Raw genomic sequence first — 112,331 nt, forward strand, 5'->3', positions numbered from 1 at the left:
GTCACGATGCAGGTCGTTCAGGTTGTTCCAGATCGGCGCACTGCGGGCGCTGGTCAGGTCGATGTCGGCAAACAGGATTTCCTGCTGGTCCGCCGAGGCCACCGCACCCAGCGGCCAGCCATGGGTCCCGGCGATCAGCGAACAACCCAGGTAACGGGCACCTCGCTCTTCGCCGATGCGGCTGGCCGCAGCGATAAACACATTGTTTACGTGCGCCGCCGTCATCGTCAGGTACGACGCCATGCATTTACCGGCCTCATCGAACAGCGGTGGTGGCGTCCAGACCCAGTTGTTCAGGCTGCAGATGATGTCCGCACCTTGTTGGCTGAGGATGCGCGGCACTTCCGGAAACCAGATGTCCCAGCAGATCAGCAGGCCGATACGGCCGATCGGCGTATCAAATACCGGAAACCCCAGGTCGCCCGGGGTGAACCAGAGTTTTTCCAGGTTCCACAGATGCGCTTTGCGGTACTTGCCGATGAAGCCGTCCGGCCCGACCAGCACCCCGGTGTTGAACAGCCGCATGCCATCGCGTTCGGTCAAGCCGGCAACGAGGTAGATACGGTGCTTGCGGGCGAAGTCGATCCAGAGTCGCACGCTGGGCCCGTCGGGCACGCCTTCGGAGTGCGCAAATGCATCCTGTCGGTTGTTGAAAAAATAGCCCGTGCTGCTCAGCTCCGGCAGGACGATGAGGTTGGCGCCGCCCTTGACCGCTTCCTCGGCCAATTCCAGGCTGCGATGCAGATTGTCCTGGCGATTCTCGACGCCGACCTGCGGACTGAATTGCACGACTGCGACACGAACAGGGCTCGTTGGCTCGCTCATTCCGATGACCTCTTTTTATTGTTATTCGCGTTGTTTAACCGCGTGTTTATTAGGTGTTGAAACGAGGAGGGAGGAACAGTCAGCGGATTCCGGGCAGGTTGTAGTCCTTGTCCGAATATGTGCGAAGTATTTCGAGCAGGCTGTGCAGGGAGGGTGTACGACAGAGCCCATGCACTGGGTGCACAGGCTCTGGAATGGAGGTGTCAGTTTTCAAGCCGGTAGTGCGGGAGGTCGCTCAGGGTGAAGCCACCGTTGAAGCTCGCTGCGGTCTTGTTGCAGATATGGATCACCGCATTTCGTTCACGCCGCCTGCTGGAACTGTTGGCGATACTGGTTCGGCGACAACTCCGTGTGCTGGCGGAACAGGCGGGCGAAGAAACTCGCGTCGTCGTAGCCCACTTCATAGCTGATGGTCTTGATGCTTTTGCGGCTGCCGGACAACAGGCCCTTGGCGGTTTCGATGCGCAGTCGCTGCAGGTAGTGCAGCGGCTTGTCACCGGTAGCCGTCTGGAATCGGCGCATGAAGTTGCGAATGCTCATGCCGTGCTCGCGCGCGACGTCTTCGAAGCGGAACTTGTCGGCAAAATGTTCTTCGAGCCAGTGCTGGATCTGCAGGATGATCACGTCCTGGTGCAGCTTCTGCCCGCCGAAACCGATACGCCCCGGCGAATAGCTGCGCTGCACTTCATAGAGGATGTCGCGGGCCACGGCCTGGGCGACGTTGGCGCCGCAAAAGCGCTCGATCAGGTAAATGTAGAGGTCGCATGCCGAGGTGGTGCCGCCTGCGCAATACAGGTTGTCGGCGTCGGTCAGATGTTTGTCCTGATTGAGATGGACCCGGGGGAAGCGTTCGGCGAAGGCGTTGAAGAAACGCCAGTAGGTGGTCGCTTCCTTGCCGTTGAGCAACCCCGCTTCGGCCAGCCAGAACACCCCGGTGGCTTCGCCGCACAGGACCGCGCCGCGAGCATGCTGCTGGCGCAGCCATGGCAGCACCTGGGGATAACGTTGGCACAGGGTTTCGAAATCGTCCCAGAACGCCGGGAGGATGATCACATCGGCATCTTCCAGGCCGCCGTCCACGGGCATGATCACATCGCTGAAGCTGTTGACCGGTTTGCCATCGGGGCTGACCAGGCGCGTTTCGAACGCCGGTGTCAGGCCCAGGCCCAGTTGTTTGCCGTAGCGCAGGCTGGCCAGGTGGAAGAAATCCTTGGCCTGCATGAGAGTGGAAGCGAAAACCCGGTCGATGGCCAGGATGCTGACGCGCCGCAAGGGCGTGGAGGCTTGGTTAGACATAATTCAACTTTATTCTTATAGGGGAAAGTGGTCACCAGACGGCTGGATCGTCTTATTTTTTGTCGGATGTGTCCAGTGTCCTGTATCGGTCGCGCACCTTAGTCTCTGAAGACCAACCCTCTAACAAGAACGACAGGTGCCGCATGATCCCCAGAACCTTGTTCAGTCCCGAGCACGAACTTTTTCGCGACAGCGTGCGCACGTTCCTCGAAAAAGAGGCCGTGCCGTTTCACGCACAATGGGAAAAACAAGGCTATATCGACCGCCAGCTCTGGAACAAGGCGGGGGAGGCGGGAATGCTCTGTTCGCACCTGCCGGAAACCTACGGCGGACTGGGTGCGGACTTTCTCTACAGCGCGGTGGTGATCGAGGAGGTGGGTCGCCTCGGCCTGACCGGCATCGGTTTTTCCCTGCATTCGGATATCGTCGCGCCCTACATCCTGCATTACGGCAGTGAAGCGCTGAAGCACAAGTACCTGCCCAAACTGGTGTCCGGGGAAATGGTCACCGCGATTGCCATGACCGAGCCCGGCGCCGGTTCCGACCTGCAAGGGGTCAAGACCACTGCCGTGCTCGATGGCGACGAATACGTGATCAACGGCTCCAAGACGTTCATCACCAACGGCTACCTGGCGGACCTGGTGATTGTCGTGGCCAAGACTGACCCGAAGGCGGGCGCGAAGGGCACCAGCCTGTTCCTGGTCGAAGCCGACACCCCTGGCTTCGACAAGGGCAAGCGCCTGGAAAAAGTCGGGATGAAGGCGCAGGACACCTCGGAGCTGTTCTTCCAGGACGTGCGCGTGCCCAGGGAAAACCTCCTGGGGCAGGCCGGGATGGGCTTTGCCTACCTGATGCAGGAGTTGCCCCAGGAGCGCCTGACCGTGGCGATCGGCGGCCTGGCCTCGGCCGAGGCGGCGTTGCAATGGACGCTGGATTACACCCGCGAGCGCAAGGCGTTCGGCAAGTCGATTGCCGAGTTCCAGAATACCCGGTTCAAACTGGCGGAGATGGCCACCGAAATCCAGATCGGCCGGGTCTTCGTCGATCACTGCCTGGAGTTGCACTTGCAGGGCAAGCTCGACGTGCCGACTGCAGCGATGGCCAAGTACTGGGGAACCGACCTGCAATGCAAGGTGCTCGACGAATGCGTGCAGTTGCACGGCGGCTACGGCTTCATGTGGGAATACCCGATCGCCCGGGCCTGGGCCGATGCGCGGGTACAGCGGATTTATGCCGGCACCAATGAAATCATGAAGGAGATCATTGCGCGGGCGCTTTGATCGGCGTTTGACCGCTGTGGCCCCATCGCGAGCAGGCTCGCTTCCACAAGGGTTCTGAGTGTTAGCACAATATGTGTCCACACCCAGAACTGTGTGGGAGCGAGCCTGCTCGCGATAGGGCCTGACGATCCATCAAGGAGCCGGGTTCGGGTGATCCTTGTGAATCGCCTCGATCCCCGCCAGGACTTCATCCGACAGCTTCAGGTCGAAACTGGCAATGTTGCTGTCCAGTTGCTCCAGGGTCGTTGCGCCGATGATGTTGCTGGTCACGAACGGTTGCTGGGTCACGAAGGCCAGGGCCATTTGCGCCGGGTCCAGGCCGTGTTCACGGGCCAGTGCCACGTAACGGCTGCACGCCGCTTCGGACTGCGGATTGAAATAGCGGCTGAAGCGGCTGTAGAGGCTCAGGCGACCTTTCGGCGGACGGGCGCCCCCTTCGTACTTGCCCGACAGGAAGCCGAACGCCAGCGGCGAGTAGGCGAGCAGGCCGCACTGTTCGCGGATGGCGATTTCCGCCAGGCCCACTTCGAAGCTGCGGTTGAGCAGGTTGTACGGGTTCTGGATCGACACGGCGCGCGGCCAGCCCCGGGCTTCGGCCAGTGCGAGGAAGCGCATGGTGCCCCACGGCGTTTCGTTGGACAGGCCGATGTGGCGGATCTTGCCGGCTTTAACCTGTTCGTCCAGCGCTTCGAGGGTGTCCTCCAGTGGCGTCAGGTTGGCTTCGATCTTGTGCTTGTAGCCGAGCTGGCCGAAGAAGTTGGTGCTGCGTTCCGGCCAGTGCAATTGATAGAGGTCGATGTAGTCGGTCTGCAGGCGCTCGAGGCTTGCGTCCACGGCTTCGGTGATGTGCTGGCGGTTGTGCCGCAGGTTTTTGTCGCGGATGTAGTCGATGGTGTTGCCGGGGCCGGCGATCTTGCTCGCCAGGATCCAGTCGGCGCGATCACCGCGGCGCTTGAAGTAGTTGCCGATGTAGCGCTCGGTGGTCGCGTAGGTCTCGGCCTTGGGTGGCACCGGATACATCTCGGCGGTGTCGATGAAGTTGATCCCGGCGCTCTTGGCGCGCTCGATCTGGGCAAAGGCTTCGGCTTCGCTGTTTTGCTCGCCCCAGGTCATGGTGCCGAGGCAGAGGGCGCTCACGTTCAGATCGGTACGGCCTAGCTGGCGATAGTCCATCAGGTGCTCCTTGGGCAAAACAATCATAAAAGCAGGTTGAAATATTTTTCGCAATCTGCATAATTGCGCACCTCTTTCTGCAGTGGAAGTGATGCGCCGCCGCCGAAGAATCTTGCCGTTGAACGGACGCGCCGACCCGAGCCCCCGAAAGCGTCTGTATCCGGCTGCCTTTGACTTGTCAAAGTACGCACTATTCAGTAAGATCCGCCGTCTAATTTACAGGGCGGCCCCTGAGGCTATAAAGAATGAAAACTTTTACTGCTAAACCGGAAACAGTAAAGCGCGACTGGTTTGTCGTCGACGCTGCTGGTCAGACCCTGGGTCGTCTGGCCACCGAAATCGCGAGCCGTCTGCGTGGCAAGCACAAGCCTGAGTACACTCCTCACGTTGACACCGGCGACTACATCGTCGTTATCAATGCCGAGCAGATTCGTGTGACCGGTGCTAAAACCACTGACAAAATGTACTACTCCCACTCCGGTTTCCCGGGCGGCATCAAGTCGATCAACTTTGAAAAGCTGATCGCCAAGGCCCCTGAGCGCGTGATCGAGACCGCGGTCAAAGGCATGCTGCCTAAGAACCCGCTGGGTCGCGACATGTACCGTAAGCTGAAAGTCTATGCGGGCGCTGCACACCCTCATACTGCTCAGCAGCCCCAAGAACTGAAGATTTAACGGAATAGTTCATTATGTCGGCGACTCAAAATTACGGCACTGGCCGTCGCAAGACCGCAACCGCACGCGTTTTCCTGCGTCCGGGCACTGGTAACATCTCCATCAACAACCGTTCGCTGGAAACCTTCTTCGGCCGCGAAACTGCCCGCATGGTAGTTCGTCAGCCGCTGGAGCTGACCGAGACTGTCGAGAAATTCGACATCTACGTCACCGTGATCGGCGGTGGTGTAAGTGGTCAAGCTGGCGCAATCCGCCACGGTATCACTCGCGCTCTGATGGACTACGACGAAACCCTGCGCGGCGCTCTGCGCAAAGCTGGCTTCGTTACTCGCGACGCCCGTGAAGTTGAACGTAAGAAAGTCGGTCTGCGTAAAGCGCGTAAGCGTCCGCAGTACTCGAAGCGTTAATTCGCTTTCACGTTCAAAAAGAACGCCCAGCCCCTCACGGAGCTGGGCGTTTTTTTATGTGTGCGATTTATCAAAGAATTGCTCTGTGACAACGTGCCACATCCGTAGAGCCCCTATACTGCAAGGCTTGGCACTGGAGCCCTTCGGTAATTACCTTGTCAGGATTGGGGCTTTTCATTACCATTCGGCAAAATTTTTATAAGTACATAGTTTTATTTAGTAGATGCCTGATTTAACAGGCCACAAAGCTGATGGGAGAGGACTGAATGAGCAATGACGGCGTGAATGCAGGCCGGCGTCGCTTCTTGGTAGCAGCCACATCCGTGGTGGGTGCTGCAGGAGCGGTGGGGGCTGCGGTCCCGTTCGTGGGGTCATGGTTTCCCAGTGCCAAGGCGAAAGCCGCAGGTGCACCGGTGAAAGTGAATGTCAGCAAAATCGAGCCAGGCCAGCAGATGGTTGCTGAGTGGCGCGGTCAGCCGGTGTTCATCGTCCGCCGTACCGAGGAAATCCTGGGGAATCTGAAAAAGATCGAGGGCCAGCTGTCTGACCCGACCTCCAAGAACTCTGTTCAACCGACATATGTCGATCCGGAAGTGCGTTCGATCAAGCCCGAGATTCTGCTGCTGATCGGCATCTGCACGCACCTGGGTTGCTCGCCAACCTTCCGCCCGGAAGTGGCGCCTGCGGATCTGGGCAAAGACTGGGTAGGGGGTTATTTCTGCCCTTGCCACGGCTCCCACTACGATTTGGCTGGCCGTGTCTACAAGTCGCAACCTGCGCCTTTGAACCTGCCGGTTCCCCCGCATTCCTATGAGTCCGACGAGATCATTGTCGTTGGCGTCGATACGGAGAAAGCGTGATGAGCAAGTTCATGGATTGGGTTGATGCGCGCTTTCCCGCGACCAAAATGTGGGAAGACCATCTCAGCAAGTACTACGCCCCGAAGAACTTCAACTTCTTCTACTTCTTTGGTTCCCTGGCACTGCTCGTTCTGGTCAACCAGATCGTTACCGGTGTGTGGCTGACCATGAGCTACACCCCTTCGGCGGAAGAGGCATTCGCTTCCGTCGAATACATCATGCGCGACGTCGAGTACGGCTCGATCCTGCGCCTGCTGCACTCCACCGGCGCTTCGGCGTTCTTCATCGTGGTTTACCTGCACATGTTCCGTGGCCTGCTCTACGGTTCGTACCAGAAGCCGCGTGAGCTGGTGTGGGTCTTCGGCATGCTGATCTACCTGGCGCTGATGGCGGAAGCCTTCATGGGCTACCTGCTGCCATGGGGCCAGATGTCCTACTGGGGTGCCCAGGTGATCATCTCGCTGTTCGGTGCGATTCCCGTCATCGGCGACGACCTGACCCAATGGATCCGTGGTGACTACCTGATTTCCGGTATCACACTGAACCGCTTCTTCGCCCTGCACGTGGTGGCCCTGCCGATCGTGATCCTCGGCCTGGTGGTGCTGCACATCCTGGCGCTGCACGAGGTCGGTTCGAACAACCCGGACGGCGTGGATATCAAGAAACACAAGGACGAAAACGGCGTACCGCTGGACGGCATTCCGTTCCACCCGTACTACACCGTGAAAGATATCGTCGGCGTGGTGGTGTTCCTGTTCGTCTTCTGCTCGATCGTGTTCTTCTTCCCTGAGATGGGTGGTTATTTCCTCGAGAAGCCGAACTTCGAAGTGGCGAACGCATTCAAGACCCCCGAGCACATTGCTCCGGTCTGGTACTTCACGCCGTTCTACGCGATCTTGCGCGCGGTTCCGGACAAGCTGCTGGGCGTCATCGCCATGGGCGCGGCCATCGCTGTGCTGTTCGTCCTGCCGTGGCTGGACCGTAGTCCGGTCAAGTCGATGCGCTACAAGGGCTGGCTGAGCAAGATCTGGCTCTGGGTGTTCTGCATTTCGTTCGTGATCCTGGGCGTTTTGGGTGTACTGGCGCCCACTCCGGGTCGTACGTTGCTGTCGCAGGTCTGCACCTTCCTGTACTTCGCCTACTTCATTTTGATGCCGTTCTACACCAGGCTCGAGAAGACCAAACCGGTTCCGGAAAGGGTGACTGGCTGATGAAAAAGCTATTTGCTGTACTGATTCTTGCTGCTTTGCCTGTCCTGTCCTTCGCGGCTGAACACGGTGGTCCTGAACTGGAAAAGATCGATATCGACGTTTCCGACAAGGCTGCCATGCAGGATGGCGCACGTACGTTCGCCAACTACTGCATGGGTTGCCACAGCGCCAAGTTCCAGCGCTATGAGCGTGTTGCCGACGATCTGGGCATTCCCCATGACCTGATGCTGTCGAACCTGGTGTTCACGGGCGCCAAGATCGGCGACCACATGAGCATCGGCATGCAGCCGGCCGACGCCAAGACCTGGTTCGGTGCCGCGCCTCCCGACCTGACCTTGGTGGCTCGCGTTCGTGGTACCGACTGGCTTTATGGCTACCTGAAGTCGTTCTACGAAGATCCGGCACGCCCTTGGGGTGTGAACAACAAGGTCTTCCCGAACGTGGGCATGCCGAACGTGCTGGTGGGCCTGCAAGGTCGCCAGGTCGTTGGTTGCAAACAGGTGCAGATCGTCGAAGACGGCAAGAAGCAATACGATCCGCTGACCGGTACCGCGCTGACTCATGAAGCGTGCGATCAGCTGACCATCGTGCCGAAAAGCGGTGCGCTGACCGAAGAGCAGTTCGATGAGAAGGTCAAGAATCTGGTAACCTTCCTCGCTTACTCGGCTAACCCGGTTAAGCTGCAACATCAGCGCATTGGTACGTATGTATTGCTGTACCTGGCGTTCTTCTTCGTATTCGCTTATCTGCTGAAGCGCGAATACTGGAAAGACGTGCACTGATAACGTTTCAAGCAATTGCTGTTAATCGCGCGCGCCCAAGGGCGCCTCTGAAAGTGTAACGAGCCTGGTCATCCAGGCGTTACGGGAGGCGCCCTCTGGGCGCGCTCGTTTTTCCGCTTCCAATAATTTCAACAAGCGAGGAGGACCGCCAATGGGCGTGACCAATCGGTTGGCCTGTTACTCCGACCCCGCCGACCACTATTCCCACCGAGTGCGCATCGTACTGGCAGAGAAGGGTGTCAGCGCCGAGATCATTTACGTGGAAGCTGGCCGCCAGCCGCCTAAACTGATTGAGGTGAACCCTTATGGAAGCCTGCCCACCCTGGTCGATCGCGACCTGGCATTGTGGGAGTCGACGGTGGTGATGGAATATCTGGATGAGCGTTACCCGCACCCGCCCTTGCTGCCGGTTTATCCTGTGGCGCGTGCCAACAGTCGTTTGCTGATTCATCGTATTCAGCGCGACTGGTGTGGCCTGGTGGATCTGATCCTGGATTCCAGGACCAAGGAGGCTGCCCGTGTCGTCGCTCGCAAGGAGCTGCGCGAGAGCCTGACCGGCGTGTCGCCGCTGTTCGCCGACAAGCCGTTTTTCCTCAGTGAGGAACAAAGTCTGGTGGATTGCTGCCTATTGCCAATACTCTGGCGCTTGCCGATTCTGGGTATCGAACTGCCGCGGCCAGCCAAGCCGCTGCTTGATTATATGGAGCGCTCGTTTGCGCGTGAGGCATTCCAGGCGAGTCTGTCTGGTGTCGAACGCGACATGCGCTAAGGCTTAAGGAGCCGCTATGAACTCCAGTCGACCTTATCTGGTCCGCGCGCTCTACGAGTGGATTGTGGACAACGACTGTACCCCGCACATGCTGGTCAACTCCGAGTATCCGTCGGTGCAGGTGCCACAAGGTTTCGCCAGTGATGGGCAGATTGTCCTGAACGTATCGCCGGCTGCCGTGCGTCATTTGCACATGGACAACGAAGCGGTCAGCTTCGAAGGGCGCTTCGGTGGTGTGCCGCACACCCTGTACGTGCCTATCGCCTCGATCCTGGGCATTTACGCCCGGGAGAACGGCCAGGGTATGGTGTTCGATCTGGAGTCGCCCATGGAGGACGACGATGAGAACGAGCCGGATGATGATTTGCCGCCACCACCGGACAGCGAGCCACCGCGCCCCAGCGGTCGACCCAGTCTGAAAGTGGTGAAATAAAAAAGGCGATCCGCGAGGATCGCCTTTTTCATTGCGCCGCTCCCGTGGGAGCGAGCCTGCTCGCGATGGCCGTCAACGACGAAGCGCGGTGCCTCGATACTCCGCGGCGCGCTCGGTTTTTTACAGGCCTGATCAGTCGATGTATTCGAACAGCTTCACAATCTTCTGCACGCCGGAAACGCCTTGTACCAGATTGGTCGCCTGGGTCGCTTCCTGGCGGGTCAGCAGGCCCAGCAGGTAGACGATGCCGTTTTCGGTCACCACCTTGATGCGCGAGCCCGGAATGTTCGGGTCGGTGAGCATCTGCGTCTTGATCTTGGAGGTCAGCCAGGTATCGTTCTGACGCGCCAGGAAACCGGACGGCGGCAGCACCTGCAGTTCGTTGTGGACCTTTTTCACTCGCTGAACAGCAGCGGCAGCCTGCTCGGCCTTGGCTTTCAGGTCTTCGCGCGGGGTTTGCCCGGCGAGCAGCACGATACCGTTGTAGCTGGTGACGACGATGTGCGATCCATTGTCCAGGACGGGATCGGCCTTGGCGACGTTCACGCCGACCTTGGTGTCGATCAGTGAGTCATCGATTTTGCTGCCGAGGGTGCGCGTGCCACGGTCATCTTCAATGGGGGCTTCCCGGCTGGCGTTAACCACCGAGGTGCAGCCGCTGATACCCAGGCACAGGGTCAAGGCCAGAAGGCCCAAGCGATTAGGGGTCATTCTTCACTCCCGAACAGTTGGCTGTCGATCAAATCGCAAAGGCAATGGATCGCCAGCAGGTGGACTTCCTGAATACGTGCGGTGACGTTGGCCGGTACGCGAATTTCGACGTCTTCGGGCAACAGCAGCGACGCCATGCCGCCGCCATCACGTCCCGTCAATGCTACGACAATCATTTCGCGATCATGTGCGGCCTGGATCGCTTGAATTATGTTGGCCGAGTTGCCGCTGGTGGAAATCGCCAGCAACACATCGCCCGGTTGGCCAAGGGCGCGGATCTGTTTGGAGAAAATTTCGTTGTAGCTGTAGTCGTTGGCGATCGAGGTGATCGTCGAGCTGTCGGTGGTCAGGGCGATGGCTGGCAAGCTCGGACGCTCGCGCTCAAAGCGGTTGAGCAGCTCGGACGAGAAGTGCTGGGCATCGCCGGCCGAGCCGCCGTTGCCGCAGGAAAGCATTTTGCCTTCGTTGAGCAGGGCGTTGACCATGACCTGGCTGGCTTGCTCGATGTGCGGTGCAAGTACGTCCATCGCCATTTGCTTGGTGTCGATACTGGCCTGGAAAAGCTGGCGAATTCGGGATTGCATGTCCATCTGTGTGACCTTAATGAGCGCGGCTACTGGGCACATGAATGTGCAGCCCGCAAAGCAAAGAGCAAAATTGTCGGGTGAAAGTGTCCGGGTCGGGACGCCGGTGATCAGCTGTCGAAGGCATTCTGCAACCAGTTCAACTGATCGTGATTGCTGTCGATGGCAACCACGTCGAAGCGGCAGGGGGAATTGGCCCAACGCGACTCGCGCTGAAGAAAATACTGCGCGGCAAGGATCAGTTTCTGCCGTTTGCGCTCATCGATGCTATCGAGCGCGCCACCCCATTGAGTGTTTTTTCTGTAGCGAACTTCAACAAATACTACTGTATCGCCCTCTAGCATGACCAGATCAAGCTCGCCGCGTTTGCACAACCAGTTCTGCGCCAGCAGGCGCAGACCCTGTCGTTGCAGATGCTCGAGCGCATGGCGCTCGGCATCCTTGCCGCTTTGCTGGCGTGATCCGTCAGGCATCAGCGCGGTGTGTTCGGCAGGCGTTGAACCTGGCCGTTGACGAACTCTGCCCAGGGCAGCTGGCGTACCACGCGCTGGTTCTGCGTCATGCTCAGGCTGCCGGATTGTCCCTCGATCTGGCTGTCCGGCAGCGCCTTGAGTTGCCCCAGGCGCGGTGCCAGGCGATAGGCGTCGGCGCCCATCGCATACAGGCGCCCCAGGCTGCCGGCGGCTTGTGGCCATTGCGCGGTCACCTGCTTGCGCAGCGGGTCGTTGGCGTCCAGCAGCCATGGGGTTTCGCAGAAGCGAATGCCGTTCATGTCGTTGTACTGGTTGACGTCGCCGCTGGCACTGAACACGTGGGAGGTGGCGTAGACCGGTACGTCACCCGCGTACTGGAAGTTCAGGGTCGGTTTGATCTGCTGGGCTTGCTGAGGCGTTGCGGCCAGGAAGATGAACTCGATGTCCTGGCGACGCGAAGGCTGTGCAGCCACTTGCGAGCCCACGGTGCTTTGCAGGCTCTTGGCACGGCCTTCACTCTGGCGCAGCTGGAACATGTCGGCAATTTGCTGGGCCAGTTGTACGGGCTGATCGACCCGTTCGGTGGCCACGATGCTGCCGCCGTTGGCTTGCCAGTCCTGGCTGAACGCTCTGAGGACGCGGTCGCCCCATTCGCCTTTGGGCACCATGATGGCGGCGCGATGCAGGCCGTCGGCCCGGGCGCGGCGCGACACTTCACGGGCTTCGTCTTCAGCGGCCAGGCCAAACTGGAACAGCTGCGCCGGGCCTTGGGTGCCTTCGCTGTAGTTCAGCGCCAGGGTGGTGATCGGCAGTTGTGGCCGAGCGCTCAGTTGTTTGACCAGCGGCTTTTCCAGCGGGCCGACCACCAGTTGCACGCCATCGGCCTGCGCCTTGCGGTAGAACTCGTCGAGCGACGTCAGACGCGAGCTGTCATAAAAGGCAATGGCAGGCGGCTTCTGGCCGGCTTGTTGGGCCTGGTAGTGAGCAGCCATGAATCCGTCGCGAAGCGCCTTGCCGACCGAGGCGAGCGGACCGTCCTGCGGCAGCAGCAGGGCGATCTTGCTCAGGGGCTGGCTGGCCAGTTCCTTGAGGTTGGTCAGCGGTTGCGGCAGTTGGATGGCGGCCGGGTGCTTGGGGTTCTGGGCGCGCCAGTTGTCGATGGCGGCCTGCTGCTGTTCCAGTGTGCCGGCGGTCTTCACCGCCAGCGCCAGACCCATCCAGCCACCGAGGTCGTCGCTGGTGCCGGGCTGCAATTGGTCGGTCGGCAGCGATGCGATCAGGGTCCAGATCGCTTCGTGATTTTTGCCAGCCGCTTCACCGCTCAGCATCGGCGCGATGAAGATGCGTTCGCGCGCGGCGGCGAGTGTCTGGCCGTCGGCCTCAAGGGCGCGGGCGCGTACGGTGCCGGTGCGAACCTGCTGCTCGACCGGCAGTTCGGCCAGTTGTTGCAGGCTTGGGTGGTTCAGGGCCGTCAGCGCGGCTTTCGGCTGATTGCGCGTCATGGCCAGTTCGGCTGCCAGGGTGTTGGCGAACACCTGCTGGCCCGGCTTGAGTTGCTCGACCGGCACCTGTTGCAGGATTTGCGCGGATTGGCCGGCATTGCCCTGGCGATAAGCCAGGTCGGCGGCACTCAAGCGATACAGCGCGGCTTGTTCCGGTGTTTTACTTTTGGCGGCCTGATCGAGCAGTTGCTCGATGCTGGCATCCGCGGTCCGTGGGATTTCGTCCAGGCTGGAGGACGGCGAGCTGGCGCAAGCCGCCAGCAGCGCAGCGAGGCAGAGGGCAGTGAACAGCCGCAGGCAAGCGATCATGTAGTGTTCCCGATACTCGATCAAATTAGCGTGGAATTGTACCCAAGCACTGGCCGGGGCGCGATGTTACTGGCGTGAATCGATCAATTTAGCTCATGCAGGGGCGGCAGGGCGGCGGCAGACACTGCAAAACCGCCGCCGCTTGCGCCTGTTGAAAGCGTCGCTACGCGTTACAATGGCGGCTTTTACCGATCATGAGGTGTGCGCTTTGACTGTCCCGGGTGCTTTGAATTCTGCTGCCGGCTCGCTTTATGTGGTGGCGACGCCCATCGGCAACCTGGACGACATCAGTGCGCGTGCGCTGAAAATCCTGCGCGAGGTGGCGTTGATCGCTGCCGAAGACACGCGTCATTCCCAGCGACTGATGCAGCATTTCGGCATTCCCACCCCGCTGGCTGCCTGCCACGAGCACAACGAACGCGATGAAGGAAACCGCTTTATTGCCCGTCTGCTGGCCGGTGATGACGTGGCGCTGATCTCCGACGCCGGAACGCCGCTGATTTCCGACCCTGGCTATCACCTGGTCCGCCAGGCCCGTGCGGCGGGGATCAAGGTGGTGCCGGTGCCAGGCGCCTGCGCGCTGATCGCAGCGTTGTCGGCGGCGGGCCTGCCGTCGGACCGTTTCATCTTCGAAGGCTTTCTGCCAGCCAAGGCCGTCGGCCGGCGTGCTCGCCTGGAGCAGGTCAGGGAAGAGCCGCGTACATTGATTTTTTACGAGGCGCCGCACCGTATCCTGGAATGCCTGCAGGACATGGAGCAGGTCTTTGGTGGGCAGCGCCCGGCGTTGCTGGCAAGGGAGCTGACCAAAACCTTTGAAACCCTCAAGGGGTTGCCGCTGGCCGAATTGCGCGAATTCGTCGAGTCGGACAGCAACCAGCAGCGTGGCGAATGCGTGGTGCTGGTCGCAGGCTGGACAGCCCCCGAGGCCGAGGACGCCGTAAGCAGCGAAGCCATGCGCGTTCTTGACCTGCTGCTCGAAGAAATGCCTCTCAAGCGCGCGGCGGCCCTGGCGGCGCAGATTACCGGTGAGCGCAAGAACGTCCTTTACCAGGCCGCACTGGATAAGCAGAAAGGCGAGTGAAACCCGACGTACAGGAGCGGCTGCAGGCGTTTAGCGCTTGTTCTTCGGGCGCTCTGCCGTTAACCTTCGCGGCGGAGAGTCGATCGGACAGTCGCTGCCCTCTATGAAAATTAGGGGGGGGAGGAAAGTCCGGGCTCCATAGGGCGAAGTGCCAGGTAATGCCTGGGAGGCGTGAGCCTACGGAAAGTGCCACAGAAAATAACCGCCTAAGCGCTTCGGCGCCGGTAAGGGTGAAAAGGTGCGGTAAGAGCGCACCGCACGTCTGGCAACAGTTCGTGGCTAGGTAAACCCCACTTGGAGCAAGACCAAATAGGGTCCCAAGGCGTGGCCCGCGCTGGGACCGGGTAGGTTGCTAAAGATGTCCAGTGATGGCCATCGTAGACGAATGACTGTTCAAGACAGAACCCGGCTTACAGATCGACTCTCCACCTTTCCCCTCCCTGTTTTGAAGTATTGGACAGGGCGCTGTAATGGCCATTTCCCTCCTTGTAAATGATTCGCAGAACCTCTCTCGTAATACCGAAAAAATCTTACTCTTAACAAATTACTTTAACTTTCGAATGCAGCGTTCTGTGCTGATTCAATTTATTACGTCGATTCCCCCTCCGGATTCTCGTTACCCCTCCTGATGTGCTCCTAAATCTCAGTTCTGTAAGGGTTTTCCTTTAATCCGCGCCTTGACGGTGCGGTGGCCGCATTCCTATAGTGTGCGCAAGTGGCGGAAAGTGGCATGAAGTGGGTTTTTTGAGCGTAAAACGCTAACATTTGGAGAAACGCTGACGTGTTTCGCGGAGCTAACGCTATCAGTCTCGATGCAAAGGGCCGTCTCGCCATGCCGAGCCGGTACCGTGACGAGCTCGTTTCGCGTAGTTCCGGGCAGTTGATCGTCACGATCGATGCCGTTGATCCGTGTTTATGTGTTTACCCCCTCGATGAGTGGGAAATTATTGAAACCAAACTGCGCGCACTGCCTTCGCTTCGCGAAGAGAACCGCCGCCTGCAACGTTTATTGATTGGTAATGCCGTCGACCTCGAGCTCGATGGCAGTGGTCGTTTTCTGGTGCCGCCGCGTCTTCGTGAATATGCCAAGTTGGATAAGCGCGCGATGTTGGTGGGCCAACTGAACAAGTTCCAATTGTGGGACGAGGATGCCTGGAATGCGGTTTCTGCCGCTGACCTGGCAGCTATTCAACAACCGGGCGCCATGCCCGATGAACTGCGTGATTTGATCCTGTGACTATTGATAGCGGCTTTAACCACATCACCGTACTGCTTGACGAGGCCGTCGAGGGGCTCGCCGTACGTGCTGATGGCTGCTATCTGGATGGTACGTTCGGGCGCGGCGGGCACAGTCGGTTGATCCTCAGCCAGCTCGGTCCCGATGGCCGGTTGCTCGGATTCGACAAGGATCCTCAAGCGATTGCCACAGGGCAGACGCTAGCGGCCGAAGACGGCCGCTTTGTCGTTGTGCAGCGCAGCTTTGCCGAGCTCGGTTCGGAAGTGGCCGAACGTGGTCTGACCGGCAAGGTCAGCGGTGTCCTGCTCGACCTGGGCGTGTCTTCGCCACAGCTCGATGACCCTGAGCGCGGCTTCAGCTTTCTCAACGACGGTCCGCTGGACATGCGCATGGACCCGTCACGTGGCATCAGCGCCGCCGAATTCGTCAACACCGCGCCCGTGGAGGAAATCGCCCGGGTGTTCAAGGAGTACGGCGAAGAACGTTTCTCCGGACGCATGGCCCGTGCCGTGGTCGAGCGTCGCGACATCAAGCCGTTCGAGCGTACCGGTGACCTGGCCGAAGTCCTGAAGGTGGCCAACCCTGCGTGGGAGAAAGGCAAGAATCCGGCGACCCGCGCCTTCCAGGGCCTGCGCATTCACGTCAATAACGAGCTGGGCGATCTGGAAGCCGGCCTCGACGCCGCGCTGGAGTGCCTGGAAATCGGTGGTCGGCTGGTGGTGATCAGTTTTCATTCGCTGGAAGACCGCATCGTCAAGCTGTTCATGCGCAAGCTGGTCAAGGGTGAAGCCGACAATCTGCCGCGCAACCTGCCGGTTCGTCACGTCGCTTTCGAACCGAAAATCAAAATCCATGGCAAAGCGCAGTCCGCCTCCGAGGCCGAACTCAAAGCCAACCCACGTGCTCGCAGCGCTGTCATGCGCGTCGCGGAGAAGCTGCGGTGAGCAAGCTTTTCGCCAAGCCACTGCCCGGCGGCAGCTTCTTCATGCTGCTGCTGTTTATCGGCGTGCTCGTGTCGGCCATCGGCGTGTCTTACAGCGCGCACTGGAATCGTCAGCTATTGAACACGCTGTACAACGAGCTGAGCGTTCGTGACAAGGCGCAGGCGGAGTGGGGCCGGTTGATTCTCGAGCAGAGCACCTGGACTGCCCACAGTCGTATCGAAGTCCTGGCCACCGAACAGCTGAAGATGCACATCCCTGGCGCAGCTGACGTGCAGATGGTGGCGCCATGATGAAGCTCGAAGGCGCACTCTTTCCATGGCGCTTCCGCCTGGTGCTGGGGCTGCTCGGCGTCATGGTGGCTGCGATCTGCTGGCGCATCATCGACCTGCAGGTGGTCGACCGTGCCTTCCTCAAGGGCCAGGGCGACGCGCGCAGTGTTCGTCACATTCCGATTCCGGCCCACCGTGGTCTGATCACCGACCGTAACGGCGAGCCTCTGGCCGTCAGTACGCCGGTCACCACCCTGTGGGCCAACGCCAAGGAAATGCAGCTGGCCAAAGAGAAATGGCCGGCACTGGCGGCTGCGCTGGGGCAGGATCCGAAAGCCCTGGCTGAACGTCTCGAGGCGCAGGCCAACAAGGAATTCATTTACCTGGTGCGCGGGTTGACCCCCGAGCAGGGCCAGTCGGTGCTCGATCTGAAAGTCCCGGGCGTTTACGGCATCGAGGAGTTCCGCCGCTTCTACCCGGCGGGTGAAGTGACTGCGCACATGGTCGGCTTTACCGACATCGATGATCATGGTCGCGAAGGGGTCGAACTGGCCTACGATGAATGGCTGGCCGGCGTGCCCGGCAAGCGACAGGTCATCAAGGACCGGCGCGGGCGACTTATCAAGGATGTTCAGGTGACAAAAAACGCCAAGGCCGGCAAGCCCTTGGCGTTGTCGATTGACCTGCGCCTGCAATACCTGGCCAACCGCGAGCTGCGCAACGCGATCATCGAGAACGGCGCCAAGGCTGGCAGCCTGGTGATCATGGACGTGAAGACCGGCGAGATCCTCGCCATGGTCAACCAGCCGACCTACAACCCGAACAACCGCCGCAACCTGCAGCCGGCCATGATGCGCAACCGCGCAATGATCGACGTGTTCGAGCCGGGCTCGACCATGAAAGCGATCTCCATGAGCGCCGCCATCGAAACCGGACGCTGGAAGCCGAGCGACAGCGTCGAGGTGTACCCGGGCACATTGCAGATCGGTAAATACACCATCAAGGACGTTTCCAAGACCGAAGGTCCGGTGCTGGACATGACCGGCATCCTGATCAACTCCAGTAACGTCGGCATGAGCAAGGTCGCGTTCGATATCGGTGGTGAAACCATTTTCCGCCTGGCGCAGAAGCTCGGCCTCGGCCAGGACACAGGCCTCGGTTTCCCGGGCGAGCGCGTGGGCAACCTGCCGAACTACCGCGAATGGCGCAAGGCTGAAACGGCCACGCTGTCCTACGGCTACGGTATTTCCGTGACCGCGATCCAGCTGGTTCATGCCTTCTCGGCCCTGGCCAACAACGGTCGCCTCGCACCGCTGACCCTGATCAAGACCGACAAGGCGCCGCAGACCACGCAGGTGCTGCCGGAAAACGTTGCGAAGACCATGCAGACCATGCTGCAACAAGTGATCGAAGCCCCGCGCGGTGTGTTCCGCGCGCAAGTGCCGGCGTATCACGTGGGCGGCAAATCCGGTACTGCGCGCAAGACGTCGGTCGGTACCAAAGGCTATGCCGAAAACTCCTACCGCTCGCTGTTCGCCGGTTTCGGTCCGATGAACGACCCGCGCTACGCCATCGTGGTGGTGATCGATGAGCCGACCAAGGCCGGTTACTTCGGTGGCCTGGTGTCGGCGCCGGTGTTCAGCAAAGTGATGTCCGGGACCTTGCGCCTGATGAACATCACGCCGGACAACCTGCCGCCGGTCCAACAGGCCAATGCGGCCCCGGCCGTTCCACCGAAAGCCAATGGAGGGCGCGGCTGATGTCCCTGAGCCTGAACAAGATTTTTGCCCACGCCGGCCGCGATCTGTTGATCCGTGAGTTGACGATCGACAGTCGCAACGTGCGGGCCGGCGACCTGTTCCTGGCCGTGCCGGGCGGGCGCTTCGATGGTCGCGCGCACATCGGCGACGCCCTGCAGCGTGGCGCGGCGGCGGTGGCTTATGAAGTCGAAGGCGCGACCGTGTTGCCGATCACCGATGTGCCGTTGATTCCGGTCAAGGGATTGGCGGCGCAGCTGTCGGACATCGCCGGGCGTTTTTACGGCGACCCGAGCCGCCACCTGAACCTGGTGGGCGTGACCGGCACCAATGGCAAGACCAGCGTGACCCAACTGGTGGCCCAGGCCCTGGATCTGCTCGGCCAGCATTGCGGCATCGTCGGTACGCTGGGCACCGGTTTTTACGGCGCGCTGGAAAGCGGCCTGCACACCACGCCGAACCCGATTGCCGTCCAGGCGACCCTGGCTGACCTGAAAAAAGCAGGCGCCAAGGCCGTGGCCATGGAAGTGTCGTCCCACGGCCTGGACCAGGGGCGTGTGACCGCGTTGGCGTTCGACGTGGCGGTGATGACCAACCTGTCCCGCGACCACCTGGATTACCACGGCACCATGCAGGCCTACGGCGAAGCCAAGGCCAGGCTGTTTGCCTGGAATGACCTGAAGTGCCGCGTGGTCAACCTCGACGACGAATTCGGTCGGCAACTGGCGGGTGAAAAACGCGAGTCGCGCCTGATCACCTACAGCTTGCTGGATCGCAGCGCCTACCTGTTCTGCCGTGATGCGCAATTTGACGACGAAGGCGTGCGCGCCACGCTGGTCACGCCGCAGGGCGAGCATCATCTGCGCAGCACCTTGCTCGGTCGCTTCAACCTGAGCAACGTGCTGGCCGCGATCGGCGCCTTGCTCGGTCTCGACTACGCACTGGATGAAATCCTCAAGGTCCTGCCGAAGCTCGAAGGCCCGGCAGGACGCATGCAGCGCCTGGGGGGCGGTACTCAGCCGCTGGTGGTGGTCGATTACGCCCACACCCCGGATGCCCTGGAAAAAGTACTGACAGCCCTGCGCCCGCACGCCAAGGGGCGGCTGCTGTGCCTGTTCGGTTGTGGCGGCGATCGCGATCGCGGCAAGCGCCCGTTGATGGCCGAGGTGGTCGAGCGTCTGGCTGACGGCGTGCTGGTCACCGATGACAATCCGCGCACCGAAGACCCGGCAGTGATCTTCGATGACATTCGTGCCGGCTTCGCCCATGCGGACAACGTGACTTTCGTCGCCGGTCGTGGCCTGGCGATTGCCCAATTGATCGCGGGCGCTTCGGCGGATGACGTGATCGTCCTGGCCGGCAAGGGCCACGAGGATTATCAGGAAATCAACGGCCAGCGCCACGACTTCTCGGATCTGGTCGAGGCTGACCGTGCCTTGACCGCGTGGGAGGTGGCCCATGCTTGAGGCCCTGAAACTGAGTGAACTGACCGTTGCATTGAATGGCCGTCTGCTCAGCGCCGATGCCAGTTTCAATGGCGTCAGCATCGACAGCCGCGCCATCAAGCCGGGCCAATTGTTCATCGCACTGGCTGGCCCGCGTTTCGATGGTCATGACTATTTGAACGACGTCGCGGCCAAAGGCGCCGTGGCGGCGCTGGTCGAGCGCGAAGTCGCTGACAGCAGCCTGCCGCAATTGCGGGTGGCTGATACCCGTCAGGCGCTGGGGCAACTGGGGGCGCTGAACCGTGCGGCGTTTACCCACCCGGTCGCCGCCGTTACCGGCTCCAGCGGCAAGACCACGGTCAAGGAAATGCTCGCGAGCATCCTGCGCACGCGCGGTCCGGTCCTGGCCACCCGTGGCAACCTGAATAACGACCTCGGCGTGCCGCTGACGCTGCTGGAACTGGCACCTGAGCATACGGCTGCGGTGATTGAACTGGGGGCCTCGCGCCTTGGCGAAATTGCCTACACCGTGGCCATGACCAAGCCTCATGTCGCCATCCTCAATAACGCCGGGACCGCCCACGTGGGTGAGTTCGGCGGCCCGGAGAAAATCGTCGAAGCCAAGGGCGAGATCATCGAAGGGCTGGCGGCCGACGGCGTTGCCGTCCTCAATCTGGACGACAAGGCCTTCGGGATCTGGAAGACCCGTGCCGCCGGTCGCAAGGTACTGACCTTCGCCCTGGACAACGCCGACGCCGATTTCCATGCCAGCGACCTGGGCCGCGATGCGCGCGGTTGCCCGTCGTTCAAGCTGCACACGCCCATGGGTGTGGAGCACGTTCAACTGAACCTGCTCGGCACCCATAACGTGGCCAATGCCATGGCGGCGGCCGCCGCTGCGCACGCCCTGGGCGTGTCGTTGTTCGGCATCGCCACCGGCCTTGGTGCGGTGCAGCCGGTCAAGGGCCGCACCGTCGCGCAATTGGCCAGCAATGGCATGCGCGTGATCGATGACACCTACAACGCGAACCCCACCTCCATGTGTGCCGCCGTTGATATACTCGCCGGCTTTTCCGGGCGCACCGTTCTGGTGCTCGGCGATATTGGCGAGCTGGGCGACTGGGCGGAGCAGGGGCACCGCGACGTGGGCGCCTATGCCCGAGGCAAGGTTTGTGCGCTGTATGCCGTGGGGCCGCTGATGGCTCACGCCGTGAAGGCGTTCGGCGAACAGGCTTATCACTTCGCCACCCAGGCTGAACTGATCAAGGCCCTCGGCGCCGAGCAAGACACCAACACCACCATTTTGATCAAGGGCTCGCGCAGCGCTGCGATGGAAAACATCGTCGCGGCTTTGTGTGATTCCAGTCTGGAGAAGCATTAATGCTGCTGCTGCTAGCGGAGTATCTGCAACAGTTCTACAAAGGCTTCGCGGTCTTCCAGTACCTGACCCTGCGCGGGATTCTCGGTGTGCTGACCGCGCTGGTCCTGTCGCTGTGCTACGGCCCGTGGATGATCCGTACCCTGCAGAACCGTCAGATCGGCCAGTCCGTGCGTAATGACGGTCCGCAGTCGCACCTCTCCAAATCCGGTACGCCGACCATGGGTGGCGCGCTGATCCTGTCGTCCATCGGCGTCAGCACCCTGTTGTGGGCCGACCTGAGCAACCGTTACGTCTGGGTGGTGTTGCTGGTGACGTTGCTGTTCGGTGCCATCGGCTGGGTCGATGACTATCGCAAGGTGATCGAGAAGAACTCCAAGGGCCTGCCGAGCCGCTGGAAGTATTTCTGGCAGTCGGTGTTTGGCCTGGCGGCGGCGATCTTCCTCTACAAGACTGCCGCGACTCCGGTCGAGACCACCCTGATCCTGCCGATGCTCAAGGACTACAGCATTGCGCTGGGGGCCGGGTTCATCGTCCTGACCTACTTCGTGATCGTCGGCTCGAGCAATGCGGTCAACCTGACCGATGGCCTCGACGGCCTGGCAATCATGCCGACCGTGATGGTCGGCGGTGGCCTGGGGATCTTCTGCTACCTGTCGGGTAACGTGAAGTTCGCCGAGTACCTGCTGATCCCCTACGTGCCGGGCGCGGGCGAGCTGATCGTATTCTGTGGCGCCCTGATTGGCGCGGGCCTCGGGTTCCTCTGGTTCAACACCTATCCAGCCCAGGTCTTCATGGGTGACGTCGGCGCACTGGCGCTGGGCGCCGCCCTGGGCACTATCGCGGTGATCGTCCGCCAGGAAATCGTCCTGTTCATCATGGGCGGCGTGTTCGTGATGGAAACCCTGTCGGTGGTCATCCAGGTGACCTCCTTCAAGCTGACCGGGCGTCGCGTGTTCCGCATGGCGCCGATTCACCACCACTTTGAACTCAAGGGCTGGCCCGAGCCGCGTGTGATCGTCCGTTTCTGGATCATCACCGTGATTCTCGTGCTGATTGGCCTTGCCACCCTGAAGCTGAGGTAGAACGAGTGTCCCTGATCGCTTCTGACCACTTCCGCATCGTTGTCGGCCTCGGCAAGAGCGGCATGTCCCTGGTTCGCTTCCTGGCGAACCGGGGCACGTCGTTTGCCGTCGCCGATACGCGGGAAAATCCACCGGAACTGGCCACGCTCAAGCGTGACTATCCGCACGTGGAAGTGCGTTGTGGCGAGCTGGACGTCGAATTCCTGTGCCGTGCCGACGAGCTCTACGTGAGTCCCGGCCTGGCGCTGGCGACCCCGGCCCTGCAGGCCGCTGCCGCCCGTGGCGTGAAGTTGTCCGGCGACATCGAGTTGTTCGCGCGTAACGCGAAGGCGCCGATCGTGGCCATCAGCGGCTCCAATGCGAAAAGCACCGTGACCACCCTGGTCGGCGAGATGGCCGCTGCCGCAGGCAAGCGTGTCGCCGTCGGCGGCAACCTGGGCACCCCGGCGCTGGACCTGCTGAACGATGACATCGAGCTGTACGTGATGGAGCTGTCGAGTTTCCAGCTGGAAACCACCGACCAGCTCAACGCCGAAGTGGCGACGGTGCTCAACATCAGCGAAGACCACATGGACCGCTACAGCGGTCTGCCGGCCTATCACCTGGCCAAGCACCGGATTTTCCGTGGCGCCCGGCAGTTTGTGGTCAACCGCCAGGACGCCTTGAGCCGTCCGTTGATGGGTGAAGGCCAGCCGTGCTGGACCTTCGGGTTGGGCAAACCCGATTTCAAGGCTTTCGGTATCCGCGAAGAGAACGGCGAGAAATACCTGGCCTTCGAATTCCAGAACCTGATGCCAGTGCGCGAATTGAAGATTCGCGGTGCCCACAACCAGTCCAACGCTCTGGCAGCCCTGGCCCTGGGGCATGCGGTCGGGCTGCCATTCGACGCCATGCTCTCGAGCCTGCGCACCTTCGCCGGCCTCGAGCATCGTTGCCAGTGGGTGCGTGACCTGGACGGCGTGAGCTACTACAACGATTCCAAGGCCACCAACGTGGGTGCCGCACTGGCGGCCATCGAGGGCCTGGGTGCAGACATCGACGGCAAGCTGGTATTGATCGCCGGTGGCGACGGCAAGGGGGCCGAGTTCAAGGACCTGCGCGATCCGGTGGCCGCCAACTGCCGCGCCGTCATCTTGATGGGCCGCGACAGCGACAAGATTGGCGCGGCCATCGGCGAGGCGGTGCAGCAGATTCGGGTCGACTCGCTGCTCGAAGCCGTGGCGCAGTGCCGCGCCGTGGCGCAACCGGGCGACGCCGTGTTGCTGTCGCCGGCCTGCGCCAGTTTCGACATGTTCAAGCATTACGAAGACCGTGGTCACCAGTTCGTCCAAGCCGTGGAGGATCTGGCATGAGTCTGCTGAACATCATCAAGCCGTACCCTTCGCCGATCATCACCGGACGCGGTATCGACCTCGACTTTCCGATGCTCGCCGGTTGCCTGGCGTTGCTTGGCCTCGGACTGGTCATGATTGCCTCGGCCTCGACCGAAGTGGCGGCGGTGCAATCGGGCAGCGCCCTGTACTACATGATCCGCCACCTGATTTACGTGGCGCTGGGCCTGGGTGCCTGCGTGGTCACCATGATGATTCCGATCGCCACCTGGCAACGCTTGGGCTGGATGATGCTCATTGGTGCCTTCGGTTTGCTGGTGATGGTGATCATCCCGGGGATCGGCCGTGAAGTGAACGGCTCGATGCGCTGGATCGGCTTCAGCTTTTTCAACGTGCAGCCTTCCGAGATCGCCAAGGTGTTCGTGGTGATCTACCTCGCCGGTTATCTGGTACGTCGCCAGAAAGAAGTGCGCGAGAGCTGGATGGGCTTCTTCAAGCCGTTCATCGTGCTGCTGCCGATGGCCGGCCTGCTGCTGATGGAGCCGGACTTCGGCGCCACCGTCGTGATGATGGGGGCGGCGGCGGCAATGTTGTTCCTCGGTGGCGTCGGGCTGTTCCGTTTCTCGCTGATGGTGGTCCTGGCCGTCGCGGCGGTGGTGTTGCTGATCCAGGTGCAGCCTTATCGAATGGCGCGCCTGACCAACTTTGCCGACCCGTGGGCCGACCAGTTCGGTGCCGGCTATCAATTGTCCCAGGCCTTGATCGCGTTTGGTCGCGGCGAGTGGCTGGGGGTTGGCCTGGGCAACAGCGTGCAGAAACAGTTCTACCTGCCGGAAGCGCATACCGACTTCGTGTTCTCGGTCCTGGCCGAAGAGCTGGGCGCCGTCGGCTCCCTGTGCACCGTGGCGCTGTTCGTGTTCGTCTGTGTCCGCGGCATGTACATCGGCTACTGGGCCGAGAAGGCCAAGCAGTTCTTCGCCGCCTACATCGCTTATGGCCTGTCGTTCCTGTGGATTGGTCAGTTCCTGATCAACATCGGGGTGAACGTCGGCCTGCTGCCGACCAAGGGCCTGACCTTGCCGTTCCTCAGTTATGGCGGCAGTTCGCTGGTGATCTGCTGCGCCTGTCTCGGCTTGTTGCTGCGCATCGAGTGGGAGAGTCGAACCCATCTGGGCAGCGAAGAGATGGAGTTCCATGAGAGCGACTTCGCCGAGGAGCCGAGCCATGGGCGCTAACGTGCTGATCATGGCGGGCGGCACCGGTGGCCATGTGTTCCCGGCGCTGGCCTGTGCCCGTGAGTTCCAGGTGCGGGGCTACACCGTGCATTGGCTCGGGACACCGCGCGGCATCGAAAACGATCTGGTGCCGATGGCCGGCATCGAACTGCATCGCATCAATGCCAGCGGCCTGCGCGGCAAGGGCAAGTTGTCCCTGCTCAAGGCGCCGTTGATGTTGCTCAAGTCGATCTGGCAGGCGCGCACGATCATTCGCCAGTTGCGACCGGTGTGCGTGGTCGGCTTTGGCGGTTATGTGACCGGTCCCGGTGGTGTCGCGGCCAAACTGGCCGGTGTGCCGGTGATCGTTCACGAACAGAACGCCGTGGCCGGTACCGCCAATCGGTTGCTGGTGCCGTTGGCCGCCCGAGTCTGTGAAGCGTTCCCCGACACCTTTACCCTGTCGGACAGCCGACGGACCACCGGTAATCCGGTGCGCCCGGAGCTGTTCCTCGATACACCGCGACCTGCCCTGGCAGGTCGCAAGGCGCGTTTGCTGATCCTGGGCGGAAGCCTGGGCGCAGAGCCGTTGAACAAGTTGCTGCCTGAAGCCCTGGCGCAAGTCGCTCCCGACCTGCGCCCGGACGTGTTCCATCAGGCCGGCAAAAACCACGATGAAGTGACTGCAGAGCGCTATCGCGCGGCTGGCGTCGAGGCGCAAGTGCAGCCTTTCATCAAAGACATGGCCCAAGCCTATGGCTGGGCCGACCTGGTGGTGTGCCGCGCAGGCGCATTGACCATCAGTGAACTGGCCGCCGCCGGTCTGCCCTCGATGCTGGTGCCCTTGCCCCACGCGATCGACGATCACCAGACCCGCAACGCCGATTATTTGGCCCGTGAAGGCGCTGCCTTCCTGATGCCGCAAAGAACGACTGGCGCAGCGGATCTTGCCGCACGCCTGACAGAGGTTTTGATGCAGCCACAACGACTCACCGACATGGCGACTGCAGCACGTCGCCTGGCCAAACCCGATGCCACGCGTAATGTGGTCGATACCTGCCTGGAGGTGGCCCATGGTTGAAAATCAGAAAGCCATGCCGCAACCGGAGATGCGCCGCATCCGTCGTATCCACTTCGTCGGGATCGGCGGCGTGGGCATGTGCGGTATCGCCGAAGTGTTGCTGAACCTGGGCTATCAAGTGTCCGGTTCCGACCTGAAAGCTTCGCCGGTGACCGAGCGCCTGGAATCCTTCGGCGCCCAGATCTACATCGGCCACCGCGCCGAAAACGCTGCCGCCGCTGACGTGCTGGTGGTCTCGAGTGCCGTGAACACCTCCAACCCGGAAGTCGCCACCGCACTGGAGCGGCGCATTCCCGTGGTGCCGCGTGCCGAAATGCTGGCCGAGCTGATGCGTTATCGCCACGGCATCGCCGTCGCCGGTACCCACGGCAAAACCACCACCACCAGCCTGATCGCCTCGGTGTTTGCCGCCGGTGGCCTGGACCCGACCTTCGTCATCGGTGGCCGCCTGAACGCTGCGGGCACCAACGCCCAGCTGGGCACCAGCCGCTACCTGATCGCCGAGGCCGATGAAAGCGATGCCAGTTTCCTGCACCTGCAGCCGCTGGTGGCCGTGGTCACCAACATCGACGCCGACCACATGGCGACCTACGACGGCGACTTCAACAAACTGAAGAAAACCTTCGTCGAATTCCTGCACAACCTGCCGTTCTACGGTCTGGCCGTGGTGTGCCTGGACGATCCCGTGGTGCGTGAAATCCTGCCGCAGGTCAAGCGTCCGGCAGTGACCTACGGCTTCGGCGATGACTGCGACGTGCGTGCGATCAATGTGCGCCAGCAGGGCATGCAGACCTTCTTCACCGTACTGCGCCCGGATCGCGAGCCGTTGGACGTCTCGGTGAACATGCCGGGCAACCACAACGTGCTGAACGCACTGGCGACCATTTGCATCGCCACCGACGAAGGCGTCAGCGATGAAGCCATCGTCCAGGGCCTGTCCGGGTTCCAGGGTGTCGGTCGCCGCTTCCAGGTCTACGGCGAACTGCCGGTCGAAGGCGGCAACGTGATGCTGGTCGACGATTACGGTCACCACCCGACCGAAGTTGCGGCGGTGATCAAGGCCGTTCGCGGTGGCTGGCCGGAGCGCCGACTGGTGATGGTCTACCAGCCACACCGCTACAGCCGTACGCGCGACCTGTACGACGATTTCGTCAATGTCCTGGCCGACGCCAACGTGCTGCTGCTGATGGAAGTGTACCCGGCGGGCGAAGAACCGATCCCGGGGGCTGACAGTCGCAAGCTGTGCAACAGCATCCGGCAACGTGGCCAGCTCGATCCGATCTACATCGAGCGCGGTGTCGACCTTGCGCCAGTGGTCAAGCCGCTGTTGCGGGCCGGCGACATCCTGCTGTGCCAGGGGGCCGGTGATGTGGGGGGGCTTGCCCCCAGCTTGTTGAAGAGTCCGTTGTTCACCGGTGCCGTGGCGGCATCGGTCGAGGGGAAGTTGAAATGACTGCTGCCTACGCCAACCTCATCTCCACGATCGCGCCGAAGGATTTCGGCCGCGTCGCCGTGCTGTACGGCGGCAAGAGTGCCGAGCGTGAGGTGTCCCTGAAGTCGGGCAATGCCGTTCTCCAGGCGCTGCAAAGCGCGGGCGTGGATGCGTTCGGCCTCGACGTCGGTGACGATCTTTTGCAGCGTCTGCAGAGCGAAAAAATCGACCGCGCCTTCATCATCCTCCACGGTCGTGGCGGTGAAGACGGCAGCATGCAGGGCCTGCTGGAATGCCTGGGCATTCCGTACACCGGCAGTGGCATCCTCGCGTCGGCCCTGGCCATGGACAAGCTGCGCACCAAGCAGGTCTGGCACAGCCTCGGCATTCCGACGCCGCGCCACGCCGTACTGCGTTGCGAGGCCGATTGTATTTCGGCAGCGACGGAACTGGGCTTTCCTTTGATCGTCAAACCGGCTCATGAAGGTTCAAGTATCGGTATGGCCAAAGTGAGTTCCGCGTCCGAATTGATCGACGCCTGGAAAGCGGCCAGTACCTACGATTCGCAAGTGTTGGTCGAGCAATGGATTCAAGGTCCGGAGTTCACCATCGCCACGCTGCGTGACCAGGTGTTGCCACCGATTGCCCTGGGGACGACGCACAGTTTCTACGACTACGACGCCAAGTACATCGCCAACGATACCCAGTATCGGATTCCGTGCGGGCTGGACAGCACCAAGGAAAAGGAACTGATGGACCTCACGGCGAAAGCCTGTGAGGCGCTGGGTATCGCCGGTTGGGGCAGGGCAGACGTGATGCAGGATGCGGACGGCCAGTTCTGGTTCCTTGAAGTCAACACCGCACCGGGCATGACCGATCACAGCCTGGTACCGATGGCGGCCCGTGCCGCCGGCCTGGATTTCCAGCAACTGGTTCTGACCATCCTGGCGGCAAGCATTGCCAGCAACGAAGAGCCGCGAGGGTAAGACCATGCGAGGCGCTCAGCTCAGACATCAGCCCCCACCCGCACCCGGCCGCAAGCCGGTGCCACGGGGTGCCAGCCGAATGGTGGCCAAGGAGCCGATGTCCGCGCGCCTGCCGAAAGCCAATTTCGGCTTTCTCAAGGCCCTGTTCTGGCCGGTGCTGCTGGTGGGGCTGGGCTTCGGTACTTATGAAGGTGCGCAGCGTCTGTTGCCGTACGCCGACCGGCCGATCACCAAGGTCGCGGTGCAGGGCGACCTGAGTTACATCAGCCAGCAAGCGGTGCAGCAGCGGATCGCCCCCTACGTGGCCTCGAGCTTCTTCACCATCGACCTGGCCAGCATGCGCACCGAGCTGGAACAGATGCCCTGGATCGCCCACGCCGAGGTGCGTCGGGTGTGGCCGGATCAAGTGGTGATTCGCCTGGAGGAGCAATTGCCGGTGGCCCGTTGGGGCGATGAATCGCTGTTGAACAACCAGGGACAGGCGTTCACCCCGCGTGAACTGGCGAACTACGAACACCTGCCACAGCTGTTCGGCCCACAGCGGGCCCAGCAGCAAGTGATGCAGCAATACCAGGTGCTGAGCCAGATGCTCAGGCCGCTGGGCTTCTCGATTGCACGCCTGGAATTGCGTGAACGGGGCAGCTGGTTCCTGACCACCGGTGCCGGCAGTTCGGGCCCGGGGATCGAACTGCTGCTGGGCCGTGGCAACCAGGTGGAAAAGATGCGCCGCTTCATTGCCATCTACGACAAGACGCTTAAAGAACAGATTACGAACATCGCGAGTATCGATCTGCGCTACGCCAACGGCCTTGCCGTCGGCTGGCGGGAACCGGTAGCGCCTACGACAGCCGAACCCGCTGTCGCGAAGAATTAAGAGAGGCAGGACCCATGGCAAACGTGCAAAGCGGCAAAATGATCGTCGGTCTCGATATCGGCACCTCCAAGGTGGTGGCGCTGGTCGGTGAGGTCGCGGACGACGGCACGCTGGAAATCGTCGGGATCGGCACTCATCCGTCCCGCGGCCTGAAGAAAGGCGTGGTGGTGAACATCGAGTCCACCGTGCAGTCGATCCAGCGCGCCATCGAAGAAGCGCAGCTGATGGCCGGTTGCCGGATCCATTCGGCGTTCGTTGGCGTGGCGGGCAACCACATCCGCAGCCTGAACTCCCATGGCATCGTTGCCATTCGTGATCGCGAAGTCAGCTCCGCCGACCTCGAGCGCGTGCTCGACGCCGCCCAGGCCGTGGCGATTCCGGCGGACCAGCGCGTGCTGCACACGCTGCCGCAGGATTACGTGATCGATAACCAGGAAGGCGTCCGCGAGCCCCTGGGCATGTCCGGCGTGCGCCTGGAAGCCAAGGTCCACGTGGTCACCTGCGCGGTCAACGCGGCACAGAACATTGAAAAATGCGTGCGTCGCTGCGGCCTGGAAATCGACGACATCATTCTCGAGCAACTGGCGTCCGCGTACTCGGTACTGACCGACGACGAGAAAGAACTGGGCGTGTGCCTGGTGGACATCGGCGGCGGCACCACCGACATCGCGATCTTCACCGAAGGCGCGATCCGCCATACCGCAGTGATCCCGATTGCCGGCGATCAGGTGACCAACGACATCGCGATGGCGTTGCGCACCCCGACCCAGTACGCCGAAGAAATCAAGATCCGCTATGCCTGCGCCCTGGCCAAGCTGGCCGGCGCCGGTGAAACCATCAAGGTGCCAAGCGTGGGCGACCGCCCGCCGCGCGAGCTGTCCCGCCAGGCCCTGGCCGAAGTGGTCGAGCCGCGTTACGACGAGCTGTTCACGCTGATCCAGGCCGAGCTGCGTCGCAGCGGCTACGAAGACCTGATCCCGGCCGGCATCGTGCTGACCGGCGGCACCTCGAAAATGGAAGGCGCCACCGAGCTGGCCGAGGAAATCTTCCACATGCCGGTGCGCCTGGGCGTGCCCCATGGCGTGAAAGGCCTGGATGACGTGGTGCGCAACCCGATCTATTCCACGGGCGTCGGCCTGTTGATGTACGGCCTGCAGAAGCAGTCCGACGGGATTTCGTTCTCGGGCATCGGCAGCCGCGACAGCTACAGCAACGAAGAGCCCAAGGGTGCCCTGCTCGATCGCATCAAGAGCTGGGTACAAGGCAACTTTTAAAGGCGCCTCAGGCCACCGGCCTGAAGCGGCATGAGCAAGCAGCAACAGCGTCACGCAGTAAAAGCAGTAGGCGAGAAAAACTAGAGAACGTAAAGGAGAGGGAAAATGTTCGAACTCGTAGACAACGTCCCCGCAAGCCCGGTCATCAAGGTCATCGGTGTTGGCGGAGGTGGCGGCAACGCCGTCAATCATATGGTCAAGAGCAACATTGAAGGCGTTGAGTTCATCTGCGCCAACACTGATGCCCAGGCGCTGAAAAGCATCAGCGCGCGGACCATCCTGCAACTGGGTACCGGCGTGACCAAAGGTCTGGGCGCGGGTGCCAATCCGGAAGTGGGGCGTCAGGCCGCTCTCGAAGACCGTGAGCGCATTGCCGAAGTCCTGCAGGGCACCAACATGGTGTTCATCACCACGGGCATGGGCGGTGGTACCGGTACCGGTGCTGCTCCGATCATTGCCGAAGTGGCCAAGGAAATGGGGATTCTCACCGTTGCGGTGGTGACCCGTCCGTTCCCGTTCGAAGGCCGCAAGCGTATGCAACTGGCCGACGAAGGCATTCGTCTGCTGTCCGAAAGCGTCGACTCGTTGATCACCATTCCCAACGAGAAGCTGCTGACCATCCTGGGCAAGGATGCCAGCCTGCTGTCGGCATTCGCCAAGGCTGACGATGTACTGGCCGGTGCCGTTCGCGGTATTTCCGACATCATCAAGCGCCCGGGCATGATCAACGTCGACTTTGCCGACGTGCGTACCGTGATGAGCGAAATGGGCATGGCGATGATGGGCACTGGCTGCGCCAGCGGTCCGAACCGTGCACGCGAAGCCACTGAAGCGGCCATTCGCAACCCGCTGCTCGAAGACGTGAACCTGCAAGGTGCACGCGGCATCCTGGTGAACATCACCGCCGGTCCTGACCTGTCCCTGGGTGAGTACTCCGACGTGGGTAGCATCATCGAAGCCTTTGCTTCCGAGCACGCCATGGTCAAGGTCGGTACCGTGATCGATCCGGACATGCGCGATGAGCTGCACGTGACCGTGGTGGCCACCGGTCTGGGCGCGAAAATCGAGAAGCCTGTGAAGGTCATCGACAACACCGTTCACACTTCCCTGGCATCGCAACCGCAAGCAGCGGCCCCCGCTCGTCAGGAAGCACCTGCGGTGAACTACCGTGACCTGGACCGTCCGACCGTCATGCGCAACCAGGCCCAGGCCGGTGCTGCGACTGCCGCGAAGATGAATCCGCAGGATGATCTGGACTACCTGGACATCCCGGCATTCCTGCGTCGTCAGGCCGATTGATGGAATGTATCAGGGCTATGAAGGTGATTGGTGTTCAGCAAAGGCGTGGTCTGCTATCATCGCCAGCCTTTGTTGATACCAGTTCGCAATTTGCGCTGAAGCGGCCCAAGCCATGATTAAACAACGCACACTGAAAAATATTATCCGTGCCACAGGTGTTGGTCTGCACTCCGGCGAGAAGGTCTACCTGACCCTCAAGCCTGCACCGATCGACACCGGCATCGTCTTTCGCCGTGCCGACCTCGATCCCGTGGTCGAGATCCCGGCTCGTGCAGCCAACGTCGGCGAGACAACCATGTCGACGACGCTGGTCAACGGTGACGTGAAAGTGGATACGGTTGAGCACTTGCTCTCGGCCATGGCTGGCCTGGGCATCGATAACGCCTACGTCGAGCTCTCCGCGTCCGAAGTCCCGATCATGGATGGTAGCGCTGGACCCTTCGTATTTCTGATTCAATCGGCTGGCCTGGAAGAACAGGACGCTGCCAAGAAATTCATCCGCATCCTGCGGGAAGTGACAGTGGAAGACGGCGACAAGCGCGCCACTTTCGTCCCTTTCGAAGGTTTCAAGGTGAGTTTCGAGATCGATTTCGATCACCCGGTTTTCCGTGACCGCACACAAAGTGCAAGCGTGGATTTTTCCAGCACTTCGTTCGTAAAAGAAGTCAGCCGCGCCCGCACCTTTGGTTTCATGAGTGACATCGAGTACCTGCGCAAGCACAACCTCGCACTCGGCGGCAGCGTGGAAAACGCGATCGTGGTCGACGCGGATGGTGTACTGAACGAAGACGGTCTTCGCTACGAAGACGAATTCGTGAAGCACAAGATCCTCGATGCAATTGGTGACCTCTACCTGCTGGGCAATAGCCTGATTGGTGAGTTCAAGGGCTTCAAGTCCGGCCATGCACTGAACAACCAGCTGCTGCGCAAGTTGATTGAGCAGACAGATGCCTGGGAAGTCGTGACGTTCGAAGACGCCAGCACCGCACCAATCTCTTACATGCGCCCTGTTGCGGCGGTGTAAGTAAAAAACCTCTCTAGTTTTTTAAAGGCTGCCTTCGGGTGGCCTTTTTTTATGCCTGCAGATTCGTGGTTGGCTGCCCGGCCCCTTCGCGAGCAGGGGCACTCGGTCAACGGTGGGAGCGAGCCTGCTCGCGAAGGGCCCGTCGTCACATCGACGCTTTCAAAGCCCGACCACCACCCGATTGCGCCCGCTGTCCTTGGCTTTGTACAGCGCCTTGTCTGCCGCGAACAACAGCTGCTCCAGGCTGCCGTTGGTGGCCGTGGTCCAGGTACTGATACCGATGCTGACCGTGATGGGCGCCGCGACTCCCGCCTCGAACGGCAGTAGCTCCACGGCCTGGCGAATGTGTTCGGCGATCTGGCGCGCACCCGCGCTGTCGGTTTCCGCCAGTACCACCGAAAATTCCTCCCCGCCATAGCGAGCGACCAGGTCCGCCGGTCGCCGTACATTCTCGCCGATCACCCTGGCCAGCACGCGCAGTGCATCATCGCCGGCCTGGTGGCCATGTTGGTCGTTGAACGCCTTGAAGTGGTCGGCGTCGATCATCAGCAGCGACAGGGGCTTGCCCGAGCGCTGGGCACGAAACCACTCGTGGCGCAGGGTCTGGTCGAGCATACGGCGGTTGGCGACGCCGGTCAGGGCATCGGTGGCGGCCAGTTGCGCCAGTTCCTGCTCGGCAAGGTGGCGCAAGCGCAGTTCCCGGCAGAGCAGACCGGTGAGCCAGAGCAGGCCAATGCACAACACGCCCGTGGCGCCGCTGATCACCAGTGCCGTGCGTTTCCAGGCGGCGAATACATCGTTGCCGGATAGCGCGACGATGACCGTCAGTGGCAGGTTGCCGACCCTGGAAAAGGTGTACAGGCGTTGCTGTTGATCGATGCTGGAGGTGCTGTCGAAGCTGCCGTTGCGCTCACGCAGGATGCGCTGCACGTTGGGGCGATCGGCGAAGCTTCTGCCGATCGGGTCGGTTTCCAGGTGAGGCTTCTGCGCCAGCAGGATGCCGTCGTCGCTGATGATGGACAGGATGCCCCCCTGGCCGATGTCGAGGCTCTTGAACAGTTGATCGAAATAACCCAGGCGCATCGAGGCCGTGGCGACACCGAGAAACTCACCGCTGGACGAGGAGATGCGCCGGCTGAAGCTGATCCGCCACCTGCCATTGTCTTCGCACTCGCAGCGTGGCTTGAACGGCTTGCTGATGAACATGCCGCTGTCGGGGTGGGTGGCATGCGCGAGGAAGTCATCGCGATCGGCGAAATTGGCGGGGAGGGGGTCGATTCGCGACGAGTCGGCCAACACCTTGCCATGGGCGTCCAGCAACAGGATGTCACCCTTGAAGCGTGCCGTGGTGGAGCGGTCGAACAATGCCAGATGGCGGATCTGCGGCGAAACCTGCTTCAGGTCGTCGCGTTGCGAGGCGGCAATCAGTCCTTGCAGGGTCAGGTCGTAGAGTTCGACCGTGCGCAGGACATCGGCGTCGATCAGTTGTGCAATTGTGGTCGCGCCTCGGATGGCCGCCTGCTGGGTGCCGGCGTGTTCGCGAATCAGCAGGAAGGTCACGATGGCAATGATGGCAATGACCGTCAGGCAGCTGCCGAGCATCGCCAGGATCTCGGGCCGTCCGGTAGTGCCTGAAGGATTGGAGGGACGGCGTACGGTCATGGGGCTGAAGTCTGCGGGGATGACAAAGTAAGCGTAGCCCCATCCCTGCCCACCGCGAGCATTCGAGCGAGCTCCGACAGGATTTAATTGCGCGAGCTGCAATAAACGCCAAAAAAAAGCCGCTGAAGGCAGCGGCTTTGAAGACAACTTTTCAACGGGAAGAGCCGGGGAAAAGTGTCGAGGGAAACAAGGCGGTAGCAGCGATCAGCTGTCTTTCCCGACCCGTGGCTGGGCCTGGACAGTCGATGCCTGAGGGGTTTGCGCGGCGTCTGCGGCCTTGGCCGTCATTTCGCTCTGATATTCCTCGAAGGCCGCAGCGCGTGCGGCGTTGTGCGCAGCGAACGTCTGCGACTCTTCCGCCATGACGAACGGCGAGGCGAACAGGGAAGACAAAACGAAAGCGCTGGCAATACCCATACTGTTGGACATCTTTAAAACCTTCTTGCTTGGCAAGTGCTGTTTGGTGCGGGCAAAGATAAGGGGCTTTGGAAAGGGGAAAAAGAGCGGATTAATGAAATGACTGTTGCACGAAAGACAATAGTCACAGGGGCGGAGGGCTCAGACGGGGAGGTGAATACCGAACGTATTCATGCCGTGATCGCTGCGCACGAACACATCGCCGCCGTGCATCAATGCGATTGCCTTGACGATCGCCAGCCCCAATCCGTGGTTGTTGCCGCTGTTGCTGCGAGACGCATCGACGCGGTAAAAGCGCTCGAACAACCGAGGCAGGTGTTCGCTGGCAATCGGTGATCCAGGGTTGGCCACGCCGATGCTGACCTGATGTTCCCCGACCTCGATCCGGACCTCGATCACCTGACCGGGTTCGGTGTGCTGCACCGCGTTGCTGAGCAGGTTGATCAGCGCCCGGCGCAAGTGCGCAATCTCTATTTGCACCTGTGCATCGCCCCTGACCTGCACCTGAACCTGCGCGTCCTCGAGGATGAAATCCAGGTATTCCAGGGTCGTCGCCACTTCGTCCGCCAGTGAGGTGCTGGTCAGTTTGGTGGCCTTGCTGCCCTGGTCGGCGCTGGCGAGAAACAGCATGTCGTTGATGATCGACCGCAGGCGCTCAAGCTCTTCGAGGTTCGATTGCAGCACTTCGAAATAGTGTTCCGCCGAGCGTCCGCGGGTCAGTGCCACCTGGGTCTGGCCGATCAGGTTGGTCAGTGGCGAGCGCAATTCGTGGGCGACGTCGGCGTTGAACGACTCCAGCCGCGAGTACGCTTGCTCGACCCGTTCCAGCGTGGAGTTGAACGAATTGACGAACTGATCGAGCTCCGGCGGCAGCGACGACAGGCGCAAGCGCCCGGAACGCAACGGCGGCGCCAGGCGCTGGGCTTCGTCGGACAACTTGATCAATGGCTTGAGGCCGATCCGCGCCACCCAGTAACCCAGCGCCGAGGCCAGCAGCACGCCGACGATCGCCAGGCTGATCAGGGCCACCAGCAAATGATGCTGGGTCTGGGAAAACGTCTCGGTGTCGACGCCGATCATGAAGCGTAGCGGCGGGCGCTGGTCCTTGGCCGGGAACTGGCTGACCAGCACTTTGAGCGGGTAGGGCTGGTCGGGCAGCTGCAAGTCACGCATGCCCAGCGGCCCTTCGGCGAAGGCGCGGATCTGCGGCGTCAGGTGGCCATATTCGTAGCGCGGATCACCGCTGATGATCCAGAAACTGATGCGCTTGTCTTCTTCGCCCAGCAGCTTGAGCTTGTTGTTGATCTTCGCCCAGTGCTCCGGTGTGCCATAGCGGCCGACGGTGGATTCCAGCACGCTGTAGCGCGCGTCCAGTTCGGCTTCGGGCAACAGGCCCAGGCCTTTGTCGACCTGCTGGTACAGGGCCCCGCCAATCAGCAGGAACACCAGGAGCGCCACCAGCGTGAACATGCCGCTCAGGCGCAAGGCGATGGAGTTGCTAAACACCACGGCTCTCCAGCACATAACCCATGCCTCGGATCGTGTGCAGCAGTTTCTCGTCGAACGGCCCGTCGATCTTGGCGCGCAGGCGTTTGATCGCGACTTCGACGACGTTGGCATCGCTGTCGAAATTGATGTCCCAGACCATTTCCGCAATCGCCGTTTTCGAGAGGATTTCCCCTTGTCGGCGGGCCAGCACGCTGAGCAGCGAGAACTCCTTGGCGGTCAGGTCCAGGCGCGTGCCGGCGCGGGTCGCCTTGCGGCTGATCAGGTCGATCCACAGGTCGGCGATGCTCACCTGCACCGGCTCATGACCGCCGCTGCGCCGGGTCAGGGCTTGCAGGCGCGCCACCAGTTCGAGAAAGGAAAACGGTTTGCCCAGGTAATCGTCGGCACCGTCGCGCAGGCCCTTGATGCGGTCTTCCACCCGTTCGCGTGCGGTGAGCATGATCACCGGCGTCTGTTTGCGAGCCCGCAACGCGCGCAGCACGCCAAAGCCGTCGAGGCCGGGCAACATCACGTCGAGGACGATCACCGCGTAATCGCTTTCCAGAGCCAGGTGCAGACCTTCCACGCCATCGCGTGCCAGGTCCACGGTGTAACCCTGTTCGGTCAGGCCACGGTGCAGATAGTCTGCGGTTTTTTCTTCGTCTTCGATAATCAGGACACGCATGACCCCGCCTCAGTCTGTGGTCGCCAGCGCCGCCATGGGCGCGGGCTTGGGTCTATGAAACAGCCGTTCAAGCCATAAGTATATGACCGGCGTGGTAAACAGCGTCAGCACCTGGCTGACCAGCAAGCCACCGACCACCGCGATCCCCAGCGGTTGGCGCAACTCGGCGCCGGTGCCATAGCCGAGCATCAGTGGCAGGGCGCCAAGCAGGGCGGCGAGGGTGGTCATGATGATTGGCCGGAATCGTGTGATGCACGCCTGGAAGATCGCCTCTTCGGGCGGCAGGCCACCCTTGCGTTGCGCTTCCAGGGCGAAGTCGATCATCAGGATGCCGTTTTTCTTGACGATGCCGATCAGCAACACCAGACCGATCAGCGCCATGATCGAAAAGTCCTGGCCGCAGATCCACAGCATGATCACTGCGCCGAGCCCCGCCGCCGGCAGCGTCGAGATGATGGTCAGCGGGTGCACGAAACTCTCGTAGAGCACGCCGAGAATGATGTACACCGCCACCAGTGCCGCGAGGATCAGCCACGGCTGGCTGGCGAGCGAACTCTGGAACGCCTGCGCCGCGCCCTGGAAGTTGCCGCTGATCGCCACCGGCATGCCGATGTCGGCCTTGGCCTGGTCGAGCAGGATCACGGCATCGCCCAGTGCCACGCCGGGCGCCAGGTTGAAGGACAGGTTGGCGGCCGGGAACATGCCGTCATGGGCAATCGACAACGGGCCGATGGTCGGCGCATCGAAGCGGGCCAGCGCCGACAGCGGCACCATCTCGCCACTCAGGGGTGAGCGCAGGTAGAAGTAGTTCAGGCTTTCCGCCTTGCCGCGCTGCCGGGTGTCCAGCTCCAGGATCACGTTGTACTGGTTGACCTGGGTCTGGAATTCGTTGATCTGGCGTTGGCCGAAGGCGTCATAGAGTGCTTCGTCGACATCGCTGGCGGTCAGGCCGAAGCGCGCCGCGGCGCTGCGGTCAATGCTGATGTGGGTGATGCTGCCGCCCAGTTGCAAGTCGTTGGACACGTCGCGGAACGCCGGGATGCTGCGCAGTTTTTCCGTCAGGCGCTGAGTCCAGGTGCTCAGTACCGCCCCATCGTTGCTCTTGAGCACGTATTGATACTGGGCCCGGCTCGGGCCGGAACTGAGGTTGATGTCCTGGCCGGCGCGCAGGTACAGGACGATCCCCGGGACCTTCATCAGTTGCGGGCGAATCCGATCGATGAATTCACTGGCGGACACATCGCGCTCACTGCGTTTCTTCAGGGTGATCCAGAAGCGACCGTTGGCGATGGTCTGGTTGCTGCCCGAGACCCCGACCGAGTGCGAAAAGGTTTCGACCGCCGGATCGGCTGCGACGATCTCGGCCATGGCCAGGTGTTTTTTCACCATGTCACCGTAGGAAATGTCTGCGGCCGCTTCCGTGGTGCCGAGGACGAAACCGGTGTCTTGCACCGGGAAGAAGCCCTTGGGAATGAAGATGTAGCCGCCCACCGCCAGCGCCACCGACAGGCCGAAGATACCGAGCATCCATTTCTGATGGGCGAGGGCCCGGCGCAAGCCTTTCTCGTAGAGGTCCAGCAGGCGTTCGCCAAAACCCTTCTTGCCGTCGGGGTGGTGCGCCGGGGCGCGCATGAACAGCGCGGCCAGGGTCGGCGCCAGGGTCAGGGACACCACCACCGAAATCAGGATGGTCGAGGTGGCGGTCAGGGCGAATTCCTTGAACAAACGCCCGACCACGCCCCCCATGAACAGCAGCGGAATGAACGCCGCGACCAGCGAGAAACTGATGGAGACCACGGTGAAACCGATTTCCCCGGCCCCCTTGATCGCCGCCTCGCGCATGCCGTCGCCGGCCTCGAGGTGACGGTGAATGTTCTCCACCACCACAATCGCGTCGTCGACCACAAACCCCACGGCCACCACGATCGCTACCAGCGTCAGGTTGTTCAAGCTGAAACCCATGACGTACATCAGGGCGAAACTGGCGATCAGCGACACGCCCAGCACGGCCGAAACAATCAGGGTCGCCGACAGCTGGCGCAGGAACAGCGCCATCACCGCCACCACCAGCAGGACGGCGATCAGCAGGGTGATTTCCACTTCATGCAGCGAGGCGCGGATGGTCTGGGTGCGGTCGATCAGTGTCTTGACCTGCACCGAAGCCGGCAGCATCGCTTCCAGCTCCGGCAGCGCGGCCTGGATGCGGTCCACGGTTTCGACGATGTTGGCCCCTGGCTGGCGGAAGATCACCAGGTTGACCCCCGGTTGGCTGCCCGCCCAAGCCTGGACGTAGGCATCTTCCGAGCCGTTGACGACCTTGGCCACGTCCCGCAGATGCACCGGTGCGCCATCCTTGTAGGACACGATCAACTGGCTGTAGTCATCGGGATGGAACAGCTGGTCGTTGGTGGACAGGGTCGAAATGCTCGATTCGCCGTAGAGTGCGCCCTTGGCCAGGTTGAGGCTGGTTTGCTGGACCGCCAGGCGGATGTCCGCCAGTGTGAGGCCGATGGCGGCGAGTTTGTCCGCCGACACCTGAACGCGGATGGCCGGGCGTTGCTGGCCGGTGATGGCGACCTGGCCGACACCGTCGATCTGGCTGATCTGGCGCGACAGCAGGGTTTCGGTCAGGTCGCTGAGTTCGGGGCCGGGCATCAGCGATGAGTTGACGCTGAGGATCAGCACCGGACTGTCGGCCGGGTTGACCTTGCGCCAGGTCGGCAGGTTGGGCATGTCCTTGGGCAGCTTGCCGGCGGCGGTGTTGATCGCGGCCTGGACTTCCTGGGCGGCGGTGTCGATGCTCTTGTCGAGGGTGAATTGCAGGGTCAGGTTGGTCGAGCCCAGGGCGCTGCTCGAGGTCATCTGCGTCACGCCGGGAATGGCGCTGAACTGCACTTCGAGCGGCGTGGCCACCGACGACGCCATGGTTTCCGGGCTGGCGCCGGGCAGTTGCGCGGCGACCTGGATGGTCGGGAACTCCGCTTCGGGCAATGGCGCCACCGGCAGGCGCGGGAAGGCGATGGCCCCCAGGAGCACCAGGGCGAAGGTCAACAGCACCGTCGCCACCGGGTGGTCGATGCACCAGGCGGATATCGATCCGTGGCCCTTCATGGTGCGGTCTCCGATTGCACCACTTGCGGTGGCTCGGTCAGCACTTGCACGGTGGAGCCGGGCTTGAGGCGCGACTGGCCGTCACTGACCAGCACGTCACCGGGGTTCACGCCCTTGATGATGTTCTGCCCACTGCCTTGATACACCATCTGCACCGGCACCGTTTCCACCTTGTCGCCCTGGACCCGGTAGACGAAGGGTTGATCGAGGCCGCGTTGTACGACGGTGGGTGGCACCACCAGCGCATTCCTGTCGAGAGCGGTCTGAATCTTTACGGTCACCAGCAGGCCCGGCCAGAGTTTCTGCCTGGCGTTGTCGAATTCGGCCTTGGCCCGGATGGTCCCGGTGTTGGCGTTGATCTGGTTGTCGATCAGGGTCAGGTGGCCCTCGCCGAGCAGGTTGCCGGTTTCTCCATCGGTATCGGCGCCGATGTAGGCCTTGACCCGCGCGTGTTGCGGATCACTGATCAGGCCTTGCAGGGTTGGCAGCATCTGTTGCGGCAGGGAGAACTCCACGGCGATCGGGTCGATCTGGGTCACGGTGAACAGGCCCTGGGTGTCGGTCATGCGCAGGAAGTTGCCTTCGTCCACGGTACGAATACCCACGCGGCCGCTGACCGGAGAGCGAATCTGCGTGTAGGAAAGCTGTACTTGCGCCGCGTCAATCGAGGCCTGGTTGCCCTGGGCCGTGGCCTTGAGCTGGTTGACCAGCGCTTGCTGCTGGTCGTAAGTCTGCTTGGACACGCCGTCGTCAACGCTCAGCAGCTTGTAGCGCTTGAGGTTGACCAGCGCCACCTGCAGTTGCGCCTGACTTTCGCCGAGTTGGGCGCGGGCCTGATCGAGGCTGGCGCGAATCGAACGGTCATCGATGGTGGCCAGCAGGTCGCCCTTGCTGACCAATTGGCCTTCCTTGACCAGGATTCTGGTGAGGATACCGTCGATTTGCGGGCGCACCACCACACTGTGCAGGGACAGTACCGAGCCGATGCCGCTGACATAGCGCGGCACGTCTTTTTCGGCGACGCTCACCACCCGTACCGGAATCGCGTTGGAGGTGGCGAGTTTAGCCTTGGCCGGTCGGGTCAGGTACCAGGTGCCCAGTGCGGCCAGGACAATCAGCAGGCCTGCAATCAAGGCGGTTTTTTTCTGAATTCGCATGCGAGTGGTGCGCCGGGGCTGTGGGGTTAATGGTGACCCTGCAGGAGCGCGCTCGCGCCTGCAGATGGAGCAATCCGATCATGACCTTCTTTATAAACCCGTTCACCGGTCAGGAGGGTGACTGTCAACTGACGGCGCTGTCAGTTTGGGCTTGCACCTGCTTATCCGGATATACTGGCGCCTTTCGCGGCTCGCTGACCGGGCCCGACTCTATCGCATCACCCGGAGCACCCATGACTTCCCCGACACAACCGCCGGTTGCCGACGCCGCGAGCGCCGAGCCGACAGACCTGACTGCCAGCACTGACGCCAGCGCAGACAGCGAAACCCCACCGGCGATCCCGGCGTTCAAGTTTCCGTTCAAGCCGGGTGAACTGGCCGCCGCGAAATCGCCTAACCAGCCGTGGTACAAGAACGGCGCCAAAAATGGCCACACCAAGGTGCCTGGTGCAGCGCCACCCGGCACCCGCCGTTCGATGGGCAAGCGCTGAGTTTTCGTCCCCCGCGTTCTCTGGTCATCCGTCTCGGTCCTCGACCGCGGTGATGGCTAAGTGCTTATATCCTGAGCCAGATCAAGGTTTGTGTAATCAGTGCGCTTAGAGTCAGCAGCTTTGCCGACTCTTCCCTTCAACGAGCGCGCTTTCCATGAAGATCAACCTTCCGGTGACAGGCCGACATGTCGACGTTGCGGCTGATGCAAACATCCTTTCGACCACTGATCTGACCAGCGCGATCACCTACGCCAACGACGACTTCATCAAGATCAGCGGCTACAGCCGAGAGCAATTGCTGGGGGCGACGCACAACTTGCTGCGGCATCCGGACATGCCCCAGGCGGCGTTCGCCCACATGTGGCAGACCCTCAAGGGGGGCCGTTCGTGGATGGGGATGGTGAAAAACCGCTGCCAGAATGGCGATCACTATTGGGTGAGCGCCTTCGCCACACCGATGACGCAGAACGGGCAGGCCGTAGAGTACCAGTCGGTTCGCACCCGGCCCTCGGCGCAACAGATCGAGGCCGCAGAAAAAGCCTATACGCAGCTTCGCACTGGGCGCATACCCCTGCTGCAACGCCTTCCCGTGCTCAGCCCGGGACTGAAACTGACGCTGTTGTTCAGCGCGATACTGGCCAGCGTCGTGGGGCTTGAAGCATGGCTCAACCCTTCATCGTTGAAGGTCGGGTTGTTGGCCCTGGTCGCCGGCAGTGCACTGGTGGCGGCCGGAACCTGGCGCCTGTTGCGCCCGCTGGCGACGTTGACCGAGCGCGCCAAGCAGATTGTCGATAACCCGCTGAGCCAGGGCATCTACACCGGTCGCCGGGATCAGTTCGGCCAGATCGAGTTTGCCCTGCAGATGCTCGAAGCACAGATCGGTGCGGTGGTGGGGCGCATTGGTGATGCCTCGCAACGCCTGGCCGGGCACGCGGCGGAACTGGTCGAACACTTGCAGGGCAGTCACAGCAGCACCCTGGATCAGCAGGTCGAAACCGATCATGTGGCGGCGGCGATCGACCAGATGTCCACCAGCGTCGCCCAGGTCGCCGGCCATGCGCAGCAGGCGGCGGTGGCCGCCGATCTGGCGGGCACCGAAACCCTCGAAGGGCGTCAGTTGGTGAGTGAAAGCCGCCAGGCGGTATTGCGCCTGGCCGACGAGCTGACGCACGCCACCGAGGTGATTCATCAGCTGGAAGGGCACAGCAGCGACATCACCGGGGTGTTGGAAGTGATCCGCAGCATCGCCGAGCAGACCAATCTGCTGGCGCTCAACGCCGCCATCGAGGCGGCTCGCGCCGGGGATGCCGGGCGCGGATTCGCCGTGGTGGCCGACGAGGTGCGCGGCCTGGCCCAGCGCACCCAGCAATCGACCAACGAGATCGAGCGCATGATCAATACCCTGCAAAACGGTACGCGGGATGCGGTGCTGGCGATGCAGCAAAGCAGCGAGCAGGTACACAACAGCGTCGAACAGGCCCGGCGCGCCGCCGAGGCGCTGGACGGGATCAGTCGGCGGGTCAGTCAGATCAGCGAGATGAACCTGCAGATCGCTTCGGCGGTGGAAGAGCAGAGCACGGTCAGCGAGGCCATCAACCGCAACATCAGCAGCATCCGCTGCGCCTGCGAGGTCACGGTCAATGAAGGGCAGCGCAGCCAGGCGAACGCTGCGGACGTCGCCGGGCTGGCGGGCGACTTGCGGCGGTTGGCGCAGGAGTTCTGGCGCGGGCGTCGCTAAGCCGCGCGCAGGGAGATGAAGGTGTACTGCAAAGGGGGCTCGATGGTCACCCGGGCGCCGCCTGCCAGCAACTGGCTGGCGATATCGTCGCCCGACACGTGGAACTGCCACTCACTGCCGTCTGTCGGCAGTGGTTGTTGCGTCACGTGCTCGATGACGCTGGCAAACGCGCCCATGTCCGGCAGGTAGGCGGTGAATCCGTCGCCCTTGAGCGCCGTCGTGCGAATGCCCAGCGAGGCGCAGATGGCATCCTTGGTGCGGATTTCATCGCGATCCGCCTGGCGGGAACGCTGGATCAGGCCTGCCAGTTCCTGATCGACCAGTTCACCGCCGATGATCAGGTCAGGGCCTTTTTCCCAGGACTCGGGCGGGCATTCCTTGATGGCTGGGTTGAGTGGAATGTGCGGATTGATTTCCATCGGATAGATCCGGCACACCAGCGGCCGGCGTTCGTAGATGCGACAGAGGTTGTCGTCGTCAAGATTTCGGCAGCGACCGGCGTTGTAAGCTGCAAACGTGATCGCCACGTGGGCCTGGGTCGTGCCGCTGTTCACCGCCGCCGAGCGCCGTTCGGCGTGTTCGCGTTGCTGCGCTGCCACGCCCAGGCCATTGCCCAGGAAACCCTCGACCAACACAATCACCTGGCCGCCATCGGCCGCCCACATGCGGGCTTCGGCCAGGGTCAGGGGAACGTGATGGTCAGTGCAGCATTTGCCACAGCCTACGCAGGAAAACGTCGTGTTCATCGAGGGATAAATCGCTATCAGGGACCCAGAACGGCGACAGAATGCCGCCGCAAAGGGGCGGACGAAGCAAGTTATGCGCCATTCATCGGGATTTGGCGGGCACGCGGATGGAGTCCCATTCGGTGACGTAGGCGGTTTTGTCTTTCTTGCTGTAGAGGCACAGCTCGGTGCCCTGCTGGCCCTTCATGTGTTTTTGCGGGTAGCGGCCCTGCAGCAGCACGGCGGTGTAGCCGACCCGGTCATCGAACTGCGCGGCCTTGCCGACGGGCCATGTATCCTTCAGGCCACTGGCCGCGGTGCACTTGGCGAGGACGTCTTTGTCATAGGCCGCCCAGGCTTCATCGCTGGAGGCGTGGGCCTGGCTGGCGAGGGCGCTGAGGCAGAGCAAGGTCAGGGTGATGGCTTTCATGGGCAGGCATCCTTGAGGGCAGGTGGGGCGAGTATGCCTGATGGATTGGTTTGACCGCATCGCGAGCAGGCTCGCTCCCACAGGGAGTGTGTAAAGACTGAAGACCGTGGTGGAAGCGAGCCGGTTCCCGGCGGGGTTCCGACGAAAGCGGTCTGTCAGGCGGGCACAGGCTCCCTGCGGACCACATACATTCCAGCCTTTTCATACAACCGCTTCGCCCGCAGGTTGACCTCCATCACCTTCAAGTCCGCATACCCTTCGCGGCGTTGCGCGAATGCGTGGAACGCGTGCAGCAGCAAGGCGCGACCCAATCCCCGGCCCTGTACGTCCGGGTGTACCACCAGATTCTTGATGTAGGCGCTGGTCCAGCACTGGCAAACGCCGACGATGGTGTCGTCCTGCAGGGCAATGAAGCACAAGGCCGGATCGTATTCGGCGTCGGTCTCGAACCGTTGCTGCCAGACCTCCAGCGCCGGCACGCGGCCGCCGCCGTGGCGATGACCCAGTTCCATCAGGCGATGAACCCCTGGCGCGAGGTCGGGGCGGTACGGCTGGACATCGATGCCCTGGGGCCAGTTGATCGCGGACAGCGCCTCGGCGAGGTTGCGCCGCATCAGCAAACACCAGGCCTCGGCCACCTCAATGGCCCTGTTCGGCGATGGTCCTGGCCGCGTCGATCAGACATTTGGTCAGTTCCGGTGAGGAAAACTTGGTCAGCACCGCATTGGCCCCGGCCAGTCGCGCTTTTTCGCTGTTCATCGCGCTGTCCAGCGAGGTGTGCAGCAGCACGTAAAGGTGTGCGAAGTCCGGTGTTTCGCGCAGCGTACGGGTGAAGGCGTAACCGTCCATCTCCGACATTTCGATGTCCGAGACGATGAGGTTGATCTGCTGCGCCGTGCCTTGCAGGTCCAGCAGGCAGTCGATGGCCTCCTTGGCGCTGCGCGCGGTGTGGCATTGCAGGCCGAGGTTGCGCAGGGTGTGCACCGATTGCTGCAGGGCCACCTGGCTGTCGTCGACCACCAGGATACGGGCGTTGCCCAGCACTTCGGCGTCTTCCATGCTCAGCTCGGTCGGCGCCATTTCGATCTGCGCCGGAGCGATGCCATGGATGACTTTTTCGATGTCCAGCACCTGCACCAGCGTACCGTCGACCGAGGTCACGCCAGTGATGTACGAGCGCACACCGCCGGAGCCGAAGGGCGGTGGACGGATGTCGGTGGTCAGGCAATGGACGATCTTGCTCACCGCCTGGACGTGCAGGCCCTGTTTGGAGCGGCTGATGTCGGTGACGATCAGGCAGCCGCCGTTGGGGTCTTCCAGCGGTCGCTCACCAATCGCCCGGCTGAGGTCGATCACCGACAGCGAGGCGCCGCGCAGGGTGGCAATGCCCTGTACGTGAGGGTGCGACTCCGGCAGTTTGGTCAGCGGTGGGCAAGGGATGATTTCACTGACCTTGAGCAGGTTGATCGCCATCAACTTGCCGCTGCGCAAGGTAAACAGCAGAAGCGAAAGTGAGTCTGCGCGGGCTTTGGTGGAAGACATAAAAACCTTCTGTGGAAAAAGGTGAGCGGCGATCACCAGGATCGCCAACTGCTATCGATGCCGGGTTATCGACTTGATGAGGGCAGGCTTTAGCCGATCCGCCAAAACGTTGCGATCCTTGGGCGCGCGAGCCTGCTCGCGATGGTCCTCAACGATTACGAGGTCGCCAGAGACTCCGCGCAGCATGTGACGCCATCGCGACAGGCTCGCTCCCACAGGAACGTGATCACTTGATGCCCAGTCGCTTGGCCATCCGTCCCAGGTTCGCGCGGTCCAGGCCCATCTCCCGCGCCGCGCTCGCCCAGTTGTTGTGGTGGCGCTCCAGGCAGGCGTTGATCAACTGGCGTTGATAGCGTTCGGTGGCCTCGCGCAAGTCACCGGTCACCAGCGCCGCCGGGACGACGGTGGACGGCTCGTCAGCCAGTTCAACGCTGGCGTTGGGCAGGTCCAGGTTCTCGGCGCCGAGGCTGAGGATCTTCGGCCGCTCCCGGCAATTGCCCAGGGCCTTGAGGGCGCTGCGGCCAATCAGGTGCTCCAGCTCGCGCACGTTGCCCGGCCAGTCGTACGCCAACAGCGCCGCCTGCGCTTCGCTGGTCAGGCGCAGGCTGTTGAGGCCCATGCGCGAACGGTTCTGCTCGAGGAAGAAACCGCTGAGCAACAGCACGTCCCGGCCACGATCGCGCAGGGCCGGCACCAGCAACGGGTAAACGCTCAGGCGGTGATAGAAGTCGGCGCGGTAACGGCCGCTGCGCACTTCTTCGGCGAGGTCGCGGTTGGTGGCGGCGATGAGCCGCACGTCGACCTGATGCTCCTTGTCCGAGCCCAGGCGTTGCAACTGGCCGCTTTGCAGGACGCGCAGCAATTTGGCCTGCACGGTCAGCGACAGCTCGCCGACCTCGTCGAGAAACAGTGTGCCGCCATTGGCCAGTTCGAATTTGCCACGCCGGTCGCTGGTGGCGCCGGTGAAGGCGCCGCGCACGTGACCGAACAGTTCGCTTTCCACCAGCGTGTCCGGCAGCGCCGCGCAGTTGAGGCTGATGATCGGTTTGTCGGCACGGGGCGAGGCGGCGTGGATGGCCTGGGCCACCAGCTCCTTGCCGACCCCGGTTTCGCCGGTGATCAACACGGTCAGGTCGCTGCCGCCCACCAGGCTGATTTCTTCCACCAGCCGCTTGTGGGCCTTGCTCTGGCCGATCAATTCGCGGTTTTGCTGGCCGCTGGCCTGGCGGTACAGCTCGGCACGCTGATGTTCGTCTTCGGCGCGGTTGGCCAGGCGTTCGATGCGTTCGGCGGCATTGACCGTGGCGGCGGCCAGGCTGGCGAAGGCTTGCAGGGCATCCAGTTCGACCGGTTCGCGGGCCTGCGGGTCAAGGGCGTCGAGGGTCAGCAAACCCCACGGGCGCTCGTCGATAAACAGCGGGCAACCCATGCAGTCGTGGACTTCCAGGTGATCATCGAGTCCATCGACCAGCCCGTCATAGGGGTCGGGCAACTCGCTGTTGGCGGCGAAGCGGGTCGGCCCGTGGCTGCTGAGCAGCGCCTCGAAGCGCGGGTGCTCGCTGACCTTGAAGCGCCGGCCCAGGGTATCGGTGCTCAGGCCGTCGACGGCCAGTGGCACCAGCCATTCACCATCGAGGCGCAGCAACGCGGCGGCGTCGCACGGCAGCAGCGCGCGCATGGCTTCGAGCAGGCGTCGATATCGCTCGCCCTCGGGCAGTTCGCGGGACAGGTCGGAGACCAGCGGCAGGAGTGTGGTGAGCAGGGATTTTGCAGTCATAGTGACTCCATGTAGTCCGGATGACTATAAGCCAGGCGCTGTCGATATGACTATAAAGTTATCAACGTATTGATTTATAACGAATAAATAACTGGCACGGAAACTGATAAACACAGGGTGACCTATTAGAAACCAAGTGGCCGAGGAGTCACCTTATGCTGAGCGTTCAAGATCGTGCAATCATCAAGTCCACCGTGCCACTGCTGGAAAGCGGCGGCGAGGCGTTGATCACCCATTTCTACCGCATGATGCTGTCCGAGTACCCGCAAGTGCGTCCGTTGTTCAACCAGGCCCACCAGGCCAGCGGTGACCAACCCCGCGCCCTGGCGAACGGCGTGCTGATGTACGCGCGCCACATCGATCAACTGGATCAGCTGGGCGATCTGGTGGCCAAGATCATCAACAAGCACGTGGCCCTGCAGATCCTGCCGGAACACTACCCGATTGTCGGCACCTGCCTGCTGCGCGCGATTTCCGAAGTGCTGGGCGAAGAGATTGCCACGCCACAGGTGATGAGCGCCTGGGCGGCAGCCTATGGTCAACTGGCCGATATCCTGATCGGTGCCGAAACCAGCATCTACGACCAGAAAGAACAGGCGCCGGGCGGCTGGCGCGGGGCGCGGGAGTTCATCGTGGCCGACAAGGTCCAGGAGAGTTCGGAAATCGTCTCGTTCTACTTCGAACCGGCGGACAAGGGCCCGATCCTGGCCTCGGAACCTGGCCAGTACATCGGCATGCAACTGTTCCTGGATGGCGAAGAGATTCGTCGTAACTACTCCCTGTCGTCCCTGTCCAACAGCAAGCACTACCGCATCAGCGTCAAGCGCGAGCCGAACGGTCGCGCTTCCAACCACCTGCACGATCAGTTGCATGTCGGCGACAGCATCCAGTTGTTCCCGCCATCGGGTGAGTTCACCCTCACCGAAAGCGACAAGCCGCTGGTACTGATCAGTGGCGGCGTTGGTATCACGCCGACCCTGGCCATGCTCGAAGCAGCCCTGAAAACCGAACGGCCGGTGCACTTCATCCACTGCGCGCGCAATGGCAGCGTGCACGCCTTCCGTGACTGGATCGACGATCTGGCCGAGCGCCACCCGCAACTGCAGCGCTTCTACTGCTATGCCGAAGATGACGGCGTCAGCCCGGCGGCGCACAAGGTCGGGTTGTTGAGCGAGGAGCAACTGGCCGAGTGGATGCCGGAGCACCGCGATGTGGATGCCTACTTCCTGGGGCCGAAGGGCTTCATGGCGGCGATCAAGCGTCACCTCAAGGCGCTGGGTGTGCCGGAGAAGCAAAGCCGTTATGAGTTCTTCGGCCCGGCTTCTGCTTTGGAATAACCCCCCCCGGCTGCCCTGCCGATCAACACCTGTGGGAGCGAGCCTGCTCGCTCCCACAGGTTGATTGTCAGCCTTTCAATTCCTTCAAATGCTTGTACACCGTTGCCCGTCCCATGTTCAGGACATTGGCGACGTAGTGGGAGGCGCTTTTGCCTTTGAAGGCGCCTTCGGCATGCAGGGCCAGCACCAGCTCACGTTTGTGATCGCGGGTCAGCATGTTCAGGCTCAACTGCCGTTCGCGCAGCCAGCTATGGAGGAAGGTGTTGATCCGTTCCTGCCAGTCGTCACGAAACAATGAGTCCGGTTGCGGAATCAGCTTGCTCGGCGACAGGAACAGGTCCAGCGCCGCCTTGGCGTTTTCAAACAGCGAAATATTCAGGTTGATGCACAGCACCGCCAGCGGGTGACCGTTGCTGTCGCGCAGGACGCTGCTCAGGCTGCGGATCTTCTGACCATCCCAATTCAACTTTTCGTACGGCCCGATGTTTCGCTCGCTCATGTCATCACTGAGCATGTCTTCCAGCGCGGCATCATCGCCCACTTCGCGTTTGGACAGGTTGTTGGCGATGTAGTCGATTTTTTGCGTGCGCAGGTCGTGCAGCACCACCTCGGCGTGGGGGAAAAACAACGTGGCGATGGCATCGGCGATCGCGCGGAAGTTATCCAGGGCCGGGTCTTTAACAGGTGCGTTCATACGGTGGAGCTCCAGGCAGCGGTCAGCGCCCTGCAAACGGGCGCTGGAAGTGTGCCGCAATCGGCTCGACACGTCACTGAGCAGGCGACCGGTCCAGGCGGGCGGGGGAGAGCATTCCGGCGTCGAGGCCGAAGCGTGTCAGCGCCTCGGGCAATGGTTCGCCGCGTACCAGTGCGGCGCTGGCCTGGCCCATGGCAGGCGACGTCTGGATGCCGTAACCGCCTTGCGCCGCGACCCAGAACAGCCCCGGCACCTGTGGATCGAAACCCGAGAGCAGATCGCCGTCGGACACGAAGCTGCGCAGGCCGGCCCAGGTGCGGGTCGGGCGGCGTATGGTCAGAGTGGTGGCTTCTTCGATCTGATAGATGCCCATGGCGATGTCCAGCTCTTCGGGCTGCACGTCGTGGGGGGCCACCGGGTCGGCGTTGGCCGGGGAGCCGAGGAACATGCCGGCGTCGGGTTTCATGTAGAAGGATTCGTCGAGGCTGACCAGCATCGGCCAGTGGTGCATGTCCAGGCCTTCGGGGCCGGCGAAGATGAAGGCGGCGCGGCGCTTGGGTTGCAGACCCATTGGCCGGGCGCCGGCCAGTTCCCCGACCTTGTCGGCCCAGGCGCCTGCGGCGTTGATGATGACGGGCGCGCTGAAGGTGCCGGCGCAGGTCTCGACCTGCCACAGGCCCTGGGCATCACGGGTCAGACGCTGCACTTCGCAGTCGGTGCGCACTTCGCCCTGGTTGCGGCGGATGCCGCGCAGGTAACCCTGGTGCAGGGCATCGGTGTCGATGTCGCTGGCGGTCGGGTCGTAGATCGCGCCGTGGACCTTTTCCCGGCGCAGGATCGGCAGGCGCGTGCAGGCTTCTTCGGCGCTGAGCAGCTGCATCTGCGGCACCGTGGCCTTGGCGCTCAGGTATTGATTGTTCAGCTCGGCCGGGTCACCGGTGAAGTCCACAGTCATTTCCCCGCGCGGGGTCAGCAGCGGGTGTTCGCAGAAACCTGCGGGCGGGGCGTCGAAGAACTCGCGGCTGGCCAGGGTCAGTGCGCGAACCTGCGGTGTGCCGTAGGCGGCGGTGTACAACGCGGCCGAACGTCCGGTGGAGTGATAGGCCGGATGGGATTCGCGTTCGAGTACGATCACCCGCGCCTGTTGCGACAGCCAGAAACCGGTGGAGGCGCCCGCAATCCCGCCGCCGATGATGATGAAGTCTGCCTGGTTCATGTGGGTCTCCGAAGGAGTGCAGTGCCATTAATATCTGTGAACTCTCCTGTGGGAGCGGGCTTGCTCGCGAAGGCAGCGTGTCAGACACATCAATGGAGACTGACACACCGCCTTCGCGAGCAAGCCCGCTCCCACAGGGTCAATGTGCGTGCTGAATCCGGTAAATGGCATTGGCCAGCGCGATGTCTTCCAGGCCCAGGCCGATCGAGCGGAAAAACACTGTGCGCTCGTAGTCGGGGCGTTGCACCTTGCCGCTGAGCACGTCGGGCAGGTCGCCCACGATGGCGCGGGCGTCCCAGCCATGCTGTTCGCCGGCAATCAGCATTTCACCGGCCGACCCCGGCGTGGTCAGGCGGTAGTCGCAGAATACCTGCATGTCATTGAGGCTCGCCGGCGGCACCTCATGGGCGCGCGGCGCGTTGGTGCTGATGGAGGTGATCAGCGCCGGTTTGCTCAGGCTGGACGGGTCGATCACCGGACCGGCGGACGAGGTGCACAGCAGGATCACGTCGGCGTCCTCGATGGCGGCTTCGCGACTGTCGGCGAGGGTCAGGCGCGGGTCGAGGTTCTGGATTCGAGCCCGTTCCTCGGCGCCGCTTTCGTTCAGGCCCGGCGAATAGAGGCGCAGGCTCTGCCAGTCGCGCAGGCCTTTGATGTAATGCACATGGGCCTGGGCCACCTTGCCGCTGCCAATGATCGCCAGGCGTCGGGCGTTCAATGGCGCGAGGGCGTCCACGGCCACGGCGGTGGTGGCGGCCGTGCGGGCGGTGGTCAGCTCGCCGGCATCGCACAGCAGCAGCGGCTGGCCGGTCTGCATCGACATGAGCAAGGTCCAGGCGGTCACCAGCGGGCCTTGTTCGCGCACGATGTAGGGCGAGGTTTTCACCCCGTAGACCCCGTCTTCGGCCAGTACACCCAGATAGTTGATGAAGTCCCCGGCGCCCTGGGGAAATTCCACCAGTTGCTGCGCCGGTTGCACCGCCTGCCCGGCTGCCAGGTCGCGGAACAGCTTGCGCAGGATCAGCGGTACGTCGAGTTGCGCCAATCGCTCGCGAGCCTGGGATTGGTTGATCACGTAAGGGGTGCTGGACATGGTCGGCTCCGGGCGCTTATAAACTAATTTGTCTATTATGGACTTTTAAATATGCTCCGCAAGCACTGACGAAAAAGCCGGGCGAAAAAAAAGCGCAGTCCGTTTCCGGCTGCGCCTTTCTTCAACAGATCGTGGTTATGGACGTTTGCGCTCGACCGCTCGCAGCAGATGGGTCGGCGGGGTTTCGCAACTGATCTTTTTACCGAGCAGCGCCTCGATGGACGGCAGCTGGTAGGAGTCGTCTTCACCGGCAAAACTGATGGACACGCCATCGGCGCCGGCGCGACCGGTACGGCCGATCCGGTGCACGTAATCGTCCGGGACTTCCGGCAGGGTGAAGTTGATCACGTGGCTGATGCCGTCGATGTGAATGCCGCGACCGGCGACGTCCGTGGCCACCAGTACGCGAATCTTGCCTTCGCGGAAGCCTTCCAGGGTCTTGATGCGTTTGTGCTGCGGCACGTCGCCGGACAGTTGCGCGGCGTTGATGCCATCGCGCACCAGGCGCTCTTCGATACGCCGGACTTCGTCCTTGCGGTTGGCAAACACGATCACCCGTTCCCAACCGTTGTCGTTGACCAGGTTGTAGAGCAGTTTGTACTTGTCGGCACCGGCCACGGCATAGATGTGCTGCTCGACGTTTTCGCTGGCCACGTTGGTGACTTCGATTTCGACGATCGCCGGGTCGGTGGTCCATTGCTTGGCCAGGTTCATCACGTCTTCGGTGAAGGTCGCGGAGAACAGCAGGGTCTGACGCTCGGCCTTAGGCGGGGTCTGGCGAATGATCTGGCGCACCTGTGGGATGAAGCCCATGTCGAGCATGCGGTCGGCTTCGTCCAGCACCATGACTTCGACCATGTCCAGGTGCACGTCGCCACGCTGGTTGAAATCGAGCAGTCGACCCGGCGTCGCGACGAGGATGTCGCAGTGACGGGCTTCGAGGTGCTTGAGCTGCTTGTCGAAGTCCATGCCGCCGACAAACGTCATGACATTGAGGCCGGTGTACTTGGTGAGGTCGGCGGCGTCCTTGGCGATCTGCACCACCAGTTCGCGGGTCGGCGCAATGATCAGCGCCCGCGGTTCGCCCATGTAGCGCTCTTTCGGCGGCGGGGTCTGCAGCAGCTGGGTGATGATCGAAATCAGGAAGGCCGCCGTTTTGCCGGTGCCGGTCTGGGCGCGGCCGATGGCGTCCTTGCCCGCGAGGGTGAAGCCCAGCACCTGGGCCTGGATCGGCGTGCAGTACGGGAAGCCCAGGTCCTGGATCGCGTGCATCAGTTCCGGGGCGAGCTTGAAATCGTGGAAGCGGGTTTTGCCTTCCTGGGGTTCGACGACGAAGTCCTCGAGTTTCCAGGGGATGACCGGTGCTTTCGGCTTGGGTTCGCGGCGCGGCCTGGCAGGTTTCGCGACTTCGCCGAGCGGTGCCGGGTCGGCCTCGGCAGCGACGATAGCCGGTGCCGCCTTGGGGGCGCGTTTCGCCGCCGGTTCGGCGGCGGTGCGCTCAGGTCGCTGATCGTCGGTGCGCTGGGCGGGGGCATGAGACGCCGCGCTGGAGGTGGATGCGAGCTGCTCAGCCTCGCCTTTACCGAACATTTTCTTGAGTGCTTTGAGCACGGTCATCTCATCAATAGGTTAAGTGCCGGCCAGTGTAATGCAAGAATCGGGCGCGGCGTAGTGGGAGGGATCAATGGGCGGTTTACGCCAGGCTCAGCGCAGGCGTTGGGCCAGCCAGACGCCGATGTCGCGAATCTCCTCGGGTAACACTTCGTGCCCCATTGGGTATTCCTGCCATGTCACGGTGACACCATGGAGCTTTAAATACTCGTACGCGCTTCGACCCATGGCGTTTTGCACCACGTCGTCGTACTGCCCGTGCAAGCAGATGACCGGAATACGCTGTTGGCTGGCGGAGAGTTGCAGTTCGTCATTGAAAGTGGGCGCGTAGGTGGAGAGGGCAAGTACGCCACCCAGCGGGCCCTGCCATTTCACAAACGCGGTGTGTAACACCACGGCGCCACCTTGGGAAAAGCCTGCCAGGAAGATCCGCGAGGCGTCTATTCCGCTGGCGCGCTGAGTTTCGATCAATTCAATGACCCGTTGCGCCGACGCTTCAAGTTGCTCGCGGCTGATCGCCCGTGCCGGGCTCATGGCCAGAATGTCGTACCAGCTTGGCATCTCGTAGCCGCCGTTGATGGTCACGGCGCGGGTCGGTGCCTGGGGCAGGACGAAGCGCGTGGTCAGCAGGCTTTCCTGCAGGGCTTCGGCCACCGGCAGGAAGTCGTAGCGGTCGGCGCCCAGGCCGTGAAGCCAGATGACGCAGGCATCTGCGGGCTTGACGGGTTCAAGAATCAGGGGCTCGGTCATGGTTGCTCCATTTCTGTGCGTGCGCTCTCAATGGGTGCGTGATCGGAGTGCGCGTCTGGTTGATCAGTTACGAAGATGTCGCAAGGCTGAAAGTTTGGCTATTGACCTGTCAGCGAAGTGCTTCGGCGGTCGGTCTGGTACGGGCTTTGCTATACAAACACTCGTATGAATAATCCCACGCCTGTCGGTAACACTATCAGGCCATTGTTCCTGGTGGGATAGCAATAAATCCGGTGATGGATGTTCGCCAATGGCCGACTCGGGCTTAGCGAACGTGAAAGGGCTACAGCCCGTTCGGCCGATTGGTGAGAAGTGAGTGATCCATTCTGTGGATTTTCTCCTACTAGACTCATAGCGCGGTCTCTACGTCGGTTGATCCCAAAAGAAGCCAACACGGGTCAACAACGCCTCAAAAGGGTGCGACAGGAATCACGCTCCGACACAACAAGAGCAAAACTGGAGGTTTGAATGAAGATGTTGAAATCCACCCTGGCCGTCGTGACTGCAGCCGCAGTGCTCGGCGTCAGCGGGTTCGCTCAGGCGGGTGCAACCCTGGATGCAGTGCAGAAGAAAGGTTTCGTGCAGTGTGGCGTCAGCGATGGTCTGCCAGGCTTCTCGGTTCCGGATTCCACCGGCAAGATCGTCGGTATCGACGCTGACTACTGCCGCGCCGTGGCTGCTGCCGTGTTTGGCGATGCGACCAAGGTCAAGTTCAGTCAGTTGAACGCCAAAGAGCGCTTTACCGCGCTGCAGTCGGGCGAAATCGACATCCTGTCGCGCAACACCACCATGACCAGCTCCCGTGACGCCGGCATGGGTCTGAAATTCCCTGGCTTCATTACCTACTACGACGGCATCGGCTTCCTGGCCAACAGCAAATTGGGCGTGAAAAGCGCCAAAGAGCTGGATGGCGCGACCGTCTGCATCCAGGCCGGTACCACCACCGAGCTGAACGTTTCCGACTACTTCCGCGCCAACGGCCTGAAGTACACCCCGATCACTTTCGACACCTCCGATGAAAGCGCCAAGTCGCTGGAATCCGGTCGCTGCGACGTGCTGACTTCCGACAAGTCCCAACTGTTTGCCCAGCGCAGCAAGCTGGCGTCGCCGAAGGACTACGTGGTTCTGCCGGAAACCATCTCCAAGGAGCCCCTGGGCCCGGTCGTGCGTAACGGTGACGACGAATGGCTGGCCATCGTGCGCTGGGTTGGCTACGCCATGCTCAACGCTGAAGAGGCTGGCGTGACGTCGAAGAACGTCGACGCTGAAGCCAAGTCCACCAAGAACCCGGACGTCGCTCGTCTGCTGGGTGCCGACGGTGAATACGGCAAAGACCTGAAAGTGAAGAAAGACTGGGTCGTGCAGATCGTCAAGCAGGTCGGCAACTACGGTGAAGTGTTCGAGAAAAACCTCGGCAAGAGCACTCCGCTGGAAATCGACCGCGGCCTGAACGCGCTGTGGAACAACGGCGGCATTCAATACGCACCACCAGTGCGCTGATGGTTCTATCACCCGGCAGGCCAACTGCCGGGTGATGTTCTGTTCCATTACATCCGGGGCACTTCATGCAAAATTCAATCGGCGCACCAAAGCAGAGGTTCAGCCTCAGCGATCCCAAAGTGCGTGCGTGGCTCTTCCAGATCATCACCATCATTGCGGTGGTCTCGATGGGCTGGTACCTCTTCGACAATACCCAGACCAACCTTCAGCACCGGGGCATCACCTCCGGTTTTGACTTTCTGGAGCGCAGTGCCGGTTTCGGCATCGCCCAGCACCTGATCGACTACACCGAAGCGGACAGTTATGCCCGGGTGTTTGTCATCGGCTTGCTCAATACCTTGCTGGTGAGCTTCATCGGCGTGTTCCTGGCAACCATCCTCGGCTTCATCATCGGCGTAGCCCGGCTGTCGAAGAACTGGATCATCGCCAAAGTGGCGACCGTGTACGTCGAGGTTTTCCGTAACATCCCGCCGCTGCTGCAAATCCTGTTCTGGTACTTCGCGGTCTTCCTGACCATGCCGGGGCCGCGCAACAGTCACAACTTCGGCGACACCTTCTTCGTCAGCAGCCGTGGCCTGAACATGCCCGCAGCGCTGGCAGCAGAGGGCTTCTGGCCGTTCGTGGTCAGCGTCGTGGTGGCCATCGTGGCCATCGTGCTGATGAGCCGCTGGGCCAACAAGCGCTTCGAGGCCACCGGCGAGCCGTTCCACAAGTTCTGGGTCGGTCTGGCCCTGTTCCTGGTGATCCCGGCGCTGTGCGCCCTGATCTTCGGCGCGCCGGTGCACTGGGAAATGCCGGTGCTCAAGGGCTTCAACTTCGTCGGTGGCTGGGTGCTGATCCCGGAACTGCTGGCCCTGACCCTGGCTCTTACCGTGTACACCGCGGCGTTCATCGCCGAGATCGTGCGTTCGGGCATCAAGTCGGTCAGCCACGGACAGACCGAGGCGGCGCACTCGCTCGGCCTGCGCAACGGTCCGACCCTGCGCAAGGTGATCATCCCGCAAGCCCTGCGTGTGATCATTCCGCCGTTGACCAGCCAGTACCTCAACCTGGTGAAAAACTCGTCGCTGGCAGCCGGTATCGGTTATCCGGAAATGGTTTCGCTGTTCGCCGGCACCGTGTTGAACCAGACCGGGCAGGCGATCGAAGTGATCGCCATCACCATGAGCGTGTACCTGACGATCAGTATCAGCATTTCCCTGCTGATGAACTGGTACAACAAGCGCATTGCGCTGATTGAGCGGTAAGGAAAAGCGCATGAGTACGCATACTTTCAAACCTGACATGCCACCACCGAGCAGCAGCATCGGTGTGGTGGCGTGGATGCGCGCGAACATGTTCTCCAGCTGGCTCAACACCCTGCTGACCCTGTTCGCGTTCTACCTGATCTACCTGGTGGTTCCACCGATCCTGCAGTGGGCGATCATCGACGCCAACTGGGTCGGCACCACCCGCGCCGACTGCACCAAGGAGGGCGCCTGCTGGGTGTTCATCCAACAGCGCCTGGGGCAGTTCATGTACGGCTACTACCCGCCGGAACTGCGCTGGCGCGTGGACCTGACCGTCTGGCTGGCGGTGCTCGGCGCAGCGCCGCTGTTCATCTCGCGCTTCCCGCGCAAAGCGGTCTATGGCCTGGGCTTCCTGGTGCTGTACCCGATCATCGCCTGGTGCCTGCTGCACGGCGGCGTCTTCGGCCTGACCCAGGTGGCGACCAGCCAGTGGGGCGGCCTGATGCTGACGCTGGTGATCGCCACCGTGGGTATCGCCGGTGCCTTGCCGCTGGGGATTGTCCTGGCGTTGGGTCGACGTTCGAACATGCCGGCGATTCGCGTGGTCTGCGTGACCTTCATCGAGTTCTGGCGCGGCGTGCCGTTGATCACGGTGCTGTTCATGTCGTCGGTGATGCTGCCGCTGTTCCTGCCCGAAGGCATGAACTTCGACAAACTGCTGCGGGCCCTGATCGGCGTGATCCTGTTCCAGTCGGCCTACGTCGCCGAAGTGGTGCGCGGTGGCCTGCAGGCGATCCCCAAGGGGCAGTACGAAGCCGCCGCGGCCATGGGCCTCGGCTACTGGCGCAGCATGGGCCTGGTGATCCTGCCACAAGCCCTGAAGATGGTGATCCCTGGCATCGTCAACACCTTCATTGCCCTGTTCAAGGACACCAGCCTGGTGATCATCATCGGCCTGTTCGACCTGCTCAACAGCGTCAAGCAAGCGGCTGCCGACCCGAAATGGCTGGGCATGGCCACAGAAGGCTATGTGTTCGCGGCCCTGGTGTTCTGGATTTTCTGTTTTGGTATGTCGCGCTATTCCATGCATCTGGAACGCAAGCTCGACACTGGCCACAAGCGCTAAGTCGCTACCCAATTTAGGAAGTTTTGTAATGAGCGAAGCAATCAAACAGCCGGTGAGCCCTGAAGGCATTATTCAGATGCAGGGCGTGAACAAGTGGTACGGCCAGTTCCACGTGCTGAAAGACATCAACCTGAACGTCAAGCAGGGCGAGCGTATTGTCCTGTGCGGCCCGTCGGGTTCGGGCAAATCCACCACCATTCGCTGCCTCAACCGTCTGGAAGAGCACCAGCAGGGCCGCATCGTGGTCGATGGCGTGGAGCTGACCAACGACCTCAAGCAGATCGAAGCGATCCGCCGTGAAGTCGGCATGGTGTTCCAGCACTTCAATCTGTTCCCCCATCTGACCATCCTGCAGAACTGCACGCTGGCACCGATGTGGGTGCGCAAGATGCCCAAGCGCAAGGCCGAGGAAATCGCCATGCACTACCTGGAGCGCGTTCGCATTCCGGAGCAGGCGCACAAGTACCCGGGGCAACTGTCCGGCGGTCAGCAACAGCGTGTGGCGATTGCCCGTGCGCTGTGCATGAAACCGAAAATCATGCTGTTCGACGAACCGACGTCGGCCCTCGACCCGGAAATGGTGAAAGAAGTGCTGGACACCATGATCGGCCTGGCCGAAGACGGCATGACCATGCTCTGCGTGACCCACGAAATGGGCTTCGCCCGCACGGTAGCCAACCGCGTGATCTTCATGGACAAGGGTGAAATCGTCGAACAGGCCGCGCCGAACGACTTCTTCGACAACCCGCAGAACGATCGCACCAAGCTGTTCCTGAGCCAGATCCTGCACTGATCGCCGCTCGGCAGTGACATAAACCCGGACCTGGTTCCGGGTTTATTTTTGCCCGGTTTTCGTGAGCCCTTCCTGTAGGGGCGAGCCTGCTTGCTCCTGCAGGCGTGCACGCGCGATTTGCACGGCTCGCAGGGCGTTGAGACGACCGTGGCCGTAGTAGTGACTGTGACCGGCCTGATCGTATTGACCGGGAGGGCCATCGTCGGCGTGACCGATTTTGTCGCAGCATTGAGCAAGAATCTGGCGCACCGACTCGCGGTCCAGTGCCGGGTTGGCGCTCAGTATCAGGGCGGCCACACCGGCTGCGCCTGGGCAGGCACTGGACGTGCCGCTGAAGGATTCGGTGTACGCCGGGCTGATCGGGTCAACAAACTTGCCGCTCAAATCCGTGGTTCGAATGCCTCGGGTCTGCGGGTTCGACGTGGCGGGTTTGAACTTCGGATCCGGGTGTGGCTGATCCCCGCTGGGGAAACAGCACCACAGGGCTTTGCCGTAATCGCTGTAGGCACTGCGCCGACTCTGGTCATTGCAAGCCCCCACCGCAATCACCATCGGATGGCTGGCGTAACCGTCGTTGTCCAGGCTCTCGTTGCCGTTACCCGCACCAAAGAAAATCACACAGCCTTTACCCGATCGGCCCTTGGTTGCCGCATATTCAATGGCCAGCCGGGTACTGGCGGCCAGCGCGAACACCTGGGTGTGCCTCGGATCGGTCGAGTCGGCCCAGTGCCCTTCGGCCGGGCCCCAACTGCAGGAAATGATGTCGGCACCCTGTTCCGCTGCCCAGAAGAACGCGTCCGCCTCGGCCTTCGCACCCAGGGGTCTGGTCAGTTTCAGCGGCATGAGGCTGGCCCGGGGGGCTACGCCGCTCGCACCGACTTCACCATTGGCACATGCCACACCGGCGGCAGCGGTACCGTGGCGTTCAAGCGCATTTTTGGGGCGTGGCCCACGCGCCGCGTTACGCCGATCAAAGTTTTGCGCGCCGATGATCTTGCCCGGTCCGGCAAATTCGGGGTGGTCGATATCAAAGGCATCGTCGATGATCGCAATCACCACGCCTTCGCCCTGGGCCAGTGCGTGAGCGGCCTCGACGCTGGCACTGGCATCGATCTCGACCTGATAGGTCACGGTGGTTTTCTTAAGGTGCCACTGATTGTCATGGATCGCCCGGCGCTGTCCCTGGCGCAGGATTTCGGGGTGGCAGTACTCGACGTCTTCACGGTCCAGCAGTTGCAGGGCGAATGAGCAGACTTGCGTGCCGCGACAGTGGGGGTGATGAACGAAGAAAGCATTTGTGGCGTAGGGCACTTGCTGTTTGATGCGCAGATTCAACGCATCGAGAATCACCAGGCACTGCGTCGGCGTAAGCTGATCGATGAATTTCAGGAAAATGTTTTCGGTGTACAGAACCGGATCCTGGGTGTGTGGATCCACCAGCACGCTGCCGGCGAAGCGTACGTCCGGCAACTCGCGCAGTAACGCCTTGCAGTGCGTGGCATCGGCTTGATCCGGTAACTTGAAGACCTGCACGTCGGCGTCCTCGACGTGCAGCAGCAACTCACTGTCGGCCAGCGCCTGACAGGCGGTTTCGCAGCACAGTGTCGCCGCGAGCGGGCGCCCGGCTTCACCGCGCACGGCCAGCAGTTGGCGGTTTTTTTCCAGAAAAAACGGGCGGCTGTGTTTCCTGCCGAAATTGACTTCTTCCATTGCTGATCCCATTGGCTGTGGGCGCGCGGGCAAGAGCACCCGCGCTCAATGTCAGGAAGTCTGCTGCGTTGTCTCTGTTGCGGATGTCGGTTCTGACTCGTCAGGGCAGTGGGAAATCACCTTTGAACGCGATGAATTTTGCCGACAGACCTGTAGGCTTTTTGGCGTCTTGCAATGTCTTTATCGGGTAGCCGGGATCAGGAAGTCAGTACGGTCTCCACTTCTGGGAACCGTGCTGCCAGCAATTGCCTCAGGTCAGCGCCATCGTTCAGCGCCTGTACTTCAGCGAGCAAATGAGGATGACGATCCAGCAGGCGCATCAGGATGAACAGGGGTTGTGGAGGGGCGAGCTCGCCGCGCTCGTAGCGGGAAAAGGCATTGTGCCCGCCACCGGACAGCCACTTGACCGCGTCTTTTTGAGTGAGCTGCAACTTGCGGCGGATGCGCCGCACTTCACTGCCCATGATCTGCAAGCCATCCACAAGCAGCTTGTCGCTGGCCTCTGAATAGCGCTCGGCGCTGTCAGTGTCGTGATCGAATTCGATTTCACCGCAGACCTGGCATTCCCATCCGGCAATGTTGTGTATCTGCCTTGCCATCTGTTTGCAGTCGATCGTAAATGAACGGCCGGCAAAGTAATGCATGCCATCGTGGGTACCGCAGCTGACGCATTGCTGTGTTTTCATTGGTTTCTCTCCTTGAAGGAGATGATCGGGTGGCCTCCGTTGGTGCGGTAAGTCACTTTGATGTAAATCTCCCGGTCCTCGTAGGTCGTGTGGTACACGTCTTGCCAAACTCGATGATCGGCATAAGTCGTCATCGATTTGTACAGCATTCTTTTCTCCAGCAAACAAACGGTCCGGATCATTTGATGGAGGTTCAACATCATTTTTCGACAACCCTCGCGAGCGGTCAGGGTAAATGCTTTGCTTTGCAGTCTGACAACCTCGGCCTGGATCACTGCCAAGTCGTAGTGGGGCGTGTTCTTTTCCATGAAAAACCTTGACCCTGCTCCTGAAATTACCCTCAAAGGGTAATTTTGACCAATCGAAAATCCCGTTCGTTTTTTCTCCATCTGACCCTAGGCGGTTGCCGTCCTACTTGAAGCTGACTAACATGTCAGAAAATTCATCCTATGATTGGACGAAAGCACGATTCACATGTCAGACATTTCCCCATTGATTAAACGTTCCCTGGTCGATCAGGCCTTGGAGCAACTGCGCCTGCGCATCACCGAAGGTGCATGGACCGTTGGCCAGCGCTTGCCCACCGAGCCCGAGCTGTCTGCCGAACTGGGCATCAGCCGCAACACCGTGCGCGAAGCCATGCGCGTGCTGGCGTTTTCCGGCTTGATCGAGATTCGCCAGGGCGACGGCAGCTACCTGCGGGCGGTGGTCGACCCGCTGGACACCGTGAAGGCGTTGTCGCGCTGCTCCCAGGAACAGGCGCGGGAAACCCGGCACATCCTCGAGGTGGAAGCCATCGGCCTGGCGGCCTTGCGCCGCACCGACGAAGACCTGGTGGCCCTGCGCGAGGCACTGGGGGTCAGTGGCCGTCACTATCACGGTGATCTCGACACCTACATCGCCTGTGATCTGGTGTTCCACCGTCGCCTGGTGGACGCCGCTCACAACCCGACCCTCAGCGAGTTGTATCGCTATTTCTCCAGTGTCGTCGGCGCACAACTGCGCCACTGCCTGAACATTTCCCCGCGCCGCCAGGAAGTGTTCGACCTGCACATCGAACTGCTCGATGCGGTCGAACAACGGGACCCGGAGCGGGCCAAAGCGCTGTCGAGGCAGTTGATCAATGAACCTTGAAAACGAGAACACCCTGGCGGGTCGCCCTACCCGGATCACCGACGCCAAACGCACGGCCGAGCTTGACGAGCTGCTGATCGACGCCGAGGCCGATGATGAACAGGTCCAGCAAAGCCAACCGCTGCTGCGCCGTCCGTGGTTGTTGCTGCTGGGCCTGATTCTGGTGGCGTTGAACCTGCGTCCGGCGCTGTCGAGCATGGCGCCGATGCTCAGTGACGTGTCGAGAACCCTCGGGTTGTCGGCGGCGCAAGCCGGTCTGCTGACCACGTTGCCGGTCCTTTGCCTGGGCCTGTTTGCACCGCTGGCACCGGTTCTGGCGCGGCGTTTCGGCGCGGAGCGGGTGGTGCTGGGCATTCTGTTGACGCTGGCGGGCGGCGTCATCCTGCGCAGCTCGTTCGGTACCATCGGCCTGTTCGGCGGCAGTGTGCTGGCAGGTGCCAGCATCGGCATCATCGGCGTTTTGCTGCCGGGTATCGTCAAGCGCGACTTCCCGAAGCAGGCCGGCACCATGACCGGTGTCTACACCATGGCCCTGTGCCTGGGCGCGGCCATGGCGGCCGGTGCGACCGTACCGTTGAGCGAGCATTTCGATAAAAGCTGGGCGTCGGGCCTGGGCTTCTGGGCGATGCCGGCGTTGATCGCGGTTCTGTTCTGGCTGCCGCAAGTTGGCCAGAAACATGGCGCGCACAATGTGGCCTACCGGGTGCGCGGTTTGTTGCGCGACCGCTTGGCCTGGCAAGTGACCGCGTACATGGGCCTGCAATCGTCTCTGGCCTACATCGTTTTCGGCTGGTTGCCGTCGATCCTGATCGGTCGCGGCCTGACCCCGACCCAGGCCGGCCTGGTGCTGTCGGGTTCGGTAATCGTGCAACTGGTCAGTTCGTTGGCCGCCCCCTGGCTGGCCACCCGGGGCAAGGATCAACGCCCGGCCATCGTGATCGTCATGCTGATGACCCTCGGGGGACTGTTCGGTTGCCTCTACGCGCCGATCGAAGGCCTCTGGGGCTGGGCGATTCTGCTCGGTCTGGGGCAGGGCGCCACCTTCAGTCTGGCACTGACCCTGATCGTGTTGCGTTCACGCGACTCCCACGTCGCGGCGAACCTGTCGAGCATGGCCCAGGGCTTCGGTTACACCCTGGCGTCCCTGGGGCCGTTCGCGGTCGGCATCGTCCATGACTGGACCGGCGGCTGGAGCGCCGTCGGCTGGATCTTCGGCGTGATCGGCCTCGGCGCCATCATCGCGGGGCTGGGCGCCGGGCGCTCGTTGTACGTCCAGGTGGTCAGCGAAAAAGTCTGACTCACAGGTACACCACATCCAGCGTCGCCGAACCGTCGAGCTGGATGTCGGTGCTCACGTCCAGCTCGGAAGTCGGGGCGATGACGGTTTCGACGGTCACCCGACTCGTCAGGTGCTGGATGAAGATCGGCCCGGCGTTGCTGCCGGCGATGTCGGTAAAGCCCAGGTAGCTTCGAGCGCCAATCGGGATCGGCCGGCTGTTCGATGAACTCCAGGCCACGCCGCCCGTGGTGGAGTCGGTGCGAAACACCTGGGACAGGTCATCCACCACCGTTTGCGTCGGGTCGAAATTCAGCGAGTACAAACCGATCTTGTTGCCCCGGCTGTCGTGGTTCAGTCCATAGTAAATCTCGCTATTGACGATGGCCGAGCCGTCGCGGTTGTCGCGCATGACCAACGCGAAACGCGCAGGACCGTTGCACTGGAGGGTGAAGTCGAGGTGCTTGTCGTGCAGTTGCGTACGCTTGTCGACGCTCAGGCTTTTGTAGGAAATTTTCCCGTAATCCACCAGGCCGTTATTGGACAGGGCGGGCGTGCACGCGATGGGGGTGATCCGTCCCTTGACGGTCAGGTCCACCGTCGAGGCGGCGTGGGCGCCGGGCGTGGCGCCGGCGAGTAAAGTGAGCACGAGCAAGGCGAAGTGAGTGTTCATTCGCGAAAGTCCCTTGGGTTGGATCGGACACTGAGCCGCTCGCACCGATTGCGGTGCGAGCGGCGACGGCGTCAGAAGTAGGTCATGTCGAAAGTCACCGAACCGTCGAAGCTGACTTCGTCGTTCAGCGTGAGTCCGTCGGTGGCGGCGATATGGGTAGAGACGTCGATCTCGAAAGCGACGTCTTGCGCGATCATCGGCGTGGTGGTGTCGCTGGGTGAGCCGGCGGCGATGAGAATGTTCGGACGCAGGTGGTGATGAGCGCCCCAACTGGCCCCGTTGTCCCAGGAAATGATGGTCCGGGCCGGCTGCCCGTCCGCCACGACGCCTTTCATCATCGGAATGACAAAGCCGATTTTTTCGTTGGCCGGGGTGTTGCCCAGGCCATACCAGTCCCGGTTCGACGGGGTCCCGGCCCTGTTGTCGATCGAGCGCAGGGCAAAAGTACCCGGTGCTTCACAGCTGACGGAAAGGCGAATAGTGTGGACCCCGATGTTGGTGTAGGTGGCCGCGTTCAGGTCTTTCTTCGAGATTTTTCCGTGATCGATCACCCCGCCATCCGACAGGCTCGGGGTACAGGCCGCCGGGGTGATGGCACCGGTGACGCTCAGGTCAGTGCTCGACGCCGCCAGCGCAGAAGGCGCGAGGCCGATCAGGGCGGTGGCGGTCAGTGCTGCTAAACAATGCTTCATTTTTCACATCCTTATGTCGTTGAAAAGCGCCCCCAAGGGAGCGAGTCCGGCTCAGAGGTAATTCATTTCCAGCGTGGCCGAACCGTCGATCTGGACTTCATTGGTCAGGTCCAGGCCGTCGGCGCGCAGGATGAACGGGGCGATGTCCAGTTCCATGGCAACGTCCTGTACGAGGATCGGCTGGCTGGTATCGCTCCTGTCGGCCACCGAGGCGTAATCCCCCGGCATCCAGAACACATGGCCCTCCCAGCCGGTTTGGCCGTCCTTGGATTTGATCGGCAGGACCGACACGCCATCGGCCACCGCGTTGAACATCGACACCATGAAATGCCCCAGATTTTGGCTGCCATTGATTTTGCCGAGGCCGAAGGCCGATGCCAGGTTGCTCGAACCGAGACGGTTATCGACGCCCTTGAGCGCAAAACGCTGGGGCGCGTCGCATTTGACGCTCAGGATCACGGTGCGCTTTTCGAGGTAGGTGCCGCTGGTTTGATTCAGATCCTTCGACGAAATCTTGCCGTATTCGACGACACCCCCTTCGGACAGGGTTGGCAGGCAGGCGCTCGGGATGATCGAGCCGGTGACGCTCAGATCCGTGCTCGAAGCTGCCAGTGTATGTGGCGCTATGCCGATCAATGCGGTGGCGGTCAGTGCTGCGAAGTACTTTTTCATTTCCAGGTTCTCATCGATTTGAAATTTTGCCTCTGTAGGAGCGAGCTTGCTCGCGATGGGCGTCAACGATGACGCGCGCTGTCTGGTTCGACGCGGCGGCCATGGATTTTTCGCGAGCGAGCTCGCTCCTACAAAAGCGTGGGTCATGGCTTTAGCGGTACACGACTTCGATTGTCGCGGAAGCATCAAGGATGGTTTCGTCGGTCAATGTCAGGGTTTTGGAAGGCGCGATGAACGTACTGACTTCCAGATCCATGGTGAGGTCTTTCACCATGATTGGGGTTTGCTGGTCTGCGGCAGTGCCAGCCGATACGAGCACTGTTTTGTTCAGGCTGGTGCCCTTCGTCCAGGACACGCCTTCATCCTCAGACTTGATAGCCTGAGCCGCCTGTCCATCTGCCGAGGTCTGTTTGATCCCGACATAGACAAAACCGAGTTTTTCTCCCGCGTTGCTCAATCCCAGGCCAAACCAGCCGCTGGTTGATTCCGTACCGTGTTTGTTATCGATCGATCTCAGGGCAAAGGGCGTAGAGCCATCACACGCCATGGTCAATTGCAGGGGGTCTCTGCTTATTTCCGTATTCACGTGGAGGGCAAGATCCGCCGCCGAGAATTTGCCAATATCGATCACACCGCCCCCGGACAAGCTCAACGTGCAAGCATTTGGCGTGATTTTGCCGGTCACGCTCAGGTCGGTGCTCGAAGCTGCCAGCACATGCGGCGCCATGCCGATCAGGGCCGTGGCCGACAGTGTTGCGAGGTACTTTTTCATTTGTCTTACTCATTTCCAGGGTTGATAAAAAGGCCGTTGCCAGCGAGCCGGGTCTTGCGGGTAAGCGCGGCGCGGCTGGCGTGTTACAGGTAAATAATCTCGATCGTCCCCGCGCCATCGAGGTCGATGGCGTTGCTCATGTCCAGGCTGTTGAGGGGGGCAACGACGGCGTCGACGGTCACGCTGGCGTTGAAGTTCTGGATCATGGCCGGGCCCGCGTGGCTGCCGGCGCGGTCGGTGAAACTCAGGTAACGGGTCTTGGCGAGGGCTATCGGGTTGGCGCCCGCGCTGCTCCACGCCGCACCGCCGCCAGTTGACTCGGTTCGATAGAGGCGGGCAACGCTGTCGGCGCTGGCGTTGGCCGGGTCGATGTTCAGCGAGAAAAAACCGATTTTGTTCTGGCGACCGTCCGTGCCGAGGCCGTACTGGAAGTCGCTGTCGATGGTCGCCGAACCGGCCCGGTTGTCATGCATGATCAAGGCGAATGCGGTCGGGGCATCGCAGCCGACACGCAGGTTCAATGAGCGCGGTGGCAGGCGTGTGGGCTTGTCGGCGCTGAGGTCGTTGATCGTCAGGTTGCCGAAATCCACCACGCCACCGTTGGACAGTCCCGGTTCGCAAGCCGCCGGCGCGAAACGCGCGCGCAGGGTCGCCTCGCGGCTGCGTCCGGTGGCGATGGCGTCGAACACCCCGGAAGCCTCCCAGGTCACTGCGTCGCGTACGTGCATCCCTTGTTCCTGGACCCACGCCGTCACCTCGACCTGGGCCGAGAGCGTGCGACCCTGCAACGACGTGCCTGCCTGCACCGGGGCAATGCCATGTTCGGGCCGCCAGATCAGGCTCGACGCGATTTCCGAGGGCGGCTGGCCGGCACCGGCGATCAATCCGAGTTCCACCGACCGGCCATCCAGCACCGCATCACGAACGCGCAACTGGTAACTGCCGCGCTCGGCAAAATGGAAGCGCTCGGCGGTCGCGGCCATGGCCCGGTAAAACAGGCTCAGGTCGGTGGCGGTTGGACAACTCAGGCTCAGGCTCAAACGCCGCTCGCCGAGGTTTCGTTCGGGGGCCGAATCAGGGCGGATCGCCCGGTTCATCAAGCCGTAGTCGAGCACCGGCTGGCTCAGGTTGAGCTGGCAGTCGTCGGTCGAAGCCAAGGCCTGTGGCGTGAGTACCAAAGCGACCAGGCTGGCCATCAAGCAGCGGAACAGGTTCATGGGCGTCATCCTCAAAGCGCCCGGCATCTGGCGGGAGCGGTTTCGTAATAGGCATGGGTGTCGGCGTCCGCCGGCAGCTCGAAAAGCAGTTCGCAAGGCGCCAGCCCCGGTGCATTGATCAACAGCGCACGGGTGTCGAGCGCGTTGGGCAGGAACACCAGGCCGCCTTCCTGCACCAGGGTCACGAACTCACCGTCACGGGTTTTCACCGAAGCGCCCCGGGGCAGCGCCGCGCCGTTGTCGGTGGTGACCTTGAGCAGGGCACGACGGGTCAGGGTGACGCCGAACTCGACCTTGTCGACCGCGCCGCGTCCGGCGGACAGCACCGCCAGGCCGTTGCTGATGTCGGCATTGCGCGGCAGGGTGCGGGTATCGACTTCCACCGGACTTTTGCCGTAGGCCGACAGCTGCGGGATCACCGCCTGGCCTTGCCAGTCGGTCCACACCGGACCGCTCGGGGTCGAGACCTTGATCGCGCCCATGTCGCCCACCGAGAGCAGGCCGAAGGTGTCGCTGATCGGGTAGGGCGACAGCGTCAGACCGCCGCCATGCAGTACCGCACCGCCTCGGGCGCTGGCCTGGTAGCTGGAGCGCTCGGCGTCGGCGCGGGTGTAGTTCAGGTCCAGCTGGGTGTAGCGCGGCAGCAGCGAAACGCCGGCCGTGGACTGCACTTCCTTGTCACGGGTGTCGTGCTCGACACCCACCCGGTAGGCCAGTTGATCGTTGATCTGCTCACTCACGCCCACTCCACTGCGGTACTCGCCACCGGTGTTGCGCACCCAGGTGCGCGCCCGGCGGTTTTCGCCCAGGGGAATACTCAGGTTCACGTAGACGCTGTCGCCGGTGCGGTTCGACCCGCTGAGTTGCCATTCCGCCGTCGCCGATACCGACACGGCGCCGATGTTGGTGCCCCAGGACGCGAGGGCGCGGCTGCTGTTCCGGCCATCGAATGAGTTCGATTGGCTGAAGCCGCCGCTGAAGGCACCCAGCCACGGATGGGACCACGACAGAGACAGGCTTTGCTGGTCGCGGTAACGGGATTTGCGGTCGTCGCTGGTGTTGTCGAACACCGCGTCTTCCAGTTCGCGGTAACCCAGGGTGCGGTAGGAACCGCCGGCATTGAGTGCCCATTGATCGCTTAACCGGTGCGACGCGGTCAGGTCGGCCTGCAGCCCCTTGCCGGATTCGTTGCCGGTGGCCTGCGCCCCGGTCAGCGTTGCCTGGAGCTGCGTATCGGGCGTGGGCAGCAAGCCCAGGCTGGCTCCGGCCGCGCGATAGTCGGCGGCTCCGGTGATGCCGCCGCTGATCAGCACCTGCGGATTCAACGCGCCACTCCAGCCAGCGCTGATCACCCAGGGTTCATCGCCCTGTTCATCGCCCACCCGCCGCACATGGCCGGCCGCCAGCGAGTAGCCCGGTGCGGGCAGGCCGATGCCGAGCAGGGCGGCCGGGATGGTGAAGCTGCGTTCGCTGCCGTCTTCTTCCTTGACGGTGACTTCCACGTCCGAGCGGCTATTGAGGCGGCGAACGTTATTCAGGGCAAACGGCCCGGCGGGCACCACGGTGGAATAGATCAGCGAACCGTTCTGCCGCACCTCGACCTGCGCCTGGCTGTTGGCGATGCCTTCGATGACCGCACTTTGCCCTTCGGCTTGCAGGGCCTGCTCGTTGAGCACCTGCACGCCGGTGATCTGCGCACCGGCCAGCACCGGGTTGTAGAGGTTGATCTGACCCGCCTGCAACACCGCTTCATGTTCGGCGAAGGTGCGTTGCGCGTAGGCCGCGATATGCGTGGTCCGGGACACATCGTCCTGCCAGGTCTGCACCTGACGGCTGCGTACGATCCAGTCGCCGGCATTGAAACCCAACTCGGTGTTGGCCGACGCGTAGCGGCTCGAATCATCGCCGAAGCGACTGTTCTGGCCCGTCACGTCGTAGTTGATCAGCGCCGCGAAGCCACCGGTCTGATAACCGGACACATCTCTCACGGCCGGGCGAATGGCGTCGGTGGGAACGATCAGCGCCAGGGCCAGGTTGGCCGGGTCCTGCTCGATGGCTGTTTGCGGCCAGGCTCCCTGGAAATCATGACAACGGCCATCGTCGAGGGTGTGCTCGGGCACCGTGAGGTTGGCCTTGTCGAGCAGGGTGCGGTCGAAGCACAGCGCGCCCTGGCGATCGAAGGCAATGTCGACGCGGCCCTGACGCTGGCCATTGACGCTCAGCGTCACCGAATGCCGGCCGGCGGCAAAGCGTGGCGCCTGCATCAGCAGGCTCGCCAGCGCCGGATCGATACCGCGCTGGCGCAGCGTGCTGGTGTCGAACTGTGCCAGCAACAACGGATCACCGTGGGCGTCGAGCACCGTCAGTGCGTTGACCAGGAGCAAGGCTGCAAGGGCCCGACGGCCTGCGCGGCGATAGGTTACGCAGCGAACAACGGGCACGGCTTCGCCATCACGGTAAGAAGATACTGTGTTCATGGGGTTCACTTGGGTTGTGCCGGCCTGACCGATCTGAGGGGGGTCAGGCACGCGAGTTGTAACGGTTTGAAACCGTCACCCGGAAACTTCGGCGCTTGGCGTTCCTTCGTCGCGCAGTCGTGGTGGTATCAGGATTCGATCGGGGCCTCGAAGTGCGGCACGGCAAAACCGTACACCGTGGCCGGCTGCAATCGCACGGCGGTGCCGGTCGCGCCATTGGCGCTCACGCTCAGGGTTTCGCCCGGCAGCACATAGGTGCGCGGCAGCAAGGCAGAGCCGTTACCGGGCAGCAGCGTCAGTTCCTGGGCCAGGCGCACCACGTAGGGTGAAGGGTTGTGCACGCTCAGTTGGTTGTCTTTCAGGCGCCAGGTCAGCCCGGTCCACGGCGTGCGGTTGGGCGCCAGGCCTTTGGGATGCAGGATCACCGGCAGGTTCTGGCGCACCGTTACACCGACCCGCGCATGCCCGGCTTCTGCCGGCGGACGGTCCTGCGGCATGCCTTCGAAGATCACCCGTTTCAGACGCTGGGTCTTCAACGGCTCCGACGTCTGCAGAATGAACCGCACCAGTTGGCTCTTGGCTGGCTCGACCCGTGCCAGCGGCGGCGTGACAAACACCAGCGGGTCCTTGTCCTCGGGAATGTCTTCGAGGGTAACGTGCAGCAGGGCCAGGGTCGTATCGGTGTTGGTCACCGACACCGAGGCCTCGCCGTCGGCCTCGTTGACGATCACCACCGAGGTGTCGGGCACCATGCCGTCGGCCAGCACCTGGCCGCTGAGGGCGAAGGCCAGGATGCCCACGCAGAAACTCGAGCGCCGCGCGCTGTGGAAAAGGTTCATGGTTAATGCCTTTAGGGAAGAAGGAAAGGTCAGCATGGCTAGAGGTATCTCAGGTCGAGCACGATGGCGCCGTCCAGCGGCACTTCCTGGTTCAGGGTCAGGAAACTCGCGGCGTTGATCGAGGTGTTGATGTGCAGGGTCGCGGTCACCAGGCGATGAGGCTCGGGCACCAGCGTGCCGGGCCGGGCGAAACCCATGTAGTTGTTCGGGTAGGCATTGGTTTCCGGAAACCAGGTCAGGCCCTGGTTGCTCGACGCCAGCACCAGCGCGGGTTCGCCATCGGCCATTGCATTGCGGTAAGCCAGGCTCACCGCGCCCAGGCGTTCTTCGGGGGCGTGGACGTTCCAGCCCAGACCGTAGTAGAACCCGGGCCCCAGTGACGAGTCGGCCCGGTTATCCATGCCCACGAGCACGAACAGCAAGGGTTCGTTGCAACTCACGTGCAGCTCCAGTTGCCGCCCTGGCAGCGGGCTCAGCTCGTATTGATTGAGGGTGCGGGCGGGCACCTTGCCGTGGTCGACAATGCCGTCGTCCGAGAGCAATACGTCGCAGGCGTTGGGGGTGATCTGGCCCACGACGTTCAGCTCGACCTCGGAGGCGGCCATCGCCATTGGCCCGACGCTCAGCAGACCGAGCATCGCCAGCAGGTGTGAAGTCGCAAGTTTCATAACGGTCTGAAATCCTTGTCAGCACGGTGCAGGTGAGAGCGGTCAGGAAGGCCTGCCGCTCTTCGATCTGTTGGCGAATTAGAAATAGACGACGGACAGGGTGACGGAACCGTCGATGGCTACTTCGTTGGTCAGGGTCAGATCTTTGGTGGGGGCGATTTCCGGATGGATATTCAGGTCGGCATTAAGCTGCTGGACCATGATTGGGGTCAGAGTGCCGGGGACGGCTACCGCCAGGATGTTGTCGGTAAAAAAGCCTGTCTCTTTGACCCAAGTGTTGCCTTGGTCCACCGAGCCGATCGTGCTGACTACCACCCCGTCGGCTGTTGCGGAACTCAGTTTCAACTCCATGGCACCGAGCTTTTCGGTGGTGTTTATCATCCCGAGGCCATAAGTTTCTAGGCTGTTCCAGGATGAACCGGCGCGGTTGTCCTTGGCTTCCAGCGCTACGGAGGTTGGTGCATCGCAAGTCAACGACAGTTGCACCGTTTGAGTCGGCAGGTATGTGACTCTGTCAGCATTCAAATCCTTCGCCGAAATCTTCCCGTAATCCACCAGCCCGCCTTGGGACAGGGTTGGTGTGCAAGCACTCGGGGTAATCGATCCTTTAACGGTCAGGTCGACGCTGGAGGCGGCGAAAGCGTTGGCGCTGCCTGCCAGCAACAGCGCGGCGAGGAGGGTGTTGAAGGTCGTGTTCATGGTGAAACTCCTGGATATGATTCGAAAAAAAGGGGTTGATCAGTAGGTGATCTGCACGGTGGCGTGTCCGTCGATGGGCAGCTCGTCGAGCAAGGTCAGGTCACTGGCCGGCGCAATGATGGTGAAGGCGCGCAGGCGGGCACTGAGGTGCTGTACGGCGATGGGCGTACGCGGGTCGCCCGGCGCGGCAAACGCCGTCCAGCCGGCATGACCCAGATAACTGGACGCTCCCCAACTGGCGCCGTTGTCGCGGGACATGATCGTGACCACGCTGTTGCCATCGGCTTGCGCCTCGAATATCCCGAAGCCCACGCTGCCCAGGTTCTGGTCATCGTTGACCGTACCCAGCCCGTGGTAATTGGGGTTGATCACCGAGGTGCCGGCCCGGTTGTCGATGGTGGTCAGGGTGTAGCTTGTCGGGCCTTCGCAATCGACCTGAAGCAACATTTCGCCCACCGGCAACCGGGTCGGCAACGTCTGGTCGAGGTCCTTCGAGGTCAATTTGCCGTGATCGACGATGCCGCCGTCCGACAGCGAAGGCGTGCAGGAACTGGGCGTAATGGCGCCGATGACGCTCAGGTCGGTACTGCTGGCGGCCAGTGCTGCGGGGGCGTTGGCCAGCAACAGGGCGATTGATAGAGCGAGTGCGCATCTTTCCATGATGGGTCGTCCTTTAAGTCATTGGGGCGCGCCGGGTGGCGGGCTTTTACTGGTTGAAGTCCAGGGTTGCAGGTCGCTGACAAGCCGCGCATGGAGTGCAGGTTCCGGTTAGCGGGGTTAAACGTGTTTTCATCGCTCGGCGTTTCCTTCCAGAAGAATCGTTGGGGGTGCCCTGTTGCGGACAGGCGCAATCTATCGACGGAAGTTGCAGGGTGGAATGCAACTAATACGAAAACGCGGGGACAGGGGTGTGTGCAAAGTCAGTGTTGTGGCGAGGTGTAAGAAAAGTCTTCTAGCGTATGTAGGAAGTAGGATTGCTACTTACATTTCGTATTTTTTTTCAGGGATGTCCGTAGGTTTTGTATGTGGTATTTCACCTTTCTATACGCAGGAAGAGTCTTTTTGTTTTATAGGAGAAAGTGCTGTTCCCCGTAGATATTGGGTTACGTAATTTTGGACTGCAGATTGGTCGTTGTGATGGGAACAGGTCAGCGCTATTTTTTTCCCCATTCCAGCCACTGAACAGGATTAATCCTACAATGCGAGTCATTATTGCTGACGATCATCCGGTTGTTCGTATCGGTTTGCGAATGCTCATCGACTTGAGCCGACCCTGTGTCGTCGTGGGCGAGGCCGATGGCCCCGACAGTCTGCTGAACCTGCTTTCCGATACCCCCTGCGAGCTGCTGGTCACCGATTTCAGCATGCCGGGCAACGTTCAGGCCGACGGTCTGAAAATGCTCAGCATGGTGCGACGCCATCATCCGCACACCGCGATTATCCTGGTCACCATGTTCGCCAACGTCACCACCCTGAGGGCTGCATTCGCCCAGGGCGTGATGGCGATCATCGCCAAGGATGCCTCGGCCAAGGAACTGCCCCTGGCGATCAAGTCCGTGCGGGAAGGGCGGCGTTTCATCAGCCAGTCGTTGCGCGCGGCGCTGCTGCAGGCCGAGGCCGATGTCGAGGCAGGTCCTCCCGCGCTGTCGGCCAAGGAACACGAGGTGGTCAGGATGCTCGCCAGTGGCATGACCGTCAGCGAAATCGCCGATTACTTTAAACGCAGCGTGTCGACCATCAGTAAACAGAAAAGCATGGCCATGCAGCGGCTGGGTATTTCCACCGATGTGGACTTGTTTGCGTATGCCCGTGACAGCGGGATGGTGCATTGAGTTGTTTTAAAGGCTCTGCGCTTTCGTATTAGTTGTATTTCTGGATGTAGTGAGCCGCATTAAAGTTGCTTCCCGTTACGCACTCGGGGAGTGGCGGCAATGGGCGAGTTGTCTGCTTTACCTGCCAATAAAATGAAACACTAGATGGGATCAGGAACAATGAAAAGGAATGTCAGTGGGGGCGTTGCGGCCGTGCTTTTCGTCTTTGCGACCCATGCGAATGCTACATCGAGCGTGGACTTGAGCGTCATCGGCAAAATTACCCCAGCGGCCTGTACGCCGCAGTTGTCCAACGGTGGGGTCGTTGACTACGGAAAAATCTCGGTCAAGGACCTGGTCAATGGTCTCAACCCGATGCCGGTTGTTGCCATTCAACTGACCGTTGCCTGCGATGCCGCTACTTTTTTTGCGGTTAAAAGTACCGACAACCGAAAGGATACGTCGGCGGATAACAGTCATTCTTCGTTCGGTCTGGGCCTGGGGGAAAACAATCAGAAGCTCGGGCTTTACAACTTGACGATGGAAAATACCCTGGCCGACGGGGCGGCGGCTCAAATGGTGGAATCAGTCGACGGCAGCACCTGGTTCCCGGTGTCTGCCAGCCAGATCTGGCAGCCTGACTGGATGAGGACCGCCAACGCGCCCGGCCCGGACTACGCGCCCATTGCCATGCAGACGTTCACGGCGGATGTCGTCGTGGCGACCAAGGTGAGGAAGCCGAACGTCATTACCTCCGAAATGCGGTTGGATGGCAGCGCGACACTGGTCGTCTTCTACCTGTAATTGGCCGGGTGGGCATTGACTGGCGGCCATCGTCGTCAGTGCCGGTATTTTTATGGTGAATGGCCATGGCCATTCGCGCACTCGCGGATTATCGTGCTGGCCAAATGATGATCCTTGCGGAGCCAGTCCATGAATGATGCCCACGACGCCTTGATTACCCGGTTCTACCAGGCTTTCCAGCGACTGGATGCCGAAGCGATGAGCGCCTGCTACACCGACGACGTGGTGTTCAGCGACCCGGCGTTTGGCGAGTTGCGCGGGCGCGATGCCGGCGACATGTGGCGCATGCTCACCACCCGGGCCAAGGACTTTTCCCTGACCTTCGACAGCGTGCGCAGCGATGAGCGCAGCGGCGGCGCGCATTGGGTGGCGACCTACCTGTTCAGCCAGACCGGCAACACCGTGGTCAACGACATTCAGGCACGCTTCGTCTTTCGCGATGGCAAGATCTGCGAACATCACGACCACTTCGACCTGTGGGCCTGGTCGCGCCAGGCGCTCGGCTTCAAGGGCCTTTTGCTGGGCTGGACACCGCTGGTGCGAAACGCCGTACGGGCCCAGGCCCTGAAGGGGTTGAAGGCATTTCAGGCCGGTCGCTGATAAGATCGCGGCTTGTTTCCTTCAAGCCTTGATCGTCACGTGAACTCCCAAAGCGAATCCTCCGTTGTTGCCACCGAGCCCGTGCCGGTCAGCAAACCCTGGTTTGTCTACCTCGTGCGGGCGGCCAATGGTTCGCTGTACTGCGGCATCAGCGACGATCCCGTGCGCCGGTTCGCCAAGCACCAGAGCGGCAAAGGCGCGCGCTTCTTTCTGTCCAGCCCGGCCATGGCGCTGGTCTACACCGAAGTCTGTCGCGACAAAAGCGAGGCGCTGCGCCAGGAACGGCTGATCAAAAAGCTCAGGAAAAGCGCCAAGGAATGCCTGGTGGCGACCTTTGCCGCCGGCTTATCAATCTGACTGATGGGTTCCCATCAGGCACATCGGTAGGCCGCCCGCCGATTGCACGCTAAGCTGCGGACTCACCTTCTGTGCGACGGAGCCGAGCATGTCCGAGTTGATTCTCCATCATTACCCGACGTCCCCTTTCGCCGAAAAAGCCCGCCTGTTGCTGGGCTTCAAAGGCTTGTCCTGGCGTTCGGTGAAGATCTCGCCGGTGATGCCAAAACCTGACCTGACGGCGTTGACCGGTGGCTACCGCAAGACCCCGGTGTTGCAGGTTGGCGCGGATATCTATTGCGATACGGCCTTGATTGCCCGCCGACTGGAACAGGAAAAAGCCTTGCCGGCGTTTTTCCCCGAAGGTCAGGAAATGATCGCCGCGACCTTCGCCGCGTGGGCCGACTCGGTGGTGTTCCAGCACGCGGTGAGCCTGGTGTTCCAGCCGGCATCGGTGGCCGTGCGTTTCGGTCATTTGCCGCCGGAAGCGATCAAGGCGTTTCTCGCCGATCGCGCCGGCCTGTTCAGTGGTGGCAGCGCCAGCAAGTTGTCGGCGGAACAGGCGCGGCATCAATGGCCGACGATCATGGCGCGCCTGGAACAACAACTTCAACGCGAGCAGGGTGATTTCCTGTTCGGCGTACCCTCCATTGCCGACTTCGCCCTGGCGCACTGCCTGTGGTTTCTCAAGGCGACGCCGGTGACCGCACCCTTGGTCGATGCGTATCCGGCGGTGGCCACGTGGCATGCGCGGGTCATGGGGTTCGGTCACGGCGCGTCCAGCGAGATGACGGCCGAACAGGCACTGGACGTGGCACGCACCACGGCACCGGCCGCCCTGCCGGACGAACAGTTCGAGGAGCCGAATGGTTTCGAGGCGGGCCAGCCGGTGATCATCGCCGCCACGGATTACGGTGTCGATCCGGTGGCCGGAGAGCTGCTGTTTGCCGGGCGCGAGGAATTGATCCTGCGCCGCGAGGACGAGCGTGCGGGTGTGGTGCACGTGCACTTTCCGCGCTTTGGGTTCCGGATCGAAAAGCGCTGACAGCGGCAAATATCTCCTGTGGGAGCGGGCTTGCTCGCGAAGGTGGTGTGTCAGGCGACACTGATATTGCCTGACACACCGCCTTCGCGAGCAAGCCCGCTCCCACAGGTACTAGCCAGCATCCAACAGGGTTACTTCAACGCCGCCATGATTGCATCCGGGTCATACCCGCGAATCAGCGTGCCGTTGACATCGATGAACGGAATGCCGCCCCCGCCCAGGGCCTCATAGGCCTTGCGCGCCTGGGCGTCTTTCTCGATATCGAATTCCCGGTAGGGAATGCCCTTCTGGTCGAGAAAGCGTCGGCTCTGTTTGCAGTAGCCGCACCATTCGGTGCTGTAGAGCACGACGTTGGCCCTGGCCCGGACCTGCTCCGAGACCCCTTGCGAAGGGTTGAACACCCGCTCGATCTTGCCCCAGTTCTGGTAGACCACGACCACCAGCAGGATCAGCAGGACCTTCTTCAGCACACCGTGCAGCATCAGTTACGGCGCTTGAGCTGGTCGGTGAGCGAGGTGGGCAGGCCCTTGATGATCAGCGTGCCGGCTTCTTCGTCGTACTCGATCTTCGAGCCCAAGAGGTGCGCTTCGAAGCTGATCGACAGGCCCTCGGCGCGGCCGGTGAAGCGGCGGAACTGGTTCAGGGTGCGTTTGTCCGCCGGGATCTCCGGCGACAGGCCGTAGTCCTTGTTGCGAATGTGGTCGTAGAAGGCTTTCGGGCGCTCTTCGTCGATCAGCTCGGAAAGCTCTTCCAGGCCCATGGGCTCACCCATTTTTGCCTGGCTGCTGGCATATTCCACCAGGGTCTTGGTTTTCTCCCGGGCGGAATCTTCCGGCAAGTCTTCGCTCTCGACGAAGTCGCTGAACGCCTTGAGCAGCGTGCGGGTTTCGCCGGGGCCGTCGACGCCTTCCTGGCAGCCGATGAAGTCGCGGAAGTACTCCGAAACCTTCTTGCCGTTCTTTCCCTTGATGAAGGAAATGTACTGCTTGGACTGTTTGTTGTTTTGCCATTCGGACACGTTGATCCGCGCAGCAAGGTGCAATTGGCCCAGGTCAAGGTGGCGCGAGGGCGTCACGTCCAGCTGGTCGGTCACGGCCACACCTTCACTGTGGTGCAGCAGCGCGATGGCCAGGTAATCGGTCATGCCCTGTTGATAATGCGCAAACAGCACATGCCCACCCACGGAGAGGTTCGATTCTTCCATCAGTTTTTGCAGGTGTTCCACCGCCACCCGGCTGAACGCGGTGAAGTCCTTGCCGCCGTCGAGGTATTCCTTCAGCCAGCCGCTGAACGGGTGCGCCCCCGACTCGGCGTGGAAGAAACCCCAGGCCTTGCCCTGTTTGGCGTTGTAGCTCTCGTTGAGGTCGGCAAGCATGTTCTCGATGGCTGCGGACTCCGCCAGTTCGGAGTCGCGGGCGTGGAGAACTGCGGGCGTACCGTCGGGTTTTTTATCGATCAGGTGGACGATGCAATGACGGATCGGCATGGGCTTCTCGGCTGATTGGGATGAGGAGGGCGTGCTCCCCGAAAAAGTGCCAAGTGTACCGCAACCACTGGTTTTGGCGCGGTGCGAAGGGCAATTCGCCGGCCTTCGGCGGCCCTTATGCATTTTTTTCCCGATTTAGAGCAATAAAGCTGACCAAATGGGTAGGGAGAAGCGGATATTTCCTTGTCTCTGTGCTAGTTTTGCCCGGTCTTGCGCGAAGTCACTGCGTTAAGCGTGCAGTCAGCAAATGTCAGGTCGAACCAAACCCTGATTTCGGTATCTATAACCCCGATCCCGCGGTTATTGGCCGAGGGTGCCAGATCCAGAAGATCGGGCTCGATGGCTGACACTGCACTCTGCAATCCATATGAATTTGATAGGGAAGGAACACTACATGGCTCTTACTAAAGACCAACTGATCGCCGACATCGCTGAAGCTATCGACGCGCCAAAAACCACCGCGCGTAACGCTCTGGACCAACTGGGCCAAATCGTTGCTGATCAGCTGGAAAACGGCGGCGAAATCACTCTGCCAGGTATCGGCAAACTGAAAGTGACCGAGCGTCCTGCCCGTACTGGCCGTAACCCATCGACTGGCGCTGCCATCGAAATCGCTGCCAAGAAAGTGATCAAGCTGGTTGTGGCCAAAGGCCTGACCGACGCGATCAACAAGTAAGACGCAGTAAAAAAAAGCCGTGCTCCGGAGCGATCCGGGCACGGCTTTTTTGTGCCTGGGATTCTGTGGGAGCGGGCTTGCTCGCGAAAGCGGTATGACAGTCAATGGAGACGTTGAGTGTCCTACCGCTTTCGCGAGCAAGTCGAATCGTCGCACCGCCGCTCCCACATTTTTTGCGGCGGCTCAGTCAGTCTTTGCGCACCCAGCGCTGGCGCCACGCCTGCTGGTGCTCTGGCGTCTGGAAAGTCCAGGCGACGAAGCGGCTTTGTTTCTGCCCCTGGGCCATTTCCACCACCTGGCTGTGCAGGGCGCCGGCCTTTTTCAGCGCGGCCTGAATCGCCGGCAGGTTCGAGGCTTTCGACACCAGCGTGCTGAACCATAAAACCTGCTGGCCCACCCGTGCGCTCTCGCTGATCAGTTGCGTGACGAAACGTGCCTCACCGCCCTCGCACCACAGCTCCGCTGCCTGGCCGCCAAAGTTCAGCACCGGCAGCTTGCGTTTCGGGTCGGCCTTGCCCAGCGCCCGCCATTTGCGGCTGCTGCCGCGTGTGGCTTCTTCCAGGGAGGCGTGGAACGGCGGGTTGCACATCGTCAGGTCAAATTGTTCGGTGCTTTCGAGCAAGCCCAGCAGGATGTGTTTGCGCTCGGTCTGCTGGCGAATCTGGATGGCCTTGTTCAAACCGTTGGCCGCGACAATGGTTCTGGCCGAGGCGATGGCGGTGGTATCGATGTCCGACCCGACAAATTGCCAGCGGTAATCGCTGTGGCCGATCAGCGGATACACGCAATTGGCGCCAGTGCCCACGTCCAGCACCTTGACTGCGGCGCCACGGGGAATCATGCCGTCATTGCCGCTGGCCAGCAGGTCGGCGAGAAAGTGCACGTAATCGGCACGGCCAGGCACCGGCGGGCACAGGTAGTCGGCGGGAATGTCCCAATGGGTAATGCCGTAGAACGCCTTGAGCAACGCCCGATTGAACACCCGCACCGCTTCCGGGCTGGCGAAGTCGATGCTTTCCTTGCCGTACGGATTGATGATCACGAACTTCGCCAGCTCCGGCGTGCTTTTGATCAGTGCCGCAAAGTCGTAGCGACCCTGGTGGCGATTGCGCGGATGCAGACTGGCCTTTTCCCGGGGTTCGACGTGTTTGGCCGGGGCCTGCGGGCCAGGTTTCTTGCGCGCGGGTCTGGGTGTACGAGGGGCGGACATGGCGGTGATCGATTCGGACATGGCTGAAAGTGGCGGGCATTGTCCCACATCCAGCGGGTGTGAACCCAATCGCGAGATGCGGGCCGCCCACTGTGGGAGCGAGCAGGCTCCCACCCACATGGAGATTTCATGGGGAGAAAAGGCAGGCACAAAAAAGGGAGGCCGTTGCGGGCCTCCCTTTTTCGTTACGACTTGCCGTTACAGGCTGGCAATCCGCGCGTGCTGCTCGGCCAACTTGCCCAGCGCCTGTTCGGCTTCGGCCAGCTTGGCGCGTTCTTTCTCGATGACTTCGGCCGGGGCCTTGTCGACGAAGCCGGCGTTGGACAGCTTGCCGCCGACCCGCTGGACTTCGCCCTGCAGGCGCTGGATTTCCTTGTCCAGACGCGCCAGTTCGGCGCCCTTGTCGATCAGCCCGGCCATCGGCACCAGCACTTCCATCTCACCCACCAGTGCAGTGGCGGACAGCGGGGCTTCTTCGCCAGCGGCCAGTACGGTGATCGATTCCAGGCGCGCCAGTTTCTTCAGCAGCGCTTCGTTCTCGGTGAGGCGACGCTGATCTTCGGCACTGACGTTCTTCAGGAAAAGCGGCAGCGGTTTGCCCGGGCCGATGTTCATTTCGCCACGGATGTTACGCGTGCCGAGCATCAGGCCCTTGAGCCATTCGATGTCGTCTTCGGCGGCCGGATCGATGCGCTCTTCGTTGGCCACCGGCCAGGCTTGCAGCATGATCGTCTTGCCTTCGATACCGGCCAGCGGCGCGATGCGCTGCCAGATTTCTTCGGTGATGAACGGCATGAACGGGTGCGCCAGACGCAGGGCCACTTCCAGTACGCGAACCAGCGTGCGACGAGTGCCGCGCTGGCGCTCGACCGGCGCGTTCTCGTCCCACAGCACAGGCTTGGACAGTTCCAGGTACCAGTCGCAATACTGGTTCCAGATGAACTCGTACAAGGCCTGTGCGGCCAGGTCGAAACGGAACTGGTCGAGCTGACGGGTCACTTCGGCTTCGGTCCGTTGCAGCTGCGAAATGATCCAGCGATCGGCCAGCGACAATTCGTAGGCCTCGCCGTTCTGGCCGCAGTCCTCACCCTTGTCCAGCACATAGCGCGCGGCGTTCCAGATCTTGTTGCAGAAGTTGCGATAGCCTTCCACTCGACCCATGTCGAACTTGATGTCACGGCCGGTGGACGCCAGCGAGCAGAAGGTGAAGCGCAGGGCGTCGGTGCCGTAGCTGGCTATGCCTTCGGCGAACTCGTCGCGGGTCTGCTTCTCGATCTTCTTCGCCAGTTTTGGCTGCATCATGCCGGAGGTGCGTTTCTGCACCAGTGCCTCGAGCTCGATGCCGTCGATGATGTCCAGCGGGTCCAGGACGTTACCCTTGGACTTGGACATCTTCTGGCCCTGGCCATCACGCACCAGGCCATGCACGTAAACGGTCTTGAACGGGACCTGGGGGGTGCCGTCCTCGTTCTTGATCAGGTGCATGGTCAGCATGATCATCCGGGCAACCCAGAAGAAAATGATGTCGAAGCCCGTCACCAGCACGTCGGTGGAGTGGAATTTTTTCAGGAATTCGGTCTTCTCCGGCCAGCCCAGGGTGGAGAACGTCCACAGACCGGAACTGAACCAGGTATCGAGAACGTCGTTGTCCTGTTGCAGCGTCACGTCCGCGCCGAGGTTGTGCTTGGCGCGCACTTCGGCCTCGTCGCGACCGACGTAGACCTTGCCCGACTCGTCATACCAGGCCGGAATGCGGTGGCCCCACCACAGCTGACGGCTGATGCACCAGTCCTGGATGTCGCGCATCCACGAGAAGTACATGTTTTCGTACTGCTTGGGCACGAACTGGATACGGCCGTCTTCCACGGCGGCAATCGCCGGCTCGGCCAGCGGTTTGGTCGATACGTACCATTGGTCGGTCAGCCACGGCTCGATCACGGTGCCGGAGCGGTCGCCTTTCGGGACTTTCAGGCTGTGGTCGTCAACGCTGACCAGCAGGCCGGCGGCGTCGAAGGCGGCAACGATCTGCTTGCGCGCTTCGAAACGGTCGAGGCCGGCGTATTCGGCCGGGATCTTGCCGTCGATGCTTTCGTTCAGCGTGCCGTCGAGGTTGAACGCCTGCACGGCGGGCAGCACGCTGGCATTCTTGTCGAAGATGTTCAGCAGCGGCAGGTTGTGGCGCTTGCCGACTTCGTAGTCGTTGAAATCGTGGGCGGGGGTGATTTTCACGCAGCCGGTGCCGAATTCAGGGTCGCAGTAATCGTCGCCGATGATCGGAATGCGGCGGCCGACCAGCGGCAGCTCGACAAAGTGGCCGATCAGGGCTTTGTAGCGTTCGTCGTTCGGGTTCACCGCGACGGCGGAGTCGCCTAGCATGGTTTCCGGGCGAGTGGTCGCGACGATCAGGTAGTCCTTGCCCTCAGCGGTCCTGGCGCCGTCAGCCAGCGGGTACTTGAGGTTCCACAGGAAGCCTTTCTCGTCGTGGTTTTCCACTTCGAGGTCGGAGATCGCCGTGTGCAGCTTGGTGTCCCAGTTGACCAGGCGCTTGCCGCGGTAGATCAGGCCGTCTTCGTGCAGGCGCACGAAGGCTTCCTTTACGGCCTCGGAAAGGCCGTCATCCATGGTGAAGCGCTCGCGGCTCCAGTCCACGGACGAACCGAGGCGGCGGATCTGGCGGCTGATGTTGCCGCCGGACTGATCCTTCCATTCCCAGACCTTCTCGAGGAATTTCTCGCGGCCCAGGTCGTGGCGATTCTGGCCCTGGGCTTCCAGTTGGCGCTCCACCAGCATTTGCGTGGCGATACCCGCGTGGTCGGTGCCCGGCTGCCACAGGGTGTTGCGACCCTGCATGCGACGGAAACGGATCAGGGCGTCCATGATCGCGTTGTTGAAGCCATGACCCATGTGCAGGCTGCCGGTGACGTTCGGCGGCGGGATCATGATGGTGTAGGACTCGCCCGCGCCTTGCGGGGCGAAGTAATTCTCGGACTCCCAGGTGTTGTACCAGGAAGTTTCAATGGCGTGCGGCTGGTAGGTCTTATCCATGCGCGGCGGGACCCTATTGGCATCAATTCAGGAAAAGCCGACGAGTATAGCGGGGCGCGGGGCGCAGGGCGAGCGGGGGCGGACAGGGCGTGCCCTGGAAAGCGCTGGAGTCACCTGTGGGAGCGAGCCTGCTCGCGATAGCGGTCTGTCGGTGACCGATCAAGCTGGCAGTTGGATCGCCATCGCGAGCAGGGGGGAGGTGAATCAGTCGTTGTACTGGCTGAGCAACCGCTCCATCCGCGCACTCAGGCGGCGTTTGATTTCGGTCTCGATGTGCGGGGCGAAGTCATCGATCACGTCCTGCATGATCAATTGCGCGGCGGCGCGCAGTTCGCTGTCCAGGTGCAGCAGGGCGTCAGGGCCCGCGCTGGTCTTCGGCGCGGCTGGCGGCGGTTCGACGGTGGGCTGGCTGGCGCTGACCGTGTCGAACAGCATGGGAATCTGTTCCTGTTCGCCGGCCTCGACCGTGTCGGTCAGTAGCGGCGGTTGCAGGTTGTCATCACCGAGCAACTGGCGGATCGACTCGAGGTCATCCAGCAGGTGCGCGGGTTTTTGCAGCGGTTTTGGAGTGTCCATCGGAATGCTCAGAGTCGCTGTAAACGGTGATCTTGCAGAGGATAGCCCTGTTCGCGGTAGAAACGGAAACTCTCCCGCGCCGCTGCGCGAATCGTCGGGTCTTCCACCACCACTTCCGCCACGCGGGCGAATTGGCGGGCGAAGGCCGGGACTTTCAGGTCCAGGTTGACCAGCAGATCCTGGTGTTGGCCGCAGTCTTCGCCAAGACCCAGCACAATCGAACCGTCCGGCTCGCTGTCGGCCGGGCCGTGGGGCACGAAGCTTTCGCCCTTGAAGGACCACAGGCGCGCATCGAGATCGTCACGCTGGGCGGCATCGCTGCAATGCAGGTAGATGCGGTGCCCCATGCGCCAGGCTTTCTCGGTGAGCTTGCAGGCGAAATCCAGCCGTGCCGAAGGATCGGCGCTGGGCAGGATATAAAAGTCGACTTTGGTCATTGCGGTTCCTGAGCCAGGAACAGCGTCCTTTATAGAGGACGCTGCTCAAGGTCATCGGTTTCAGGCTTTGGCGCGGTCCAGCAGGTATTGGGTCAGCAAAGGCACCGGACGGCCGGTGGCGCCCTTGTCCTTGCCGCCGCTGGTCCAGGCCGTGCCGGCGATGTCCAGGTGCGCCCAGTTCAGGTTCTTGGTGAAGCGCGACAGGAAGCAGGCGGCGGTGATGGTGCCGGCCTTCGGGCCGCCGATGTTGGCGATGTCGGCGAACGGGCTGTCCAGCTGTTCCTGGTACTCATCGAACAGCGGCAGTTGCCAGGCGCGGTCATCCGCTGCCTTGCCGGCGCTCAGCAGCTGGTCGATCAGCACGTCGTTGTTGCCCAGCAGGCCCGAGGTGTGGGCGCCCAGTGCCACGACGCAGGCGCCGGTCAGGGTGGCGATGTCGATCACCGCCTGCGGCTTGAAGCGTTCGGAGTAGGTCAGGGCGTCGCACAGCACCAGGCGGCCTTCGGCGTCGGTGTTGAGGATCTCCACGGTCTGGCCGCTCATGGTGGTGACGATGTCGCCCGGACGCGAAGCGTTGCCGCTCGGCATGTTCTCGGCGCAGGCCAGGATGCACACCAGGTTGATCGGCAGTTTCAGCTCGAGCACGGCGCGCAGGGTGCCGAAGACACTGGCGGCACCGCCCATGTCGTACTTCATTTCGTCCATGCCCAGGCCCGGCTTGAGGCTGATGCCGCCGGTGTCGAAGGTGATGCCCTTGCCGACCAGTGCGTACGGCTTCTCGGATTTCTTGCCGCCGTTGTACTGCATGACGATCAGGCGCGGAGGCTGGGCGCTGCCCTGGCCAACGGCATAGAACGAGCCCATGCCCAGATCCTTGATCTTCTTCTCGTCAAGGACCTCGACCTTCAGGCTCTTGAATTCCTTGCCCAGCTGCTTGGCTTGTTCGCCGAGGAACGTCGGGTGGCAGATGTTCGGCGGCAGGTTGCCCAGGTTGCGGGTGAACGCCATGCCGTTGGCAATCGCGCGGGCGTGGGCCACGGCGCGCTCGACTTCGGCCTGGGCGGCCTTGATGGTCACCAGGGTGACTTTTTTCAGGGCGCGAGGTTCGGCTTTCTGGCTCTTGAACTGATCGAAAGTGTATTCGCCATCGACCAGGGTTTCGGCCAGCAGGCGGGTCTTGCCGTAGCTGTCGCGGCCCTTGACCACGACTTCGTCCAGGGCCAGCACTGCGTCGCTGCCGCCCAGGCCCTTGAGGGTGTTGAGGATACCGGCGACGATCTTGCGGAACGGGCGATCGCCCAGTTCCTCGTCCTTGCCCACGCCCACGAGCAGCACGCGCTCGGCTTTCAGGTTCGGCAGGCTGTGCAGCAACAGGCTCTGGCCAACCTTGCCCAGCAGGTCGCCGCGCTTGAGCACGGCGCTGAGGGCGCCGCCGCTCAGGGCGTCGATCTGGGTGGCGGCAGCGCCGAGCTTGCGGCCTTCGCCAACAGCGACCACCAGGGTGGCGGTTTTCAACGTTTCGGGGTTAACGCTTTTTACAACCAGTTCCATGTCCGGTTCCCTGAGTGATGGGTCAACACGCAAGGGCTCGATGACGTGCGACCGAGCCTGCTTAAGAATAGAGAGCGCTGCAAGCGAGGGCCTGCGGCAAAGCCCGCAGTTTGAACCTCGCTACCGGCGCCTGACAACCCTCGACGGCATGAATGTGCAGCGGTCGATCCACGTTGGAGTGCTCGTTGTGGACATCAAGGATGACGCGCGCCGACTCATGGCCCGCGTTGTCTGGACTCCCGTCGCGAGCCGGCTCGCTCGCGCAGGGTCGATGCATTGCGCAGTGACAGGCGCACTCAATCACAGGATAATGCGCCAAATTTTTCGGCGGCTCTGTCTTGCGGGCTGCCTGATACATTCGCTTGTCTGGCCGCCTCAGCCTGACAACCCTGGAGTGTCTGGTTTGATCGTCTTCCGTTATTTATCCCGCGAAGTCCTGTTGACCTTGAGCGCCGTGAGTGCGGTGCTGCTGGTCATCATCATGAGCGGGCGCTTCATCAAATACCTCGCGCAGGCAGCTTCGGGTCAGCTCGATCCGGGCTCGTTGTTCCTGATCATGGGCTTCCGCCTGCCGGGCTTCTTGCAACTGATCCTGCCGCTGGGGCTGTTTCTCGGCATCCTGCTGTCCTACGGCCGCCTCTACCTCGAAAGCGAAATGACCGTGCTGTCGGCCACGGGCATGAGCCAGCAGCGCCTGCTGCGCATGACCCTGTTCCCGGCCGCGATCGTGGCGCTGGTGGTGGCCTGGTTGAGCCTGAGCCTGGCCCCTCAGGGCGCCAATCAGTTTCAGTTGCTGCTGAACAAGCAGGACGCCCTGACCGAATTCGACACCCTGGAGCCCGGTCGTTTCCAGGCGCTGCGCGACGGGACGCGGGTGACCTACACCGAGCAACTGTCCGATGACCGGGTCAACCTGGCGGGCGTGTTCATTTCCCAGAAAAATCTCGGTTCGGATAACAAGGACCGTGGGATTTCCGTGCTGGTGGCCGAGAAGGGCCGTCAGGAAATCCGCCCTGATGGCAACCGCTACCTGATTCTCGACAACGGCTACCGTTACGACGGCAACCCGGGGCAGGCCGATTACCGGGCGATCAAGTACGACGAATATGGCGTCCTGCTGCCCAAGCCGGATGTCAGCGATGAAGTCACCGACCGCGACGCCATGACCACCGCGTCCCTGGTGGGCAGCGATGACATCCGTTCGCGCACCGAGCTGCAATGGCGCTTGTCCCTGCCGTTGCTGGTGTTCATCGTGACCCTGATGGCGGTGCCGCTGTCGCGGGTGAATCCGCGCCAGGGTCGTTTTCTCAAGCTGCTGCCGGCGATTCTTCTTTATATGGCCTACCTCACCATCCTGATTGCCGCCCGCGGCGCCCTTGAAAAGGGCAAGATTGCGCCAGCACTGGGGCTGTGGTGGGTGCACGGGATATTCCTGGTCATCGGTCTGGGCCTTCTGTACTGGGAACCTTTGCGCTTGAAGATGGCAAGCCGTCGCAGCGCGCTGGAGGTGGCCCGTGGTTAAGCTCGACCGCTACATCGGCAGCAGCGTGTTCATGGCAATCCTCGCGGTCCTGGGGATCATTCTCGGCCTGGCAACGTTGTTCGCGTTCATCGACGAGATGGGCGATGCCAGCGATACCTACACGCTCCTCGATATCCTCAGCTACGTCTTGCTGACCGCGCCGCGTCGTTTGTACGACATGCTGCCAATGGCCGCGTTGATCGGTTGCCTGATCGGCCTCGGCAGCCTGGCCAGCAACAGCGAGCTGACCATCATGCGCGCCGCTGGCGTGTCGATTGGCCGGATCGTCTGGGCGGTCATGAAGCCGATGCTGGTCCTGATGCTGGTCGGTGTGCTGATTGGCGAATACATCGCCCCGGCGACCGAAAGCACCGCCCAGGCCAATCGTTCGCTGGCCCAGGGCAGTGGCGACGCGCAAAGTGCCAAGCACGGCATGTGGCACCGTCAGGGCGACGAGTTCATTCACGTCAACTCGGTGCAACCCAACGGCATTCTGTACGGTGTGACCCGTTATCACTTCGACAAGGAGCGGCACATGCTCTCGGCGAGCTTTTCCAAGCGTGCCGAGTTCGACAAGGATCACTGGCAGCTCAGCGACGTCACCACCACGCTGTTCCATGAGCGCAGTACCGAAGTGGTGAACTCGCCTGTCGAGCGCTGGAACGTCGCCTTGAGCCCGCAATTGCTGAGCACCGTGGTGATGGCCCCCGAATCGTTGTCGATCACCGGTTTGTGGGGTTACATCCACTACCTCGCGGAGCAGGGGCTCAACAACGGCCGTTACTGGCTGGCATTTTGGGTCAAGGTGTTGCAGCCGTTGGTCACCGCTGCCCTGGTGCTGATGGCGATCTCCTTCATTTTCGGCCCGCTGCGCTCGGTGACCCTCGGTCAGCGGGTGTTCACCGGCGTGTTGGTGGGGTTCACCTTCCGCATCGTCCAGGATTTGCTCGGGCCTTCGAGCCTGGTGTTCGGCTTTTCGCCGCTGTTTGCGGTGCTGGTTCCGGCGGGTATCTGCGCCCTGGCCGGGGTCTGGTTGTTGCGCCGCGCCGGTTGATACCGGCGGTTTCCAGCCCTTGCAGCCGATAAAAACGCCCCTGTCGCCAGACCGGGGCTTTTTTACAGGTGCCGTCTGACCTGCGAACGTGACGCTTGCGCCGTGGATCAGGTACAATTCCCGGCTATTTTTCGGCGGGCTATGCCTGCAGCCTTTTTGAGTGTTGATCCGTGAGTGATTTGAGTCATATCCGCAATTTCTCCATCATCGCCCACATTGACCATGGCAAGTCGACGCTGGCCGATCGTTTCATCCAGATGTGCGGCGGCCTGGCCGAGCGTGAAATGGAAGCCCAGGTACTGGACTCCATGGACCTTGAGCGTGAGCGCGGAATCACCATCAAGGCGCACAGCGTCACCCTGTACTACAAAGCCAAAGATGGTATTACCTACCAGCTGAACTTCATTGACACCCCCGGCCACGTTGACTTCACCTATGAAGTCAGCCGCTCGCTGGCGGCCTGTGAAGGTGCGCTGCTGGTGGTCGATGCCGGTCAGGGCGTGGAAGCGCAGTCGGTCGCCAACTGCTACACGGCGATCGAACAGGGCCTGGAAGTGATGCCGGTGCTGAACAAGATCGACCTGCCGCAGGCCGAGCCCGAGCGCGTCAAGGAAGAGATCGAGAAAATCATCGGCATCGATGCCACCGACGCGGTCACGTGCAGTGCCAAGACCGGTCTGGGCGTCGATGAAGTGCTGGAGCGCCTGGTCACCACCATTCCGGCGCCGACCGGCAACATCGAGGATCCGCTGCAGGCGTTGATCATCGACTCCTGGTTCGACAACTACCTGGGCGTCGTGTCCCTGGTCCGTGTCCGTCATGGCCGCGTGAAGAAAGGCGACAAGATCCTGGTCAAGTCCACCGGCAAGATCCACCTGGTGGACAGCGTCGGTGTGTTCAACCCGAAACACACCGCCACGGCCGACCTGAAGGCGGGCGAGGTGGGCTTCATCATCGCCAGCATCAAGGACATCCACGGTGCCCCGGTCGGTGACACCCTGACTCTGTCCTCCACGCCTGACGTGGAAGTCCTGCCGGGCTTCAAGCGCATTCAGCCGCAGGTGTATGCCGGCCTGTTCCCGGTCAGCTCCGACGACTTCGAGGATTTCCGCGAAGCGTTGCAGAAGCTCACCCTCAACGACTCTTCGCTGCAGTACACCCCGGAAAGCTCCGACGCCCTGGGCTTCGGCTTCCGTTGCGGTTTCCTCGGCATGCTGCACATGGAAATCATCCAGGAGCGCCTGGAGCGCGAATACGACCTGGACCTGATTACCACGGCACCGACGGTCATCTTCGAGCTGGTGCTCAAGACCGGCGAAACGATCTACGTCGACAACCCGTCCAAGTTGCCGGATGTCTCGGCGATCGAAGACATGCGCGAGCCGATCGTGCGCGCCAACATCCTGGTGCCACAGGAGCATCTGGGCAACGTCATCACCCTGTGCATCGAAAAACGCGGTGTGCAGGTCGACATGCTGTTCCTCGGTTCCCAGGTGCAGGTGACCTACGACCTGCCGATGAACGAAGTCGTGCTCGACTTCTTCGATCGTCTCAAATCCACCAGCCGCGGCTATGCTTCGCTGGATTACCATTTCGATCGCTATCAGTCGGCTAATCTGGTGAAACTGGATGTGCTGATCAACGGTGACAGAGTCGACGCCCTGGCGCTGATCGTGCACCGTGACAACTCGCACTACAAAGGTCGCCAGTTGACCGAGAAAATGAAAGAGCTGATTCCACGGCAGATGTTCGACGTGGCAATCCAGGCCGCCATTGGCGGTCAGATTGTGGCGCGTACAACCGTCAAGGCACTCAGAAAGAACGTATTGGCCAAATGCTACGGCGGTGACGTCAGCCGTAAGAAGAAACTGCTGGAAAAGCAAAAGGCCGGTAAGAAACGCATGAAACAGGTCGGTAACGTGGAAATCCCACAAGAAGCCTTCCTCGCCGTGCTCAGGTTGGATAGTTAGGTCCTATGTCACTAAATTTCCCGCTGTTGCTGGTCATCGCCGTGTTCGTCTGCGGCCTCCTGGCGTTGCTCGATCTGGTTTTCCTGGCGCCGCGCCGGCGTGCCGCCATCGCCTCCTATCAGGGCAGCGTCAGCCAGCCTGACGGGGTGGTGCTCGAGAAACTGAACAAGGAGCCGTTGCTGGTCGAATACGGCAAGTCGTTCTTCCCGGTGCTGTTCATCGTACTGGTCCTGCGTTCGTTCCTGGTGGAACCGTTCCAGATCCCGTCCGGCTCGATGAAACCGACCCTGGACGTGGGCGACTTCATCCTGGTGAACAAGTTTTCCTACGGGATCCGCCTGCCGGTCATCGACAAGAAAGTCATCGAGGTGGGTGATCCGCAGCGCGGCGATGTGATGGTGTTCCGCTACCCGAGCGATCCCAACGTCAACTACATCAAGCGTGTGGTGGGGCTGCCGGGTGACCAGGTGCGTTACACCGCCGACAAGCGACTGTTCGTCAATGGCGAGTCGATTGCCGAGCAACTGGTCGGTTCCGAGCCGGGCACCCTGGGCAGTGCCGAGCTCTACAAGGAAAAACTCGGTGCCGCCGAGCACCTGATCCGCAAGGAAATGAGCCGTTACCGCGCCGCGCCGGACCATACCTGGACCGTGCCTGCCGGGCACTATTTCATGATGGGCGACAACCGCGACAACTCCAACGACAGTCGTTACTGGGATGATCCGAGCATTCCCAAGGACCTGCTGGGCATGGTTCCCGACAAGAATATCGTCGGCAAGGCCTTCGCAGTCTGGATGAGCTGGCCGGAACCCAAACTCAGTCACCTGCCGAACTTCTCGCGGGTTGGCCTGATCAAGTAATCACACGCGGCGCTGTTCAACACAGCGCCGAATGCATTTCTGGATCCGCCACTCGCGGCGTCCAATGCATGAAAACAATGATATTCAGGACGTAATTTTTGAACACAGCGTTAAATGTCCCAAGCCTGCGCCGCACCCTGGTGATGGCGCTGGAATCCAGCCACGAACTCAGCGTGGGTAAACCGTGAGCGCCTCCTTAAGCCGTCTAGAGCGTCAGCTCGGCTACACCTTCAAGGATCAGGAACTGATGGTCCTGGCCCTGACTCACCGCAGTTTTGCCGGACGCAACAACGAGCGCCTGGAATTCCTCGGTGATGCCATCCTCAACTTCGTGGCGGGCGAAGCGCTGTTCGATCGCTTTCCGCTGGCCCGCGAAGGCCAGTTATCACGGTTGCGCGCGCGGCTGGTCAAGGGTGAAACCCTGGCGGTGCTGGCCCGTGGTTTTGATCTGGGCGACTACCTGCGCCTGGGGTCCGGCGAGCTGAAAAGCGGCGGTTTCCGTCGCGAGTCGATTCTGGCCGACGCCCTGGAAGCGCTGATCGGTGCGATCTACCTGGATGCTGGCATCGATGTGGCACGCGAGCGCGTGCTGGCCTGGCTGGCCGGGGAGTTCGAAGGCCTGACGCTGGTCGACACCAACAAGGACCCCAAGACCCGCCTGCAGGAGTTCCTGCAATCGCGTGGTTGCGAGCTGCCGCGTTACGAAGTGGTGGATATCCAGGGCGAACCGCATTGCCGAACGTTCTTCGTCGAATGCGAAGTCACCTTACTGAATGAGAAAAGCCGGGGTCAGGGTGTGAGCCGTCGTATTGCCGAACAGGTAGCGGCCGCCGCAGCACTGATTGCCCTGGGTGTGGAGAATGGCAATGACTGATTCAATCGCAACACGCTGTGGCTATGTTGCCATCGTCGGCCGTCCCAACGTGGGCAAGTCCACGCTGCTGAACCACATCCTTGGCCAGAAGCTCGCGATCACCTCGCGCAAGCCGCAGACCACGCGCCACAACATGCTGGGCATCAAGACCGAAGGCCACGTGCAGGCGGTCTATGTCGACACTCCCGGCATGCACAAGGGCGGCGAGAAGGCGCTGAACCGCTACATGAACAAGACCGCTTCGGCGGCGTTGAAAGACGTCGACGTGGTGATTTTCGTGGTGGATCGGACCAAGTGGACCGAAGAAGACCAGATGGTTCTCGAGCGCGTCCAGTACGTGACCGGACCGCTGATCGTGGCGCTGAACAAGACCGACCGCATCGAGGACAAGGCTGAGCTGATGCCGCACCTGTCCTGGCTGCAGGAGCAACTGCCCAACGCGCAGATCATTCCGATTTCGGCGCAGCACGGGCACAACCTCGATGCGCTGGAGCGTGTGATTGCCGAGCAGTTGCCGGAAAACGATCACTTCTTCCCGGAAGACCAGATCACCGACCGCAGCAGCCGTTTTCTCGCGGCTGAACTGGTGCGCGAAAAGATCATGCGCCAGATGGGCGCCGAATTGCCGTACCAGATCACCGTGGAAATCGAGGAGTTCAAGCAGCAGGGCAAAACCCTGCACATCCATGCCTTGATCCTCGTCGAGCGCGACGGCCAGAAGAAAATCATCATTGGCGACAAGGGCGAGCGCATCAAGCGCATCGGCACCGAGGCGCGCAAGGACATGGAGCTGCTGTTCGACTCCAAGGTCATGCTTAACCTCTGGGTCAAGGTCAAGGGCGGCTGGTCCGACGACGAGCGCGCGCTGCGTTCGCTGGGTTATGGCGATTTGTAAGAGCCCGGGGCAGCACACCGATCCAATGTGGGAGCGGGCTTGCTCGCGAAGGCGGACTGACATTCAACACATGTGTTGACTGAACCACCGCTTTCGCGAGCAAGCCCGCTCCCACAGTGTTTTTGGCTAGTGTTCAATCCTGCGTTTCTTGAACGAGAAGTCCATGTCCCCAACCCCGCCCATCGGCCAACCGGCCTACGTCCTCCACTCCCGCGCCTACCGTGAAAGCAGCGCGCTGGTGGACTTCCTCACGCCGCAAGGGCGACTGCGGGCGGTGTTGCGCAGTGCGCGGGGCAAGGCGGGGACGCTGGCGCGGCCGTTCGTGCCACTGGAAGTCGAGTTTCGCGGGCGGGGCGAACTGAAAAATGTCGGGCGCATGGAAGGCAGCGGTGTGTCCACCTGGCTCAACGGCGAAGCGCTGTTCAGTGGCCTCTATCTGAACGAACTGCTGATTCGCCTGCTGCCAGCCGAAGACCCCCATCCCTCGGTGTTCGATCATTATGCCGCGACGCTGCTCGCGTTGGCCGAAGGCCGGCCGCTGGAGCCCTTGCTGCGTTCCTTCGAATGGCGCCTGCTCGACGATCTCGGCTACGGTTTCGCGCTGTCCACCGACATCCACGGCGAGCCCATCGCGCCCAACGGCCTCTACCGCCTGCAAGTGGATGCTGGCCTGGAGCAGGTCTACCTGCTGCAACCCGGCCTGTTCAACGGCACCGAACTGCTGGCCATGGCCGAGGCCGACTGGTCGGCCCCCGGTGCGTTGTCCGCCGCCAAGCGCCTGATGCGTCAGGCGCTGGCGGTTCATCTGGGCGGTCGTCCCCTGGTTTCCCGAGAGTTGTTTCGAAAGCCCTAGGGTTTGTCGATGCTGTATGGCGAGTCGCGTTGGCGCGCAACGCGGGCCGTCATCCAGCATTAACAGACCCTAGCATGTATGCTGTGCACCGAACTTTCTCTTCTTCTGGAGCATTTCCGTGACCACCAGCACCCGCATTCTTCTTGGCGTGAACATCGACCACGTTGCCACCCTGCGTCAGGCCCGGGGCACTCGCTACCCGGATCCGGTCAAGGCGGCACTGGACGCGGAAGAGGCGGGCGCTGACGGCATCACCGTGCACCTGCGTGAAGACCGTCGGCACATCCAGGAGCGCGACGTACTGCTGCTCAAGGAGGTGCTGCAGACCCGCATGAACTTCGAAATGGGCGTCACCGAAGAGATGATGGCGTTCGCCGAGCGCATTCGCCCGGCGCATATCTGCCTGGTCCCGGAAACCCGCCAGGAGCTGACCACCGAAGGCGGCCTGGACGTGGCGGGGCAGGAGGAGAGGATCAAGGCGGCGGTGCAGCGCCTGTCGAAGCTCGGCGCTGAGGTGTCGCTGTTCATCGATGCCGATGAACGGCAGATCGAAGCCTCGCGCCGTGTCGGCGCACCGGCCATCGAACTGCACACCGGGCGCTATGCCGATGCCGAAACACCGACCGACGTTGCGCAAGAGCTCAAGCGGGTCGCCGACGGCGTGGCGTTTGGCCTGGCCCAGGGCCTGATCGTCAATGCCGGCCACGGTTTGCACTACCACAACGTGGAAGCGGTCGCGGCGATCAAGGGCATCAATGAACTGAATATCGGTCACGCACTGGTGGCGCACGCGTTGTTCGTTGGCTTCAAGTCGGCGGTTTCCGAGATGAAAGCGTTGATCCTGGCCGCTGCCAAGGTCTGAGGGCTGATGCAAAACCCATGTGGGAGCGGGCTTGCTCGCGAAAGCGTCATGTCGGTCAACTGTGATGTCGACTGACACGACGCATTCGCGAGCAAGCCCGCTCCCACACTTGATGTGATGGTGTCTTTTAAAGCGGCGGCGTTTCCTGCGCCGGCTTGCTCTTGTCGATGGCCGGGACGTGCAGGTTGCCCTCGGCGACCTGGTTGCCTTCAAGCTGCGGCTGCGTGACCCAGGTCAGGATGTCGTAGTAGCGGCGGATGTTCGCCACGAAGTGCACCGGTTCGCCGCCGCGGGCATAGCCGTAGCGGGTCTTGCTGTACCACTGCTTCTGCGACAGGCGCGGCAGGATCTTCTTCACGTCCAGCCACTTGTCCGGGTTCAGCCCTTCCTTGGCCGCCAGCTTGCGCGCGTCATCCAGGTGACCGCTGCCGACGTTGTAGGCCGCCAGTGCAAACCAGGTGCGATCCGGTTCCTGGATCGACTCGTCCAGTTGATCCTTCATGTAGGCCAGGTACTTGGCACCGCCCATGATGCTTTGTTTGGGGTCCAGGCGATTGGACACGCCCATGGCCTGCGCGGTGTTCTGGGTCAGCATCATCAGGCCGCGCACGCCGGTCTTCGAGGTGACGGCCGGTTGCCACAGCGATTCCTGGTAACCGATGGCCGCCAGCAGGCGCCAATCGACCTTTTCCTTTTTCGCGTAGTTCTTGAAGTGCTGCTCGTACTTGGGCAGCCGCTGCTGCAGGTGTTGGGCAAACGTGGTGGCGCCCATGTAGCCGAGCACGTCGACATGCCCGTAGTAACGGTCCTTGAGCCGTTGCAGGGTGCCGTTCTTCTTCACTTTGTCGAGGTAGGCGTTGATTTCGTTGAGCAGGCTGTTGTCGTCACCGGCCGCCACCGCCCAGCTCTGGTCGCTGGCATCACCCAGGTCGAAGGCGACCCGGATATTGGTGAAGTAGACCTGGTTCATCGCCACTTCGTTGGAGTCGACCAGCGTCAGGTCGATCTGGCCTTCATCGACCATGCGCAGCAGGTCGACGACTTCCACCGCGTCGGACTCTTCGTATTCGATACCGGGAAATTTCTGCTTCAGTTCCGCCAGTTGTCCGGCGTGGGTGCTGCCCTTGAGCACCATGATCTTCTTGCCGACCAGATCCTTGGGATCGGTCGGCCGCGACTGGCCGTTGCGATAGATGACCTGCGGGGTGACTTCGAGGTAGGAGTGGGAAAACCGTACCTGCTTCTTGCGCTGTTCGCTGCTGACCAGGCCGGCCGCAGCGATGACCGGACCGTTGGGCTTGCCCACCTGGTCGAACAGGTCGTCGAGGTTGTCGGCGGTTTCGATCTTGAGTTCGACCCCCAGATCGTCGGCGAAGCGCTTCACCAGCTCGTATTCGAAGCCGGTTTCACCGTTGCGATCCTGAAAGTAGGTGGCGGGGCTGTTTCGGGTGACCACCCGCAGCACGCCATCCTCCTTTACGCGCTCGAGCGTGTTGGGTTTATCAACACAGCCACTGAGCACCAGGAAGAGTCCGGTAGCGATCAGCCATTTGGCGCATCGCGGACGCAAAGCCGTTGGGGAAAACATCTTCGCAGTATACGCAAAGGACCACGAGCGCCATATATCGACAGCGAGGGCCTTGTCTGCTAGAGCGGGAGAAACCCCTCTGGAGCCCGCAGGAATGGGCTTTGACGACAATTTGTGACAGTAAAAATAACCCGGGGCGAAACGCCGTCCCCGGCGCAAAAAAACGGCTCGACGCCCGAGGACGACCGTGTGTACCGTTTCGGGTGATGTCGCGGGCGGTTTAGGCTAGAATGCACGGCCTCAAAGCACACCCCTTCCCGAGGCTGTCCCGAAGATGTTGATCCTGCGCGGCGCTCCTGCCCTTTCTGCCTTTCGCCACAGCAAACTCCTTGAGCAACTGAGCCAGAAGATTCCGGCTGTCAGTGGCTTGTATGCTGAATTCGCTCACTTCGCCGAAGTTACCGGCGTCCTGACCGGCGACGAACAGCAGGTGCTCGCGCGCCTTCTGAAGTACGGCCCAAGCGTTCCGGTACAGGAGCCGACCGGTCGCCTGTTCCTGGTATTGCCACGATTCGGCACCATCTCGCCGTGGTCCAGTAAAGCCAGTGATATCGCCCGCAACTGCGGCCTGAGCAAGATTCAGCGCCTGGAGCGCGGCATCGCGTTCTACGTCACCGGCCAGTTCAGCGAGGCCGAGGCCCAGTTGATCTCGGACACGCTGCACGACCGCATGACCCAGATCGTCCTCGGCAACCTGGAGCAGGCCGCCGGCCTGTTCAGCCACGCCGAGCCCAAGCCGCTGACGGCGATCGATGTGCTGGGTGGCGGTCGCGCCGCGCTGGAGAAAGCCAACGTCGAGCTGGGCCTGGCCCTGGCCGAAGACGAGATCGACTACCTGGTCAACGCCTTCGTCGGCTTGAAGCGCAACCCGCACGACATCGAACTGATGATGTTCGCTCAGGCGAACTCCGAGCACTGCCGTCACAAGATCTTCAACGCCAGTTGGGATATCGACGGTCAGAGCCAGGAAAAAAGCCTGTTCGGCATGATCAAGAACACCTACCAGATGCACAGCGAAGGTGTGCTGTCCGCCTACAAGGACAACGCGTCGGTGATCGTCGGCAACGTGGCCGGCCGCTTCTTCCCGGACCCTGAAACCCGCCAGTACGGCGCGGTGCAGGAGCCGGTGCACATCCTGATGAAGGTCGAGACCCACAACCACCCGACCGCGATTGCCCCGTTCCCGGGTGCTTCCACCGGTTCCGGTGGCGAGATCCGCGACGAAGGCGCAACCGGTCGTGGTGCCAAGCCAAAGGCCGGCCTGACCGGTTTCACCGTCTCCAACCTGCAGATCCCTGGCTTCGAACAGCCGTGGGAAGTGCCGTATGGCAAGCCCGAGCGCATCGTCACCGCGCTGGACATCATGATCGAAGGCCCGCTGGGCGGCGCGGCGTTCAACAACGAATTCGGGCGTCCGGCACTGACCGGCTACTTCCGTACCTTCGAGCAGTCGATCAGCACCCCCCACGGCGACGAAGTGCGCGGTTACCACAAGCCGATCATGCTGGCCGGTGGCATGGGCAACATCCGTGAAGAACACGTCCAGAAAGGCGAAATCGTCGTCGGTTCCAAGCTGATCGTGCTGGGCGGCCCGGCCATGCTGATCGGCCTGGGCGGCGGTGCCGCTTCTTCCATGGCCACCGGCACCAGCTCGGCGGACCTGGATTTTGCCTCGGTACAGCGCGAAAACCCGGAAATGGAGCGTCGCTGCCAGGAAGTCATCGACCGTTGCTGGCAACTGGGTGACAAGAACCCGATCAGCTTCATCCACGACGTGGGTGCGGGCGGCCTGTCCAACGCCTTCCCGGAACTGGTCAACGACGGCGACCGCGGTGGCCGTTTCGAACTGCGCAACATTCCAAACGACGAGCCGGGCATGGCCCCGCACGAAATCTGGAGTAACGAATCCCAGGAACGCTACGTCCTGGCGGTCGGTCCGGCGGACTTCGAGCGCTTCCAGGCGATCTGCGAACGCGAGCGTTGCCCGTTCGCCGTGGTCGGCGAAGCGACAGCCGAGCCGCAACTGACCGTCACCGACAGTCACTTTGGCAACAACCCGGTGGACATGCCGCTGGAAGTGCTGCTGGGCAAGGCCCCGCGCATGCACCGTTCGGTCGTGCGCGAAGCCGAGCTGGGCGATGACTTCGATCCGTCGACCCTGGACATCGCCGACAGCATCGAGCGTGTCCTGCACCACCCGGCCGTGGCCAGCAAGAGCTTCCTGATCACCATCGGCGACCGTACCATCACCGGCCTCGTGGCCCGTGACCAGATGGTCGGCCCATGGCAGGTCCCGGTGGCCGACGTTGCCGTCACCGCCACCAGCTTCGACGTCTATACCGGTGAAGCGATGGCGATGGGCGAGCGCACTCCGCTGGCCCTGCTCGACGCGCCGGCATCGGGCCGCATGGCCATCGGCGAAACCCTGACCAACCTGGCCGCGTCGCGCATCAACAAGCTCTCCGACATCAAACTGTCGGCGAACTGGATGTCCGCCGCGGGTCATCCGGGTGAAGACGCGCGCCTCTACGACACCGTGAAGGCGGTGGGAATGGAGCTGTGTCCGGAGCTGGGTATCACCATTCCGGTGGGCAAGGACTCGATGTCCATGGCCACGCGCTGGAACGACAAGGGCGAAGACAAGACCGTCACCTCGCCGATGTCCCTGATCGTGACCGGTTTTGCACCGGTGTCCGACATCCGCCAGACCCTGACCCCGCAACTGCGCATGGACAAGGGCACCACCGACCTGATCCTGATCGACCTCGGTCGTGGCCAGAACCGCATGGGGGCCTCGATCCTCGCCCAGGTTCACGGCAAGCTCGGCCGGCACGCGCCGGACGTCGATGACGCCGAAGACCTGAAAGCCTTCTTCGCCGTGATCCAGGGCCTCAACGCCGACGGTCACCTGCTGGCTTACCACGACCGCTCCGACGGCGGCCTGCTGACCAGCGTCGTGGAAATGGCCTTTGCCGGTCACTGTGGCCTGAACCTGAACCTCGACAGCCTGGCGGACACCTCGGCCGACATCGCCGCGATCCTGTTCAACGAAGAACTGGGCGCGGTCATCCAGGTGCGCCAGGACGCCACGCCGGACATCCTCGCGCAGTTCAGCGCCGCTGGCCTGGGCGATTGCGTATCGGTGGTCGGTCAGCCCATCAACAATGGCCAGATCAACATCACCTTCAACGGCGATACCGTGTTCGAAGGCCAGCGTCGTCTGCTGCAACGCCAGTGGGCCGAGACCAGCTACCAGATCCAGCGCCTGCGTGACAACGCCGACTGCGCCGATCAGGAGTTCGACGTCCTGTTGGAAGAAGACAACCCGGGCCTGAACTTCAAGCTCAGCTACGACGTGAACCAGGACGTCGCCGCGCCTTACATCAAGAAAGGCGTTCGTCCACAGGTTGCCGTGCTGCGTGAGCAGGGCGTCAACGGTCAGGTGGAGATGGCGGCCGCGTTCGACCGCGCCGGTTTCAACGCGATCGACGTGCACATGAGCGATATCCTCGCCGGCCGTGTCGACCTGAATGAATTCAAGGGTCTGGTGGCGTGTGGTGGCTTCTCCTACGGCGACGTACTGGGCGCCGGTGAAGGCTGGGCCAAGTCCGCACTGTTCAACAGCCGTGCCCGCGATGCGTTCCAGGGGTTCTTCGAGCGTAACGACAGCTTCACCCTCGGCGTGTGCAACGGTTGCCAGATGATGTCCAACCTGCACGAGCTGATCCCGGGAAGCGAATTCTGGCCACACTTCGTGCGTAACCGTTCCGAGCAGTTCGAAGCCCGCGTGGCGATGGTCCAGGTCCAGGAGTCCAACTCGATCTTCCTGCAAGGCATGGCCGGTTCGCGCATGCCGATTGCCATCGCACACGGTGAAGGCCATGCCGAGTTCGAAAGCGAGGAAGCACTGCTGGAAGCCGACCTGTCAGGTTGCGTGGCGCTGCGTTTCGTCGACAACCACGGCAAGGTCACCGAGACCTACCCGGCCAACCCGAACGGCTCGCCGCGCGGGATCACCGGCCTGACCAGTCGCGACGGTCGCGTCACGATCATGATGCCGCACCCGGAGCGTGTGTTCCGCGCGGTGCAGAACTCGTGGCGTTCGGACGACTGGAACGAAGACGCACCGTGGATGCGCATGTTCCGTAACGCTCGCGTCTGGGTGAACTGAGGCGGTGTACAAGCTCGGCTTCTTCGTGCCCGACAGCCACGTCGAGACGGTGAAAACCGCCGTCTTCGAAGCCGGCGGCGGGCGCATCGGCGACTACGACCACTGTGCCTGGCAAGTGCTGGGCCAGGGCCAGTTCCGCGCGTTGGACGGCAGCCAGCCGTACATCGGGCAGCTCGGTCAGGTTGAAGTGGTGGACGAATGGAAGGTTGAGCTGGTGGTGGCGGATGAGTTGATCAGGGCCGCTGTGGCCGCGTTGAAGCTCAGCCATCCCTACGAGACACCGGCTTATGAAGTGTGGCGGCTGGAGGATTTCTGATCCCGCTTGCCGGCAATGAAACCCGCTGGGCCATCAGGGCCAGCGGGTTTTTTACGCCTGTCGATCAGGATGGCCTTGGCCGTTCAGCGCTGAACATCAGAGTTCGTCCCGTGTGTGCACAATGCCTGGGCTCGGCGTTTGCTGACGCTGCAGCTTCCACTGTTTGCCCATGGGCCCGACCTGCCGCCAGTAATGTCCGGCGATCAGCACCCGAAAATCCCCCAGGTCGACCAGCCTGGAAATGAATTCCTCCGGCTTCATCCGTGTCACCCATCTGCCCCCTTCAAACACCACCGGCGTCGTGGACAGCAGGTCCCGTTCGGCGTCTGTGTATTCCGGGGTGTACCTGAGCAGCACATCGTGAGGGCTGGAGTAGTAATAGTGGCGGATCGCGAAGCCCTTGTTTTTCAGGTCATGGGTCCGCTCGCGAACCATGAGCGGGGAGGCGAAGTTGGCGTAGACCTGCTCGGTATCCGGCGCTTGTGTGGTGTTGCCGGATAGATGCAGCTGATGCGAGGCCACCGGCTCGTATCCCTGGGGATAGGTGGGGTAGCGGTCGACGAGCGTCCTGGAAGGATCATGCCTCGGGCGGAAGATTCGATTGACCGAATTCTCGCCGGTGGCGCTGCTGCTCAGGGGATCGAGGGGGACGAAACGGTTGGCCATTCCGGAGGGCGAGGCAGCTCGGGCGAGGATCGCGCTGTCGAAACCCTTATCGATGTCGTGGGCATAACCGCTGCCCGCGCGTTGCTGGATATAGCGGGCCGCATCGTCGCAGTGCTCGAAGACAGGCCCCAATGACGGCTCCGGATTGGCCCTCCAGCGTTCCTGGATCAGCACGTCAGCCATGCGTGGTTGCCAGTTTTCGTCGACCCTGCCATGCCGCGACCAGTACGCGCTGGTCACGATGACGTCGAGTTCTCCGGCACGTGCCATGCGCCGGATATAGTCCGGCAGGTTGAAGGTGTCTCGCGAAAGGTCCTCTTCATCCTGCGCCGCCTGGGCCTTGGAGGCGAACAGATTGGGCCGCAGGTCCAGTTGGCCCCGGGCGTCGTGAAATTCGCCGGGTTCAAAGCTGCTCATCGCGAATCGCAGCAACGCGCCATCGGCGCAGGACAAGTAGATCAACCTGTATCCCTGCGGGGTATAGGCCGCCGAACACAGGTGGTGAATATCGAGTGGCGAGAACAGGAACTGGCGGCAGTCGGGCGTCTGTTCTCCAGCGGGTGAGCGGCGGGCGCAGGCATACAGCGCGTGCACGGCATATTGAGCGGGGGGCGCACCTCGCACCAGGACACGGTCGGTAGCGATCGCTGAAGAATGGGTCTCCAACGGCAGGCTGGCGTAAAACAAGCCGTCCCGGGCGCCCCACAGCATCACCCCGAAGGTCGCGGCGGTTCGCTCACCCGTCGCTTCATGTACGTGGCGTGCTGCAGCGTCTGCCTGAATGAACAACGGGCTGCACAGGGGGGCGATGTCGGCTTTGGTGTCGACCGTGGCGGCTACGGGGTAGGGCTGCCATTCGGTCACCTTGCGGCGCGGGCCCCAGAAACGGCTCCCGCTCACGACGTACAGATCGCCGGCGCCGGTCAGGCAATTGCACCAGGCGCCGGGCTTGAGCGCGCCGCTGTAAAGCAGTTGCTTGACGGCATTGCCATCGAGCTTCGAAGCGTCGCTGGAGACGCCCTGCACCTCGCTCTTCAATTGCGCCTGTAAGTCGCCCAACCGCCCGCTGCGGTAGCGAATGATCGAGCCTTGCGGGCCAAACAGGTATTCATCGAGTGCCGGATCGGCCTGGGGCGCCGGGATTCTCTTGCGGTTGAATGCCGTGAACAGAGTGTCGACCGACAGCAGGTTCAGGTAGGTCTGCTTCTGCAAGTGTGACAGCACCATCGACGGCTCGCGCACGACCCTGGAGCGATAGCGGCCTGCCACCTTGCAGCCGTCGGGAAACAGCCCGTTCAGAACGCTTTGTGCGGGATAGATGACACTGACGTCGAAATCCTCACTGGCGACCTCGACCGGCTCGGTGCTCAGGTACAGCCCGTCCGGGCGGATCAGCAGCAGGCCGCCAAAGATTTTGCCCGTCTGCTCGGGGAGTCGGGAGCGGGCGTAGACCGCAGCGTCATCCATGTTTTTGAAGGCGGGGCTGAGCCAGCGGCGTTGCAGGTGCATGAACGGGCGCCAGTCCGGATCGACCGGCCCCGGCCGATCCCAGCACAAGCTGGTGCGCATCACGTGCAGCCCGCCTTGCTTGATGACGGTCCGGACAAAAGCGTCAGGCTGCATTTTTCCGCTGGTCAGCAGGCTCTTGAAATCGTCGAGCCCCAGGCCCGGCACGTCGTTGTCGAACAGTTGGTTGCCCTGGCGATTGTCGAATTTCAACAGGGCGCCATCCTGGGTGGAAATGTACAGCGCGATGGGGGTGGCAGGCTCCGAGGCTCGTCGACGCCGGGAGTAGTAGACCGCGGGAAAGAGATCGTCGGGCAGGATGAAGTGCTGCGACAGCCAGGAGGCCGGTTGTTCCAGCGAATGTTTGAGGCGCTGGCGCGAGTAAAAGAACGCATGACGCTGGAAGCCCTCCGGGTAGGTGTACCAGGGCGGGGTCGTGGTGATGCCGAACAGGCTTTGCGGCTGGAACACGTCATTTCTGGCGTCGCCGATCGGGATCAGTTCACTGGCGACATACTCTTCCCGGTCCTGGTGCTTGAGGATAAAACCGAACCAGGCTTTTTCCTGTTCGTGCAGGCGCACATCGCGGGAGTACTGGTCTTCGGCGGCTTCATCGGCCGTGGCAAACACCGCGCCGAACGCGACCTGTTCGGGGCGTTTCCATTTCCACGGCGAATAGGCTGCCGACCAGTCGGGCGTCACTTGTCCTCGGGGACCCCACAGTTCGCTGTTCAACACAACGGTCAGGCGCCCGGCGGCGGCCTGTTCCTTGATGAACGCGGTGGGCAGGGTCATGCCGGTTTCCAGTTCTGTCGCCAGAGGTCCCGGATGCCTGTGGGTGCCCAGGCGCCTGTCGAAGGCTCGTGTGGTGCCGGTTTCAAAAGGCTCGAAGCGCAACAGGCTATGGGCGGAGCCGGAGAGATACAGCGGCCGTTCATCCAGCAACACCTGGCGCATTTCTTCGACGCTGAACATTTGCAGGCTCAAGGCGGCTTCCTGCCGGGTCCATTTCAGCCTTTGCACTTTCTCGGGGTCGAGCAGCGACAGCGCCTGGTGCGACACATAACGGCTGTGCAATACCAGGTCGTCGGGAAAAACCGGCCGGCCCGCATTGTCGTGGGGATAGAAGTGGCCACTGCCGAGCGATTCGATGCCGCCTTCCAGCGCCAGTGTGGCGACGAATCGCCGGTCGCTGCGTTGAAAGATGTAGCCGGCAAACTGACGATCCCGGCGGTGGCCGATCTGACGGTGCAGGTAGCGGGCGGCGTCGTCGGCCGACAGAAACAGCGGGCTCAGTATCGGCCAGGAAAAACCGGCGAAGGATTGCCAGTCGCGATCGACAAGCCCCGGCCGGGCCCACAGTGCGCTGGCTCGCAACACGTCGAGTCGCCCGGCCAGTGCCACTTCGCTGACGTATTCGCTCGGCCTGAGCGCCCCGGCGCGCAACCGTGCGTGCCGGCCTCCGTCGCCAACAGCGCCGTCGGAGGCTGGCGTGCTCAGTGCCGACTCGAGTGCCGAGCCGCTGAAACTGTATTTCAACAGCGAGGAATCGCCTGCTTGCATGTACAGCGACAATGGTTTGTCGGGATCATGTCGCGTGTCCCGGTGGCAGGCGACGGCGAGGGCCATGTCCTGCGGTGTGAAGAAGTTCTCGTAGAGCCACGGTTCGTGAGGGGGATACAGCGCGGGGTCGGGCCGGGACGCATAGTAGAAACCCTCCAGTTGGTAACCGGCCGGCAGCTTCAATTGGCCGTCGTCACCGGCGGGGAAAAACGACGCCGGCGTCCAGGCGGCGCGTCCCGGGCGGCGCGCCTGTGTCGCGACGAACGCCTGGGCCGAGCGGCCCCTGAGCACCAGCCCCCAGGAAAGCGCATCCTTGGCTTTCAAGGCCGCCAGCACGGCGTGCTCGGCGCTGATGCAAACGCGCGTCAATGCCGGCATTTGTGTGATCTCGCCCTTGGAGAAAGCCCGGCCGGGCTTCCAGTCCGTCGGCACCTTGCCGACGGATTCGCCCCAGTCCTTGTTCGAAACGATCACCGCCAGCTCACCCAGCGAGGCGATTTTCCGGATGACATTGGCCACCCCGTAGACGCCTACCGGATTATCACGGGGCGCACCAGCCTTGAGCCAGAGGTAGTAGCTGAATTCTTCCTTGGAGCCGCTGGGTGAATATTTCAGCAGCGAACCGTCGGGGCCGCAAAGATAGGCACTGGCGAAGAACGTGCGTTCGGACACGTCGGCGACGAAATCGATGTCGGAGAAGAACCCGAGGAACAGCCGGAGGGTCAGTTCATCCTGTCCCGGGTTGGCTGCGCGGATTTTATCGTGGGCGGGGGGATGGGAGTGGACGTTGGCGACACAGGTATAACCCGACGGATGGACGTAATTGCCCTGGGCATCGACATCGAGAAGGGTGCGCAGGTCAAAGCGGTTCACTTCGCCGGGCACAGGCTCGGTGGCCACGAATTGGCCGTCGCGCTGGCGCAGGATGACACTGCCATGCTCCCGGTCGGAGTCGGCCGGAATCCGGAGCTGAACCCAGCGCGCGGCATCCTCTTCGGTCAGGAACCCGGGGCTCAGTTTCGCCAGCCTGGTTTTGGGGGGGGGTGGAGCGGCGCGGCCGTCATGAGCAGACACGTCATTCATGATCAAAATCCTTTTGAAAAATCGGGATAGTTATCGAATGAGTCTGTCTGTGCGGCGTCGGGGATCAGCGATACATAGTTGTCGCTTGTGTATCCAGCGGTGTGACGGGCTTCCAGCCGGACGGTGGAAGCCCTGAGGGGAGGGCGTTACGGGCGGATTTCGATCATCGTGCCGTCTGGCACCAGGTTCCACACTTCGCGCATGTCGACGTTGCGCAGGGCGATGCAGCCGTCGGTCCAGTCCAGGGTATGGAACAGGTCTTCCGGGTTCTCTTCGGAGTCCGGTGTGCCGTGGATCATGATCATCCCGCCAGGATCGACGCCTTCACGCCGGGCGCGGGCCGAATCGCTGATGTTCGGGTAGGAAATGTGCATCGACAGGTTGAATTTGTCGCTGGTCTTGCGCCAATCCAGCCAATAGAAGCCTTCGGGCGTGCGTTTGTCGCCTTCTATCAGCTTGGGGCCCTTTTTCGCGCCCTTGCCCAGCGAGATGCGGTAGGTCTTGAGCGGCTTGCCGTCGTTGATCAACTGCAATTGATGGGCGGACTTGAGAACCAGGACCTTCTCGATGACTTTGCCGTTATAGGTGCCCACGGCCGAAGCCTGGGACATTGCAACGAACGACAGGCAAAACAGGGCAAGCAACCAGCGCATTGAAACAATTCCCCAGAAGTGACGCAGACAGTTTTGATGATGAATGTATTCAGGTGATCGCCGGCTGAGCAAGCGGCGGGATCGACTCCGAGCGTACGGGGTAGACCTCGGTCCGTCGGTCAGCGAAGAAGCATTCCAGGGTCCGCCCCACCGTGCGGAAAGCCAGTTCGGACCACGGGATCTCGGCTTCGTCGAAAAGCGCCACTTCCAGGCTCTCGGGGCCGGCGGAAAAGTCCAGGTCCGCCAGCTCGGCACGGAAGAACACGTGCACCTGGCTGATGTGCGGCACATCGATCAAGGTGTAGATGCTCAGGTTGCGTACCCGCGCGCAAGCTTCCTCGGCCGTTTCGCGAATGGCCGCCTGCTCGATGGTTTCACCGTTCTCCATGAAGCCGGCAGGCAGGGTCCAGTAGCCGAGGCGTGGCTCGATGGCGCGTCGGCACAATAACACTTTCGAGCCCCAGGTCGGCACGCAGCCGGCGACGATATTGGGGTTCTGATAGTGAATCGTCTGACAGCTGTCGCAAACGAAGCGCAGGCGCGAGTCGCCTTCGGGAATGCGCTGGGTCACGGGCTGGCCGCAGTGGCTGCAAAATTTCATGCTGGGGTTCCTGGGTGCCGCGTCTATCTTTGCGTGCATCTTGGCGTGTGGCGGTGTCTGTCGGCAAGTTGTCGTTTCGCGACACACGGCTGTTCGGGGGTTGGGCGGTCGGTGCGATTGGTGCATGATGCGAGGGAGAGCACACATCGAGAAGACTCATGCTGGACGAGCTACTGCATCGAGTAAGCAACCATACCCCCCGCACACTGGAGACCGACAAGCGTTTCCCTGAGGCCGCGGTTCTGGTGCCCATCACCCGCAGCGACGAACCGGAACTGGTTCTGACCCTGCGTGCCAGCGGGCTCTCGACCCATGGTGGCGAAGTGGCCTTCCCCGGCGGGCGGCGCGATCCCGAAGACCCGGACCTGATTTTCACCGCCCTGCGCGAAGCCGAGGAGGAAATCGGCTTGCCACCGGGGTTGGTCGAGGTGATAGGTCCGTTGAGCCCGCTGATCTCCCTGCACGGCATCAAGGTCACGCCTTATGTCGGGGTGATTCCGGATTTCGTCGAATACCAGGCCAACGATGCCGAGATCGCCGCGGTGTTCAGTGTGCCCCTGGAGTTTTTCCGCGAAGATCCGCGCGAGCATACGCATCGCATCGATTACCAGGGGCGCAGTTGGTACGTGCCCAGTTATCGCTACGGCGAGTACAAGATCTGGGGGCTGACGGCAATCATGATCGTCGAGTTGATCAACCTGCTTTATGACGCCCGCATCAGCCTGCATCAACCGCCCAAGAGTTTCATCAATACCTGAAGCCATTGCCGGCATGGCGCCAAACCCTGCTTTTTGCACGTGAGCCTGCCTGAGCCCCGAGGACATCACCATGAAATACCGCCTGGGCGACGCCCGCGTCGAAACCCATCCGCAGAGCTGGGTCGCACCCAATGCCGTGCTGGTCGGCAAGGTCAAGCTGGAGGAAGGCGCCAACGTCTGGTTCAACGCGGTGCTGCGTGGCGACAACGAATTGATCCTGATCGGCCAGAACAGCAACGTCCAGGACGGCACCGTGATGCACACCGACATGGGCTACCCGCTGACCCTGGGCACCGGCGTCACCGTCGGCCACAACGCCATGCTGCACGGCTGCAGCGTGGGCGACTACAGCCTGATCGGCATCAACGCGGTGATTCTCAACGGCGCGAAGATCGGCAAGCACTGCATCATCGGCGCCAACTCGCTGATCGGCGAGGGCAAGGAAATCCCCGACGGCTCGCTGGTCATGGGCTCGCCGGGCAAGGTCGTGCGCGAGTTGACCGAGGCGCAAAAGAAAATGCTCGAGGCCAGCGCTGCTCACTATGTGCATAACTCGCAGCGTTATGCCCGCGACCTGGTCGAGCAGGAACAATGACCAGCCCTGAACGTCCGGTCCTTTCGCCCTGCGTGAACATCTGTGCGCTGGACGACGATGACATCTGCACCGGCTGCCAGCGCACCGTGCAGGAGATCACGGGCTGGAGCCGGATGGACAACGACGAACGGCGCCGGGTGCTGGGGTTGTGCCATGAGCGGGCCAAGTCCAGCGGGCTGTTGTGGATGCTCCCTGGGAAGTCCGGCGCCTGACAGGACCCTTCGCGAGCGAGCCCGCTCCCACAGAGAGGACTGTGTTCGCAGCAGACCCCTGTGGGAGCGGGCTTGCTCGCGAAGAGGCCAGTACAACCACTGCTGATATTGGCCTGAGACCTTCGGTGAAGTAACCTGCACACCCGCTCTTAAGGTGATACCCCGCCTAACATGCTTTTCCTGATCGCCTATATCGGCAGCGTCGTGCTGATCAACTACGCCTTTTCCTCTGCGCCACACCTGGACATCATCTGGTCGGCCTGGGGTGGCCTGGTGTTCGTGCTGCGCGACATGGTGCAGATCCGTTTCGGTCATGGCGCCATCGTGGCGATGCTGGTGGCGCTGGTGCTGTCGTACGTCACGTCTGACCCTTCCATCGCACTGGCCAGCGCCACCGCGTTCGCGGTCTCGGAGTGCATCGACTGGCTGGTGTTCAGCATTACCCGGCGCCCGTTGCACGACCGCCTGTGGATAAGTTCTGCCCTGAGCATCCCGCTCGATACCTTCATTTTTTTCGGCATGATCGACGCCTTCACGCCGGCCGTGATCCTCACGGCCATGGGGTCGAAGTTCGCCGGGGTGACGGCGGTCTGGCTGATCATGGCCTGGCGCTTGCGCAAACAGGCCGTCGCCAGCTGAAGCCAAACCCTCAGGTTCATGTAAAATGCCGCGCTTTCTTCCCGTGGGAAGCGCACTGGGTGCCTTCCTCGATGATCCGCTCCTTTGAGGACCTGAGATGACCCGTATCGGAACTCCATTGTCGCCAACCGCGACCCGCGTATTGATGTGTGGCTGTGGTGAGTTGGGCAAGGAAGTGGTGATCGAGCTGCAACGCCTGGGCGTTGAAGTGATTGCCGTGGATCGTTACGCCAACGCACCGGCCATGCAGGTTGCCCATCGCAGCCACGTGATCAACATGCTCGACGGCGCCGCCCTGCGTGCCGTGATCGAAGCCGAGAAGCCGCACTTCATCGTGCCGGAAATCGAAGCCATCGCCACCGCGACCCTGGTCGAACTGGAAGCCGAAGGCTTCACCGTGGTGCCGACCGCGCGTGCCGCGCAACTGACCATGAACCGTGAAGGCATCCGCCGCCTGGCCGCCGAAGAGCTGGACCTGCCGACTTCGCCTTACCACTTCGCCGACACCTTCGAGGACTACAGCAAAGCCGTCGAGGACCTGGGTTTCCCCTGCGTGGTCAAGCCGGTCATGAGCTCCTCGGGCAAAGGCCAGAGCCTGCTGCGCAGCGTCGATGATGTGAAAGCCGCTTGGGATTACGCCCAGGAAGGCGGCCGTGCCGGCAAGGGCCGGGTCATTATCGAGGGCTTCATCGATTTCGATTACGAAATCACCTTACTGACCGTGCGTCACATTGGCGGCACCACGTTCTGTGCGCCGGTCGGCCACCGTCAGGAAAAGGGCGACTACCAGGAATCCTGGCAGCCACAGGCCATGAGCCCGGTTGCCCTGGCCGAATCCGAACGCGTTGCCAAAGCCGTCACCGAAGCCCTGGGCGGTCGCGGAATGTTTGGGGTCGAGCTGTTCATCAAGGGCGATCAGGTATGGTTCAGCGAAGTCTCGCCGCGTCCGCATGACACCGGCCTGGTGACCCTGATTTCCCAGGACCTGTCGCAGTTCGCCCTGCACGCGCGGGCCATCCTGGGCCTGCCGATTCCATTGATCCGTCAGTTCGGGCCATCGGCTTCGGCGGTGATTCTGGTGGAAGGCCAGTCGACCCAGACCGCGTTCGCCAACCTGGGCGCAGCCTTGAGCGAACCGGACACGGCGTTGCGCCTGTTCGGCAAGCCTGAGGTGAACGGCCAGCGCCGCATGGGCGTGGCTCTGGCGCGGGACGAGTCGATCGAAGCTGCCCGGGCCAAAGCGACCCGTGCTGCCCAGGCGGTGGTGGTCGAGCTCTAAACCGTAGCGCGGCTATCGCGAGCAGGCTCGCTCCCACAGATCGGTATGATCTTGTGGGAGCGAGCCTGCTCGCGATGGCGACCGGTCAAGCCACCCGATTCAGATCGTTGTTGCGCGTCTCTTTCAGGCACAGCACCGCCAGCAGACTCAATACCGCTGCCCCCGACACGTACCCGCCGACATAACTCAACCCTCCCATCGCCACCAGCTTCTGCGCGAAGAACGGCGCCGCCGAGGCTCCGACAATGCCGCCCAGGTTGTAGGCCGCTGACGCACCGGTGTAACGCACGTGTGTCGGAAACAGTTCCGGCAGCAGCGCCCCCATGGGCGCGAACGTCACGCCCATCAGAAACAGCTCGATGCACAGAAACAGCGCCACGCCCCAGGTCGAACCCTGGGTCAACAGCGGCTCCATCAGGAATCCGGACAGAATCGCCAGCACGCCACCGATGATCAGGATCGGCTTGCGTCCGTAGCGGTCGCTGGCCCAGGCCGACAGCGGAGTGGCGGCGGCCATGAACAGCACGGCGAAGCACAGCAGGCCGAGGAAGGTTTCGCGGGTGTAACCCAGCGTCGACACGCCATAACTGAGTGAAAACACGGTCGAGATGTAGAACAGTGCATAGCACACCACCATCGATCCGGCCCCCAGCAACACCGGCGCCCAGTATTGGCTGAACAACTCGACCAGCGGCAGCTTCACCCGTTCCTGTCGCGCCATGGCGTTGGCGAACACCGGGGTCTCGTGGAGTTTCAGGCGCACGTACAGGCCGACCATCACCAGCGCGGCGCTGAGCAGGAAGGGAATCCGCCAGCCCCACGAACGGAACTGTTCGTCATCCAGGCCCATGGCCAGGCTCAGGAACAGGCCGTTGGCGGCGAGAAAACCAATCGAAGGGCCGAGTTGGGGAAACATGCCGAACCAGGCGCGTTTGCCCTTGGGCGCATTTTCCGTCGCCAGCAGCGCCGCACCGCCCCATTCACCGCCCAGCCCCAGGCCTTGGCCAAAGCGCAACACGCAGAGCAGGATCGGCGCCCAGGCACCGATGCTGTCGTAACCCGGCAGGACACCGATCAAGGTGGTACAGATGCCCATCAGCAGCAGCGAGGCGACCAGGGTCGATTTGCGCCCGATGCGGTCACCGAA

Annotated in this window: 103 protein-coding genes, 1 other RNA gene and 1 pseudogene (2 of these 105 only partly in view); 57 read left to right on the forward strand and 48 right to left on the reverse strand. The window is 61.9% G+C overall.

The genetic code is table 11. The features are described from left to right. A protein-coding gene (locus ACM6IM_RS23975; RefSeq protein WP_414866496.1) for a nitrilase family protein crosses the window boundary here: on the reverse strand, positions 1-825 show its 5' portion. It extends 63 nt beyond the left edge of the window; 825 of the gene's 888 nt are visible here — the first part of the coding sequence; it begins with the start codon at positions 823-825; its stop codon lies beyond the left edge, outside the window. A gap of 300 nt (positions 826-1,125) precedes the next feature. Then, positions 1,126-2,022, reverse strand: a complete 897-nt coding sequence (locus ACM6IM_RS23980) for a GlxA family transcriptional regulator (RefSeq protein ID WP_192306380.1) — start codon at positions 2,020-2,022, stop codon at positions 1,126-1,128. Positions 2,023-2,264: 242 nt separating this feature from the next. Between ACM6IM_RS23980 and ACM6IM_RS23985 the strand changes: the two genes are divergently transcribed. Beyond that, positions 2,265-3,401, forward strand: a complete 1,137-nt coding sequence (locus tag ACM6IM_RS23985) for an acyl-CoA dehydrogenase family protein (protein ID WP_414866497.1) — start codon at positions 2,265-2,267, stop codon at positions 3,399-3,401. A 132-nt stretch (positions 3,402-3,533) separates the two neighbouring features. Here ACM6IM_RS23985 and ACM6IM_RS23990 read toward each other — a convergent pair whose 3' ends face one another. Continuing rightward, positions 3,534-4,574 (reverse strand): NADP(H)-dependent aldo-keto reductase, encoded by a 1,041-nt coding sequence (locus tag ACM6IM_RS23990; protein WP_201194284.1) that lies wholly within the window; start codon positions 4,572-4,574, stop codon positions 3,534-3,536. 245 nt (positions 4,575-4,819) lie between these two features. Here ACM6IM_RS23990 and rplM point away from each other — a divergent pair, with 245 nt between their 5' ends. The 7 genes from rplM (at position 4,820) to ACM6IM_RS24025 (ending at position 9,710) form a co-directional block, all read left to right on the forward strand. Continuing rightward, positions 4,820-5,248, forward strand: a complete 429-nt coding sequence (gene rplM / locus ACM6IM_RS23995) for a 50S ribosomal protein L13 (protein WP_003228062.1) — start codon at positions 4,820-4,822, stop codon at positions 5,246-5,248. A gap of 14 nt (positions 5,249-5,262) precedes the next feature. Further along, positions 5,263-5,655 carry a 30S ribosomal protein S9 gene (gene rpsI, locus ACM6IM_RS24000; protein WP_192305081.1) on the forward strand — a complete coding sequence of 131 codons (393 nt, stop codon included), beginning with the start codon at positions 5,263-5,265 and terminating at the stop codon, positions 5,653-5,655. A 266-nt stretch (positions 5,656-5,921) separates the two neighbouring features. Further along, positions 5,922-6,515, forward strand: coding sequence for a ubiquinol-cytochrome c reductase iron-sulfur subunit (petA, locus tag ACM6IM_RS24005; RefSeq protein WP_368555251.1), 594 nt, complete (start codon positions 5,922-5,924; stop codon positions 6,513-6,515). Further along, positions 6,515-7,726 (forward strand): cytochrome b, encoded by a 1,212-nt coding sequence (locus ACM6IM_RS24010; RefSeq protein ID WP_192305083.1) that lies wholly within the window; start codon positions 6,515-6,517, stop codon positions 7,724-7,726. Before petA ends, ACM6IM_RS24010 begins: the two co-directional genes overlap by 1 nt. Continuing rightward, positions 7,726-8,508, forward strand: a complete 783-nt coding sequence (locus tag ACM6IM_RS24015; RefSeq protein WP_192305085.1) for a cytochrome c1 — start codon at positions 7,726-7,728, stop codon at positions 8,506-8,508. Before ACM6IM_RS24010 ends, ACM6IM_RS24015 begins: the two co-directional genes overlap by 1 nt. Before the next feature lie 151 nt (positions 8,509-8,659). Further along, positions 8,660-9,277, forward strand: a complete 618-nt coding sequence (locus tag ACM6IM_RS24020) for a glutathione S-transferase N-terminal domain-containing protein (RefSeq protein WP_007905304.1) — start codon at positions 8,660-8,662, stop codon at positions 9,275-9,277. A gap of 16 nt (positions 9,278-9,293) precedes the next feature. Next, entirely contained in the window at positions 9,294-9,710 is a 417-nt protein-coding gene (locus ACM6IM_RS24025) for a ClpXP protease specificity-enhancing factor (protein ID WP_414866498.1), read from the forward strand. A 132-nt stretch (positions 9,711-9,842) separates the two neighbouring features. Here ACM6IM_RS24025 and ACM6IM_RS24030 read toward each other — a convergent pair whose 3' ends face one another. The 4 genes from ACM6IM_RS24030 to ACM6IM_RS24045 all read right to left on the reverse strand — a co-directional run bounded on the left by ACM6IM_RS24030 (position 9,843) and on the right by ACM6IM_RS24045 (position 13,289). Then, a complete protein-coding gene (locus ACM6IM_RS24030; RefSeq protein WP_192305089.1) occupies positions 9,843-10,421 on the reverse strand; it encodes a BON domain-containing protein in 579 nt (192 codons plus the stop codon). Beyond that, positions 10,418-11,011 carry a phosphoheptose isomerase gene (locus ACM6IM_RS24035; protein WP_008025961.1) on the reverse strand — a complete coding sequence of 198 codons (594 nt, stop codon included), beginning with the start codon at positions 11,009-11,011 and terminating at the stop codon, positions 10,418-10,420. The genes ACM6IM_RS24030 and ACM6IM_RS24035 overlap by 4 nt, the downstream gene beginning before the upstream one ends. A gap of 104 nt (positions 11,012-11,115) precedes the next feature. Next, positions 11,116-11,478, reverse strand: coding sequence for a YraN family protein (locus ACM6IM_RS24040; protein ID WP_192305091.1), 363 nt, complete (start codon positions 11,476-11,478; stop codon positions 11,116-11,118). After that, positions 11,478-13,289, reverse strand: coding sequence for a penicillin-binding protein activator (locus tag ACM6IM_RS24045; RefSeq protein WP_414866499.1), 1,812 nt, complete (start codon positions 13,287-13,289; stop codon positions 11,478-11,480). The genes ACM6IM_RS24040 and ACM6IM_RS24045 overlap by 1 nt, the downstream gene beginning before the upstream one ends. 175 nt (positions 13,290-13,464) lie before the next feature. Here ACM6IM_RS24045 and rsmI point away from each other — a divergent pair, with 175 nt between their 5' ends. The 18 genes from rsmI to lpxC all read left to right on the forward strand — a co-directional run bounded on the left by rsmI (position 13,465) and on the right by lpxC (position 33,000). Beyond that, a complete protein-coding gene (gene rsmI, locus ACM6IM_RS24050; protein WP_201194263.1) occupies positions 13,465-14,370 on the forward strand; it encodes a 16S rRNA (cytidine(1402)-2'-O)-methyltransferase in 906 nt (301 codons plus the stop codon). A gap of 75 nt (positions 14,371-14,445) precedes the next feature. Further along, positions 14,446-14,799, forward strand: an RNA gene (gene rnpB / locus ACM6IM_RS24055) — RNase P RNA component class A. 352 nt (positions 14,800-15,151) lie between these two features. Continuing rightward, the gene (gene mraZ, locus ACM6IM_RS24060; RefSeq protein ID WP_003205355.1) at positions 15,152-15,607 is read left to right on the forward strand and encodes a division/cell wall cluster transcriptional repressor MraZ; all 456 of its coding nucleotides are present in this window, start codon (positions 15,152-15,154) and stop codon (positions 15,605-15,607) included. Beyond that, complete coding sequence (gene rsmH, locus ACM6IM_RS24065; RefSeq protein WP_412548002.1) at positions 15,604-16,551, forward strand: 16S rRNA (cytosine(1402)-N(4))-methyltransferase RsmH; 948 nt, start codon at positions 15,604-15,606, stop codon at positions 16,549-16,551. The genes mraZ and rsmH overlap by 4 nt, the downstream gene beginning before the upstream one ends. Next, positions 16,548-16,841, forward strand: a complete 294-nt coding sequence (gene ftsL, locus ACM6IM_RS24070) for a cell division protein FtsL (RefSeq protein WP_192305097.1) — start codon at positions 16,548-16,550, stop codon at positions 16,839-16,841. The genes rsmH and ftsL overlap by 4 nt, the downstream gene beginning before the upstream one ends. Then, positions 16,841-18,580, forward strand: a complete 1,740-nt coding sequence (locus ACM6IM_RS24075; RefSeq protein ID WP_192306385.1) for a peptidoglycan D,D-transpeptidase FtsI family protein — start codon at positions 16,841-16,843, stop codon at positions 18,578-18,580. Before ftsL ends, ACM6IM_RS24075 begins: the two co-directional genes overlap by 1 nt. After that, positions 18,580-20,043 (forward strand): UDP-N-acetylmuramoyl-L-alanyl-D-glutamate--2,6-diaminopimelate ligase, encoded by a 1,464-nt coding sequence (locus ACM6IM_RS24080; RefSeq protein WP_192305099.1) that lies wholly within the window; start codon positions 18,580-18,582, stop codon positions 20,041-20,043. Before ACM6IM_RS24075 ends, ACM6IM_RS24080 begins: the two co-directional genes overlap by 1 nt. Beyond that, positions 20,036-21,403, forward strand: coding sequence for a UDP-N-acetylmuramoyl-tripeptide--D-alanyl-D-alanine ligase (locus ACM6IM_RS24085; protein WP_414866500.1), 1,368 nt, complete (start codon positions 20,036-20,038; stop codon positions 21,401-21,403). The genes ACM6IM_RS24080 and ACM6IM_RS24085 overlap by 8 nt, the downstream gene beginning before the upstream one ends. After that, a complete protein-coding gene (gene mraY, locus ACM6IM_RS24090) occupies positions 21,403-22,485 on the forward strand; it encodes a phospho-N-acetylmuramoyl-pentapeptide-transferase (RefSeq protein ID WP_414866501.1) in 1,083 nt (360 codons plus the stop codon). The genes ACM6IM_RS24085 and mraY overlap by 1 nt, the downstream gene beginning before the upstream one ends. A gap of 5 nt (positions 22,486-22,490) precedes the next feature. Continuing rightward, the gene (gene murD, locus ACM6IM_RS24095) at positions 22,491-23,837 is read left to right on the forward strand and encodes a UDP-N-acetylmuramoyl-L-alanine--D-glutamate ligase (RefSeq protein WP_201194253.1); all 1,347 of its coding nucleotides are present in this window, start codon (positions 22,491-22,493) and stop codon (positions 23,835-23,837) included. Continuing rightward, on the forward strand, positions 23,834-25,051 hold the full coding sequence (gene ftsW / locus ACM6IM_RS24100; RefSeq protein ID WP_412548003.1) for a putative lipid II flippase FtsW: 1,218 nt from the start codon (positions 23,834-23,836) through the stop codon (positions 25,049-25,051). Before murD ends, ftsW begins: the two co-directional genes overlap by 4 nt. Then, positions 25,041-26,111: an undecaprenyldiphospho-muramoylpentapeptide beta-N-acetylglucosaminyltransferase gene (murG, locus tag ACM6IM_RS24105; RefSeq protein ID WP_201194251.1), complete on the forward strand. Its 1,071-nt coding sequence runs from the start codon at positions 25,041-25,043 to the stop codon at positions 26,109-26,111. Before ftsW ends, murG begins: the two co-directional genes overlap by 11 nt. Next, positions 26,104-27,564 (forward strand): UDP-N-acetylmuramate--L-alanine ligase, encoded by a 1,461-nt coding sequence (murC, locus tag ACM6IM_RS24110; RefSeq protein WP_192305109.1) that lies wholly within the window; start codon positions 26,104-26,106, stop codon positions 27,562-27,564. Before murG ends, murC begins: the two co-directional genes overlap by 8 nt. Continuing rightward, complete coding sequence (locus tag ACM6IM_RS24115) at positions 27,561-28,529, forward strand: D-alanine--D-alanine ligase (protein WP_201194249.1); 969 nt, start codon at positions 27,561-27,563, stop codon at positions 28,527-28,529. Before murC ends, ACM6IM_RS24115 begins: the two co-directional genes overlap by 4 nt. 4 nt (positions 28,530-28,533) lie before the next feature. Then, positions 28,534-29,403 (forward strand): cell division protein FtsQ/DivIB, encoded by an 870-nt coding sequence (locus tag ACM6IM_RS24120; RefSeq protein ID WP_192305113.1) that lies wholly within the window; start codon positions 28,534-28,536, stop codon positions 29,401-29,403. Positions 29,404-29,417: 14 nt separating this feature from the next. Then, complete coding sequence (ftsA, locus tag ACM6IM_RS24125; RefSeq protein WP_047532946.1) at positions 29,418-30,677, forward strand: cell division protein FtsA; 1,260 nt, start codon at positions 29,418-29,420, stop codon at positions 30,675-30,677. Between the two features lie 105 nt (positions 30,678-30,782). After that, positions 30,783-31,976, forward strand: a complete 1,194-nt coding sequence (ftsZ, locus tag ACM6IM_RS24130; protein WP_192305115.1) for a cell division protein FtsZ — start codon at positions 30,783-30,785, stop codon at positions 31,974-31,976. A 112-nt stretch (positions 31,977-32,088) separates the two neighbouring features. After that, a complete protein-coding gene (lpxC, locus tag ACM6IM_RS24135; RefSeq protein ID WP_027619572.1) occupies positions 32,089-33,000 on the forward strand; it encodes a UDP-3-O-acyl-N-acetylglucosamine deacetylase in 912 nt (303 codons plus the stop codon). Positions 33,001-33,159: 159 nt separating this feature from the next. Here the strand turns inward: lpxC and ACM6IM_RS24140 are convergent, their stop codons facing one another. The 6 genes from ACM6IM_RS24140 to ACM6IM_RS24165 all read right to left on the reverse strand — a co-directional run bounded on the left by ACM6IM_RS24140 (position 33,160) and on the right by ACM6IM_RS24165 (position 41,520). Further along, a complete protein-coding gene (locus ACM6IM_RS24140) occupies positions 33,160-34,662 on the reverse strand; it encodes a diguanylate cyclase (RefSeq protein ID WP_414866502.1) in 1,503 nt (500 codons plus the stop codon). 204 nt (positions 34,663-34,866) lie between these two features. Further along, the gene (locus ACM6IM_RS24145) at positions 34,867-35,091 is read right to left on the reverse strand and encodes a hypothetical protein (RefSeq protein ID WP_192305119.1); all 225 of its coding nucleotides are present in this window, start codon (positions 35,089-35,091) and stop codon (positions 34,867-34,869) included. A 129-nt stretch (positions 35,092-35,220) separates the two neighbouring features. Beyond that, positions 35,221-36,585: a heavy metal sensor histidine kinase gene (locus ACM6IM_RS24150; RefSeq protein WP_192305121.1), complete on the reverse strand. Its 1,365-nt coding sequence runs from the start codon at positions 36,583-36,585 to the stop codon at positions 35,221-35,223. Next, a complete protein-coding gene (locus ACM6IM_RS24155) occupies positions 36,578-37,252 on the reverse strand; it encodes a heavy metal response regulator transcription factor (RefSeq protein ID WP_192305123.1) in 675 nt (224 codons plus the stop codon). Before ACM6IM_RS24155 ends, ACM6IM_RS24150 begins: the two co-directional genes overlap by 8 nt. Before the next feature lie 9 nt (positions 37,253-37,261). Next, positions 37,262-40,363, reverse strand: a complete 3,102-nt coding sequence (locus ACM6IM_RS24160) for a multidrug efflux RND transporter permease subunit (protein WP_414866503.1) — start codon at positions 40,361-40,363, stop codon at positions 37,262-37,264. Beyond that, positions 40,360-41,520 (reverse strand): efflux RND transporter periplasmic adaptor subunit, encoded by a 1,161-nt coding sequence (locus tag ACM6IM_RS24165; protein WP_414866504.1) that lies wholly within the window; start codon positions 41,518-41,520, stop codon positions 40,360-40,362. Before ACM6IM_RS24165 ends, ACM6IM_RS24160 begins: the two co-directional genes overlap by 4 nt. Before the next feature lie 233 nt (positions 41,521-41,753). On the opposite strand from ACM6IM_RS24165, the gene ACM6IM_RS24170 reads away from it, so the two are divergent. The 3 genes and pseudogenes from ACM6IM_RS24170 (at position 41,754) to ACM6IM_RS24180 (ending at position 43,749) form a co-directional block, all read left to right on the forward strand. Then, positions 41,754-42,011: a hypothetical protein gene (locus ACM6IM_RS24170; RefSeq protein WP_414866505.1), complete on the forward strand. Its 258-nt coding sequence runs from the start codon at positions 41,754-41,756 to the stop codon at positions 42,009-42,011. A 154-nt stretch (positions 42,012-42,165) separates the two neighbouring features. After that, a pseudogene (locus ACM6IM_RS24175) lies at positions 42,166-42,447 on the forward strand (PAS domain-containing protein); the annotation flags it as partial. Between the two features lie 210 nt (positions 42,448-42,657). Then, positions 42,658-43,749 carry a methyl-accepting chemotaxis protein gene (locus ACM6IM_RS24180; protein ID WP_414866609.1) on the forward strand — a complete coding sequence of 364 codons (1,092 nt, stop codon included), beginning with the start codon at positions 42,658-42,660 and terminating at the stop codon, positions 43,747-43,749. Here ACM6IM_RS24180 and ACM6IM_RS24185 read toward each other — a convergent pair. The 5 genes from ACM6IM_RS24185 to norR all read right to left on the reverse strand — a co-directional run bounded on the left by ACM6IM_RS24185 (position 43,746) and on the right by norR (position 48,223). After that, a complete protein-coding gene (locus ACM6IM_RS24185) occupies positions 43,746-44,495 on the reverse strand; it encodes a YkgJ family cysteine cluster protein (RefSeq protein ID WP_414866506.1) in 750 nt (249 codons plus the stop codon). The two genes, ACM6IM_RS24180 and ACM6IM_RS24185, sit on opposite strands and share 4 nt — an antisense overlap. Before the next feature lie 82 nt (positions 44,496-44,577). After that, complete coding sequence (locus ACM6IM_RS24190; protein WP_192305135.1) at positions 44,578-44,904, reverse strand: hypothetical protein; 327 nt, start codon at positions 44,902-44,904, stop codon at positions 44,578-44,580. A gap of 155 nt (positions 44,905-45,059) precedes the next feature. Then, complete coding sequence (locus ACM6IM_RS24195) at positions 45,060-45,518, reverse strand: GNAT family N-acetyltransferase (RefSeq protein WP_414866507.1); 459 nt, start codon at positions 45,516-45,518, stop codon at positions 45,060-45,062. A gap of 25 nt (positions 45,519-45,543) precedes the next feature. Then, the gene (locus tag ACM6IM_RS24200; protein ID WP_192305139.1) at positions 45,544-46,446 is read right to left on the reverse strand and encodes a chemotaxis protein CheV; all 903 of its coding nucleotides are present in this window, start codon (positions 46,444-46,446) and stop codon (positions 45,544-45,546) included. Positions 46,447-46,672: 226 nt separating this feature from the next. Next, entirely contained in the window at positions 46,673-48,223 is a 1,551-nt protein-coding gene (gene norR, locus ACM6IM_RS24205) for a nitric oxide reductase transcriptional regulator NorR (protein ID WP_414866508.1), read from the reverse strand. Between the two features lie 155 nt (positions 48,224-48,378). On the opposite strand from norR, the gene hmpA reads away from it, so the two are divergent. Further along, a complete protein-coding gene (hmpA, locus tag ACM6IM_RS24210) occupies positions 48,379-49,560 on the forward strand; it encodes an NO-inducible flavohemoprotein (RefSeq protein ID WP_192305143.1) in 1,182 nt (393 codons plus the stop codon). Positions 49,561-49,627: 67 nt separating this feature from the next. On the opposite strand, the gene ACM6IM_RS24215 is transcribed toward hmpA, so the two are convergent. The 5 genes from ACM6IM_RS24215 to ACM6IM_RS24235 form a co-directional block, all read right to left on the reverse strand. Continuing rightward, on the reverse strand, positions 49,628-50,254 hold the full coding sequence (locus tag ACM6IM_RS24215) for a transcriptional regulator (protein ID WP_192305145.1): 627 nt from the start codon (positions 50,252-50,254) through the stop codon (positions 49,628-49,630). Positions 50,255-50,327: 73 nt separating this feature from the next. After that, positions 50,328-51,470, reverse strand: a complete 1,143-nt coding sequence (locus ACM6IM_RS24220; RefSeq protein WP_414866509.1) for an NAD(P)/FAD-dependent oxidoreductase — start codon at positions 51,468-51,470, stop codon at positions 50,328-50,330. Positions 51,471-51,609: 139 nt separating this feature from the next. Further along, positions 51,610-52,563, reverse strand: coding sequence for an ornithine cyclodeaminase family protein (locus tag ACM6IM_RS24225; protein ID WP_414866510.1), 954 nt, complete (start codon positions 52,561-52,563; stop codon positions 51,610-51,612). 135 nt (positions 52,564-52,698) lie between these two features. Continuing rightward, complete coding sequence (rhlB, locus tag ACM6IM_RS24230) at positions 52,699-54,180, reverse strand: ATP-dependent RNA helicase RhlB (RefSeq protein ID WP_414866511.1); 1,482 nt, start codon at positions 54,178-54,180, stop codon at positions 52,699-52,701. A gap of 87 nt (positions 54,181-54,267) precedes the next feature. Beyond that, on the reverse strand, positions 54,268-54,924 hold the full coding sequence (locus ACM6IM_RS24235; protein WP_414866512.1) for an alpha/beta hydrolase: 657 nt from the start codon (positions 54,922-54,924) through the stop codon (positions 54,268-54,270). A 468-nt stretch (positions 54,925-55,392) separates the two neighbouring features. On the opposite strand from ACM6IM_RS24235, the gene ACM6IM_RS24240 reads away from it, so the two are divergent. The 4 genes from ACM6IM_RS24240 (at position 55,393) to ACM6IM_RS24255 (ending at position 59,572) form a co-directional block, all read left to right on the forward strand. Continuing rightward, positions 55,393-56,424, forward strand: coding sequence for an amino acid ABC transporter substrate-binding protein (locus ACM6IM_RS24240; RefSeq protein WP_414866513.1), 1,032 nt, complete (start codon positions 55,393-55,395; stop codon positions 56,422-56,424). Between the two features lie 65 nt (positions 56,425-56,489). Continuing rightward, positions 56,490-57,671 carry an amino acid ABC transporter permease gene (locus ACM6IM_RS24245; RefSeq protein WP_192305157.1) on the forward strand — a complete coding sequence of 394 codons (1,182 nt, stop codon included), beginning with the start codon at positions 56,490-56,492 and terminating at the stop codon, positions 57,669-57,671. 10 nt (positions 57,672-57,681) lie between these two features. Further along, on the forward strand, positions 57,682-58,779 hold the full coding sequence (locus ACM6IM_RS24250; protein ID WP_192305159.1) for an amino acid ABC transporter permease: 1,098 nt from the start codon (positions 57,682-57,684) through the stop codon (positions 58,777-58,779). A 28-nt stretch (positions 58,780-58,807) separates the two neighbouring features. After that, positions 58,808-59,572: an amino acid ABC transporter ATP-binding protein gene (locus ACM6IM_RS24255; RefSeq protein ID WP_003178331.1), complete on the forward strand. Its 765-nt coding sequence runs from the start codon at positions 58,808-58,810 to the stop codon at positions 59,570-59,572. A gap of 42 nt (positions 59,573-59,614) precedes the next feature. On the opposite strand, the gene ACM6IM_RS24260 is transcribed toward ACM6IM_RS24255, so the two are convergent. The 3 genes from ACM6IM_RS24260 to ACM6IM_RS24270 all read right to left on the reverse strand — a co-directional run bounded on the left by ACM6IM_RS24260 (position 59,615) and on the right by ACM6IM_RS24270 (position 62,276). After that, positions 59,615-61,282 (reverse strand): S8 family peptidase, encoded by a 1,668-nt coding sequence (locus tag ACM6IM_RS24260; RefSeq protein WP_414866514.1) that lies wholly within the window; start codon positions 61,280-61,282, stop codon positions 59,615-59,617. Positions 61,283-61,479: 197 nt separating this feature from the next. Beyond that, complete coding sequence (locus ACM6IM_RS24265; protein WP_414866515.1) at positions 61,480-61,968, reverse strand: type II toxin-antitoxin system MqsA family antitoxin; 489 nt, start codon at positions 61,966-61,968, stop codon at positions 61,480-61,482. Continuing rightward, the gene (locus tag ACM6IM_RS24270) at positions 61,965-62,276 is read right to left on the reverse strand and encodes a type II toxin-antitoxin system MqsR family toxin (RefSeq protein ID WP_414866516.1); all 312 of its coding nucleotides are present in this window, start codon (positions 62,274-62,276) and stop codon (positions 61,965-61,967) included. Before ACM6IM_RS24270 ends, ACM6IM_RS24265 begins: the two co-directional genes overlap by 4 nt. 166 nt (positions 62,277-62,442) lie before the next feature. Between ACM6IM_RS24270 and ACM6IM_RS24275 the strand changes: the two genes are divergently transcribed. Continuing rightward, on the forward strand, positions 62,443-63,102 hold the full coding sequence (locus ACM6IM_RS24275; protein ID WP_192305165.1) for a FadR/GntR family transcriptional regulator: 660 nt from the start codon (positions 62,443-62,445) through the stop codon (positions 63,100-63,102). Beyond that, positions 63,092-64,399 (forward strand): CynX/NimT family MFS transporter, encoded by a 1,308-nt coding sequence (locus ACM6IM_RS24280; protein WP_414866517.1) that lies wholly within the window; start codon positions 63,092-63,094, stop codon positions 64,397-64,399. Before ACM6IM_RS24275 ends, ACM6IM_RS24280 begins: the two co-directional genes overlap by 11 nt. A gap of 1 nt (position 64,400) precedes the next feature. Here ACM6IM_RS24280 and ACM6IM_RS24285 read toward each other — a convergent pair whose 3' ends face one another. From ACM6IM_RS24285 to ACM6IM_RS24330, 10 genes are all read right to left on the reverse strand, one after another. After that, entirely contained in the window at positions 64,401-65,051 is a 651-nt protein-coding gene (locus tag ACM6IM_RS24285) for a DUF1120 domain-containing protein (RefSeq protein ID WP_371052047.1), read from the reverse strand. Positions 65,052-65,122: 71 nt separating this feature from the next. Then, the gene (locus ACM6IM_RS24290) at positions 65,123-65,743 is read right to left on the reverse strand and encodes a DUF1120 domain-containing protein (RefSeq protein WP_192305172.1); all 621 of its coding nucleotides are present in this window, start codon (positions 65,741-65,743) and stop codon (positions 65,123-65,125) included. A gap of 51 nt (positions 65,744-65,794) precedes the next feature. Beyond that, the gene (locus tag ACM6IM_RS24295) at positions 65,795-66,415 is read right to left on the reverse strand and encodes a DUF1120 domain-containing protein (RefSeq protein ID WP_414866518.1); all 621 of its coding nucleotides are present in this window, start codon (positions 66,413-66,415) and stop codon (positions 65,795-65,797) included. Between the two features lie 151 nt (positions 66,416-66,566). Beyond that, entirely contained in the window at positions 66,567-67,187 is a 621-nt protein-coding gene (locus ACM6IM_RS24300) for a DUF1120 domain-containing protein (RefSeq protein ID WP_371052225.1), read from the reverse strand. An 83-nt stretch (positions 67,188-67,270) separates the two neighbouring features. Beyond that, on the reverse strand, positions 67,271-68,404 hold the full coding sequence (locus ACM6IM_RS24305; RefSeq protein ID WP_414866519.1) for a DUF1120 domain-containing protein: 1,134 nt from the start codon (positions 68,402-68,404) through the stop codon (positions 67,271-67,273). An 11-nt stretch (positions 68,405-68,415) separates the two neighbouring features. Then, complete coding sequence (locus ACM6IM_RS24310) at positions 68,416-70,881, reverse strand: fimbria/pilus outer membrane usher protein (RefSeq protein ID WP_414866520.1); 2,466 nt, start codon at positions 70,879-70,881, stop codon at positions 68,416-68,418. A gap of 128 nt (positions 70,882-71,009) precedes the next feature. Continuing rightward, the gene (locus ACM6IM_RS24315; protein ID WP_371052228.1) at positions 71,010-71,720 is read right to left on the reverse strand and encodes a fimbria/pilus chaperone family protein; all 711 of its coding nucleotides are present in this window, start codon (positions 71,718-71,720) and stop codon (positions 71,010-71,012) included. Between the two features lie 38 nt (positions 71,721-71,758). After that, positions 71,759-72,388, reverse strand: a complete 630-nt coding sequence (locus ACM6IM_RS24320; protein WP_192305184.1) for a DUF1120 domain-containing protein — start codon at positions 72,386-72,388, stop codon at positions 71,759-71,761. Positions 72,389-72,466: 78 nt separating this feature from the next. Further along, positions 72,467-73,087, reverse strand: a complete 621-nt coding sequence (locus tag ACM6IM_RS24325) for a DUF1120 domain-containing protein (RefSeq protein ID WP_414866521.1) — start codon at positions 73,085-73,087, stop codon at positions 72,467-72,469. A gap of 39 nt (positions 73,088-73,126) precedes the next feature. Further along, a complete protein-coding gene (locus tag ACM6IM_RS24330; protein ID WP_414866522.1) occupies positions 73,127-73,747 on the reverse strand; it encodes a DUF1120 domain-containing protein in 621 nt (206 codons plus the stop codon). A 539-nt stretch (positions 73,748-74,286) separates the two neighbouring features. On the opposite strand from ACM6IM_RS24330, the gene ACM6IM_RS24335 reads away from it, so the two are divergent. From ACM6IM_RS24335 to ACM6IM_RS24355, 5 genes are all read left to right on the forward strand, one after another. Continuing rightward, positions 74,287-74,919 carry a response regulator gene (locus tag ACM6IM_RS24335; protein ID WP_371052231.1) on the forward strand — a complete coding sequence of 211 codons (633 nt, stop codon included), beginning with the start codon at positions 74,287-74,289 and terminating at the stop codon, positions 74,917-74,919. Positions 74,920-75,078: 159 nt separating this feature from the next. Continuing rightward, complete coding sequence (locus ACM6IM_RS24340) at positions 75,079-75,702, forward strand: DUF1120 domain-containing protein (RefSeq protein ID WP_414866523.1); 624 nt, start codon at positions 75,079-75,081, stop codon at positions 75,700-75,702. A 129-nt stretch (positions 75,703-75,831) separates the two neighbouring features. Continuing rightward, positions 75,832-76,302, forward strand: a complete 471-nt coding sequence (locus ACM6IM_RS24345) for a nuclear transport factor 2 family protein (RefSeq protein WP_192305199.1) — start codon at positions 75,832-75,834, stop codon at positions 76,300-76,302. Between the two features lie 39 nt (positions 76,303-76,341). Next, entirely contained in the window at positions 76,342-76,659 is a 318-nt protein-coding gene (locus ACM6IM_RS24350) for a GIY-YIG nuclease family protein (protein ID WP_414866524.1), read from the forward strand. 88 nt (positions 76,660-76,747) lie between these two features. After that, positions 76,748-77,683 (forward strand): glutathione S-transferase family protein, encoded by a 936-nt coding sequence (locus ACM6IM_RS24355; RefSeq protein WP_414866525.1) that lies wholly within the window; start codon positions 76,748-76,750, stop codon positions 77,681-77,683. Positions 77,684-77,814: 131 nt separating this feature from the next. On the opposite strand, the gene ACM6IM_RS24360 is transcribed toward ACM6IM_RS24355, so the two are convergent. Beyond that, a complete protein-coding gene (locus tag ACM6IM_RS24360) occupies positions 77,815-78,165 on the reverse strand; it encodes a glutaredoxin family protein (protein ID WP_414866526.1) in 351 nt (116 codons plus the stop codon). After that, positions 78,165-79,169 (reverse strand): nucleoid-associated protein YejK, encoded by a 1,005-nt coding sequence (yejK, locus tag ACM6IM_RS24365; protein ID WP_192305201.1) that lies wholly within the window; start codon positions 79,167-79,169, stop codon positions 78,165-78,167. Before yejK ends, ACM6IM_RS24360 begins: the two co-directional genes overlap by 1 nt. Positions 79,170-79,563: 394 nt before the next feature. Between yejK and ACM6IM_RS24370 the strand changes: the two genes are divergently transcribed. Further along, a complete protein-coding gene (locus tag ACM6IM_RS24370) occupies positions 79,564-79,845 on the forward strand; it encodes an HU family DNA-binding protein (protein WP_192305202.1) in 282 nt (93 codons plus the stop codon). A gap of 187 nt (positions 79,846-80,032) precedes the next feature. On the opposite strand, the gene rlmF is transcribed toward ACM6IM_RS24370, so the two are convergent. The 5 genes from rlmF to ACM6IM_RS24395 form a co-directional block, all read right to left on the reverse strand. Then, the gene (gene rlmF / locus ACM6IM_RS24375; protein WP_414866527.1) at positions 80,033-81,055 is read right to left on the reverse strand and encodes a 23S rRNA (adenine(1618)-N(6))-methyltransferase RlmF; all 1,023 of its coding nucleotides are present in this window, start codon (positions 81,053-81,055) and stop codon (positions 80,033-80,035) included. Between the two features lie 198 nt (positions 81,056-81,253). Further along, positions 81,254-84,100: a valine--tRNA ligase gene (locus tag ACM6IM_RS24380; protein ID WP_201194173.1), complete on the reverse strand. Its 2,847-nt coding sequence runs from the start codon at positions 84,098-84,100 to the stop codon at positions 81,254-81,256. 204 nt (positions 84,101-84,304) lie between these two features. Then, positions 84,305-84,676: a DNA polymerase III subunit chi gene (locus ACM6IM_RS24385; protein WP_201194171.1), complete on the reverse strand. Its 372-nt coding sequence runs from the start codon at positions 84,674-84,676 to the stop codon at positions 84,305-84,307. An 8-nt stretch (positions 84,677-84,684) separates the two neighbouring features. Then, a complete protein-coding gene (locus ACM6IM_RS24390) occupies positions 84,685-85,113 on the reverse strand; it encodes a DNA polymerase III subunit chi (RefSeq protein ID WP_414866528.1) in 429 nt (142 codons plus the stop codon). Positions 85,114-85,173: 60 nt separating this feature from the next. Further along, on the reverse strand, positions 85,174-86,664 hold the full coding sequence (locus ACM6IM_RS24395; protein ID WP_414866529.1) for a leucyl aminopeptidase: 1,491 nt from the start codon (positions 86,662-86,664) through the stop codon (positions 85,174-85,176). A 403-nt stretch (positions 86,665-87,067) separates the two neighbouring features. Here ACM6IM_RS24395 and lptF point away from each other — a divergent pair, with 403 nt between their 5' ends. The 8 genes from lptF (at position 87,068) to pdxJ (ending at position 95,554) form a co-directional block, all read left to right on the forward strand. Beyond that, positions 87,068-88,186 carry an LPS export ABC transporter permease LptF gene (gene lptF / locus ACM6IM_RS24400; RefSeq protein ID WP_201194165.1) on the forward strand — a complete coding sequence of 373 codons (1,119 nt, stop codon included), beginning with the start codon at positions 87,068-87,070 and terminating at the stop codon, positions 88,184-88,186. Next, entirely contained in the window at positions 88,179-89,240 is a 1,062-nt protein-coding gene (gene lptG / locus ACM6IM_RS24405) for an LPS export ABC transporter permease LptG (protein ID WP_192305214.1), read from the forward strand. Before lptF ends, lptG begins: the two co-directional genes overlap by 8 nt. A gap of 170 nt (positions 89,241-89,410) precedes the next feature. Continuing rightward, complete coding sequence (gene lepA / locus ACM6IM_RS24410; RefSeq protein ID WP_192305216.1) at positions 89,411-91,210, forward strand: translation elongation factor 4; 1,800 nt, start codon at positions 89,411-89,413, stop codon at positions 91,208-91,210. 5 nt (positions 91,211-91,215) lie between these two features. After that, positions 91,216-92,070: a signal peptidase I gene (lepB, locus tag ACM6IM_RS24415; protein ID WP_414866530.1), complete on the forward strand. Its 855-nt coding sequence runs from the start codon at positions 91,216-91,218 to the stop codon at positions 92,068-92,070. A gap of 184 nt (positions 92,071-92,254) precedes the next feature. Then, the gene (gene rnc, locus ACM6IM_RS24420; protein WP_192305220.1) at positions 92,255-92,944 is read left to right on the forward strand and encodes a ribonuclease III; all 690 of its coding nucleotides are present in this window, start codon (positions 92,255-92,257) and stop codon (positions 92,942-92,944) included. Then, the gene (gene era / locus ACM6IM_RS24425) at positions 92,937-93,839 is read left to right on the forward strand and encodes a GTPase Era (RefSeq protein WP_192305224.1); all 903 of its coding nucleotides are present in this window, start codon (positions 92,937-92,939) and stop codon (positions 93,837-93,839) included. The genes rnc and era overlap by 8 nt, the downstream gene beginning before the upstream one ends. A gap of 163 nt (positions 93,840-94,002) precedes the next feature. After that, positions 94,003-94,692, forward strand: coding sequence for a DNA repair protein RecO (recO, locus tag ACM6IM_RS24430; protein WP_414866531.1), 690 nt, complete (start codon positions 94,003-94,005; stop codon positions 94,690-94,692). Between the two features lie 118 nt (positions 94,693-94,810). Further along, positions 94,811-95,554: a pyridoxine 5'-phosphate synthase gene (pdxJ, locus tag ACM6IM_RS24435; RefSeq protein ID WP_414866532.1), complete on the forward strand. Its 744-nt coding sequence runs from the start codon at positions 94,811-94,813 to the stop codon at positions 95,552-95,554. Positions 95,555-95,681: 127 nt separating this feature from the next. On the opposite strand, the gene mltF is transcribed toward pdxJ, so the two are convergent. After that, complete coding sequence (mltF, locus tag ACM6IM_RS24440; RefSeq protein WP_192305230.1) at positions 95,682-97,142, reverse strand: membrane-bound lytic murein transglycosylase MltF; 1,461 nt, start codon at positions 97,140-97,142, stop codon at positions 95,682-95,684. A 274-nt stretch (positions 97,143-97,416) separates the two neighbouring features. On the opposite strand from mltF, the gene purL reads away from it, so the two are divergent. Both purL and ACM6IM_RS24450 read left to right on the forward strand, forming a co-directional pair. Next, positions 97,417-101,313: a phosphoribosylformylglycinamidine synthase gene (gene purL / locus ACM6IM_RS24445; protein ID WP_414866533.1), complete on the forward strand. Its 3,897-nt coding sequence runs from the start codon at positions 97,417-97,419 to the stop codon at positions 101,311-101,313. Between the two features lie 4 nt (positions 101,314-101,317). After that, positions 101,318-101,629 carry a YqfO family protein gene (locus ACM6IM_RS24450; RefSeq protein WP_192305234.1) on the forward strand — a complete coding sequence of 104 codons (312 nt, stop codon included), beginning with the start codon at positions 101,318-101,320 and terminating at the stop codon, positions 101,627-101,629. A gap of 96 nt (positions 101,630-101,725) precedes the next feature. Here the strand turns inward: ACM6IM_RS24450 and ACM6IM_RS24455 are convergent, their stop codons facing one another. The 3 genes from ACM6IM_RS24455 to ACM6IM_RS24465 form a co-directional block, all read right to left on the reverse strand. Continuing rightward, a complete protein-coding gene (locus ACM6IM_RS24455; protein WP_414866534.1) occupies positions 101,726-106,447 on the reverse strand; it encodes a DUF4329 domain-containing protein in 4,722 nt (1,573 codons plus the stop codon). A gap of 146 nt (positions 106,448-106,593) precedes the next feature. Next, positions 106,594-107,100 (reverse strand): L,D-transpeptidase family protein, encoded by a 507-nt coding sequence (locus tag ACM6IM_RS24460; RefSeq protein ID WP_192305238.1) that lies wholly within the window; start codon positions 107,098-107,100, stop codon positions 106,594-106,596. A 49-nt stretch (positions 107,101-107,149) separates the two neighbouring features. Further along, complete coding sequence (locus ACM6IM_RS24465; protein ID WP_192305240.1) at positions 107,150-107,701, reverse strand: NUDIX hydrolase; 552 nt, start codon at positions 107,699-107,701, stop codon at positions 107,150-107,152. Between the two features lie 158 nt (positions 107,702-107,859). Between ACM6IM_RS24465 and ACM6IM_RS24470 the strand changes: the two genes are divergently transcribed. From ACM6IM_RS24470 to purT, 5 genes are all read left to right on the forward strand, one after another. After that, the gene (locus ACM6IM_RS24470) at positions 107,860-108,459 is read left to right on the forward strand and encodes a CoA pyrophosphatase (protein ID WP_192305243.1); all 600 of its coding nucleotides are present in this window, start codon (positions 107,860-107,862) and stop codon (positions 108,457-108,459) included. Between the two features lie 70 nt (positions 108,460-108,529). After that, a complete protein-coding gene (locus tag ACM6IM_RS24475; RefSeq protein ID WP_192305245.1) occupies positions 108,530-109,054 on the forward strand; it encodes a gamma carbonic anhydrase family protein in 525 nt (174 codons plus the stop codon). Next, the gene (locus ACM6IM_RS24480; RefSeq protein ID WP_192305248.1) at positions 109,051-109,266 is read left to right on the forward strand and encodes a DUF1289 domain-containing protein; all 216 of its coding nucleotides are present in this window, start codon (positions 109,051-109,053) and stop codon (positions 109,264-109,266) included. Before ACM6IM_RS24475 ends, ACM6IM_RS24480 begins: the two co-directional genes overlap by 4 nt. 171 nt (positions 109,267-109,437) lie before the next feature. Next, positions 109,438-109,905 carry a preQ0 transporter gene (locus ACM6IM_RS24485; protein WP_414866535.1) on the forward strand — a complete coding sequence of 156 codons (468 nt, stop codon included), beginning with the start codon at positions 109,438-109,440 and terminating at the stop codon, positions 109,903-109,905. Between the two features lie 97 nt (positions 109,906-110,002). Next, on the forward strand, positions 110,003-111,184 hold the full coding sequence (purT, locus tag ACM6IM_RS24490; RefSeq protein WP_192305252.1) for a formate-dependent phosphoribosylglycinamide formyltransferase: 1,182 nt from the start codon (positions 110,003-110,005) through the stop codon (positions 111,182-111,184). 85 nt (positions 111,185-111,269) lie between these two features. Here purT and ACM6IM_RS24495 read toward each other — a convergent pair whose 3' ends face one another. Then, positions 111,270-112,331 carry the 3' portion of an MFS transporter gene (locus ACM6IM_RS24495; RefSeq protein ID WP_192305254.1) on the reverse strand. It continues 255 nt past the right edge of the window, so the window shows 1,062 of its 1,317 coding nt (coding positions 256-1,317); the start codon falls outside the window, past its right edge — the gene reads right to left on this strand; the stop codon is at positions 111,270-111,272.

It is taken from the genome of Pseudomonas sp. IT-P12 (genome assembly GCF_949767465.1).
Classification (GTDB): Bacteria; Pseudomonadota; Gammaproteobacteria; order Pseudomonadales; family Pseudomonadaceae; genus Aquipseudomonas.

What these genes read in the sequence shown, in the direction of transcription:
- mltF (WP_192305230.1), bottom strand. Translation starts at nt 97,142, where the DNA reads ATGTTTTCCCCAACGGCTTTGCGTCCGCGATGCGCCAAATGGCTGATC.
- ACM6IM_RS24280 (WP_414866517.1), top strand. Translation starts at nt 63,092, where the DNA reads ATGAACCTTGAAAACGAGAACACCCTGGCGGGTCGCCCTACCCGGATC.
- ACM6IM_RS24390 (WP_414866528.1), bottom strand. Translation starts at nt 85,113, where the DNA reads ATGACCAAAGTCGACTTTTATATCCTGCCCAGCGCCGATCCTTCGGCA.
- ACM6IM_RS24485 (WP_414866535.1), top strand. Translation starts at nt 109,438, where the DNA reads ATGCTTTTCCTGATCGCCTATATCGGCAGCGTCGTGCTGATCAACTAC.
- rplM (WP_003228062.1), top strand. Translation starts at nt 4,820, where the DNA reads ATGAAAACTTTTACTGCTAAACCGGAAACAGTAAAGCGCGACTGGTTT.
- ACM6IM_RS24360 (WP_414866526.1), bottom strand. Translation starts at nt 78,165, where the DNA reads ATGCTGCACGGTGTGCTGAAGAAGGTCCTGCTGATCCTGCTGGTGGTC.
- ACM6IM_RS24245 (WP_192305157.1), top strand. Translation starts at nt 56,490, where the DNA reads ATGCAAAATTCAATCGGCGCACCAAAGCAGAGGTTCAGCCTCAGCGAT.
- ACM6IM_RS24265 (WP_414866515.1), bottom strand. Translation starts at nt 61,968, where the DNA reads ATGAAAACACAGCAATGCGTCAGCTGCGGTACCCACGATGGCATGCAT.
- mraY (WP_414866501.1), top strand. Translation starts at nt 21,403, where the DNA reads ATGCTGCTGCTGCTAGCGGAGTATCTGCAACAGTTCTACAAAGGCTTC.
- ACM6IM_RS24370 (WP_192305202.1), top strand. Translation starts at nt 79,564, where the DNA reads ATGGCTCTTACTAAAGACCAACTGATCGCCGACATCGCTGAAGCTATC.
- ACM6IM_RS24315 (WP_371052228.1), bottom strand. Translation starts at nt 71,720, where the DNA reads ATGAACCTTTTCCACAGCGCGCGGCGCTCGAGTTTCTGCGTGGGCATC.
- ACM6IM_RS24455 (WP_414866534.1), bottom strand. Translation starts at nt 106,447, where the DNA reads ATGAATGACGTGTCTGCTCATGACGGCCGCGCCGCTCCACCCCCCCCC.
- ACM6IM_RS24025 (WP_414866498.1), top strand. Translation starts at nt 9,294, where the DNA reads ATGAACTCCAGTCGACCTTATCTGGTCCGCGCGCTCTACGAGTGGATT.
- ACM6IM_RS24160 (WP_414866503.1), bottom strand. Translation starts at nt 40,363, where the DNA reads ATGAAGGGCCACGGATCGATATCCGCCTGGTGCATCGACCACCCGGTG.
- ACM6IM_RS24355 (WP_414866525.1), top strand. Translation starts at nt 76,748, where the DNA reads ATGTCCGAGTTGATTCTCCATCATTACCCGACGTCCCCTTTCGCCGAA.
- lpxC (WP_027619572.1), top strand. Translation starts at nt 32,089, where the DNA reads ATGATTAAACAACGCACACTGAAAAATATTATCCGTGCCACAGGTGTT.
- ACM6IM_RS24015 (WP_192305085.1), top strand. Translation starts at nt 7,726, where the DNA reads ATGAAAAAGCTATTTGCTGTACTGATTCTTGCTGCTTTGCCTGTCCTG.
- petA (WP_368555251.1), top strand. Translation starts at nt 5,922, where the DNA reads ATGAGCAATGACGGCGTGAATGCAGGCCGGCGTCGCTTCTTGGTAGCA.
- era (WP_192305224.1), top strand. Translation starts at nt 92,937, where the DNA reads ATGACTGATTCAATCGCAACACGCTGTGGCTATGTTGCCATCGTCGGC.
- hmpA (WP_192305143.1), top strand. Translation starts at nt 48,379, where the DNA reads ATGCTGAGCGTTCAAGATCGTGCAATCATCAAGTCCACCGTGCCACTG.
- lepB (WP_414866530.1), top strand. Translation starts at nt 91,216, where the DNA reads ATGTCACTAAATTTCCCGCTGTTGCTGGTCATCGCCGTGTTCGTCTGC.
- recO (WP_414866531.1), top strand. Translation starts at nt 94,003, where the DNA reads ATGTCCCCAACCCCGCCCATCGGCCAACCGGCCTACGTCCTCCACTCC.
- rlmF (WP_414866527.1), bottom strand. Translation starts at nt 81,055, where the DNA reads ATGTCCGCCCCTCGTACACCCAGACCCGCGCGCAAGAAACCTGGCCCG.
- ACM6IM_RS24290 (WP_192305172.1), bottom strand. Translation starts at nt 65,743, where the DNA reads ATGAAGCATTGTTTAGCAGCACTGACCGCCACCGCCCTGATCGGCCTC.
- ACM6IM_RS24235 (WP_414866512.1), bottom strand. Translation starts at nt 54,924, where the DNA reads ATGACCGAGCCCCTGATTCTTGAACCCGTCAAGCCCGCAGATGCCTGC.
- ACM6IM_RS24140 (WP_414866502.1), bottom strand. Translation starts at nt 34,662, where the DNA reads ATGACCGTACGCCGTCCCTCCAATCCTTCAGGCACTACCGGACGGCCC.
- purL (WP_414866533.1), top strand. Translation starts at nt 97,417, where the DNA reads ATGTTGATCCTGCGCGGCGCTCCTGCCCTTTCTGCCTTTCGCCACAGC.
- ACM6IM_RS24200 (WP_192305139.1), bottom strand. Translation starts at nt 46,446, where the DNA reads ATGTCTTCCACCAAAGCCCGCGCAGACTCACTTTCGCTTCTGCTGTTT.
- ACM6IM_RS24035 (WP_008025961.1), bottom strand. Translation starts at nt 11,011, where the DNA reads ATGGACATGCAATCCCGAATTCGCCAGCTTTTCCAGGCCAGTATCGAC.
- ACM6IM_RS23990 (WP_201194284.1), bottom strand. Translation starts at nt 4,574, where the DNA reads ATGGACTATCGCCAGCTAGGCCGTACCGATCTGAACGTGAGCGCCCTC.
- ACM6IM_RS24120 (WP_192305113.1), top strand. Translation starts at nt 28,534, where the DNA reads ATGCGAGGCGCTCAGCTCAGACATCAGCCCCCACCCGCACCCGGCCGC.
- ACM6IM_RS24320 (WP_192305184.1), bottom strand. Translation starts at nt 72,388, where the DNA reads ATGAAACTTGCGACTTCACACCTGCTGGCGATGCTCGGTCTGCTGAGC.
- rhlB (WP_414866511.1), bottom strand. Translation starts at nt 54,180, where the DNA reads ATGACCGTGCTCAAAGCACTCAAGAAAATGTTCGGTAAAGGCGAGGCT.
- ACM6IM_RS24220 (WP_414866509.1), bottom strand. Translation starts at nt 51,470, where the DNA reads ATGAACCAGGCAGACTTCATCATCATCGGCGGCGGGATTGCGGGCGCC.
- norR (WP_414866508.1), bottom strand. Translation starts at nt 48,223, where the DNA reads ATGACTGCAAAATCCCTGCTCACCACACTCCTGCCGCTGGTCTCCGAC.
- ACM6IM_RS24480 (WP_192305248.1), top strand. Translation starts at nt 109,051, where the DNA reads ATGACCAGCCCTGAACGTCCGGTCCTTTCGCCCTGCGTGAACATCTGT.
- ACM6IM_RS24260 (WP_414866514.1), bottom strand. Translation starts at nt 61,282, where the DNA reads ATGGAAGAAGTCAATTTCGGCAGGAAACACAGCCGCCCGTTTTTTCTG.
- ACM6IM_RS24300 (WP_371052225.1), bottom strand. Translation starts at nt 67,187, where the DNA reads ATGAAAAAGTACCTCGCAACACTGTCGGCCACGGCCCTGATCGGCATG.
- ACM6IM_RS24045 (WP_414866499.1), bottom strand. Translation starts at nt 13,289, where the DNA reads ATGATCGCTTGCCTGCGGCTGTTCACTGCCCTCTGCCTCGCTGCGCTG.
- ACM6IM_RS24190 (WP_192305135.1), bottom strand. Translation starts at nt 44,904, where the DNA reads ATGAAAGCCATCACCCTGACCTTGCTCTGCCTCAGCGCCCTCGCCAGC.
- ACM6IM_RS24470 (WP_192305243.1), top strand. Translation starts at nt 107,860, where the DNA reads ATGCTGGACGAGCTACTGCATCGAGTAAGCAACCATACCCCCCGCACA.
- ACM6IM_RS24340 (WP_414866523.1), top strand. Translation starts at nt 75,079, where the DNA reads ATGAAAAGGAATGTCAGTGGGGGCGTTGCGGCCGTGCTTTTCGTCTTT.
- ACM6IM_RS24285 (WP_371052047.1), bottom strand. Translation starts at nt 65,051, where the DNA reads ATGAACACTCACTTCGCCTTGCTCGTGCTCACTTTACTCGCCGGCGCC.
- ACM6IM_RS24465 (WP_192305240.1), bottom strand. Translation starts at nt 107,701, where the DNA reads ATGAAATTTTGCAGCCACTGCGGCCAGCCCGTGACCCAGCGCATTCCC.
- ACM6IM_RS24020 (WP_007905304.1), top strand. Translation starts at nt 8,660, where the DNA reads ATGGGCGTGACCAATCGGTTGGCCTGTTACTCCGACCCCGCCGACCAC.
- ACM6IM_RS24255 (WP_003178331.1), top strand. Translation starts at nt 58,808, where the DNA reads ATGAGCGAAGCAATCAAACAGCCGGTGAGCCCTGAAGGCATTATTCAG.
- ACM6IM_RS24270 (WP_414866516.1), bottom strand. Translation starts at nt 62,276, where the DNA reads ATGGAAAAGAACACGCCCCACTACGACTTGGCAGTGATCCAGGCCGAG.
- ACM6IM_RS24395 (WP_414866529.1), bottom strand. Translation starts at nt 86,664, where the DNA reads ATGGAACTGGTTGTAAAAAGCGTTAACCCCGAAACGTTGAAAACCGCC.
- ACM6IM_RS24215 (WP_192305145.1), bottom strand. Translation starts at nt 50,254, where the DNA reads ATGAACGCACCTGTTAAAGACCCGGCCCTGGATAACTTCCGCGCGATC.
- ACM6IM_RS24165 (WP_414866504.1), bottom strand. Translation starts at nt 41,520, where the DNA reads ATGCGAATTCAGAAAAAAACCGCCTTGATTGCAGGCCTGCTGATTGTC.
- murC (WP_192305109.1), top strand. Translation starts at nt 26,104, where the DNA reads ATGGTTGAAAATCAGAAAGCCATGCCGCAACCGGAGATGCGCCGCATC.
- rpsI (WP_192305081.1), top strand. Translation starts at nt 5,263, where the DNA reads ATGTCGGCGACTCAAAATTACGGCACTGGCCGTCGCAAGACCGCAACC.
- ACM6IM_RS24185 (WP_414866506.1), bottom strand. Translation starts at nt 44,495, where the DNA reads ATGAACACGACGTTTTCCTGCGTAGGCTGTGGCAAATGCTGCACTGAC.
- ACM6IM_RS24075 (WP_192306385.1), top strand. Translation starts at nt 16,841, where the DNA reads ATGAAGCTCGAAGGCGCACTCTTTCCATGGCGCTTCCGCCTGGTGCTG.
- rsmI (WP_201194263.1), top strand. Translation starts at nt 13,465, where the DNA reads ATGGCGGCTTTTACCGATCATGAGGTGTGCGCTTTGACTGTCCCGGGT.
- ACM6IM_RS24475 (WP_192305245.1), top strand. Translation starts at nt 108,530, where the DNA reads ATGAAATACCGCCTGGGCGACGCCCGCGTCGAAACCCATCCGCAGAGC.
- ACM6IM_RS24225 (WP_414866510.1), bottom strand. Translation starts at nt 52,563, where the DNA reads ATGTCCAGCACCCCTTACGTGATCAACCAATCCCAGGCTCGCGAGCGA.
- ftsW (WP_412548003.1), top strand. Translation starts at nt 23,834, where the DNA reads ATGAGTCTGCTGAACATCATCAAGCCGTACCCTTCGCCGATCATCACC.
- ACM6IM_RS23985 (WP_414866497.1), top strand. Translation starts at nt 2,265, where the DNA reads ATGATCCCCAGAACCTTGTTCAGTCCCGAGCACGAACTTTTTCGCGAC.
- ACM6IM_RS24325 (WP_414866521.1), bottom strand. Translation starts at nt 73,087, where the DNA reads ATGAACACGACCTTCAACACCCTCCTCGCCGCGCTGTTGCTGGCAGGC.
- yejK (WP_192305201.1), bottom strand. Translation starts at nt 79,169, where the DNA reads ATGCCGATCCGTCATTGCATCGTCCACCTGATCGATAAAAAACCCGAC.
- ACM6IM_RS24145 (WP_192305119.1), bottom strand. Translation starts at nt 35,091, where the DNA reads ATGTCCAACAGTATGGGTATTGCCAGCGCTTTCGTTTTGTCTTCCCTG.
- ACM6IM_RS24010 (WP_192305083.1), top strand. Translation starts at nt 6,515, where the DNA reads ATGAGCAAGTTCATGGATTGGGTTGATGCGCGCTTTCCCGCGACCAAA.
- ACM6IM_RS24170 (WP_414866505.1), top strand. Translation starts at nt 41,754, where the DNA reads ATGACTTCCCCGACACAACCGCCGGTTGCCGACGCCGCGAGCGCCGAG.
- ftsA (WP_047532946.1), top strand. Translation starts at nt 29,418, where the DNA reads ATGGCAAACGTGCAAAGCGGCAAAATGATCGTCGGTCTCGATATCGGC.
- ACM6IM_RS24040 (WP_192305091.1), bottom strand. Translation starts at nt 11,478, where the DNA reads ATGCCTGACGGATCACGCCAGCAAAGCGGCAAGGATGCCGAGCGCCAT.
- ACM6IM_RS24385 (WP_201194171.1), bottom strand. Translation starts at nt 84,676, where the DNA reads ATGGACACTCCAAAACCGCTGCAAAAACCCGCGCACCTGCTGGATGAC.
- ftsZ (WP_192305115.1), top strand. Translation starts at nt 30,783, where the DNA reads ATGTTCGAACTCGTAGACAACGTCCCCGCAAGCCCGGTCATCAAGGTC.
- ACM6IM_RS24155 (WP_192305123.1), bottom strand. Translation starts at nt 37,252, where the DNA reads ATGCGTGTCCTGATTATCGAAGACGAAGAAAAAACCGCAGACTATCTG.
- ACM6IM_RS24115 (WP_201194249.1), top strand. Translation starts at nt 27,561, where the DNA reads ATGACTGCTGCCTACGCCAACCTCATCTCCACGATCGCGCCGAAGGAT.
- ACM6IM_RS24240 (WP_414866513.1), top strand. Translation starts at nt 55,393, where the DNA reads ATGAAGATGTTGAAATCCACCCTGGCCGTCGTGACTGCAGCCGCAGTG.
- ACM6IM_RS24295 (WP_414866518.1), bottom strand. Translation starts at nt 66,415, where the DNA reads ATGAAAAAGTACTTCGCAGCACTGACCGCCACCGCATTGATCGGCATA.
- ACM6IM_RS24085 (WP_414866500.1), top strand. Translation starts at nt 20,036, where the DNA reads ATGCTTGAGGCCCTGAAACTGAGTGAACTGACCGTTGCATTGAATGGC.
- ACM6IM_RS24460 (WP_192305238.1), bottom strand. Translation starts at nt 107,100, where the DNA reads ATGCGCTGGTTGCTTGCCCTGTTTTGCCTGTCGTTCGTTGCAATGTCC.
- ACM6IM_RS24305 (WP_414866519.1), bottom strand. Translation starts at nt 68,404, where the DNA reads ATGAACCTGTTCCGCTGCTTGATGGCCAGCCTGGTCGCTTTGGTACTC.
- ACM6IM_RS24345 (WP_192305199.1), top strand. Translation starts at nt 75,832, where the DNA reads ATGAATGATGCCCACGACGCCTTGATTACCCGGTTCTACCAGGCTTTC.
- purT (WP_192305252.1), top strand. Translation starts at nt 110,003, where the DNA reads ATGACCCGTATCGGAACTCCATTGTCGCCAACCGCGACCCGCGTATTG.
- ACM6IM_RS24330 (WP_414866522.1), bottom strand. Translation starts at nt 73,747, where the DNA reads ATGGAAAGATGCGCACTCGCTCTATCAATCGCCCTGTTGCTGGCCAAC.
- ACM6IM_RS24380 (WP_201194173.1), bottom strand. Translation starts at nt 84,100, where the DNA reads ATGGATAAGACCTACCAGCCGCACGCCATTGAAACTTCCTGGTACAAC.
- ACM6IM_RS24195 (WP_414866507.1), bottom strand. Translation starts at nt 45,518, where the DNA reads ATGCGGCGCAACCTCGCCGAGGCGCTGTCCGCGATCAACTGGCCCCAG.
- ACM6IM_RS24250 (WP_192305159.1), top strand. Translation starts at nt 57,682, where the DNA reads ATGAGTACGCATACTTTCAAACCTGACATGCCACCACCGAGCAGCAGC.
- murG (WP_201194251.1), top strand. Translation starts at nt 25,041, where the DNA reads ATGGGCGCTAACGTGCTGATCATGGCGGGCGGCACCGGTGGCCATGTG.
- ACM6IM_RS24335 (WP_371052231.1), top strand. Translation starts at nt 74,287, where the DNA reads ATGCGAGTCATTATTGCTGACGATCATCCGGTTGTTCGTATCGGTTTG.
- ACM6IM_RS24030 (WP_192305089.1), bottom strand. Translation starts at nt 10,421, where the DNA reads ATGACCCCTAATCGCTTGGGCCTTCTGGCCTTGACCCTGTGCCTGGGT.
- ACM6IM_RS24310 (WP_414866520.1), bottom strand. Translation starts at nt 70,881, where the DNA reads ATGAACACAGTATCTTCTTACCGTGATGGCGAAGCCGTGCCCGTTGTT.
- ACM6IM_RS24275 (WP_192305165.1), top strand. Translation starts at nt 62,443, where the DNA reads ATGTCAGACATTTCCCCATTGATTAAACGTTCCCTGGTCGATCAGGCC.
- ACM6IM_RS24080 (WP_192305099.1), top strand. Translation starts at nt 18,580, where the DNA reads ATGTCCCTGAGCCTGAACAAGATTTTTGCCCACGCCGGCCGCGATCTG.